Annotated in this window: 116 protein-coding genes and 5 pseudogenes (2 of these 121 only partly in view); 76 read left to right on the top strand and 45 right to left on the bottom strand. The window is 68.1% G+C overall.

What is annotated here, in order from left to right; all coding sequences use genetic code 11:
* Positions 1 to 227: the final stretch of a primosomal protein N' gene (locus GVY64_RS01095; protein WP_159838233.1), read on the top strand. Its footprint begins 2164 nt before the window's first position; only the last 227 of its 2391 coding nucleotides appear in the window; the start codon falls outside the window, past its left edge; its stop codon occupies positions 225 to 227.
* Between the two features lie 29 nt (positions 228 to 256).
* Here GVY64_RS01095 and GVY64_RS01090 read toward each other — a convergent pair whose 3' ends face one another.
* Complete coding sequence (locus GVY64_RS01090) at positions 257 to 1099, bottom strand: NAD(P)H-binding protein (RefSeq protein ID WP_159837789.1); 843 nt, start codon at positions 1097 to 1099, stop codon at positions 257 to 259.
* Between the two features lie 73 nt (positions 1100 to 1172).
* Between GVY64_RS01090 and GVY64_RS01085 the strand changes: the two genes are divergently transcribed.
* The 5 genes from GVY64_RS01085 to GVY64_RS01065 all read left to right on the top strand — a co-directional run bounded on the left by GVY64_RS01085 (position 1173) and on the right by GVY64_RS01065 (position 5478).
* Complete coding sequence (locus tag GVY64_RS01085; RefSeq protein WP_236566520.1) at positions 1173 to 1751, top strand: TetR/AcrR family transcriptional regulator; 579 nt, start codon at positions 1173 to 1175, stop codon at positions 1749 to 1751.
* Positions 1752 to 1855: 104 nt separating this feature from the next.
* On the top strand, positions 1856 to 2509 hold the full coding sequence (locus GVY64_RS01080) for a PadR family transcriptional regulator (RefSeq protein WP_159837787.1): 654 nt from the start codon (positions 1856 to 1858) through the stop codon (positions 2507 to 2509).
* Between the two features lie 117 nt (positions 2510 to 2626).
* Positions 2627 to 3577, top strand: coding sequence for an esterase/lipase family protein (locus tag GVY64_RS01075; RefSeq protein ID WP_236566555.1), 951 nt, complete (start codon positions 2627 to 2629; stop codon positions 3575 to 3577).
* A 102-nt stretch (positions 3578 to 3679) separates the two neighbouring features.
* On the top strand, positions 3680 to 4258 hold the full coding sequence (locus GVY64_RS01070) for a TetR/AcrR family transcriptional regulator (protein WP_159838231.1): 579 nt from the start codon (positions 3680 to 3682) through the stop codon (positions 4256 to 4258).
* A complete protein-coding gene (locus GVY64_RS01065; RefSeq protein WP_159837783.1) occupies positions 4255 to 5478 on the top strand; it encodes an NADH:flavin oxidoreductase in 1224 nt (407 codons plus the stop codon). Before GVY64_RS01070 ends, GVY64_RS01065 begins: the two co-directional genes overlap by 4 nt.
* A gap of 165 nt (positions 5479 to 5643) precedes the next feature.
* On the opposite strand, the gene GVY64_RS01060 is transcribed toward GVY64_RS01065, so the two are convergent.
* Positions 5644 to 5928 (bottom strand): hypothetical protein, encoded by a 285-nt coding sequence (locus GVY64_RS01060; RefSeq protein WP_159837781.1) that lies wholly within the window; start codon positions 5926 to 5928, stop codon positions 5644 to 5646.
* Between the two features lie 437 nt (positions 5929 to 6365).
* On the opposite strand from GVY64_RS01060, the gene mbp1 reads away from it, so the two are divergent.
* On the top strand, positions 6366 to 6611 hold the full coding sequence (gene mbp1 / locus GVY64_RS01055; protein ID WP_063017676.1) for a microaggregate-binding protein 1: 246 nt from the start codon (positions 6366 to 6368) through the stop codon (positions 6609 to 6611).
* A gap of 87 nt (positions 6612 to 6698) precedes the next feature.
* Here the strand turns inward: mbp1 and GVY64_RS01050 are convergent, their stop codons facing one another.
* Both GVY64_RS01050 and GVY64_RS01045 read right to left on the bottom strand, forming a co-directional pair.
* Positions 6699 to 6926, bottom strand: a complete 228-nt coding sequence (locus GVY64_RS01050) for a hypothetical protein (RefSeq protein ID WP_159837779.1) — start codon at positions 6924 to 6926, stop codon at positions 6699 to 6701.
* Between the two features lie 200 nt (positions 6927 to 7126).
* On the bottom strand, positions 7127 to 8344 hold the full coding sequence (locus GVY64_RS01045; RefSeq protein WP_159837777.1) for an acyl-CoA dehydrogenase family protein: 1218 nt from the start codon (positions 8342 to 8344) through the stop codon (positions 7127 to 7129).
* A 146-nt stretch (positions 8345 to 8490) separates the two neighbouring features.
* Between GVY64_RS01045 and GVY64_RS01040 the strand changes: the two genes are divergently transcribed.
* The 4 genes from GVY64_RS01040 to GVY64_RS01025 all read left to right on the top strand — a co-directional run bounded on the left by GVY64_RS01040 (position 8491) and on the right by GVY64_RS01025 (position 12998).
* Complete coding sequence (locus GVY64_RS01040; protein WP_159837775.1) at positions 8491 to 9351, top strand: TetR family transcriptional regulator; 861 nt, start codon at positions 8491 to 8493, stop codon at positions 9349 to 9351.
* A gap of 175 nt (positions 9352 to 9526) precedes the next feature.
* Complete coding sequence (locus GVY64_RS01035) at positions 9527 to 10468, top strand: alpha/beta fold hydrolase (RefSeq protein ID WP_159837773.1); 942 nt, start codon at positions 9527 to 9529, stop codon at positions 10466 to 10468.
* 530 nt (positions 10469 to 10998) lie between these two features.
* A complete protein-coding gene (locus GVY64_RS01030) occupies positions 10999 to 11739 on the top strand; it encodes a hypothetical protein (protein WP_159837772.1) in 741 nt (246 codons plus the stop codon).
* 482 nt (positions 11740 to 12221) lie between these two features.
* Positions 12222 to 12998, top strand: coding sequence for a DUF1206 domain-containing protein (locus GVY64_RS01025; RefSeq protein ID WP_159837771.1), 777 nt, complete (start codon positions 12222 to 12224; stop codon positions 12996 to 12998).
* Positions 12999 to 13122: 124 nt separating this feature from the next.
* On the opposite strand, the gene GVY64_RS01020 is transcribed toward GVY64_RS01025, so the two are convergent.
* Positions 13123 to 13590, bottom strand: coding sequence for a MarR family winged helix-turn-helix transcriptional regulator (locus tag GVY64_RS01020; RefSeq protein ID WP_159837770.1), 468 nt, complete (start codon positions 13588 to 13590; stop codon positions 13123 to 13125).
* Between the two features lie 41 nt (positions 13591 to 13631).
* On the opposite strand from GVY64_RS01020, the gene GVY64_RS01015 reads away from it, so the two are divergent.
* Positions 13632 to 14294 (top strand): maleylpyruvate isomerase family mycothiol-dependent enzyme, encoded by a 663-nt coding sequence (locus GVY64_RS01015; protein WP_159837769.1) that lies wholly within the window; start codon positions 13632 to 13634, stop codon positions 14292 to 14294.
* Between the two features lie 57 nt (positions 14295 to 14351).
* On the top strand, positions 14352 to 14585 hold the full coding sequence (locus GVY64_RS01010; RefSeq protein WP_159837768.1) for a hypothetical protein: 234 nt from the start codon (positions 14352 to 14354) through the stop codon (positions 14583 to 14585).
* 16 nt (positions 14586 to 14601) lie between these two features.
* On the opposite strand, the gene GVY64_RS01005 is transcribed toward GVY64_RS01010, so the two are convergent.
* The 4 genes from GVY64_RS01005 to GVY64_RS00990 form a co-directional block, all read right to left on the bottom strand.
* Positions 14602 to 16344 (bottom strand): GMC family oxidoreductase, encoded by a 1743-nt coding sequence (locus GVY64_RS01005; RefSeq protein ID WP_159837767.1) that lies wholly within the window; start codon positions 16342 to 16344, stop codon positions 14602 to 14604.
* A gap of 50 nt (positions 16345 to 16394) precedes the next feature.
* Complete coding sequence (locus tag GVY64_RS01000; protein WP_159837766.1) at positions 16395 to 17852, bottom strand: flavin-containing monooxygenase; 1458 nt, start codon at positions 17850 to 17852, stop codon at positions 16395 to 16397.
* 89 nt (positions 17853 to 17941) lie between these two features.
* Entirely contained in the window at positions 17942 to 18187 is a 246-nt protein-coding gene (locus GVY64_RS00995; RefSeq protein WP_201297848.1) for a hypothetical protein, read from the bottom strand.
* Positions 18188 to 18243: 56 nt separating this feature from the next.
* Positions 18244 to 18603 (bottom strand): hypothetical protein, encoded by a 360-nt coding sequence (locus GVY64_RS00990; RefSeq protein ID WP_159837765.1) that lies wholly within the window; start codon positions 18601 to 18603, stop codon positions 18244 to 18246.
* A 295-nt stretch (positions 18604 to 18898) separates the two neighbouring features.
* Between GVY64_RS00990 and GVY64_RS00985 the strand changes: the two genes are divergently transcribed.
* Positions 18899 to 19360 (top strand): RICIN domain-containing protein, encoded by a 462-nt coding sequence (locus GVY64_RS00985; protein WP_159837763.1) that lies wholly within the window; start codon positions 18899 to 18901, stop codon positions 19358 to 19360.
* Between the two features lie 55 nt (positions 19361 to 19415).
* Here GVY64_RS00985 and GVY64_RS00980 read toward each other — a convergent pair whose 3' ends face one another.
* The 3 genes from GVY64_RS00980 to GVY64_RS00970 form a co-directional block, all read right to left on the bottom strand.
* A complete protein-coding gene (locus GVY64_RS00980) occupies positions 19416 to 20276 on the bottom strand; it encodes a TIGR03619 family F420-dependent LLM class oxidoreductase (RefSeq protein ID WP_159837761.1) in 861 nt (286 codons plus the stop codon).
* A gap of 173 nt (positions 20277 to 20449) precedes the next feature.
* Positions 20450 to 21097 (bottom strand): TIGR03619 family F420-dependent LLM class oxidoreductase, encoded by a 648-nt coding sequence (locus GVY64_RS00975; RefSeq protein ID WP_236566519.1) that lies wholly within the window; start codon positions 21095 to 21097, stop codon positions 20450 to 20452.
* A gap of 151 nt (positions 21098 to 21248) precedes the next feature.
* On the bottom strand, positions 21249 to 22142 hold the full coding sequence (locus tag GVY64_RS00970) for an alpha/beta hydrolase (RefSeq protein WP_201297847.1): 894 nt from the start codon (positions 22140 to 22142) through the stop codon (positions 21249 to 21251).
* A gap of 71 nt (positions 22143 to 22213) precedes the next feature.
* Between GVY64_RS00970 and GVY64_RS00965 the strand changes: the two genes are divergently transcribed.
* Positions 22214 to 22855, top strand: a complete 642-nt coding sequence (locus tag GVY64_RS00965) for a TetR/AcrR family transcriptional regulator (protein ID WP_159837755.1) — start codon at positions 22214 to 22216, stop codon at positions 22853 to 22855.
* 31 nt (positions 22856 to 22886) lie between these two features.
* On the opposite strand, the gene GVY64_RS00960 is transcribed toward GVY64_RS00965, so the two are convergent.
* Complete coding sequence (locus GVY64_RS00960) at positions 22887 to 23054, bottom strand: DUF4236 domain-containing protein (RefSeq protein WP_159837753.1); 168 nt, start codon at positions 23052 to 23054, stop codon at positions 22887 to 22889.
* A 778-nt stretch (positions 23055 to 23832) separates the two neighbouring features.
* Positions 23833 to 24435 (bottom strand): TetR/AcrR family transcriptional regulator, encoded by a 603-nt coding sequence (locus GVY64_RS00955; RefSeq protein ID WP_159837751.1) that lies wholly within the window; start codon positions 24433 to 24435, stop codon positions 23833 to 23835.
* Between the two features lie 70 nt (positions 24436 to 24505).
* Between GVY64_RS00955 and GVY64_RS00950 the strand changes: the two genes are divergently transcribed.
* Positions 24506 to 25330 (top strand): class I SAM-dependent methyltransferase, encoded by an 825-nt coding sequence (locus GVY64_RS00950; protein ID WP_159837749.1) that lies wholly within the window; start codon positions 24506 to 24508, stop codon positions 25328 to 25330.
* Between the two features lie 88 nt (positions 25331 to 25418).
* On the opposite strand, the gene GVY64_RS00945 is transcribed toward GVY64_RS00950, so the two are convergent.
* Entirely contained in the window at positions 25419 to 26057 is a 639-nt protein-coding gene (locus tag GVY64_RS00945) for a TetR/AcrR family transcriptional regulator (protein WP_159837747.1), read from the bottom strand.
* Positions 26058 to 26157: 100 nt separating this feature from the next.
* Here GVY64_RS00945 and GVY64_RS00940 point away from each other — a divergent pair, with 100 nt between their 5' ends.
* The 4 genes and pseudogenes from GVY64_RS00940 to GVY64_RS39010 form a co-directional block, all read left to right on the top strand.
* Positions 26158 to 26466: a hypothetical protein gene (locus GVY64_RS00940; RefSeq protein ID WP_159837745.1), complete on the top strand. Its 309-nt coding sequence runs from the start codon at positions 26158 to 26160 to the stop codon at positions 26464 to 26466.
* 75 nt (positions 26467 to 26541) lie between these two features.
* On the top strand, positions 26542 to 27492 hold the full coding sequence (locus tag GVY64_RS00935; protein WP_159837743.1) for a sigma-70 family RNA polymerase sigma factor: 951 nt from the start codon (positions 26542 to 26544) through the stop codon (positions 27490 to 27492).
* Between the two features lie 33 nt (positions 27493 to 27525).
* Positions 27526 to 27837 carry a hypothetical protein gene (locus GVY64_RS00930; RefSeq protein ID WP_159837741.1) on the top strand — a complete coding sequence of 104 codons (312 nt, stop codon included), beginning with the start codon at positions 27526 to 27528 and terminating at the stop codon, positions 27835 to 27837.
* Between the two features lie 6 nt (positions 27838 to 27843).
* A pseudogene (locus GVY64_RS39010) lies at positions 27844 to 27942 on the top strand (alcohol dehydrogenase); the annotation flags it as partial.
* A 13-nt stretch (positions 27943 to 27955) separates the two neighbouring features.
* Here GVY64_RS39010 and GVY64_RS00925 read toward each other — a convergent pair.
* Together GVY64_RS00925 and GVY64_RS00920 are read right to left on the bottom strand one after the other, a co-directional pair.
* Positions 27956 to 29452, bottom strand: coding sequence for a PP2C family protein-serine/threonine phosphatase (locus GVY64_RS00925; RefSeq protein ID WP_159837739.1), 1497 nt, complete (start codon positions 29450 to 29452; stop codon positions 27956 to 27958).
* Between the two features lie 52 nt (positions 29453 to 29504).
* Positions 29505 to 30266: a GAF and ANTAR domain-containing protein gene (locus GVY64_RS00920; RefSeq protein WP_159837737.1), complete on the bottom strand. Its 762-nt coding sequence runs from the start codon at positions 30264 to 30266 to the stop codon at positions 29505 to 29507.
* A 423-nt stretch (positions 30267 to 30689) separates the two neighbouring features.
* Here GVY64_RS00920 and GVY64_RS00915 point away from each other — a divergent pair, with 423 nt between their 5' ends.
* The 8 genes and pseudogenes from GVY64_RS00915 (at position 30690) to paaI (ending at position 37123) form a co-directional block, all read left to right on the top strand.
* The gene (locus GVY64_RS00915; RefSeq protein ID WP_159837735.1) at positions 30690 to 31580 is read left to right on the top strand and encodes a manganese catalase family protein; all 891 of its coding nucleotides are present in this window, start codon (positions 30690 to 30692) and stop codon (positions 31578 to 31580) included.
* Positions 31581 to 31622: 42 nt separating this feature from the next.
* A complete protein-coding gene (locus tag GVY64_RS38840) occupies positions 31623 to 31826 on the top strand; it encodes a hypothetical protein (RefSeq protein ID WP_328820842.1) in 204 nt (67 codons plus the stop codon).
* Entirely contained in the window at positions 31774 to 32205 is a 432-nt protein-coding gene (locus GVY64_RS00910) for a hemerythrin domain-containing protein (RefSeq protein WP_328820841.1), read from the top strand. Before GVY64_RS38840 ends, GVY64_RS00910 begins: the two co-directional genes overlap by 53 nt.
* A gap of 220 nt (positions 32206 to 32425) precedes the next feature.
* A complete protein-coding gene (locus tag GVY64_RS00905) occupies positions 32426 to 32953 on the top strand; it encodes a DUF4142 domain-containing protein (protein ID WP_159837733.1) in 528 nt (175 codons plus the stop codon).
* 196 nt (positions 32954 to 33149) lie between these two features.
* Positions 33150 to 33584 carry a hypothetical protein gene (locus GVY64_RS00900; protein ID WP_201297846.1) on the top strand — a complete coding sequence of 145 codons (435 nt, stop codon included), beginning with the start codon at positions 33150 to 33152 and terminating at the stop codon, positions 33582 to 33584.
* Positions 33585 to 33605: 21 nt separating this feature from the next.
* Positions 33606 to 35360: an aa3-type cytochrome oxidase subunit I gene (gene ctaD, locus GVY64_RS00895; RefSeq protein WP_442939496.1), complete on the top strand. Its 1755-nt coding sequence runs from the start codon at positions 33606 to 33608 to the stop codon at positions 35358 to 35360.
* A 304-nt stretch (positions 35361 to 35664) separates the two neighbouring features.
* Positions 35665 to 36147 (top strand): annotated as a pseudogene (locus GVY64_RS00890) (LLM class flavin-dependent oxidoreductase); the annotation flags it as partial.
* A gap of 553 nt (positions 36148 to 36700) precedes the next feature.
* Complete coding sequence (gene paaI / locus GVY64_RS00885) at positions 36701 to 37123, top strand: hydroxyphenylacetyl-CoA thioesterase PaaI (RefSeq protein WP_236566518.1); 423 nt, start codon at positions 36701 to 36703, stop codon at positions 37121 to 37123.
* 109 nt (positions 37124 to 37232) lie between these two features.
* Here paaI and GVY64_RS00880 read toward each other — a convergent pair whose 3' ends face one another.
* The 3 genes from GVY64_RS00880 to GVY64_RS00870 all read right to left on the bottom strand — a co-directional run bounded on the left by GVY64_RS00880 (position 37233) and on the right by GVY64_RS00870 (position 40340).
* Positions 37233 to 37550 carry an EthD family reductase gene (locus tag GVY64_RS00880; RefSeq protein ID WP_159837731.1) on the bottom strand — a complete coding sequence of 106 codons (318 nt, stop codon included), beginning with the start codon at positions 37548 to 37550 and terminating at the stop codon, positions 37233 to 37235.
* Between the two features lie 11 nt (positions 37551 to 37561).
* The gene (gene paaZ / locus GVY64_RS00875) at positions 37562 to 39610 is read right to left on the bottom strand and encodes a phenylacetic acid degradation bifunctional protein PaaZ (protein ID WP_159837729.1); all 2049 of its coding nucleotides are present in this window, start codon (positions 39608 to 39610) and stop codon (positions 37562 to 37564) included.
* A gap of 112 nt (positions 39611 to 39722) precedes the next feature.
* The gene (locus GVY64_RS00870) at positions 39723 to 40340 is read right to left on the bottom strand and encodes a TetR/AcrR family transcriptional regulator (protein ID WP_236566517.1); all 618 of its coding nucleotides are present in this window, start codon (positions 40338 to 40340) and stop codon (positions 39723 to 39725) included.
* Positions 40341 to 40465: 125 nt separating this feature from the next.
* Between GVY64_RS00870 and GVY64_RS00865 the strand changes: the two genes are divergently transcribed.
* The 16 genes and pseudogenes from GVY64_RS00865 (at position 40466) to GVY64_RS00795 (ending at position 54685) form a co-directional block, all read left to right on the top strand.
* Entirely contained in the window at positions 40466 to 41677 is a 1212-nt protein-coding gene (locus GVY64_RS00865; RefSeq protein WP_159837725.1) for a thiolase family protein, read from the top strand.
* Positions 41674 to 42414, top strand: coding sequence for an enoyl-CoA hydratase/isomerase family protein (locus tag GVY64_RS00860; protein WP_236566553.1), 741 nt, complete (start codon positions 41674 to 41676; stop codon positions 42412 to 42414). Before GVY64_RS00865 ends, GVY64_RS00860 begins: the two co-directional genes overlap by 4 nt.
* On the top strand, positions 42411 to 43268 hold the full coding sequence (locus tag GVY64_RS00855; protein ID WP_159837721.1) for a 3-hydroxyacyl-CoA dehydrogenase family protein: 858 nt from the start codon (positions 42411 to 42413) through the stop codon (positions 43266 to 43268). Before GVY64_RS00860 ends, GVY64_RS00855 begins: the two co-directional genes overlap by 4 nt.
* 39 nt (positions 43269 to 43307) lie before the next feature.
* A complete protein-coding gene (locus tag GVY64_RS00850) occupies positions 43308 to 44108 on the top strand; it encodes an enoyl-CoA hydratase/isomerase family protein (RefSeq protein WP_159837719.1) in 801 nt (266 codons plus the stop codon).
* 80 nt (positions 44109 to 44188) lie between these two features.
* A complete protein-coding gene (paaA, locus tag GVY64_RS00845) occupies positions 44189 to 45160 on the top strand; it encodes a 1,2-phenylacetyl-CoA epoxidase subunit PaaA (RefSeq protein ID WP_159837717.1) in 972 nt (323 codons plus the stop codon).
* A 56-nt stretch (positions 45161 to 45216) separates the two neighbouring features.
* Positions 45217 to 45501, top strand: a complete 285-nt coding sequence (gene paaB / locus GVY64_RS00840; RefSeq protein WP_201297860.1) for a 1,2-phenylacetyl-CoA epoxidase subunit PaaB — start codon at positions 45217 to 45219, stop codon at positions 45499 to 45501.
* Positions 45502 to 45526: 25 nt separating this feature from the next.
* Positions 45527 to 46444: a 1,2-phenylacetyl-CoA epoxidase subunit PaaC gene (gene paaC / locus GVY64_RS00835; RefSeq protein WP_159837713.1), complete on the top strand. Its 918-nt coding sequence runs from the start codon at positions 45527 to 45529 to the stop codon at positions 46442 to 46444.
* Between the two features lie 5 nt (positions 46445 to 46449).
* Positions 46450 to 46971, top strand: coding sequence for a 1,2-phenylacetyl-CoA epoxidase subunit PaaD (gene paaD / locus GVY64_RS00830; RefSeq protein WP_159837711.1), 522 nt, complete (start codon positions 46450 to 46452; stop codon positions 46969 to 46971).
* A gap of 1 nt (position 46972) precedes the next feature.
* Positions 46973 to 48082: a 1,2-phenylacetyl-CoA epoxidase subunit PaaE gene (paaE, locus tag GVY64_RS00825; RefSeq protein ID WP_159837709.1), complete on the top strand. Its 1110-nt coding sequence runs from the start codon at positions 46973 to 46975 to the stop codon at positions 48080 to 48082.
* 29 nt (positions 48083 to 48111) lie between these two features.
* Positions 48112 to 49362: pseudogene (locus GVY64_RS00820) on the top strand (AMP-binding protein); the annotation flags it as partial.
* A 22-nt stretch (positions 49363 to 49384) separates the two neighbouring features.
* A pseudogene (locus GVY64_RS37600) lies at positions 49385 to 49938 on the top strand (AMP-binding enzyme); the annotation flags it as partial.
* Between the two features lie 25 nt (positions 49939 to 49963).
* Positions 49964 to 50170: pseudogene (locus GVY64_RS38600) on the top strand (helix-turn-helix domain-containing protein); the annotation flags it as partial.
* A gap of 482 nt (positions 50171 to 50652) precedes the next feature.
* The gene (locus tag GVY64_RS39005) at positions 50653 to 50811 is read left to right on the top strand and encodes a helix-turn-helix domain-containing protein (RefSeq protein ID WP_442939503.1); all 159 of its coding nucleotides are present in this window, start codon (positions 50653 to 50655) and stop codon (positions 50809 to 50811) included.
* A 717-nt stretch (positions 50812 to 51528) separates the two neighbouring features.
* The gene (gene def, locus GVY64_RS00805) at positions 51529 to 52095 is read left to right on the top strand and encodes a peptide deformylase (protein ID WP_159837705.1); all 567 of its coding nucleotides are present in this window, start codon (positions 51529 to 51531) and stop codon (positions 52093 to 52095) included.
* The gene (fmt, locus tag GVY64_RS00800; protein ID WP_159837703.1) at positions 52095 to 53018 is read left to right on the top strand and encodes a methionyl-tRNA formyltransferase; all 924 of its coding nucleotides are present in this window, start codon (positions 52095 to 52097) and stop codon (positions 53016 to 53018) included. Before def ends, fmt begins: the two co-directional genes overlap by 1 nt.
* On the top strand, positions 53015 to 54685 hold the full coding sequence (locus GVY64_RS00795) for an RsmB/NOP family class I SAM-dependent RNA methyltransferase (protein WP_159837701.1): 1671 nt from the start codon (positions 53015 to 53017) through the stop codon (positions 54683 to 54685). Before fmt ends, GVY64_RS00795 begins: the two co-directional genes overlap by 4 nt.
* Positions 54686 to 54989: 304 nt before the next feature.
* Here GVY64_RS00795 and GVY64_RS00790 read toward each other — a convergent pair whose 3' ends face one another.
* The gene (locus GVY64_RS00790) at positions 54990 to 55853 is read right to left on the bottom strand and encodes an RNA polymerase sigma factor SigF (protein WP_159837700.1); all 864 of its coding nucleotides are present in this window, start codon (positions 55851 to 55853) and stop codon (positions 54990 to 54992) included.
* Positions 55853 to 56275 carry an ATP-binding protein gene (locus GVY64_RS00785; protein WP_159837698.1) on the bottom strand — a complete coding sequence of 141 codons (423 nt, stop codon included), beginning with the start codon at positions 56273 to 56275 and terminating at the stop codon, positions 55853 to 55855. Before GVY64_RS00785 ends, GVY64_RS00790 begins: the two co-directional genes overlap by 1 nt.
* A gap of 96 nt (positions 56276 to 56371) precedes the next feature.
* Here GVY64_RS00785 and rpe point away from each other — a divergent pair, with 96 nt between their 5' ends.
* The gene (gene rpe / locus GVY64_RS00780; RefSeq protein WP_159838228.1) at positions 56372 to 57028 is read left to right on the top strand and encodes a ribulose-phosphate 3-epimerase; all 657 of its coding nucleotides are present in this window, start codon (positions 56372 to 56374) and stop codon (positions 57026 to 57028) included.
* A gap of 6 nt (positions 57029 to 57034) precedes the next feature.
* Here the strand turns inward: rpe and GVY64_RS00775 are convergent, their stop codons facing one another.
* Positions 57035 to 57505 carry a hypothetical protein gene (locus tag GVY64_RS00775; protein ID WP_159837696.1) on the bottom strand — a complete coding sequence of 157 codons (471 nt, stop codon included), beginning with the start codon at positions 57503 to 57505 and terminating at the stop codon, positions 57035 to 57037.
* A 531-nt stretch (positions 57506 to 58036) separates the two neighbouring features.
* Between GVY64_RS00775 and GVY64_RS00770 the strand changes: the two genes are divergently transcribed.
* The 5 genes from GVY64_RS00770 (at position 58037) to GVY64_RS00750 (ending at position 62120) form a co-directional block, all read left to right on the top strand.
* Positions 58037 to 58660: a riboflavin synthase gene (locus tag GVY64_RS00770; protein WP_159837694.1), complete on the top strand. Its 624-nt coding sequence runs from the start codon at positions 58037 to 58039 to the stop codon at positions 58658 to 58660.
* A gap of 595 nt (positions 58661 to 59255) precedes the next feature.
* Positions 59256 to 60500 (top strand): bifunctional 3,4-dihydroxy-2-butanone-4-phosphate synthase/GTP cyclohydrolase II, encoded by a 1245-nt coding sequence (locus tag GVY64_RS00765; RefSeq protein ID WP_063017728.1) that lies wholly within the window; start codon positions 59256 to 59258, stop codon positions 60498 to 60500.
* Positions 60501 to 60530: 30 nt separating this feature from the next.
* A complete protein-coding gene (gene ribH, locus GVY64_RS00760) occupies positions 60531 to 61010 on the top strand; it encodes a 6,7-dimethyl-8-ribityllumazine synthase (RefSeq protein WP_043693733.1) in 480 nt (159 codons plus the stop codon).
* A gap of 2 nt (positions 61011 to 61012) precedes the next feature.
* Entirely contained in the window at positions 61013 to 61513 is a 501-nt protein-coding gene (locus GVY64_RS00755) for a PH domain-containing protein (protein ID WP_159837692.1), read from the top strand.
* A 67-nt stretch (positions 61514 to 61580) separates the two neighbouring features.
* Positions 61581 to 62120, top strand: coding sequence for a GNAT family N-acetyltransferase (locus GVY64_RS00750; RefSeq protein WP_159837690.1), 540 nt, complete (start codon positions 61581 to 61583; stop codon positions 62118 to 62120).
* 87 nt (positions 62121 to 62207) lie between these two features.
* On the opposite strand, the gene GVY64_RS00745 is transcribed toward GVY64_RS00750, so the two are convergent.
* The gene (locus tag GVY64_RS00745) at positions 62208 to 64160 is read right to left on the bottom strand and encodes a gamma-glutamyltransferase family protein (RefSeq protein ID WP_159837688.1); all 1953 of its coding nucleotides are present in this window, start codon (positions 64158 to 64160) and stop codon (positions 62208 to 62210) included.
* A 151-nt stretch (positions 64161 to 64311) separates the two neighbouring features.
* On the opposite strand from GVY64_RS00745, the gene GVY64_RS00740 reads away from it, so the two are divergent.
* The 10 genes from GVY64_RS00740 to GVY64_RS00695 all read left to right on the top strand — a co-directional run bounded on the left by GVY64_RS00740 (position 64312) and on the right by GVY64_RS00695 (position 74764).
* Positions 64312 to 65001, top strand: coding sequence for an HAD family hydrolase (locus tag GVY64_RS00740; protein WP_159837686.1), 690 nt, complete (start codon positions 64312 to 64314; stop codon positions 64999 to 65001).
* Between the two features lie 141 nt (positions 65002 to 65142).
* Complete coding sequence (locus GVY64_RS00735; RefSeq protein WP_159837684.1) at positions 65143 to 65568, top strand: hypothetical protein; 426 nt, start codon at positions 65143 to 65145, stop codon at positions 65566 to 65568.
* 57 nt (positions 65569 to 65625) lie between these two features.
* Complete coding sequence (gene uvrC, locus GVY64_RS00730) at positions 65626 to 67635, top strand: excinuclease ABC subunit UvrC (protein ID WP_159837682.1); 2010 nt, start codon at positions 65626 to 65628, stop codon at positions 67633 to 67635.
* Between the two features lie 111 nt (positions 67636 to 67746).
* Positions 67747 to 68727: an RNase adapter RapZ gene (gene rapZ, locus GVY64_RS00725; RefSeq protein ID WP_159837680.1), complete on the top strand. Its 981-nt coding sequence runs from the start codon at positions 67747 to 67749 to the stop codon at positions 68725 to 68727.
* Positions 68724 to 69770 carry a gluconeogenesis factor YvcK family protein gene (locus GVY64_RS00720; RefSeq protein WP_043693713.1) on the top strand — a complete coding sequence of 349 codons (1047 nt, stop codon included), beginning with the start codon at positions 68724 to 68726 and terminating at the stop codon, positions 69768 to 69770. Before rapZ ends, GVY64_RS00720 begins: the two co-directional genes overlap by 4 nt.
* The gene (gene whiA, locus GVY64_RS00715; protein WP_159837678.1) at positions 69761 to 70744 is read left to right on the top strand and encodes a DNA-binding protein WhiA; all 984 of its coding nucleotides are present in this window, start codon (positions 69761 to 69763) and stop codon (positions 70742 to 70744) included. Before GVY64_RS00720 ends, whiA begins: the two co-directional genes overlap by 10 nt.
* A 204-nt stretch (positions 70745 to 70948) precedes the next feature.
* Positions 70949 to 71968 carry a type I glyceraldehyde-3-phosphate dehydrogenase gene (gene gap, locus GVY64_RS00710; protein WP_159837676.1) on the top strand — a complete coding sequence of 340 codons (1020 nt, stop codon included), beginning with the start codon at positions 70949 to 70951 and terminating at the stop codon, positions 71966 to 71968.
* A gap of 5 nt (positions 71969 to 71973) precedes the next feature.
* Positions 71974 to 73188: a phosphoglycerate kinase gene (locus GVY64_RS00705; protein WP_159837674.1), complete on the top strand. Its 1215-nt coding sequence runs from the start codon at positions 71974 to 71976 to the stop codon at positions 73186 to 73188.
* Positions 73189 to 73190: 2 nt separating this feature from the next.
* Positions 73191 to 73976 (top strand): triose-phosphate isomerase, encoded by a 786-nt coding sequence (tpiA, locus tag GVY64_RS00700; protein WP_159837672.1) that lies wholly within the window; start codon positions 73191 to 73193, stop codon positions 73974 to 73976.
* Between the two features lie 143 nt (positions 73977 to 74119).
* Complete coding sequence (locus GVY64_RS00695; RefSeq protein WP_159837670.1) at positions 74120 to 74764, top strand: DUF1579 family protein; 645 nt, start codon at positions 74120 to 74122, stop codon at positions 74762 to 74764.
* A 9-nt stretch (positions 74765 to 74773) separates the two neighbouring features.
* On the opposite strand, the gene GVY64_RS00690 is transcribed toward GVY64_RS00695, so the two are convergent.
* Positions 74774 to 75556 carry an META domain-containing protein gene (locus tag GVY64_RS00690; protein WP_159837668.1) on the bottom strand — a complete coding sequence of 261 codons (783 nt, stop codon included), beginning with the start codon at positions 75554 to 75556 and terminating at the stop codon, positions 74774 to 74776.
* Positions 75557 to 75842: 286 nt separating this feature from the next.
* On the opposite strand from GVY64_RS00690, the gene GVY64_RS00685 reads away from it, so the two are divergent.
* The 4 genes from GVY64_RS00685 (at position 75843) to GVY64_RS00670 (ending at position 79202) form a co-directional block, all read left to right on the top strand.
* On the top strand, positions 75843 to 76796 hold the full coding sequence (locus GVY64_RS00685) for an EamA family transporter (RefSeq protein WP_236566516.1): 954 nt from the start codon (positions 75843 to 75845) through the stop codon (positions 76794 to 76796).
* Positions 76793 to 78391, top strand: coding sequence for an MFS transporter (locus GVY64_RS00680; RefSeq protein ID WP_159837666.1), 1599 nt, complete (start codon positions 76793 to 76795; stop codon positions 78389 to 78391). The genes GVY64_RS00685 and GVY64_RS00680 overlap by 4 nt, the downstream gene beginning before the upstream one ends.
* Before the next feature lie 61 nt (positions 78392 to 78452).
* Positions 78453 to 78686 carry a preprotein translocase subunit SecG gene (secG, locus tag GVY64_RS00675; RefSeq protein WP_039798855.1) on the top strand — a complete coding sequence of 78 codons (234 nt, stop codon included), beginning with the start codon at positions 78453 to 78455 and terminating at the stop codon, positions 78684 to 78686.
* A gap of 162 nt (positions 78687 to 78848) precedes the next feature.
* Positions 78849 to 79202 carry a hypothetical protein gene (locus tag GVY64_RS00670; protein WP_159837664.1) on the top strand — a complete coding sequence of 118 codons (354 nt, stop codon included), beginning with the start codon at positions 78849 to 78851 and terminating at the stop codon, positions 79200 to 79202.
* On the opposite strand, the gene GVY64_RS00665 is transcribed toward GVY64_RS00670, so the two are convergent.
* The gene (locus tag GVY64_RS00665) at positions 79157 to 80005 is read right to left on the bottom strand and encodes an SDR family NAD(P)-dependent oxidoreductase (RefSeq protein WP_159837662.1); all 849 of its coding nucleotides are present in this window, start codon (positions 80003 to 80005) and stop codon (positions 79157 to 79159) included. The genes GVY64_RS00670 and GVY64_RS00665 overlap by 46 nt on opposite strands.
* A 54-nt stretch (positions 80006 to 80059) precedes the next feature.
* Between GVY64_RS00665 and GVY64_RS00660 the strand changes: the two genes are divergently transcribed.
* Together GVY64_RS00660 and GVY64_RS00655 are read left to right on the top strand one after the other, a co-directional pair.
* Positions 80060 to 81049 (top strand): alpha/beta fold hydrolase, encoded by a 990-nt coding sequence (locus GVY64_RS00660; RefSeq protein ID WP_236566515.1) that lies wholly within the window; start codon positions 80060 to 80062, stop codon positions 81047 to 81049.
* A gap of 61 nt (positions 81050 to 81110) precedes the next feature.
* Positions 81111 to 81713, top strand: a complete 603-nt coding sequence (locus GVY64_RS00655) for a DUF7691 family protein (RefSeq protein WP_159837660.1) — start codon at positions 81111 to 81113, stop codon at positions 81711 to 81713.
* Positions 81714 to 81722: 9 nt separating this feature from the next.
* Here the strand turns inward: GVY64_RS00655 and GVY64_RS00650 are convergent, their stop codons facing one another.
* From GVY64_RS00650 to tkt, 7 genes are all read right to left on the bottom strand, one after another.
* Positions 81723 to 82202 (bottom strand): hypothetical protein, encoded by a 480-nt coding sequence (locus GVY64_RS00650; protein WP_159837658.1) that lies wholly within the window; start codon positions 82200 to 82202, stop codon positions 81723 to 81725.
* A 47-nt stretch (positions 82203 to 82249) separates the two neighbouring features.
* A complete protein-coding gene (locus tag GVY64_RS00645) occupies positions 82250 to 84559 on the bottom strand; it encodes a thiamine pyrophosphate-dependent enzyme (protein ID WP_159837656.1) in 2310 nt (769 codons plus the stop codon).
* A 106-nt stretch (positions 84560 to 84665) separates the two neighbouring features.
* Complete coding sequence (gene pgl / locus GVY64_RS00640; RefSeq protein WP_159837654.1) at positions 84666 to 85421, bottom strand: 6-phosphogluconolactonase; 756 nt, start codon at positions 85419 to 85421, stop codon at positions 84666 to 84668.
* Positions 85414 to 86322: a glucose-6-phosphate dehydrogenase assembly protein OpcA gene (gene opcA, locus GVY64_RS00635; RefSeq protein ID WP_201297845.1), complete on the bottom strand. Its 909-nt coding sequence runs from the start codon at positions 86320 to 86322 to the stop codon at positions 85414 to 85416. The genes pgl and opcA overlap by 8 nt, the downstream gene beginning before the upstream one ends.
* Positions 86319 to 87893 (bottom strand): glucose-6-phosphate dehydrogenase, encoded by a 1575-nt coding sequence (gene zwf / locus GVY64_RS00630; protein WP_159837650.1) that lies wholly within the window; start codon positions 87891 to 87893, stop codon positions 86319 to 86321. The genes opcA and zwf overlap by 4 nt, the downstream gene beginning before the upstream one ends.
* Before the next feature lie 3 nt (positions 87894 to 87896).
* Positions 87897 to 89033: a transaldolase gene (gene tal / locus GVY64_RS00625; RefSeq protein WP_159837648.1), complete on the bottom strand. Its 1137-nt coding sequence runs from the start codon at positions 89031 to 89033 to the stop codon at positions 87897 to 87899.
* A gap of 6 nt (positions 89034 to 89039) precedes the next feature.
* Complete coding sequence (tkt, locus tag GVY64_RS00620) at positions 89040 to 91181, bottom strand: transketolase (protein WP_159837646.1); 2142 nt, start codon at positions 91179 to 91181, stop codon at positions 89040 to 89042.
* Between the two features lie 862 nt (positions 91182 to 92043).
* Between tkt and GVY64_RS00615 the strand changes: the two genes are divergently transcribed.
* Positions 92044 to 93033 carry a heme o synthase gene (locus tag GVY64_RS00615; protein WP_442939494.1) on the top strand — a complete coding sequence of 330 codons (990 nt, stop codon included), beginning with the start codon at positions 92044 to 92046 and terminating at the stop codon, positions 93031 to 93033.
* Here the strand turns inward: GVY64_RS00615 and GVY64_RS00610 are convergent.
* Positions 93026 to 94441, bottom strand: coding sequence for an FAD-dependent monooxygenase (locus tag GVY64_RS00610; protein WP_159837644.1), 1416 nt, complete (start codon positions 94439 to 94441; stop codon positions 93026 to 93028). The two genes, GVY64_RS00615 and GVY64_RS00610, sit on opposite strands and share 8 nt — an antisense overlap.
* Before the next feature lie 84 nt (positions 94442 to 94525).
* On the opposite strand from GVY64_RS00610, the gene GVY64_RS00605 reads away from it, so the two are divergent.
* A complete protein-coding gene (locus tag GVY64_RS00605; protein WP_236566514.1) occupies positions 94526 to 95128 on the top strand; it encodes a TetR/AcrR family transcriptional regulator in 603 nt (200 codons plus the stop codon).
* A 42-nt stretch (positions 95129 to 95170) separates the two neighbouring features.
* Here GVY64_RS00605 and GVY64_RS00600 read toward each other — a convergent pair whose 3' ends face one another.
* The gene (locus GVY64_RS00600) at positions 95171 to 96136 is read right to left on the bottom strand and encodes a quinone oxidoreductase family protein (protein ID WP_159837640.1); all 966 of its coding nucleotides are present in this window, start codon (positions 96134 to 96136) and stop codon (positions 95171 to 95173) included.
* Between the two features lie 61 nt (positions 96137 to 96197).
* Here GVY64_RS00600 and GVY64_RS00595 point away from each other — a divergent pair, with 61 nt between their 5' ends.
* Entirely contained in the window at positions 96198 to 96548 is a 351-nt protein-coding gene (locus GVY64_RS00595; protein ID WP_159837638.1) for a hypothetical protein, read from the top strand.
* A 15-nt stretch (positions 96549 to 96563) separates the two neighbouring features.
* Positions 96564 to 97352 carry a transporter substrate-binding domain-containing protein gene (locus tag GVY64_RS00590; protein WP_159837636.1) on the top strand — a complete coding sequence of 263 codons (789 nt, stop codon included), beginning with the start codon at positions 96564 to 96566 and terminating at the stop codon, positions 97350 to 97352.
* 153 nt (positions 97353 to 97505) lie between these two features.
* Here GVY64_RS00590 and GVY64_RS00585 read toward each other — a convergent pair whose 3' ends face one another.
* Both GVY64_RS00585 and GVY64_RS00580 read right to left on the bottom strand, forming a co-directional pair.
* Positions 97506 to 98069 carry a flavoprotein gene (locus GVY64_RS00585; RefSeq protein WP_159837634.1) on the bottom strand — a complete coding sequence of 188 codons (564 nt, stop codon included), beginning with the start codon at positions 98067 to 98069 and terminating at the stop codon, positions 97506 to 97508.
* A 116-nt stretch (positions 98070 to 98185) separates the two neighbouring features.
* Complete coding sequence (locus tag GVY64_RS00580; protein ID WP_159837633.1) at positions 98186 to 99418, bottom strand: helix-turn-helix domain-containing protein; 1233 nt, start codon at positions 99416 to 99418, stop codon at positions 98186 to 98188.
* Between the two features lie 505 nt (positions 99419 to 99923).
* Between GVY64_RS00580 and GVY64_RS00575 the strand changes: the two genes are divergently transcribed.
* From GVY64_RS00575 to GVY64_RS00565, 3 genes are all read left to right on the top strand, one after another.
* Positions 99924 to 100382, top strand: a complete 459-nt coding sequence (locus GVY64_RS00575) for a DNA-directed RNA polymerase subunit beta (RefSeq protein WP_159837631.1) — start codon at positions 99924 to 99926, stop codon at positions 100380 to 100382.
* A 41-nt stretch (positions 100383 to 100423) separates the two neighbouring features.
* Positions 100424 to 100603, top strand: coding sequence for a hypothetical protein (locus GVY64_RS00570; RefSeq protein ID WP_159837629.1), 180 nt, complete (start codon positions 100424 to 100426; stop codon positions 100601 to 100603).
* Positions 100604 to 101005: 402 nt separating this feature from the next.
* A complete protein-coding gene (locus GVY64_RS00565) occupies positions 101006 to 103243 on the top strand; it encodes a serine/threonine-protein kinase (protein WP_159837627.1) in 2238 nt (745 codons plus the stop codon).
* 8 nt (positions 103244 to 103251) lie between these two features.
* Here the strand turns inward: GVY64_RS00565 and GVY64_RS00560 are convergent, their stop codons facing one another.
* The 8 genes from GVY64_RS00560 to GVY64_RS00525 all read right to left on the bottom strand — a co-directional run bounded on the left by GVY64_RS00560 (position 103252) and on the right by GVY64_RS00525 (position 110854).
* A complete protein-coding gene (locus GVY64_RS00560) occupies positions 103252 to 103410 on the bottom strand; it encodes a hypothetical protein (RefSeq protein WP_159837625.1) in 159 nt (52 codons plus the stop codon).
* 91 nt (positions 103411 to 103501) lie between these two features.
* Positions 103502 to 104386 carry a universal stress protein gene (locus GVY64_RS00555; RefSeq protein WP_159837623.1) on the bottom strand — a complete coding sequence of 295 codons (885 nt, stop codon included), beginning with the start codon at positions 104384 to 104386 and terminating at the stop codon, positions 103502 to 103504.
* Positions 104387 to 104525: 139 nt separating this feature from the next.
* Positions 104526 to 105509 (bottom strand): prolyl aminopeptidase, encoded by a 984-nt coding sequence (gene pip / locus GVY64_RS00550; RefSeq protein WP_159837621.1) that lies wholly within the window; start codon positions 105507 to 105509, stop codon positions 104526 to 104528.
* Positions 105510 to 105575: 66 nt separating this feature from the next.
* Entirely contained in the window at positions 105576 to 106550 is a 975-nt protein-coding gene (locus GVY64_RS00545) for a COX15/CtaA family protein (RefSeq protein ID WP_159837619.1), read from the bottom strand.
* Between the two features lie 122 nt (positions 106551 to 106672).
* Complete coding sequence (locus GVY64_RS00540) at positions 106673 to 107464, bottom strand: ABC transporter permease (RefSeq protein ID WP_159837617.1); 792 nt, start codon at positions 107462 to 107464, stop codon at positions 106673 to 106675.
* Positions 107461 to 108393 carry an ABC transporter ATP-binding protein gene (locus GVY64_RS00535; protein ID WP_159837615.1) on the bottom strand — a complete coding sequence of 311 codons (933 nt, stop codon included), beginning with the start codon at positions 108391 to 108393 and terminating at the stop codon, positions 107461 to 107463. Before GVY64_RS00535 ends, GVY64_RS00540 begins: the two co-directional genes overlap by 4 nt.
* On the bottom strand, positions 108390 to 110099 hold the full coding sequence (mptB, locus tag GVY64_RS00530) for a polyprenol phosphomannose-dependent alpha 1,6 mannosyltransferase MptB (protein ID WP_442939493.1): 1710 nt from the start codon (positions 110097 to 110099) through the stop codon (positions 108390 to 108392). Before mptB ends, GVY64_RS00535 begins: the two co-directional genes overlap by 4 nt.
* 20 nt (positions 110100 to 110119) lie before the next feature.
* The gene (locus tag GVY64_RS00525) at positions 110120 to 110854 is read right to left on the bottom strand and encodes a TetR/AcrR family transcriptional regulator (protein ID WP_159837611.1); all 735 of its coding nucleotides are present in this window, start codon (positions 110852 to 110854) and stop codon (positions 110120 to 110122) included.
* A gap of 68 nt (positions 110855 to 110922) precedes the next feature.
* Between GVY64_RS00525 and GVY64_RS00520 the strand changes: the two genes are divergently transcribed.
* The 3 genes from GVY64_RS00520 to GVY64_RS00510 all read left to right on the top strand — a co-directional run.
* Complete coding sequence (locus tag GVY64_RS00520) at positions 110923 to 111783, top strand: NmrA family NAD(P)-binding protein (RefSeq protein WP_159837609.1); 861 nt, start codon at positions 110923 to 110925, stop codon at positions 111781 to 111783.
* 162 nt (positions 111784 to 111945) lie between these two features.
* Positions 111946 to 112602 (top strand): TetR/AcrR family transcriptional regulator, encoded by a 657-nt coding sequence (locus GVY64_RS00515; RefSeq protein WP_159837607.1) that lies wholly within the window; start codon positions 111946 to 111948, stop codon positions 112600 to 112602.
* A gap of 27 nt (positions 112603 to 112629) precedes the next feature.
* Positions 112630 to 112665, top strand: the beginning of a protein-coding gene (locus GVY64_RS00510; RefSeq protein WP_159837605.1) for a zinc-dependent alcohol dehydrogenase. 984 nt of this gene lie beyond the right edge of the window; 36 of the gene's 1020 nt are visible here — the first part of the coding sequence; it begins with the start codon at positions 112630 to 112632; its stop codon lies beyond the right edge, outside the window.

Raw genomic sequence — 112665 nt, 5'->3', positions numbered from 1 at the left:
TGCCCGATACGGTCGACCGCCTCGGGCCGGTTCCGCTGCCGGACGGCGCCCGCAAACCGTTCTCCTCCGGCGATGCGCCCGCCGAAGTCGAACGCTTGCTCCTGCGGGTCGAGCGCCGCCGGGGCTCGGCGCTCGCGCGCGCCCTGCGCGCCGCCCAGGCGGTCCGCAGCACGCATCGTTCCGACGCCCCGCTCCGTGTGCAGATCGACCCGGTCGACATCGGCTGACGGGCGCGGGGGAGGCGCCCAGCCGAGCGTCAGGCGAAGGCCGCTCGATTGCGAACGGCCCAGTCGGCGTACTTCGTGGCCGGCCGCCCGAGTACGCGCGGCACGTCGGGGCTGATCCGCTGCTCGGCGGCGGTCGGCTCGCCGAGGATCGTCAGCGTGTGCTCGACCACCGGCTCGGGCATGAACTCCAGCATTGCCGAATGCGCCTGCGCCCGAGTCAATTCCACGAATCGCAGCGGCTCGCCGAGCGCCTCGCCGAGCGCCTCGGACTGGGTCCGCGGGGTGGCGAGTTCGGGTCCGGTCAGGGTGTAGACCTGCCCGGCGTGCCGGTCGTCGCGCAACGCCGCCGCTGCGACGGCGGCGATATCGGCCGGATCGATCGAGGGAAGACCGACATCGCCGAACGGCGCGGCGACCAGACGCTGCGCGCGTACCGCATCCGCCCATGCGTAGGTGTTGGAGAAGAACCCGGCCGGGCGCAGGAAGGTCCACGCCAGTCCGGAGTCCCTGATCGCCTGTTCGTAGGCGACGAGGCGGGCATACCCCGCCGCGTCCGGACGAGTGGCTACGCCTTGGGAGGACACGAAGACCACCCGCCGCACACCGCCCGCTGCGGCGACCTTCAGCACCTGTTCCGGGTCCGGACCGGCTACCAGCTGCTCACCGGTGACCAAGAGGAACAGGGTGTCGGCTCCCGCGACGGCGGGGGAGAGGCTGTCCGGCTCGCCCAGATCCGCCCGAACCGAGCGGACTGCGCCGGGAAGAGAGAGATCCGCGTGCCGCGCGACGGCCGTGACCTCCTCGCCGACCTCCGCCAGCAGACGCACGAGCGGCGCGCCGATATTGCCGGTCGCTCCGGTGACCACGATCATGTGTGCTCCTTAGTTAGTTACCTGACTAAATTGAACCTAGCCGGTTTCGGCCGCGCTGTCTACAGTTAGTTGTGTGACTGACTCAGTGGCGGAGACCAAGCTCGGCAAGCGGGAGCGGCTGATCGAAGCCGCCGTGCGGGTGTTCTATCACCAGGGCGTGGAGAAAACGACGATCGCCGACATCGCCCGCGCCGCGGAGGTCCCGGTCGGCAACGTCTACTACTACTTCAAGACGAAAGACCAGCTCATCGAGGCTGCGATCGGCTCACACGCGCGCATCCTCGACGCGGTCATCGCCGCGAGCGACCAGTGCGAGACGCCTGCGGAGCGGCTGAAAGCCCTGATCGCGGGGTGGGTCGCCGATCGCGAGCAGACGGTGCGTTATGGCTGCCCGTTCGGCACCTTGTCCTCGGAACTGGACAAGCGGGGCGACGGGTTGGACACCGCGGCCGCCGAGGTGATGCGCGTTCTGGTGGATTGGGCCGAACGGCAGTTCGCCGCGATGGGACGTGCCGACGCGGGCGAGCTGGCGATCGCCTACGTGGCGGCATATCAAGGAATCTCATTGCTCACCAACACTTTTCGCGATCCTGAACTCATGGTCACCGAAGGTGCGCGGCTGTCGCGCTGGATCGACTCGCTGAAGAGCTGATCTCTCGGGCAGGGCTCGGCTCGCCAAACCGGGCCTTGCACTCGATGCATTGTCGATATATCGTCGATAGTGTGAATCGAACACGAGAGCCCTGGGAGGCTGACATGGAAAACCAAGAATTTGGCGAATACGGACGGCGCGGCCGCGGGCCGCTGCCCGGACCGGAGGGCTTCGAACACGGGCGGCGCTTCCGTCGCGGCGGACGTCACGGCTTCGGTCCCGAGTTCGGGCCGGGCTTCGGCCCGGGGTTCGGCCCTGGCTTCGGCCCGCACTTCGGTCGCGGACGCGGCCGCGGCGGCCGGGGCAGGCGCGGGGACGTCCGTGCCGCCGTGCTGTTGCTCCTCGTCGAGCAGCCGATGCACGGGTATGAACTCATCCAGCAGATCCGCGAGCGCAGCAACGACATCTGGCGGCCGAGCCCCGGATCGATCTACCCCGCGCTGGCGCAGCTGGAAGACGAGGGTCTGGTGCTCATCGAGAAGGTCGCCGGGCGCAAGACGGCGAAGCTCACCGAGGCCGGCGCCGAATATGTCGCCGCGCACCGCGACGAGTTGGGGGACCCTTGGGGGGATGTGCAGCAGGACGTCGGTGCTCAGGCGATGGACCTGCGCGCACTCGTCGGACAGCTGATGGGGGCGGTGGCGCAGGTCGCGGCGGCCGGTACCCCGAAGCAGGCGGCGCGTGCGGCGGAGTTGCTGACCGAGACCCGCAAGTCCCTCTACCGCATCCTCGCCGAGGACGAGACCCCCGATAAGTAGGGGAGGCGAAACACCCCTATACGGCGCGCATTTCAAGTCGATCGGAGGGATCATTGTGAGATGCGACAGTCGAGTCGAGCGGGAGCTTGGGGTAGTTCACACTTGCGTCGCGCCGTGCTGGCCCTTGCGGTCGCCGGCGCGGCCGCGCTGGGGCCGGGCGTGGCGTCGGCCGAGCCGCTCGGCCTCCGCCCGCCCGACGTGCCGACGGACGCCGCGCCGCCACAATCCGATCACTTGGCCGCCGCCTGGTACCAGAAGAGTCATCCGAACGCGGTGCCGAGCGGTACCAACGACTTCGGCTGTGTCCCCAGCGCCCGGCATCCTCGTCCGGTGGTCCTCGCGCACGGGACCGACTCCTCGGCCTATTCCGACTGGTCGGGAATAGCGCCGCGGCTCACCGCCGCCGGATTCTGCGTCTTCGCGCTGAACTACGGCGGCAAGCCCGGCGGGGACAGTTACGGCACCGAGGACCTGGTGCTCAGCGCCTATCAGATCGGCGCGTTCGTCGATCGGGTGCTCGCGGCGACCCACTCGGCCAAGGTCGACCTGGTCGGGTTCTCCCAAGGCGCCAACGTGACTCGGTACTACGTCAACAAGCTGGGCGGTGCGCCCAAGGTGGACCAGTGGGTCGGCCTGGCCTCACCCAGCTACGGCGGTGTGATGTACGGGCTGGTGCCGGTGGCCCAGGCGATTCCCGGCGCTCTGCAGGCGTTCGCCCAGGTGACATCGCTCGCCGCGGTGCAGCAGGCCGAAGGATCGCAGATCATGCTCGAGCTCAACGCGGGCGGCGACACGGTGCCCGGCGTGCGGTACGTGACCGTCGGCAGCCGCGTGGACGAGATGATCCAGCCGTTCGAGAACATCGCGCTGCGCGGGCCGGGTGCGCGGAACATCGCCCTGCAGGACCTGTGTCCCGCCGACCTCGCCGGGCACTTCCACATGGTGTACGACCCGTTCGTGCAGGAGTTGCTGCTGACTGTGCTGGAGCCGAGCAGTCCGGCGCCGGTGTGCCGCCCGGTTCCGCTCGGGACCGGTATTCCCGAAGTCATCATCGCGGGCAATTCCTGAGCGAGCGGCGCCGCGCGGTCCGCTGAGCCGCGATGCGGCGGCGGGGCTCGATCGGTTCAATCATTGATTGAATCACCGATGGAAACATGCTTGACTGTGCGCATGCCGAAATCGGTCTCCGACACCGCGACCACTCGCGATCGCTTGCTGACAGCCGCCGAACGCCTGCTGCTCGAGGGCCGGTACGACGAGGTGTCGGTGCGGGGCATCTGCGCGCAGGCCGGAGCGAACCCGGCGGCGGTGCACTACCACTTCGGGTCGAAGGACGCCTTGGTCGCCGCGTTGCTCGAGGAGCGGCTGGGACCGGTATGGGCGGACCGTCTGGCCGCCGTCACCGGCGCGCACGGATCCATCGCCGAGGTGGTCGACGCGGTGATCGAACCGTTCGTCGCGTTGGCCGCCGATCCGGTGGGCCGTCTGCACCTGCGATTGCTGGCGCAATTCGTGCTCGGCAGGCAGGTGACCGAATGGCGTCAACCATGGTTCCGCATCGATGCGTGGGCAAGCCTGTTGCCGGGTCTGAGCGAGCGCGAGAGCAAGCGCCGGTGGATGTTGGCATTCGACCTGATCATCATGCGGTTCGGCAGCGCCGAGCACCGGGAGTTGTCGCAGGAGGCGGTGGCCACCCTCCGGGAATTCGTGGTGGCCGGATTGACCGCGCCGACAGGAGAGAAACGATGAACGACGTATTCGCACCTGCCCAGCTCGGGCCGATCACCCTGCGCAATCGGGTGATCAAGGCCGCGACCTTCGAAGGCCGTACACCGGACGCGGTCGTGACCGACGAGCTGATCGAGTTCCATCGCGAGGTGGCCGCCGGTGGGGTGGGGATGACGACGGTGGCGTATTGCGCTGTCGCTCCCGGTGGCCGCACCGACCGGCACCAGATCTGGATGCGTCCCGATGCGGTGCCGGGGCTGCGCAGGCTCACCGAGGCCGTCCATGGCGAGGGCGCCGCGGTGAGCGCGCAGATCGGCCATGCCGGTCCGGTGGCGAACGCGGCCTCCAACCGGGCTCCGGCGCTGGCGCCGAGCCGGATGCTGAGCCCGCTGTCGATGCGCATGATGCGCAGCCCCGACGAGAACGGGATCCGTGAGCTGGTGGCCGCGCACGCCGGCGCGGCGAAGCTGGCCGAGGAGGCGGGCTTCGACGCGGTCGAGATCCATTTCGGGCACAACTATCTGGTGAGCTCGTTCCTGAGCCCCAAGCTGAATCGCCGCAAGGACCGGTACGGCGGCAGCTTGGCCAACCGGGCGCGCCTGGCGCGCGAGATCGCCGCCGCGGTGCGGCAGGCCGTGGGCGGCCGTCTCGCGGTGACGGCGAAGCTGAATATGGAGGACGGCGTGCGGGGCGGGCTCACCGTGCCGGAGTCCGTGCAGGTCGCCGCGTGGCTGGAAGCCGACGGCAGCCTGGACGCCTTGGAACTTACGGCGGGCAGCTCGCTGCTCAATCCGATGCTGCTGTTCCACGGCGACGCTCCGCGGCGGTCGTTCGCCGACGTTCTGCCCGTGCCGGCGCGATGGGGCTTCCGGGCGGTCGGCAAGGCCTTCTTGAAGGAGTACCCGTACCGGGAGGCGTACCTGCTGGAGCGGGCGCGGCACTTCCGGCGGGAATTGTCGATGCCGCTGGTTCTGCTCGGGGGCATCACGAACTCGGACACCATGCGGCTGGCGATGGCGGAGGGCTTCGAGTTCGTCGCCATGGGCCGTGCACTGCTGCGCGAGCCGAACCTGTTGCGCCGCATCCAGTCCGATGCGTCGACCCGCTCGGCCTGCGTGCACTGCAACGAGTGCATGCCAACGATCTACACGTGTACGCGCTGTGTGTTCCGTCCCGACCAGCCGCGAGAACCCGTCGAGCTGACGATGTCGGGGCTCGGCGGTACCGAAGTGCGGACATAGGCTCGGCGATCGACTCCGACGAAGCAGCCCGAGGCGATCACCAGGGCGAGTGCTTGCCGGCGGGCCGACGCCGCTGGGGTCGAGGAGCTGTGACGCCCACACCACCCTGGTGCGGTCTTCGCGTGGATGGCGGGGCGTAATCCGGATACCTGACTTCGCCCGGTGTCAGGAGTGGAACGCGCACAGGATCGCGCCGTCGCGGATGAGGACGGCGTCTATCGCCTCGTGGTCGTCGGGTGTCAAGGCGGCGCGGCGCTGCTTCCAGAAGGACAAACTCGCTGCCAGCCCGGGGTCGGCCGTGGCATGACGGCGGCAATAGCCGGCGAGCGTCACCCGTAGACGTGGAGACGTCGCGGGGCACCCGGCGAGATCGATCAGGCTGGTCAGCGTCGCGCAGGCGGAACCGAAGTCGCGGGCTGCTGCGATCGGGCTCTTCGTAGTCTGGCTCATCGTCCCCTGACTGGTCTATCCGTCCGTGGCTCATGGTTCTGCGGCGATTCGCGGAAGTGCTTGTGGCAGAGTGGGTTCGGGAGGAAAGTGCGGCCGCGCACTCACGTTGGCACGCTCCGGGCTCCGGCGCCGGAAGCGGAGAGCCGGAGCGTGTCGGCGATCGGAATTTCCTATCGGCGCGCACACGAGGACGCGCGGGCATTTTCGTGCCGAAGTGGTCAGAGCCCAGCCGTCCGCGAACCCCGCCGAGTCGGTGCCGTCACGACGGCGGCAAGCATCGCCGTCATCGTGATGTCCATGGCCATCGATGCGGGAACACCCTGGCGACGACATCGCGGCGCGTCGGTTCGCCGAACTTTCTCGCCGCAGCTGGTTCGAGGCCGGTCTCCCGGGTATGCGCGAGATGTCAGCTTGTTCCGATATTCCAGGAGGTTGTTGTGGCGGAACACGGAAGCGGTGCTCGTGAAGGCGCCGAAGGCGTCGTCGAAGACGTCAAGGGCAAGGTGAAGGAAGCGGCAGGCACCGTCACCGGTCACCAGGACCTGAAGGACGAAGGTCGCGCGCAGCAGGACAAGGCGGAATCGCAGCGCGAGGCGGCCGGCAAGGAAGCCGCGGCCGAGAAGGCTCGTGCCGAGGCGGACGTCGACGAGGCCCGCCAGTCCGCGCATCAGCACGGGCGGTAGACGCACGCCGATCAGTCCCACGCAGACGCCCCGCCGCCGCCGGCCGAAGCCGGCGGCGGCGGGTGTGTGTCCACACCGAAGCGCTGCTCAGGCGTACGGCTCGACGGTGAGTACGTAGTCGAGGCTCCGGGCCAGTTCGGCGGTTTCGGGCGCCGAGGAGATGACCAATCGATTCGCGCCGCCGTCCTGAACCACTTCGGCGCCGGTTCCCTTCAGCCAGTCGAAGAACGTCGACCGGATCGCCGCGAGCGCGGCCTCGTCGGCGACCTCGCCTGGTTCGAGCAGGATGAGGTATCGGCGGTCTTGCGCTGACATGCAGCTCTCCTCTCGATCATCCGGAAGTCGATCAGTCGGCTCGCGTTCTCATCGGGGACGGACCCTGTGTCGGATGCGTGTCGAGTTCGCAGGTGAAGACTCGACCCTTGATGACACGCGTGGTGAGTCGGCCGGTGCTGCCCGAAGTCTAGAGGTCCCGGGGGTAGGGGCGTTGTTCGTCGGCGGTGTGGCGAGCCGGGTCAGCGTGCAGGCCCGGACCCCTCCGCCGCCCGGCGGGCTGCGCTGACCGCGCGCTTGGCGATGGCCCACCGGTGCACCTCGGAAGGCCCGTCGTAGATGCGGAACGGCCGCACTTCACGGGAGAGGCGGGCCAGCGGCAGGTCGTCGGAGACACCGAGGCCGCCGCACAACTGGATGCTCCGGTCGACGATGCGGAAGATCGCCTCGGCGGCGAAGGTCTTGGCGATCGAGGTGGCGTTGCCCGCGTGCTCCCCGTTGTCGAGTTCCCAGCAGGCGCGCACCAGCAACGCGCGGGTGGCGGCGATGTCGATCTCGTTGTCGGCGATCATCTGCTGCGCCATGCCGAGATCGCCGATGCGCGCGCCGAAGCCCTCGCGCTGGGCGACCCGCTCGACGGCGATGTCGTGGCCACGCCGAGCGGCGCCGAGCCAGCGCATCACATGGGTCATGCGGGCCGGGCCCAGCCGGACCTGGGCGTATTCGAATCCGCGGTCGACAGCGCCGAGCACCGCTTCGTCGGGGACGAACATGTCCTCGAAGAAGACCTCGCAGTGGCCGCCGATCATGGCCCGGTCCAGTGTGGTGATGTGCCTACCCACGCGCAGGCCGGGAGTCCCCGCGGGGGCCAGGAACATGGTCGCGCCGCCCCGCTGCCCCGGTTCGCCGGAGGTACGGGCCATCACGATGAAGAAGCCGGCGCCGTCCGCGCCGGTGATGAAGTGCTTGTGGCCGTTGATCCGCCAACCGCCGTCGGCGCGCACGGCCCGGGTGGCCAGTGCCGCCGGGTCGGACCCCGCGCCGGGTGCGGGCTCGGTCATCGCGAAGGCCGAACGCATCTCGCCTCGGGCGAGGGGTTCCAGGTAGCGCGACTTCTGCTCCGGGTCGGCGATGTGGGCGAGCATGTGGACGTTGCCCTCGTCCGGCGCGGCGATATTGAGCGCGGTCGGGCCGAACAGTGAGTAGCCCGCTTCCTCGAACACCGGCGCGCGGTCCGACATCGACAACCCGTGACCGCCGTATTCGACGGGCGCGTGCGGCGCCAAGACCCCGGCCTCGCGGGCGAGCTTGTTCAGTGTGACGCGCAATCCGTCGCCCCCCGCGGCGGTGATGTCGCCGTTGTGTTCGTCCTCGATCGGCAGCACCGTCTCCCGGACGAAAGCACGGGTGCGCTCGGTCAGCGCCCGAACCTCGTCGGAATAGGTCAGATCGATCGGCATCGCGCATTCCTCCTCGATATCCGGAGCTCGTCAGGGGACCGAACGATCGCTCCATCTGAACACTGTCTCACTGCCCGAGTGTGTAGTCAAAGAGGTAGTGTTCGATAAAAATCGGAAGTTCCTGGTGTTCAGCTATTCTGAACATCATGGACATTGAGGCCGCCGCGCCACACGAGGCGATCCGGCGTGCGCGCCGTGCCACGGGACTGTCGCTGCGCGAAGTGGCCCGCCGGCTGGAGGTGAGCCCCGCGACGCTCAGCGCGATGGAGACAGGGAAGACCGGGATCTCGATCGCCCGGCTCACCCGCCTGTCCGAGGTACTCGGCGTACCGGTCACCCACTTGCTCGGCGACGCTGCCATTGCAGCGCCTCCGCGCCACCGCCGGGTCGTCTCCGAGCCGGTCCCGCCGGGCGATTGGCGCGAGTTCGCTCCGTTGGACGTCGACCCGGTGCTGGCCGCCGCCCTCGCGTCGTTCGTCGAGTTCGGCTATCACGGCACGACTGTGCGCGCTCTCGCCCGGCGGGCGGGCACCAGCGTTCCCGGGCTCTACCACCACTATCGTGACAAACACGACCTGCTGGTCCGCATCCTCGACCTGACCATGGACGAATTGCACTGGCGAGTGCGTGCCGCGCGCGCGGACGGCCGCGACAGCGTCCACCGGGTGCGCCTGATCGTCGAAGCGCTGGCCCTGTTCCACACCCATCGCCGCGATCTCGGTTTCATCGGCGCCAGCGAGATGCGGAGCCTTTCGGCGAGCGAGCGCGCGCGCATCGCCGGCTCCCGCCGTGACATCCAAGCCACCCTGGACGACGCGATCGCCGAGGCTCATGCCGAGGGCCGCGTGGCCAGTCCCCACATCCGCGCAGCCGGCCGGGCCATAGCCACCATGTGCACCGCCATTCCCCAGTGGTATCGCGAGTCCGGCCCGGCGACCCCGGAGGAGGTGGCCGCGCAGTACGGCGACTTCGCCCTGGATGTGCTCGGCGTCGATCCGATGCGCTAGCCGCACGTTGTCGCCGGTGGCGGATCACTCCGAACCGGGCGGCGTGCACGCCGCCCCACCTTGGTGGTGATCGGCTCACCCCTTGGGGATCGGAGCCCAGCACTCGGGGGCCTGCCGGCGGCGGCCGGGACGGCGGAAAGTAGGACGAGTCACCGCCAGTGAACCGGAGCATCCCATGTCGATTCTCAACGCAATCGCCGCCACGGCGGAACGGCGTGCCACGGTCCGGACCGAAGACGGCGTGGCGCTCGCGGTCCGCGAATACGGCCCGCGAGACGCGGATCTCACCGTCGTCCTATTGCACGGTCACTGCCTGCGCACCGAATCCTGGACCTACGTCCGCGCCGAGTTGCTGCGCCGATACGCCGGCGCCCGAATCGTCTGCTACGACCACCGCGGCCACGGCGAGTCCGCCGTGGCGTCCCGGCGGACCTACACCCTCGACCAGCTCGGCCGGGACCTGCGGGACGTTCTCGATGCCGTGGCCCCCACCGGGCCGGTCGTCCTCGCGGGCCACTCGATGGGTGGCATGACCGCGCTCACCTATGCCGGTCAGAATCCGCACGAGATCGGCACCCGCATCGTCGGCGTGGCCCTGCTCGCGACGGCTGCCGACGGACTCGCCGACGCCGGTTTCGGCCGTCTGCTGCGCAACCCGGTCGTCTCCGCGTTCCAGGCGGCCGTCCGCCGCGCACCGGGGGCGATGCACCACGCGAAGTTGCTGGCCTGCCGGTTGTTCGCCCCGCTGATCCGTACCGCGGAATTCGGCGACCGCAAGGTGAGCGCGCGGGTGCTCGCCCTGGCCAATGCGATGCGCAACGAGACGCCGATCGTCACGATGGCCGGCTTCTTGAGCGACTTCATGGTCTACGACCGCACCGACGCGCTGGCGCTCCTGTCCCGGATCCCCACGCTGGTCCTGTGCGGCTCCGCCGACTTGATGACGCCGCCGTCGCATTCCGTGGCGATGGCCGCCGCCGTCGAGTACTCGGATTTCGTGATCGTCGAGGGCGCCGGGCATTCCGTGATCCTGGAGGAACCCGGCCGGGTCGCGGAGGCCGTCGCGCGCCTGATGACGCGCGCAGGGGCGGTCGCCGACCTCGCCTACGCCGCGTAGCTCCCGGGAAACTCACACGTACCGCTGGCGGAGTTTGCCTTTGACCAGTTCGGGCTCCGGCTGCCTGCCCGGAGAGGGGGCAACGCCCGCCTCGGGCGCGGGGCGCCTGCCGACCGCGGCGCTCGACGCGCCTTTCCGATTACCGCGGCGACAACGGCAACTGGTCCGTGCCCGGCGGCGCTCGCGACGCCGGGCAAACCTCGAGCCGCACCGCGATGTGGGAGACCTCGAGGAAACCGGCGTCGAGTCCGTTGCACCTATCATGGTCAGCATTCGGGCGGAATTCCCCAAATCCCTGTCCACGCAATGCGAAAGAGCGACAACAGAGGGTGTTCAAGATCGAGCCGGTCGACGTCGAAACGCAACACTGACGCATAAGAATGACGAAAACCGTTGTGCAACAATATAAAGCACTCGGGGCGAACGATCGATACACGACCTGAGCTCGATTGCGCGGAGTCATTGCACTCTGCAAGGCTTCGGCGCAATGCGGGACCTTCCATTGTTGGGAATATCCATAGCATAAATCCATGAAAAACTCGACTCCTTGGGATAAAGCTGAGAGCCAGCACGGACCGGCCGAAAATTCTGCTCATGAACTGGCTGAGAAGAAAGGCAGGCTGCGTAAGGCCGTCAACGGGAACTGGGGTTATGTTTGGGCGGCAGTCGGGAGCCTGATCACCTTCGGCCTGCTGTTCCGGCCGTGGCTCACCGCGTCCGGCCCCAACGGCAAAGCCGAAACCAACGCCTTCGGCCGCATCAACGCCTCTACCCGATACCTGACCGTCTGGTCGTCGACGAAACCGATGTCTCTAGCTCACATCACCGGTTTCTGGGCGCTCCTTACCACCGTCGCCGTCATCGTCTGTGTACTCACCGTGATAATCAATCTGCGGACCCGCAACAAAATACTCGAGCGCGCGACAGCGATATCCTCGGTGGCAGTGGCCATCTGCACGGTCTGCACCCTGCTCTACATCAACAGCAAAGCGCCCGAACTCAAGGAGATGACCTCGCGCCGATGGGATCTGGGCGGTCAGCTCGGATCGGTGATGTCATGGATGTTCGGCAACGACAAACTGCCGTTCCCCGGCATCAGCGAGACCCGCTACTCCACCGCCGGACTCACCCGCGCGGCCATACTCGCCTGCTTCACCTCTATCGGCTCGGCCCTGGCCGCCGGCATCCAGCAAATCTTGACGGGCGCCACCAAGCCCTTCCGCCTACCCTGGCGCCCTCCACCATCAGACCACCACGCCGACGGAACGTAGCGCACGCAGCCCGGATGCCACCTTCTCCGCCCATCCCGGATTCGAGTCCCTGCGGCTGAGCCGGACGACACCTCCGAGCGCTCTCCCTCGCCGGCGATGGGACCAGGACCGAACTGTCGTCGACCATGGAGTCCGCGGCGGAGCGCCCGGCGAGCGGTCGACGCCGTCCAGGACTACCTGCCTTCGGCGCGGTGGGCGAAATGCTCTGAGCGGAAAGGTGACTCGAAGTAGCGCTGTGCCGTTCGGGGCCCTTCGACGATTTCACCGCGGTTGATCCACCCGAAGTGGGCAATACGGTCCATGGAGAGGTGAGAACCATGAGCTTTATCCGAAATGCTGACAGATATCGATGGCGTCGCAGCGGCGGAGTGCGGCGTAACCGGTGGCGGACCGGGTACCGAAGTGGATGGCGCAACCGGTATGGCGGCCGGTGGCGGCGCCATGACAGCAGGCGGCCGCGCGGGTACGCGCGTTCGGGCGGGTTGGCGGGCGCCGCGCGATTCGGCTTCGTCGCACGCGGGGTCGCCTACATCGTCATCGGCATTCTCGCGTTCATGCTGGCTGTCGGCGTCGCGCAGCACGAGCCGACCGCGGGCGGTGCGCTCGCCGCACTCGCCGATAAGCCGCTGGGCTATCTGCTGCTGTGGATCCTCGCCCTCGGATTCGCCGCGCTGGCCGCGTGGCGGCTGGCGCAGGCCGCGGGCGCGCCCGCGGCGGGTCCGAACGGACCTCGGGTGCGCGCCTTGGCCTTGGGGCTCTTGTACGCCGTGGCGGCCTTCGTCGTTCTCCGGTTCGTCGTGGACGGCCGGACGCCGCCGCCCGGCGATGCCGTCGCACGGGATGTGACCGCACGGATTCTGGGCTGGGACGGCGGGCAGGTGGTCGTCCTGTTGATCGGTCTGGCCATTCTCGCCGCGGGTGTGCTGACCACTCTGCGCGGGCTTCGTCTCGCCTTCGTCGACGACCTGCGCATGGGCTGGATGACCCAGGCCTCCCGGGAGAGCGTGATCTGGCTGGGCCGCATCGGCTATCTGGCGCGCGGGTTGATCATCGTCGCCATCGGACTCGCCGCGGTGGTCGCGGCCGCCCGGTACGAACCGGCGAACGCCAAAGGCGTCGACGCCGTCCTGCACGATTTCGCCGACAGCGCCTTGGGGCCCTGGCTGCTCATCGCGGTCGCTCTGGGCCTGATGGCGTTCGGTGTCCTGTCGTTCCTCCAAGCGAAATACCGGCGCACCTACGGAGGCGTTCCGGTGTGACCGAAACGGCATGAGTTTCCTGGCCACGCATCCGGTCGGAGTTCGATCACCCGCCCGGATGCGTGGCATACCGGCCAACGCTCCGCGCGGCGTCGACATCGGCCGGATGCTAGACCGATGCGAGTTACTCCCTGCCGGATCGCGTGTCGGCGGCAGGGGGGTCATACGGATCGGTGATCTCGCGCAGCCTATGCAACGCCCGCCGTAGCTGTCCCATCGCCTCGGCGCCCAGATGTGCCGACCATTCCTGTTCGACGCGCTGGGCGACGGAGTTCGCGAACCCGGCTGCCCGCTGGCCACGGTCGGTCAAGCGCACGAGGCGAGCGCGGCGGTCGCTCGGATCGGGCACCCGCGTGACGTATCCGGCCCGTTCGACCTGGTCGATGAGAAAGCCCGTGGTCTGTTTCGTGATCTGCGCCCGTTCGGCGAGTTCGGTCGAGCGGGTGCCCGCCGCGTCGATCTGGGCGACGATCCTCGCTTGCGCGACGGTGAGGTCGCCGAAACCCGACTCGGCCAGGGCGCTCAGCACTCGCTGCTCCATCGCCCGGAAGGCTATCTGCATCAACAGGCCGACGTTGAGCTCCTCCGCCATCCCACTCCTTGACATCAGTACGAGAGGCCGGAGGTGCGGCCATGGCGGCCCGACCGACCCCTCTCGACCGGGAGCACAGCTGGCAGGTCATCGAGCAGCAGCGCCGCGCGATCGCCGATCTGCTGTCCGATCTGTCTCCGCAGGAGTGGGAGCATCCATCGCTCTGCGCCGGGTGGCGAGTGCGCCATGTGGCCGCCCATCTGGCGATGACGCCATCGCCGCCGCCGGCCGGCGTCATGATCACCACGGGACTGCGCGCCCGGGGTGACTACAACCGCTTCGTCGATCTGCTCGCCAGGCGATACTCCGAACAGCCGGTGGGCCGGCTTGTGTCGTCCCTGCGCGATCACGCGGCCACACGCCGCATCCCGAGGCTGACCAATTACCGCAACGTGCTGATGGACACCATGGTCCACGGCCAGGACATCGCCATCCCGCTCGGCCGCACTCTCGCTGTGCCGCCGGAGGCCGCCGCCGCCGCGACCGCACACGCGGCAACCCTCGGTCGCCCGGTCTTCGACCGTCACCGGCTGCGCGGTATCCGCTTGCGCGCCACCGACATCGACTGGTGTCACGGCGCCGGACTCGAGGTCCGCGGACCGATCGCGGCATTGCTGTTGCTGGTCACGGGGCGTACCGCACGGCTGCACGACTTGGCGGGGGAGGGCCTCGCGCCGTTGACCGAACGCCTCGTCATCACCTGACTCCGGTGCCGTAACCGGAACTCGACCGAACCCGCAACCTGGAAACGAAACACAACGATGACCAATCCCGGATTCTCCTCGTGGCAAGCTCAGCAGAACGCGAGCAGGAACGTGGCCCGGCACACCGATTGGGCCCGGCAGTCCACCGCGAACGCCCACCGGTTGTCCCGGCGTACCGCCAGGTCGTCCGGATGGCGTGTCGGGAACATCCTCGCGGCGCTGCTGGTGCTCGCGATCCTCGTCGTCGCCGCACCGTTCGTGCTCGCTGTGCTCGCGCATGTCGGCATCTGACGACTGAAAGCGGTGATCAGCCGTGTGTGTCGGCGGTCGGTTCGGATCGGATGGGCGGCCCTTCGATCTCGACGATCGGCAACCGCAGCGCGGCAGGCGCGTCGGCCGGGACCACCGGGGCGCGGGGCGGCACGGGGGCGATGCGCCGGTAGGGTGCGCCCGGCTCGGGACGCGGATCCGGCTCGCCCTTGTTCGGCCAGAGGGCAACGGCGCGTTCGGCCTGCGCGGTGATCGTGAGCGACGGGTTCACCCCGAGATTGGCCGAAATGGTCGAGCCATCGATGACATGCAGTCCCCGGTATCCGTGCATCCGGTGGTAGGGGTCGACGACTCCGTCGTCGGGGGACTCCCCGATGACGCAGCCGCCGATGAAGTGACCGGTCATCGGGATGTCGAAAAGCGCGCTCCAACCGGCGCCCGGGATGCCGTCGATCTTGTCGGCCACCCGGTGCGCCACCTTGTGCCCGGCCGGAAGCCAGGTCGGATTGGGTTCGCCCACACCCTGTTGGGTCGTCATCTTGCGGCCGAACAGGCCGCGCTTGGTGTAGGTGGTGATGGAGTTGTCGACCGACTGCATCACCAGCAGCCCGATCATCTGTTCCGACCATCCGCGCGGGTTCTGCAGATGGAGGGCGTCGCGGCCGAGCTTGCGCATCGTGCGGGCCCACAGGCGCAGCTTCGGAGTGCGCCCGTCCGGGTCGATCATGGCGGTGCCGATGAGACCGATCGCGTTGCTGCCCTTGCCGTAGCGCACCGGCTCGATGTGGGTGTCGGCGTCCGGGTGGATCGAGGAGGTGATCGCCACCCCCTTGGTGAAGTCGGAATCCTTGCGGCGGCTACGGACCGAAAGCAGTTCCTCGGAGTTGGTGCGCGAGAGCTCGCCCAGCCGCGGCGAGATGTCCGGCAGCGAGCCGCGGTCGCGAAGCCGATGCAGCAGTTTCTGGGTGCCCAGCGCGGCCGCGGCGAAGACGACCTGTTCGGCCGTGAACTTCCGGCGTGCCTTGCGCACCCAGCGTCCGGTGCGGACGGTGGCGACTTCGTATCCGCCGCCGGGCAACGGGCGCACGTCGGTCACCGTGGTGAGCGCGTGCACCGTCGCGCCGGCCTGCTCCGCGAGGTACAGGTAGTTCTTGACCAGGGTGTTCTTCGCGTTGTGCCGGCAGCCGGTCATGCACTCGCCGCAGTGCGTGCAGGTGCTGCGGGCCGGGCCGACGCCGCCGAAGAACGGGTCGGGCACGTCCTGGCCGGGGCGCGTCCCCTTGCCGCCGAACAGGACGCCGACGGGAGTGCGGCGGTAGGTCGAGCCGACGCCCATCTCCTCGGCGATCTCGGCCAGCACGCGGTCCGACGGCGTGGTCGCCGGATTCGTCGTCACGCCGAGCATCCGCTTGGCCTGGTCGTAGTGGGGAGCGAGTTCGTCTTTCCAGTCGGTGATGTGGGCCCACTGGCGGTCCTGGTAGAACCGGTCCGGCGGCTCGTAGAGGGTGTTCGCGTAGACCAGGGAGCCGCCGCCGACGCCCGCTCCCGCCATGATGAAGGTGTCCTTCAGCAGCGTCAGCCGCTGGATGCCGAAGCAGCCGAGGGCCGGGGCCCAGAGGTACTTGCGCGCGTCCCACGAGGTTTCGGCGAACTCGTCGTCGGCGAAGCGTCTTCCCGCTTCGAGCACTCCGACCCGGTAACCCTTCTCGGTCAGGCGCAGCGCGGTCACGCTGCCGCCGAAGCCGGAACCGACGACCACCACGTCGTAGTCGAACGTCATCTGATCTCCACCACTTGTCGAAGTTGCTGCCGCGGGCGAGGCGGGCCGGGTCAAGAGACGAGCCTCGAATCGAAGTCCGCCGGGTCGAATCTGCGCGTGTGCCACCGGTAGCTGGTGACGGTGCCCGGCCAGTTGTTGGTGATCCGCCCGGCCGCGTTGCGGTACCAGCTCGAGCAGAAGTTCCACGGCGTGCGGTCGAGGCGCCGTTGCAGCCGATCGTCGAACCGTGCCTCGATCTCGGGGCGCACCTCGAGTACCCGGCCCGGACGCTCGGCGAGCCGCTGGACGGCCTGGCGGATGTAGCGGGCCTGCGATTCGATCATGTAGACGATCGAACCGACGCCCAGGTTGGTGTTCGGTCCGTAGACGAGGAACAAGTTCGGGTAGCCGGGCACCGTGATTCCTTGGTACGCCCGGGCGCCCTGCGCCCACTCGTCGGCCAGCTTGCGGCCGCCCCGTCCGGAAACCCGCATGGGCCACAGGAATTCGGTGCCCTTGAAGCCCGTGCCGTAGACGATCGCGTCCACCTCGTGCAGCACGCCGTCGGCGGTGCGCACGCCTTCGGGGGTGATCTCGGTGATCGCGGTGGTCTCCACCGTCACGTTGGGCCGGGTGAGCGCGGGCAGGTAGTCGTTGGAGAACAGCGCTCGCTTGCAGCCGGCCGGATAGTCCGGGGTCAGCTTGGCGCGCAGCTCCGGGTCGGCCACCTGACGCCGCAGATGCCGCAGGCCGATCCGCGTCACCAGCTTGCGGATGATCGGCACGTCGACGATGCCCAGCGCGAGGAACTCGCAGAACAGCCAGAACGCGAAGCGCTCGGTGAGGCGAGTGACCGGCAGCAGCCGGAACGCGCGATGATGCCAGGCTTTGTACTCGACGTCCGGCTTCGGCATGATCCACGCCGCCGAGCGCTGGAACAGCGTCAGCCGCGCCACCGAGGGCGCGATCGCGGGCACGAACTGCACCGCGCTCGCGCCGGTGCCGATGACCGCCACCCGCTTGCCGGTCAGATCGGCCTGGTGATCCCACTCGGCGGAGTGGAAGGCCGTGCCGCGGAAGGTCTCCACGCCGGGGATGTCCGGCAGCGCGGGCCGCGAGAGCTGCCCGACGGCGGAGATCAGCACATCGCAGCTCAGCTGGGCGCCGTCGGCGGTGCGCACGGTCCAGCGTCCGGTGGCGTCGTCGAATTCCGCCTCGGTCACCTCGCTGCGGAACCGGATCTTGCGCAGGAGGTCGTGGTCGCGGGCGATCCCGCGCAGGTAGGCGAGGATGTCCGGCTGCTGGGAGAACCGCTTCGGCCAGTCGGTGCGCGGTGCGTACGAGTAGGAGTACAGCGGCGAGGGGATGTCACAGCCCGCGCCGGGGTAGGTGTTCTCTCGCCAGACGCCGCCTACGTCCTCGGCCCGCTCCAGGAGCGTGACGTCGTCCAGGCCCGCACGCTGGAGTTCCATCGCCATGCCGAGCCCCCCGAAACCGGTGCCGATGATGACGATCGAAGGTGTGCTCATGGTGACCACGCTATGACTTGGACAAAGATCCACGTCACACACCTGAGGTCAGAAAATCCACACTTTCGGCCAAATCTTCGGCTGCGCCCTCATCCGTTGGGCAGGATCCTGGCGTGACCGCTGATTCTTCCGTCGTGCAATCGCTGGTAAGCCAGCGGCGCCTCGCCCATCGCTGAGGTTTCGACGTGCACCTCGACCGCCCCCGCCCGTGCCGGATCGAGGACCTCGCGCAGTTCGCCGCGACTGCCCCGGTGCGGCGCCGTCACGCTCACCTCGAACGGCCGGACGCCGAAGCCGACGGGCAGGGTGCCGCCGTCGATGCCGATGATCGACACGTCGCCCTCCGTGACGACGCACGGCGGCGGTGGTCGCCGCGCCCGCTCCGGCACCCCTATCCGAAGGAGCTCACGTTGTTCACTTGGTTCGACTGCGTGTACCCGCTCTGCACGTACTCCACGCTGAACCCGCCCGAACTGTCCCAGGTGATCGGCGTCGATTCGGTGCCGACATTCGTCATCCACGAGATGAAGATCTCGTGTCCGGCCTCGTATTCCGAGCTGGTCTGACCGGGAGCCAGGATGAACAGCGATTTGGGCTTGTCCCATTCCTGCCGGTAGACCGAAACGTACACGTCCGTGTCGTTGTACAGCTTGTACCAGCCGGGTGAACTCCGCTCGGCGAACTGCTGCTGCTCGGTCGGCGAAGCCGGAGGCACGGTCTTGCGCTTGGTCCCCATGCCGGTATCGGTCATCGATCGTCTCCCTTCAAGGGGTGCGCTCGGCGCACGAGGAATCAATAGCGCGCATCTCGCCGCAGTGCGGCGCAGATCGCGCCGCTTCGTGGTGCGGATCCGTTACCGGAGCAGAAGGTGTTCTGGCTCTCGGAAGCTGCTCACGGCAGCATATGAATACGCCACGCCCCTTCCCTCACCTCTTTCGGATGAATTACCGCGCAGCGGGGGTCGTTCGATCGCGATCGGGATCCGGTCCACGGAATTCGCTTCGGCTTCCCGCCGATTCTGCTGTACTTGCTCTCGGCGATTCACCTTGGACGACGACTACGGGATCAGCGCAGCGTCACCGGCGGTGTCGAGCTCGGTAGCGGTGCGCTCGCACAGTGAGGACGAGACCATGGCTACCACATACCAGATCATCAATTACGAGACCGGCCAGGCCCTCGCGGTCGACGGCGACGCGGACAGTGTGACCATGCAGCAGCGTGCCGCCGACGATGACGCCCAGCTGTGGACGTGCCCGGTCAATCCCGAAGAGGGCGACTTCGACATCGTCAACAAGAAAACCGGCGGCCATCTGTCGGCCATCCGGTCGAATGGCCGACTGCTGTGCAGCGATGAGCATTGCGGCTGGGATCTACCTGATTTCCCCGAGATATCCCCGATCGCCACCAGCGATGACGAGTACGTCATCGGCATCTTCTTGAACAATCGACCACAGTTGATGCCCAACCGGGAAAGCGACAGTGAGAAGTGGATATTCCGGAAGGTGTGAACCGTTGCATTGCCACCGGCATCGCACATTCCCCAGGACGCCTTCGTGCGCGTGACTAATCGGATGTGAGATCGAATCGTTCGGCGAAGAGCGACATCTTGTCGTGCTGCTCGGCGGCGGTCGCCCCGGAAAGGTTGACGACGATCCGCGTCACCCCGTGCTCTTCGAGTTGCCGGACTTCCCCGACCGTCGGATCGGCCGAGCCCCAGCGGGTGTACTCGAGGGCGGCCGGGTCCCGGCCCGCTTCCGCGGCCGCCTCACGGGCCAGCTCGATCTGCACCTCACGCTCGGCTTCGTCGAGCCTTCCGCCCGCGAAGTAACCGTTGCCGCGGAGACCGGCCCGTCGGGCGGCGGCTCGGCTGGATCCGCCGACGTGAATCGGCAGCTCCGTCACCCCCAACGGTTTCGGGTAACTGCACAGATTGTCGAAGTCGTAGAACTCGCCGTGGTAGCCGACGCCCTCCGGACCGCCCGACCACAGCAGCCGCAGCACGTCGATCGCCTCGTCGGCGCGGCGACCGCGAGTGCGGAAATCCACGCCCACGGCCTGCGCCTCGCCCGGCAGCGCGCCGAGCCCGACGGTGAGCAGCCGCATGCGTCCTCCGGACAGGACATCGATGGTGGCCAGACGTTTGGCGAGAACCACGGGATGGCGGTAAGGCAGCAACAGGACGCCGGTGCCGAGCAGGAGCCGTTGCGTGGCCGCGGCCACGAAACTCAGGCAGTCCAGTGGATCGAAGTAGGGCAGAGTCGGCGGCAGTTCTCCGGCGCCGTATGACGCGCCGGGATACAGCACGATGTGATCCTGCAGGTACAGGCCCTCGAAACCACATCGCTCGGCATGCCGGGCGAACGTGATGAGCCGGTCGGGATCGGTCCCGTGAAAGGGCGTGCTGTAGCTGATCGCGAATTTCACAGACATTCCTTCGAGCGCGCGTCGGCGCGGAACTATCGGCAGAGGTTCGGACGGGTAGCGCAGCTGTTGTGTGAGTGTGCATTCGAGCGATCGACGTGCGACCTTCATCACCCCAGCGTCGGAAACGGTAGACCTTGTCGCCGACGTCAAGGCAAGACCTGGCGCGCAAGACTTCAGCCCAGATGGTGGCCTGCCGGCTTCGCGATGTCATCGAGGGCGCGCAAGGTTTCCGATGCCGGGAGGGTCGGCAGGCCGAAGAGCGATCGCTGCGCCCCGGCCTCGGCATAGCCGTCGATCAGGGCCGGATCGGTCGCGACGAATGCGACGGTGACCGGCAGGTCGTTGCCGTGGAGCGCGGACAGCTGAGCCGGGATCGCGGCCGGGTCGGACATCGCGGCGGGGAGCGAGCCGACCCCGTTGCGGATCGCGCGTTCGGCCGCCGCCTGCCCACCGCCGAGATAGATCGGCGGATGCGGCCGTTGCACGGGTTTCGGCCACGCGTACATCGGATCGAAATCGATGAACCGGCCGTGATATCGGCGAGATCCTCGGTCCAGATCCTTCCGGATGGCGTCGAGTTGCTCGTCGAGCAGCGCGCCGCGAGTGCGGGGATCGGTGCCGTGATCGGCCATCTCCTCTCTGTTCCAGCCCGCCCCCACGCCGAAGACGAAGCGTCCTGCGGAGATCAGGTCGAGCGTCGCGACCTCCTTGGCGGTGTTAATGACGTCGCGCTGGATGAGCAGGGTCACGCCGGTTCCGAGGATCAACCGTTCGGTGACCGCCGCTACGGCGGCCTGCTCCATCGTCTTCGACGACGCCACGCCGGAAATGGTCGCACTGCTGGAAGACGAACTCACCCCGCATGTCCCGGCGCATCGATTGTCTGACTCGTAACCGGGAAGCCATCGCCGCATACCTCGATGCGGTACGCACCCATACGGATCGCCCGCGGCGGCGTCGCTAGCGGTGGAGCTACGTGACCCGCGTCAGGTGTGTTCGAAGGAAGTCGATCTGATCGGCGACGACGTGTTCGACGGCCGGTGGGTGATACACCGTGAAGTGGTCGGCGTCGTAGTGTTTGAGCACGGCTCGGGGGACGACGGCGGCGACCTTCTCGGCGATCGTGGGTTCGATGAGGTTCTCCCGGTCGCAGGCGCACACCAGTAGCGGGCACCGGACGCGGGACGCTCGGGACGCCGCGTCGTAGAACAGCATGCCCAGCCCGGAGGCGGCGGTGATGCGGTTGTCGAACCGGTGACCGGCTGGGGTGACCGACAACCAGCCCTCCAGTGCGCCGGGCTGGTTGACGAAGGCCCGCTCGCCCGGCCGCCCGACGATCGGCACATATTTGCGGGGCAGGCCTAGCGCGGCACGGATCAGGTCGGAGGCGATCGGTGTGGTGAATCGAGCCAGGTGTCGCACTCCGGCCCGGGAGACGACCGCGCGCCCGCTGAAGACGGGGCACTGCACGACCGCGGCGGCGATGTCGTCGCGGCGCGCCGCGGCGGCGAGAACGTGGCTGGCGCCGAACGACGTCCCCCACAGCGCGATTCGACCGGCATCGATCTCGGGCCGGGCGCGAGTGAACGCGAGAGCCGCGTCCAGATCGGCGGCGTAGCGGCGCCGGCTGACCAGTTGACGGGGTCGGCCTCCCGATTCACCCAGGTGACGGAAGTCGAATGACACCACGGCGATTCCGGCGTCGGAGAACCACTTCTCGTACTGGCCGAGCATCATCTCGTGCGTCGCTCCACCGCCGTGCACGAGCAGGACGGCGGGATGCGGGCCCGGGCCCGCGGGCAGGGTCAGCCACGCGGCGCACTCGTCGCGGCCGGACGGGAAAGACGTGCGGACGGTCATCATCACTCCATTCAGGTACGTTGTACGTAAACCGATGCACAGTTAAACACGTACAATGTACTTAAACAAGGAGCCGGATGCCAGCGCCCCGCAAATTCAGCCTCGACCAGTTGCAAGCCGCCGCGCTCGCATTGGTGGACAGCGACGGATTGGCCGGTTTGACCATGCGCAGTCTGGCGGCCGCGCTCGGTACCGGCGCGATGACGATCTACAACTACGTCGATGGACGCGAAGGACTGGAACAGCTCGTCACCGGAGCCGTCATGGCCCAGGCGCGGTGGGACATCGAGCCGAGTGGCGGCTGGGAGGAGCAGGTGGCGGCGATCGCCGTGGGGACGTGGCGGGCCGTGCGCGCGCACCCCAACGCCATCCCGCTCATCCTCACCCGCCGTAGCCTCGATCAGGACACGCTGCGGCCCGCCGAAGCGCTGCTGGAAGCCCTCGCCCGCGGCGGCATGTCCGGCCACCGCCTGCTGATCGCTTTCCGGGCGGTGTCCGGGGTGATCGCCGGCTCCGCTCAGGCCGAACTCGCGGGCCCGCTCGCGGCCGCTCGCGGTGACGATGCCCGCACGGCCACCGACCGGATCACCCGCCTGCCGACCCCGCAGTTCGCGCGACTGATCGAAATCGCCCACGCCGCTCTGGACAGTGACCCGGAGGACGAATTCCGTGCCGCCCTGCAAATCATCCTCGCCGGCTTGCGGCACGCCGGCGGCTGAGCAACTCGGCAGCGCCCGCGGCGACGACTCGTCAGCGCTGGCGCCAGCTCAGTGGCCCCGGCAGGTCGACGCTGTTCTTCTTGCTCCGGGAGTTCCAGGACCACGGGCCGATCTTGATACTCCACGAGGACAGGCCCGATTGGGTGAAGTTGAGTTTCAGCGGCCCGAAGGATTTGCGCTGACGGTATTTGATGGGCATGAGCAGCCTCCTGACTCGCTCTCAGGCTAACCGATCCGGTTACCCCACATGGCTTTTGCTCGACAGGATTGACCGGATTCGCCACCGCAAACGCGCACCCGCCGTACCGGTTTCGCGACCGAGCCCTCGGCGATGTCGATCCCGTCGGCGCGCTACGAGGGCTGCTCGTGAACGTCATCGTGCCGAAAGTTGTTGCCGCGACGAGCTCTGCGCTGGCCCGAATGCGTCTCCGGCGCCTCGGACCGCAGCTTCGGACGAGATACATCAGGAGCCTGCTGGTGAAGCCGATCCGGCAGGCGTAAGCGCTGAACCACGTCGTCCATGAGCAGTGCCGCCGCGATCTACGGCAAGACCGTACTGGAGTCGCTCGCCGCGCGAACTTCGGACGGCGCCGCAAATCTGGCGCGCCGACTGACGCAACGCTGGACCGGTCGACGAAACTCGTCGCAGACGACGGACGCTGTGCTCCTTCAGATCCGAGACGGAGCCGCGCTGTTGGTAACCGGCGACCTTCCCGACGAAGCCCGCCTCGCAGTCCTCGACCTCGATCTCACTCAGGAACATCTACGAGGAAAGGTCTTGGAGTGGATTCCGGTGCGCAACCAGTGGATCCCTGCGATCCGCCCAGGTAGGGCTGGAGAAGCACAGCTGAGAAGCGCCGGGGGGCCGGGCTACGTGCCTGGGCCTCGGACGCCGGAATCGTGCCGACATGTCCTGAACGGATCGCGATGTCGCGAGTTCCCGCCCCATCGGCGGCTGTTCTCGACGGCGGCAGCGTTCAGGCCGGTCGTCGTCGCACGGCGTCCGAGATGACCGCTGCCACGAACTTTTCGACAGCTGATCTGGTCGGTCGGCCGGTATCGCGGTCTGTGAACAACAGATGCCCGCCACCGACCAGGGACAGGGTGAGTGAGTCGATGTCGGCGTCGGCTGCGATGCGGCCGAGTTCCCGCTCGTCGGTCAGATAGGTGGAGATCGCGGTCGTCGCCTCGGCGAGGATCGCCATGCCGCCACCGGGCCTGGCCTGCCGCAATCGTGCGCGCAGCTCGTCACGAAAGGTGATGAGCGGGATGATCGCCACCGGAACCGGTCCGAACAGCATGGTCAGAGCGGTGGTCAGATTGGCGGCCACCGTGCCTGCGCCCGCGGAGGCGCGCAGCGCACTCACCTGCGCCTCGAGCTGCGCGGCCCGGTCGAGCACCAGTGCGGCGAGGAAGGCGTCGAAGTCGGTGAAGTGCCGGTGCAGAACGCCTTTGGCGCAGCCCGCCTCGTCGGTGACAGCCCGGCTGGTCAGCCCGTTCGGCCCGTCGCGCAGCAGTACGCGGTCGGCGGCGTCGAACAGTTGCTGCCGCGCGTCGCGAAGGTGCACCCCAGTCGGCACTGACGGATCCTTTCGTGCGTCGATCAGCGACATTATTGCGTAGTGGGCATGTGCCCACTACGGTGGGCGCATGCCCACTATGCGAGAGCAAGCAGAGCCGCCCCCGGCGCAGCCGGAGGAGTCCCAGCGGATGGCCGTATCGTTCGGCGTGGACGCGCAGCGCTACGACCAGGCTCGACCCGGTTACCCCGAGGCGTTGGTGGCGCGGATCCTCGCCGGGACGCCCGGAGTGGACGTGCTCGACGTCGGCTGCGGTACCGGCATCGCGGCCCGTCAGTTCCAGGCCGCGGGGTGCGCGGTGCTCGGCGTCGAACCCGACGCGCGGATGGCCGATTTCGCACGGGCCCGTGGTCTGCGGGTCGAGGTCGCCACCTTCGAGGCATGGCAGCCGGGCGACCGGATGTTCGATGCGGTCATCGCCGCTCAGTCGTGGCACTGGGTGGATCCGGTGGCCGGTGTCGCGAAGGCGGCCGGGGTGCTGCGTCCAGAGGGACGGCTGGCGATCTTCGGTCACGTGTACGAGCCGCCCGCCGAGGTGGCGGAACCGTTCGCCGCCGCCTACCGGCGGGTGGCGCCGGACTCCCCGCTCAGCGGCCAACCTGCTCGACGTCCCCTCGAGCTCTACCGAACGGGCTACGCGAAGATCGCCGACCAGATCCGCGAGGCCGGGCGATTCGGGGATCCCGAACAGTGGCAATTCGACTGGCAGCAGTCCTACACGCGCGACCAGTGGCTGGAGTTGCTCCCCACCACAGGCGGCCTCACCCGACTCCGTCCCGACCAGCTGGCCGAGATACTGGGCGCGGTCGGCGACGCCATCGACTCCCTGGGCGGATCCTTCACGATGGACTACACCACCCTGGCCGCGACCGCCGCACGCGCAGGCGCTTCCTGACGGCCGCGCAATCCGGGTTCGACGGCGGCCGGGGTCGTCGATCTGCTCGTCCGATCGTCATGCCGTTGCTCGAGCGGCCGCCGGAGAGCTAATCGCGGACGGCGTAGTCGCCGATCGCTTGCTCCAGCGTGTCGAACGCGCTGCGGATGTATTCGGTGAGGGCGGTGGCGATGCGGTCGCCGGATTCGCCGTCGAGTGTGCGGCGCAGGGTCTCGTCGAACAGCACACGATGCACGCCGCCGAGCAGCGCGGCCGCGACGCGGGGGGTGATGTCGGTGTCCGCGGCGCTCGTTTCCGCCGCGAGGGTGGTGGCCAGCGCCTGCTCGCGTTCGTCGTGGAACTCGCGCAGCCGGGCGGTCAGCGCCGGGCTGTCGGTGATCATGCGGGCGAATTCGGGCCTGGAGAAACCCACCACCGGATCTTGCCGGGCCACGGCGGCCAGGTAGTCCCGCCGTAGCGCGGCGAGCGCCGACTCGCCGGACGCGCGCTCGCGCACGACGCGGGCGAGCTGGTCGACGAACACCTCGTGCAGATCCAACGCGAGATCTTCCTTGCGCGGGAAGTAGTTGGTGACCGTCATCTTCGCGACCTGCGCGGCAGCGGCGACGTCGGCGATCGTCACCTTGTCGAAACCGTGCTCCAAGAACAGCGCGGTCGCGTGATGGGAGATGTTCTCCCTGGTCTGCTGCTTTTTCTTGGCCCGGAGCCCGGGGTCGGTTGTGCTCATGTCACCACCCTAGCTGAACTCGACCTAAAAATATTCTTGACATATTTTTATGATGGTTCTAAGTTTATGTTCGTCATTGGAACGAAGGAGCGGCAGCACCATGAACCACGGACTTGTCGAAGCGGCCCCGGCCCGCATCAGCTCCACAGTCGACTCGAAGGGACCAGCCACCATGACCGACAAGACGACTGCGCCTTCCGTCATCGAAACCACGCTTCGCCTGCTCCGCGCCGAAGGGGGCGGCATGATCGGCGGTTCCCGCGATGTCGCCGCGGTCCGCGTCGCGCCGTCCCCTCGGCCCTACCCGAGCGCGGTGCGCCCAGAGCGACGGGTAACCAAGCCGATTCGGGCCACCACGGGTTATCGCGCCAAGCCGCAACGCCCGCTGCGAATCCCGGGGCGCGGCTGACCTCCCACCTCATCCCCGTTCGGCGGCGTGCTCGCCGCGCCGCCGAACGGTCCGCTTCACCAGGAAGGACGTTCCGTGGCCGAACTGTGCACCCGCCCGACCCGCTTCACCGGCGCCGTCAGCACCGACCCCATCAAGGATTACCTGCGGCTCATCGGCGGCACCCCACTGCTCACAGCCGCGCAAGAGTTCGAGCTCGGCGAGCGGATCGAGGCGGGGGAGCAAGCCGCTGCGCGCCTGGCGGCCGCCGGGCCTGCGGTCGATCCGCTGGAGCGCGGCCGATTGCGTCGCTGTGTGGCGGACGGTGAACGCGCCAGAACCCACATGGTCGAAGCCAACTTGCGCTTGGTCGTCTCGATCGCCAAGCGGTATCCGACGCCCATGGGCATGTCGCTGTTGGACCTGGTGCAAGAAGGCACGCTCGGCATGATGCGGGCAGTGGAGAAGTTCGACCACCGCCGCGGGCTGAAGTTCTCCACATACGCGACCTGGTGGATCAAGCAGTCGATCGGTCGCGCGCTGGCCGATCAGAGTCGCACGATCCGGATACCGGTGCACGTCGTTGAGGTGCTCAACCGGCTGAATCGTACGCAGCGGGCGCTGGCTCAGAGGCTGGGCCGTACGGCGACGGTCCCGGAGCTCGCCGCGGAGCTGGAACTGCCCGCGGGAAGGGTACGCGAGCTGCTCGACCTCGCCCGCGAACCGCTGTCGCTGCACACCCCGATCGGCGACGATGTCACCGAGGTCGGTGAGCTCATCGCCGACACCGCGCCGGGCCCCTCCGATTCGGTGGCCGCGTCGGCGGTGCGCGGCCAGCTCGACCGGATGCTCGGCACATTGCCGGCAAGGGAGGCCGAAGTCCTCGCGTCGCGCTACGGGTTGGGCGGCGCGGAACCGAAGACACTCGAAGAGGTCGGCAGAACCTACGGCGTGTCTCGCGAACGCGTTCGGCAAATCGAGGCCAAGGGCCTGGCGAGACTGCGGCAGCCCGCACGGATCAAGGCGCTGGAGGGTCTTCTCGGTTGACCGGCAGAGCTGTCCGTGCAGCGCGTAGGACAGGTGGCCTCCGAGAGCGCCGCCGACGCCCATCGCCGCCCGACCGGCTCCGCCGAGGACAGTGGCCGTGAAGTCGCCGCGGGTCAGGTTGGCGGCGGAAAACAAGGAAAGGGCAACGCCGTTCGCCGCATCATGCACGAGGCCTACGCGCCGCTGGTAGGTGTCGAGGTCTCGGAAGTCGGCCAGTCCTGCGGCGACTGTGGCGGGCGTGGCCAGCAGGCCGATCAGCACGAGTCTGCGCGCCCCGTCGCGCTGCCCGGAGATGCGCAGCGCCGCCGCGCTGGACCAGGCGCCGATCGGCAGGGAGCGCGGTGAAATTTGGGTGATGCGCTAGCCAAGGGCTTGACCCTCAACATGAATCAGTGCCCCGTGAAACGCCAGTGGCCGCGTCTGCTGTCGCATATCGAGAACGCTGTGATCGCAGGTTCCTGCCTCAGGGGCTGAGGTTGCCGGGGTTGGTCCAGTGGGCGAGCAGGACGGTCGCATCGTCCTGCAGCGTGCCATGCTGATGGGTGAGGACGGCGTTGATCAGTCGGCGTGCCGTCTCCGGTGGCGGGTAGCCCGCCGCGGCCTCGCGGCGCAAGAAGTCGGTGAGGCGCTCTTCGCCGAAGAACGTGCCCTCGTCATCGCGGGCCTCGGTGATGCCGTCGGTGTAGAGGACGAGCCAATCGTCCGGTTGCAGAACTTCCTCGGCGACGGTGAGCTCGGCATTGCCGAGCCCCAGCGGTAGTCGGTGCCCGCCGCTGAGGGGTTTGACGATCCTGCCGCCGCGCATGATCATCGGTTCCGGGTGGCCCGCGTTGATGTAGCGCAGCCGACCCGTGGACATGTTCAGCTCGGCAAGGACCGCCGTGGCGAACTGTCCGTGTCCGAACTGGTCGGCGATGGTCTGGTCGATCACGCGGGCTTGTTCGAACAGGCCGTGGCCGGCGTGGCGCGCGCTGCGGTAAGCGGCCAGCGCCGTGGCCGCGATGAGTCCGCTGGACGGGTCGTGGCCGACCGCGTCGATAACGATGAGTTGCGCGGTGGTGTCGGACAGCGCGTAGTCGAAGGCGTCACCGTTGAGGTCATGACGTGGTTCCACGACGCCGCTGATCACGAAGTTGTCCACGCCGGCGGTCAACGGAGGCAGCATCGACCAGATCAACTCGGCATTGGGAGTGCGGGCCGTGGTCAACCGGGCTCGGTCCAGAGTGTCCCCGAACCCGGTCATCGCCGTGACCAGGTGACCGAGCAGCCGTGACATCCATCGGCATTGCACCCGAAGTCCCGGGTCGTAGAGGTCGGAGGGGTCCTCGACCTGGATGTCGAGGACCCCGAGGCGTTCGCTTCCATCGAGCAAGGGCACCCACAACCGGGGCCGGTCGGCTACGTGGGAAGGCAGGGTCTGCACGAGCCGGAACGCGCGGCCCGGCAGAGTCGTGTCGACATCGAGAACCTCCACCGTAGCCGCGTGCTCGCACGTACCGGACGGTGCTCGGACAAGATGCAGATAACGCTCGTCGTAATCCACCAAGTACATGTCGATGTGCACGCCGAGGGCGTGGCCGGCGACCGCGGCGAGGGCGGGCAACTGCTCGGGCGCAGCTTGGTGGGCACCGTCGAGGAGAGCCACCAGCGCCGCGAGGGGTGCGCTTTCAGGCTCGGTGCCCCGGACGGTGCGGCTATAGGTGGCACGTTTGGTCCAGGCGAGTTGGTCGAGTCGTTCGTTGACAGCATGAGCGAGGATGTCGCGATCGAGCGTGGGAAGTCCACCGAGCCCGTGCAGATAGGCGTCGATCTCCAGGCAGCCCGCGTCGCCGCCCATGGTGAAGTAGCTCATCCACAGTTCTTCGAGGGTCAGCTCGGCGCCCTTCAGAGCGAGCACCAGACTGCGCTGCTGCTCGCGGGCGCGGTCACTGCCGCTACCGGCGGTGGGATCGTCGTTCATAGCGACCACCTGGTGTTGGGGGCGGTGCGAGCTGTCGGCACAGCAGTTGCGATCAGCGCCGACGGCCGGCGGTGGACACGGCCAGGCGCTCGGCGACTCGCCGCACGGTGCTGCCTTGCCGGCGTGCGGTATGCGCCAGGATCAAGAACGCGGCCCGTTCGTCTACTCCCTCGCGGGCCATGATGATGCCCTTGGCCAGCGTGATCACCTCACGGCCCCGCAAACTGTCCGCGATCCGCCCGCTGACCCGCTCCGCGGCTTCGGCTGTCCGCATACCGGCCAGCAGCATCGCCGCCTGAGAGGAGAACATCGTCAGCAGATGCTCCTCCCGCGCGCCGTAGGCGGCAGGGCGCGCGGCGTAGACCTTGATCGCGCCCAGCGACTGTGTGCCCGCGACCAGAGGCGCGCTCAACGAGGAGGCCAACCCCAACTCCGCCGCTCGCCGCGACCAGATAGGCCAACGCTCGTCGGCCGCGAGATCGTCGATACGCACGACCACTCGATCCGCCCACGCGGCCAGGCAGGGCCCAGAGCCCAACCGATATTGAAGATCGTCGGCCCGCTCGACCACGGGGTCGGTAGCCGCCGCCGTCGTGCGTCCACCTTCGCTGTTCACCAGGCTGATCCCGGCGCCCACGGTATGGGGAACCATGTCCACCGCCAGCGCGGTGACCACCTTCAGCCCCGTGCTTACCGTCTCGGCGGACAGGAACAGACCCGACATACGCGCGAACGCGGCCACGATCCGATCCGCAGCAACATCCGGGTCCTCGACCGGCGGGACATCAGCAGACGGGGGAACATCGGAAGACATATCGGCGAAACCTCCTAACCCCTCCGCATCCGCCCCCACGCCCTGCACGACTTCCACGACCGCGGAAATCGCTGTTGCGCCGTCAATCGCCTCGCCGATGCGACAGCCTGAACCCGTTCTAAAGCGCTGCAACTATTCAAAATCGTCATTTGCCGCTGATGACATGTCCGATTCTGCCCACAGCACAGTAGGGTCTGGTCGACAACGTTCCGATCCGAACCAGGGTCGCCACCATCTCGATCGGTCGCATATCCGGCGTTTCGATCATAGTGCAATGGCTGCATATTCCCGCTGGCTCACCCGGCAAATACATACGCCTGGGTGCCGCGGCGGCGGGCCGAGTTCTCCTCGGTGATGTTTCCGGACGCCGGCCACGGGTAGGGCCCCCTCGTTGCAGTGCGACGACGACCATCGAGGAGTGGGATGTTCATTCACAACAAGGACCTGCAGTTCGAGGTGCGGGTGGATCGGCCGGATCCGCGGTTCGCGACCCTGCTGCAAGAGCAGTTCGGCGGAGCCAACGGCGAGCTCAAAGCCGCGATGCAGTACTTCACCCAGGCGTTCGTGCTGCGCCGCAAGAATCCGAAGATGTACGACTTGTTCATGGATATCGCCACCGAGGAGCTCAGTCACCTCGAGATCGTCGGCTCCATGATCACGATGCTGCTGGACGGGCTCAACGACGATCTGAAGCAGGCGAACCAGCGGTGTGACTGGATGCCGATGGTCGCCGACTCGGCCGGCCGCGAGCAGGCCATCCACCAAGTCGCGGTGAACCCACTGTATTTCGCCCTGACCGGCGGCGGCCCGGACGTCAAAGACTCGGCGGGCGTGCCCTGGCAGGGCTCCTTCGTCGATTCCAACGGCGAACCCTCCGTCGATCTGCGCAGCAACCTCGCGGCGGAGTCGCGGGCGAAGATCGTCTACGAATACCTCAAGCAGTTCACCGACGATCCCGGTGTGCAGGACTCACTGTCGTTCTTGATGACTCGCGAAGTCGCGCATTTCCAGCAGTTCACCGCGGCGCTGAACGAGCTGCCGGTCAACTTCCCGCCCGGAACGCTGCCCGGTGACGATCGGTTCCAGAACGTCGCGTTCAACATGTCCAACGGCGCGGCCAGCGCCCGCGGCCCGTGGAACGAGGGACAAGGACCTTGGCCGGAGGGCATGCAGTGGCGTTACGTCGACAACCCGGTCACCGAATGGCTCGGTTCCGACGAGCGAGCCAACCACGGTGCAGAGGCGAACCCGGAGGGCGAACCCACGGTGCAGGGCACCAAGCCGTTCACCCACGAACAGCACATGCCGGGCTGACCTGCCGGTGTATTCCAGGCAACTCACACCGGAGGTGTACCGATGGATGCCTTGACTTTCCTACGCAACGATCACGAGAGCGTGCTGGGAATGATCGAACTGTTCGAACGCGGGCGCGGCGATGGTGCGGCCGAGATCCGCGCGTTCGGATCTCGCGACGAGTCTGGTGATCGCCGCATCCCAACACGAAGCGGTGGAAGAGCAATTCTTCTGGCCGGCGGTGCGGCAGGCGCTTCCCGACGGTGACGAGCTGGCCGATCGAGCTCTCCAGCAGGAAGACCTCGCCAAGCGTCTGCTGCAGCAGATCGAGGAGTCCGAAGCCGGATCAGGCGAGTTCGACCAGGCGCTGAGCGAGTTCGTCGTCGTGGTCCGCGAGCACATCGAGTTCGAGCAGGATCAGGTATGGCCCCTGTTCCGGCAGGCGGCCGGCCGGGACACGATGGAGGAACTCGGGCAGAAGATGGCCACGGCGAAGAAGGTGGCCCCGACTCGACCGCATCCGGATACGCCGTCGACTGCGGGTGCTCAGAAGACCGGCGGTTTGGTAGCGGCACTGACCGACAAAGCGCGTGACCTGCTCACCGGCAGGAGGCCACATCAGCCACCGGACCCACCGCCCACCTGAGCGCACGGGTTCGCTACGTCGCTCGAGCAGGCCACACACGGAACGGGCGGGAACTGCTCCGGCGGTGGCGGGCAGCACCAGCCGCTCGCCACCGCCGTGGGTGAAGGCGGCTGTCGCCGCGATCGCGTGTGCGCGCTTCGGCCGATCGCACCTGGGTGGCGTACTGCGCGTGCGATCGGGCACCCGGGCGGTGAACGACCACCGACCGGAGGAGATGGGAATGCGATTACTACGACGTCTGCTGGTGTGCGCGGTCTTGGCGGCCGGGTTGGGATTGTCCGGTGCCCCCGGGAGCGGCTATGCGGCGCCCGTTGCGCTGACGGGACAGGACAGCACCTATCTGACGGTCTCTCATCAATCACATCTGGCGGAAATCCTCTCCGGTGCGCGCGCCGCACCGATGGCCACCTGTCCGCAGGTACGAGAGATCGGCGCGACGCTGGTGTCCGATCACACGCGGCTGGACGCGATGGGCGCGGCGGTCGCCCTGCCGAACGGGGTGATGCTGCCGCTGAGCCCGAATGCCGACCAGAACCAGCAGCTGTTGAGCACCGCGATGAAGACGGGCCGGGATTTCGACCTGGCTTGGCTGACCATGCAGGAAACCTTCCACATCCAGGCGCTGCAGGCCGGCGCCCGGCAACAAGAGGCCGGTGACTCCGAACAGGTGACGACACTGGCCCGTGACGCCGAGCCGATCATCGAGCACCACCTGATGCTGGTCCGCGACGCCCTCACCCGCTGCTGACCGTCCGAGCGACCCGGCCGCAGATCTCGGGTGCGGTCTGAGCGCCGCACCGACGGAGTTCCGACCGGCTGTTCGTCCATCCAGAAGGGAGCCGATCACCATGGCACACCGCATCGAACCACCGGCAGCGATGAAGGCCACCGACCGCAGTCCCGCCCGGTCCTCGCCTGAGGTAGGCCTTGCACGAGCCCACGGTGTGTTCAACCTCGTCGGCGGCCTGTGGCCGTTACTGCATCGGCGGAGTTTCGAAGCCGTCTTCGGCCCCAAGAACGATCGCTGGCTGCAATACACCGTCGCAGGATTGCTCGCAGGCAACGGCGTGGCGCAGATTATGGCCACCTTGTCGCCTGCGGGGGTCGTCCACGCGCGCCGCGTTGGGATCATCACCGCGGCGTGGCTGCTGGCAATTGATCTGACGTATGTACCGAAAGGCGACATTCCGAAGACGTACCTGTTGGACGCCGTAATGGAAGTAGGCTGGTTGTCGGCGTGGTCGCATCCGGTTCTGCGGGCGCGAGGCCCAGGCTTGATTCCAACTTGTTTCCGGGTTGTCGGCGCTGTCGGACAACCCGTCATTTACTTTGGTTTCGGCTCTCGCTTCTCGGGTACTTCGCGGGCGCCTGGACGATGAAGAAGGTGCATGATGGCGGCGATGGCGCGTGAAATCTCACCTGTCGAAGCGATACGGCCTTATCCCGCGCGAGTCGGGCCGAAAGGCTCGTTCCTGTGGAAGATGGTCACCACCACCGATCCCAAAGTGCTCGGGATCCTCTATCTGACCTCGGCGACCGGATTCTTTCTCATCGGCGGTCTCATGGCACTGCTGATGCGCGGCGAACTCGCCAGACCCGGCCTGCAATTTCTTTCGCCGGAACAGTACAACCAGCTGTTCACCATGCACGGCACCATCATGTTGCTGTTCTATGCCACACCGGTGGTATTCGGCTTCGCCAACGCGATCCTGCCCTTGCAGATAGGAGCACCGGACGTCGCCTTCCCCAGGCTCAACGCCCTCAGCTACTGGCTGTATCTGTTCGGCGCGACGATCGCCACCGCCGGATTCCTCACCCCGGGCGGCGCTGCCGATTTCGGCTGGACCGCATACACCCCACTGAGTCTGGCCGAGCACTCCCCGGGCGTGGGCGCGGATCTATGGATCATGGGCTTGGCCGTCTCCGGTCTGGGCACCATCCTGGGCGCGGTGAACATGACCACCACGGTGATCTGTCTGCGCGCACCGGGGATGACGATGTTCCGGATGCCGATTTTCACCTGGAACATCCTGGTCACCAGCATCCTGGTACTGCTGGCATTCCCGATCCTCACCGCCGCGCTGATGGCCGTGGCTTACGACCGGCATCTCGGCGGGCACATCTACGACCCGGCCACCGGCGGCTCGATCCTGTGGCAGCACCTGTTCTGGTTCTTCGGTCATCCCGAGGTCTACATCATCGCGCTGCCGTTCTTCGGGATCGTCACCGAGGTGATCCCGGTGTTCAGCCGTAAACCCATCTTCGGCTACACCGCCCTCGTCTACGCCACGCTGGCCATCGCCGCTCTATCGGTCGCGGTGTGGGCCCACCACATGTACGCCACCGGCGCGGTGCTACTGCCGTACTTCTCGTTGATGACGTTCTTGATCGCGGTGCCCACCGGTGTGAAGTTCTTCAACTGGATCGGCACGATGTGGCGCGGTCAATTGACCTTCGAGACCCCGATGCTGTTCTCCGTCGGATTCATCGTCACCTTCCTGCTGGGCGGACTTTCCGGTGTCATCCTCGCCAGCCCGCCACTGGACTGGCATGTCACCGACACCTATTTCGTCGTCGCCCATTTCCACTACGTGCTGTTCGGCACCATCGTGTTCGCCACCTTCGCGGGTATCTATTTCTGGTTCCCGAAGATCATCGGACGCTTCCTGGACGAACGACTCGGAAGAATCCACTTCTGGACGACCCTGATCGGCTTCCATGCCACCTTCTTGATCCAGCATTGGCTCGGCAACGAAGGCATGCCGCGCCGGTATGCCGACTACCTCCCGACCGACGGGTTCACACTGCTGAACACGATTTCCACCCTCGGGTCGTTTCTGCTCGGCGTCTCCATGATCACGTTCGTGTGGAACGTCTTCAAAAGCTCCCGCTACGGCGAGGTGGTAACCGTCGACGATCCCTGGGGCCAAGGCAACTCCTTGGAATGGGCCACCACCTCACCACCCCCGCGGCACAACTTCTACGAACTACCCCGCATCCGCTCCGAACGCCCGGCCTTCGAACTGCACTACCCGCACATGTCCGCGCGTATGCGCGCCGAAGCCCACGCAGGCCGCACCACCCACGTCGCTCACGCTCTGGTCGCGGCGGACGACCAAGCCGCCGCTGACCCCGGGCCGACCTCCAGCGAATGACGGCTCTCCGGCGGGCCGCGCCGGACGACCGAGTTGCTGTTGCCGATCGGCGGGTTCGTGCTCTCCGCGGACCTACCTCGCCAGTCCGGCCCTCGCGGACGGCGTCGCTCTTCGGCTCGCTGCGGCTCGTGCCAGTGCCGCGACAGCTGCCACGCCGGGCGAGGCTTCCGATTCCCGTCGGGCCAGCATGAGATCGACCGTTTCCGGCTGCCGGAGTGGTCGGCAGGTGACGCCGTCCAGGCCGAGGCTGTGGACGGGTTCGGGAGCGAGGACGGTCCGAGACCGGTGGCTACGGAGACGGCGAGGGTGGCCCGTAGTCGCCAAGTACGCCGGCCGCGCCGGGGACGGCTTCATCTGGACCTCCGGCAAAGGCATGGACCTGTACACCGATAAACTGATGCCCGCCCTCGCAGGGGGCGCGGCAGCCGTGCAAAGGGATCCGGCTGGCATCGACCGTATGGTCGAGATCAAGCTGTCCTACGACCCCGACCCGGGCCAATCCCTGGCCCACACCCGATTCTGGGCGCCGCTGTCGCTGACCGCTGATCAGAAACACAGCGTCGGCTCCGCTGTGGAGATGGAAGAACTCGCCGACCGGCTGCCCATCGAACAAGTCGCCTAACGCTGGATCGTGACCTCGGATCCAGAGGAGCCACGCGCCGGGATCAAACCGTATCTCGACGCGGGTCTCAACCACCTCATCTTTCACGGTCCAGGCCACGATCAAGAACGCTTCCTCACCCAATTCAGCGAAAACATCCTGCCGAGATTGCGTGCATTGGGCTGATCCAGCTGAGCCGTGCATGCGAATGCCGCCATGTCGTCTGGTGGCGCGTTCGCATGCCGCCTCGCTCCGGGTGTGTTCGGTGAAGCGTTCGCCCGCCGGGGGAGATCTCGGCGTGGCGGGTCGAACGGCCGAACAGTTGTACCGCGAGCTGGGTCTCGAGCTGTGGACGCGGGCTGCGACTCGGCGCCTCGCGGGTCATCGCGTACTGCTCGGACTCGCGACCCTGCGGTGACGGTCATCGTGCCTGTCGGTGCCCCTCGCCGTGCTCGGTGACCTCGATGTCGAGTGCGCTCAAGGCGATGTCGGTGGTGAACATCCGCGCTGCGTGGGTCGGCGGGGCTTATCAGCGGGTTGGTGCCAGCGGGACATCTATGGGGTGGCGCCAATGGCCTGAAATGCAATCTGCCGCCTGTATGGTCCGGTCTGATACAGGCCGGACAAGATCAGTAGTTCATGTGCGATGACCCGCCGGCAAGGCCGCTCATTCGATACCGGCCGCAGGTCTATGATATGCAATAGACATTCTGGGCGATTATCTTGCTAAGCTCTGTATATGGCTGCTTCTGTTGACGCGATGTCGGATGGTGTAGATTTCGCACGGAAAATGTTTTTTGACGATCCGGCCTCGGCCAAGCTCGGCATGAAGCTGCTGCGTAGCGAAATCGGTGTGTCCGAGGTCTCGATGCGCGTCACCGAGGAAATGATCAACGGGCATGACATCACGCATGGCGGTTTTGTGTTCACGCTCGCAGACACGGCGTTTGCTGTCGCCTGCAACTCGTACGGCAGGACGACAGTCGCCGGTGGTGCATCAATCGATTTTCTGGCGTCGACCCGGATCGGTGATGAGCTGGTAGCGACGGCCGTGGAACGCGTGCGATGTGGACGAAACGGGATCTACGATGTCACCGTCCGTTGTGGCGAGGTCGTGGTAGCGGAGTTCCGTGGCCGTAGTCGGGAATTGCGGGATAGCTGATATTTTCTCGAGCTGACATATGGGCGTGAATCGGTCTGATGGATGCGGCTGGCAACACAGGGCGGTTGCTTCATCTGGAGATGCAACAACCGACCTGTGTGTACTGTCGTCAGTTCCGTTCGAAGATGACGTTCTCTTCCTGCCAGTACTGGACCACCCCTCCGCTCGCAAAATTAGCCACGTCTGCCCCTGCGGCTTGCATTTCGGGTGATCGCAACGCCTCCTCGAGATCAGCGGCGGTTTCGAAATACAGATTCGCGACCATGTAGAAGGGTGCTTCCTTCTTGCTCAGGGAAACACATTTTCCGGTGGCTATCGTGACGAGCTTGGGTATTTTCAATACAAGAGGCGTGTGTATCTCAGCGTAGTACTTGTCGAATGCTGCCTGGTCCTCGGGTTGTCTGTAGCACACCGATATGAAGTACATACCTTTCCCTCCTACTTTTCTTTATCGGCTTCGGTCTTCGCGACGAGGGTCAGCACGTCATATGTGGCTACCGGCTTGTCGTCCTGGTTGGTGACGACGGCGTCCCATCGGACTTCGCCGTACTCGGCGGACAGTCGGGGGCTGAGTTGCTTCGCGGTCAGGGTCACCGTCAGGGCGTCGCCAGCCTTGACCGGAGTGAGGAAGCGCAGTCCGTCGACGCCGAAGTTCGCCAGCACCGGTCCCGGATTGGGCTCGACGAACAGCCCTGCGGCCAAGGACACGACGAGGTAGCCGTGGGCCACGATCCCGCCGAACAGAGGGTTCGCCGCGGCGGCCTCGGGATCGGTGTGGGCATAGAAGGTGTCGCCGGTGAATTCGGCGAAGTGTTCGATGTCGTCGAATGTGACCACGCGCGGGCCACCGACGATTGTGTCGCCGATCTCGAGTTCCTCGAGATTCTTGCGGAAAGGGTGAACGTCGGTGGACTTACGTGTAGCCCCGGTGATCCATTGTCCGGTGACCGCAGTCAGCATGTCGGGCGAGCCCTGCACGGCAGTGCGCTGCATGTGGTGCAGGACGCCGCGAATGCCGCCGAGCTCCTCACCTCCGCCGGCGCGACCCGGGCCGCCGTGAACCAGAGTGGGCAGCGGCGAGCCGTGGCCGGTCGACTCCTTGGCGCAATCGCGGTCCAGTAGCAGCATGCGCCCATGGTGGGCGGCAGCACCGAGCACGAGGCGCCGAGCCACGTCGGGGTCGTGGGTGACGACAGATCCGACGAGACTCCCGCGGCCCCGAGCGGCGAGGTCGATTGCCTCGGCGACCGTGCCGTAGGGAATGACCGTGCTGACCGGACCGAATGCCTCGACGTCGTGCGGTGCTGCAGCGGTTGCGCTGTTGGCGAGCAGCAGAAGTGGCGGCAGGAAGGCGCCGCGGTCACGGTCTGCGCCCTCGACGGTGAAGTTCTCGGGGTCGCCGCTGACGACTTTCGCCTCATCGGTGAGCTGCTCGAGCGACCGCAATACCTCGTCGCGTTGGCTGATGCTGGCGAGGGCTCCCATTCGGACGCCCTCCTTTTTAGGGTTGCCGACGACGATTCCGGCGAGGCGTTCCCGAGTAGCGGCAACGACATCGTCGACGAGCTCCGTCGGCACCAACGCCCGCCGAATCGCCGTGCACTTCTGGCCTGCCTTAACGGTCATCTCGGTGACCAGCTGCTCGACGAACAGGTCGAACTCGGGGGAGCCGGCGGTTGCGTCCGGTCCGAGGATGGAGCAGTTCAGTGAGTCCGCTTCGGCATTGAATCGCACACCACCTTCGACGATATTCCGATGTGACCGCAGTTGCGCGGCCGTGGCAGCCGATCCGGTGAATGCCACCAGGTCCTGGTAGTCGAGATGATCGATCAGCCCGGTCGGTGCGGTGCACAGCAGTTGTACCGAACCTTCCGGTAGCAGGCCCGAGTCGATGATGCGGCGAAATATCGCTTCCGTGAGGTATGCCGTCTGACTAGCCGGTTTGACGATCGTCGGAACGCCCGCCAGGAATGCGGGAGCAAGCTTCTCGAGCATTCCCCAGACCGGGAAATTGAAGGCATTGATCTGTAGGGCGACACCGGGCCTGGATGTGTAGATGTGCTGCCCGACGAAGGTTCCGCCCTTGCCCAACCGCTCGGCCGGTCCATCCAGATAGATGGTGTCGTTGGGCAGCTCGCGGCTGCCCTTGCTCGCATAGCTGAGCAATGTGCCGATTCCGCCGTCTATGTCTACTGCCGAGTCGCGCGCTGTGGCACCGGTCATGGCCGAGACCGGATACAGCTCATCCTTGATCGACATCAGCGTCTTCCCGAGCTGTTTCAGGGCGGCGGCACGCTGATGAAAGGTCAGCTCTCGCAGTGCGGGTCCGCCGATGGTGCGGGCATGTGTGAGGACCGCGGGCATGTCGCTGCCCTGCGTGGAGAATCGGGCGACTTCGGCGCCGGTGACGGCGTTTGTGAGCGGAAGGCCCTCATCGGTCGGGGTCGCCCATCGCCCGCTCACGTAGCTCTGCAGCAACGCTGTCATAAGATCCGCACTCCCTTTTTCTACCGTCCGTTCGTTCGGTAATTACTTTGCTTGGTGCTGCGGTTGCACGTCAAGTGCGAATCTGGGGGTCAGCCGGGTCTACCAGCTCATGTCAGCGGGAGGGGCGGGTTCGCAATCCGTCGAAGGCGAGCGTGACAAGGGTGTTTGCCAGTTCGTCGGCGGTGACTTGTCGGCTGGGGCGGTACCACTCGATCAATGAATTGACCGTGCCGAAGATCAGCTTCGCGGTGAGATCGGGATCCAGATCGGGCCGCAAGGCTCCTTCTTCGGAGGCTTCTCGAACCAATTCGCTGACGAAGCGATCGAACTCGCGCCGTCGTGCGATGGCTCGCCGTTCGACGGTGGTGTTCCCTCGCAGGCGCAGCAGTAGCGTCACGTATGGCAAGTTCTCGGACAAGATGATGACGCTGCGGCGAACGAGGTGCTCGAGCCGCTCGATCGCAGGTCCGCTCGTCGTTTCCGGCTCCTCGGTGACCGCGAAGAGTGCGTCGAGGGCGCGGTCCACGGCGAGGCGCAGCAACTCGGCCTTTCCAGGGACGTGGTGATAGATCGATGATTTGCTGATGCCGAGCCGCTGCGACAGATGGTCCATGCTGGTGCCGTCGTAGCCGCGCTGGTTGAAGACGCCGACAGCGATAGCGAGGAGCGACTCCAGGTCGTAGCCGGGGCGTCCGACCTGCCCGCTACGACGGGGACTTCGTGTAGCCATAAGCGCCATCATCGCATTCCGAACGTCCGGTAACACCCTGGTATCGACCAGGTCGGGTGGCACAAGAGGGGTTGATTTTCGACCGAATGATCGGTTATTAATGTTGCCGAGGCCGAAGGAGGATCGTGAACGGCAACGACGTGTACCTGGTGGAGGGGGTCCGCACACCGCAGGGGCGTTATGGGGGTGCGCTGGCAGACGTGCGCGCGGACGACCTGGCCGCACTCGTAGTCGCTGAGGTCGGCCGCCGCAGTGGAGTCCCGGGCGGGGTCATCGACGAGGTGATTCTCGGCGCGGCGAATCAGGCGGGTGAGGACAACCGCAATGTGGCGCGCATGGCGGTTCTGTTGGCTGGGCTACCGGAATCAGTCCCCGGATACACGGTGAACCGGTTGTGTGCCAGCGGTTTGACAGCTGTTGCGTCCGCTGCCCAGGCAATCCGCTCCGGAATGGCGGATCTCGTGATCGCGGGCGGATCCGAGTCCATGACCCGCGCGCCGTGGGTAATGGCCAAACCTGGAACGCCGTGGGCGCGCCCTGGTGAGGTCGCGGATACATCGCTCGGCTGGCGATTCACCAATCCGCGATTCGCGAGCGAACGGTTGCTCGACTCGGCATCCGGACCGGTGACTCTGTCGATGGGCGAAACCGCGGAGGAAATCGCAGCGCTCGACGGGATCAGCCGCAGGGAGTCCGATGAGTTCGCGCTCCGCAGTCACCACCGCGCGATCGACGCCCAAGAGTCGGGAAGATTCGACAAGGAGATCGTGCCGGTCCCCGCGGATCGCAAGGAAGTCGCGGTGGACGAGGGCCCCCGACGGGACACGACCCTCGAGAAGCTGTCCGAACTGCGACCGGTGTTCCGTGCCGGGGGCATCGTTACTGCAGGATCTTCGTCACCGTTGTCTGACGGTGCGGCCGCATTGCTACTGGCGAGTGGTTCGGCTGTCCGGCGTTATGGGTTGTCGGCGCGGGCCCGCGTGGTCACAGCGGCCAGCGCTGGTGTGGCACCGCATGTGATGGGTTTGGGGCCGGTGCCGGCAACCGAGAAAGCGTTGGCTCGGGCGGGTTGGAGAGTCGGTGATCTCGACGCCGTCGAGGTGAACGAGGCTTTCGCCGTCCAGAGCCTGGCGGTTGTGCGCCGCCTGGGGCTCGATGAAGAAAAAGTGAACGTCGACGGTGGCGCGATCGCACTGGGGCATCCCCTGGGATGTTCCGGGGCGCGCATCGTAGTGACCCTACTCGGACGGATGGAGCGTGAAGGGGCCGGCCGTGCCTTGGCGAGCTTGTGTGTCGGTGTGGGACAGGGTGTTTCGTTGTTGATTGAGGCGGTCTGATGAACTTCGACACGCTGCGGGTGCAGGAGGATGACACCCGCGTCCTGGTCCAGCTGCACCGCCCGCAAAGCCGCAACGCGATCAATGCCGCCATGATCGAGGAGTTGCATTCGGTCTGTGCCGAACTGGAGAGATACCCGAGGTTCCTGGTCATCAGCGGCGCGGGCGCCGACTTCGCCGCGGGCGCCGACATCTTCGAACTCCGCGGACGTGGCAGGGAAGAGGCGCTCGCCGGGATCAATCGATCGCTTTTCGATCGGATCGCGCGGCTGAGCCTCCCGACCATCGCCGCGGTGGAGGGCAACGCGCTGGGCGGGGGTGCGGAACTGACTTATGCCTGCGATCTGCGAGTTGCGGGAGCGAGCGCTCGGTTCGGGAATCCCGAGCCTGGCTTGGGAATCATCGCTGCGGCCGGAGCCAGCTATCGATTGGCGGATCTGGTCGGCAAGTCGGTCGCTAAGCAGGTGCTACTCGGTGGTCGAATCCTGGATGCCGACGCCGCTTATCGGCACGGCCTGGTTGCCGAAGTTGTCGCCGAGGGAGCGGCATTGTCAGCGGCCGTCGCGCTGGTGGATCGGATGGCGAAACTGTCGCAGCTCGCGCTGCGGTTGTCGAAGTGTGCCGTTGATGCTGAGGGGCCACACCCTGCACTCGATGATCTCGCCCAGGCGGTGCTTTTCGAAGGTGAAGACAAACGAGATCGCATGACGCGATTCCTGGAGAAGAGGAAAGTATGAGTGCGGTGCCATCCATCGTCGGTGTGGTCGGCGGCGGGAGAATGGGCGCGGGAATCGCTCAGATCTTCGCAGTTGCGGGGGCCGAGGTGACGATCGTCGAGGCCGATGGCGTTGCCGCAGATGCTGCTCGAGAGCGAGTTCGACGTGGCGTGGAACAAGGTGCGGCCAAGGGCAAGCTCGGTGCGGAGCCGTCGGACGTGCTGCGACGTATCACAACTGTCACCTCGGTCGAGGATCTGGCGCCGGAAACCGGCCTGGTGGTGGAGGCTGTCCCTGAGATCGCCGAAGCGAAACTGTCCGTGCTGACTGCAGTGGAGAAGATCATCGGCCCGGACGCCGTCATCGCGAGCAATACGAGCTCGCTGTCGATCGCCGATCTCGGAACCGTGCTCGAACACCCGAAACGGTTTCTCGGGCTTCATTTCTTCAATCCGGTCCCCGCGTCCGCCCTGGTGGAGGTGGTCCGCGCCGCTGATACCTCGAGCGTTGTGGTCAGCTCCGCAGTGGATTGGGTGGCTGCGTTGGGCAAGACCGAGATCGTAGTCAAGGACTCGCCTGGGTTCGCCACGAGTCGGCTCGGTGTACTGCTCGGGCTGGAAGCCATACGCATGCTCGAAGAGGACGTGGCCGATGCCGAATCGATCGATCGAGCCATGGAATTGGGATATCGGCATCCGATGGGACCGCTGAAATCGACAGATCTGGTCGGTCTCGACGTGCGGTTGGCGATTGCCGATTACCTCCATCGGACCGTGGGGGAACGCTTCCGTGCTCCGATGCTGCTACGTGACAAGGTGGCTCGCGGAGAACTCGGCAAGAAATCAGGGCAAGGCTTCTACACCTGGCCCAGCTAACGGTTAGCTCGGCCGATAATCAGCAGAAGGGACCATCTCGTGGACGAGAACCCGACAGCCGCCGTAACCTACTCGGTAGCCGATGCCGTGGCGGCGATCGTGCTCAACCGGCCGGACGCATCCAATGCGCTGAACCGTGCCATGAAGGCGCAATTATTGGAAGCGTTGAAGAAAGTCGGTTCGGACAAACAAGTTCGAGCCGTCGTCATCACCGCAGCTGGGAAGAACTTCTGCGTCGGCCAGGACTTGGCGGAACACGTCGAAGGGTTGCGCGCCGATCCCGACCACGCCATGGACACTGTGGACGAGCACTACAACCCGATCCTCAGCGCCATGGCGAGCATCGAGGTTCCCGTTGTGGCCGGAATCTCGGGCGCATGTGTCGGAGCCGGTTTGGGGTTGGCCTTGGGTGCCGACATCCGGATTGCCGGCGAGAAATGCAAATTCGGAACCGCCTTCACGGGTATCGGACTGGCGGCCGACTCCGGTCTCAGCGCGACGTTGACCAACCTGGTCGGTGCCAGCAGGGCGACAGGGTTGTTTCTGCTGGGCGGCACATTCGATTCGCTGTCGGCACATGCGTGGGGACTTGTTCACCGTGTGGTAGCCGACGGTGAGGTTTCTGAAGCGGCCCGGGAACTGGGGCATCAGCTGGCCAATGGTCCCACTGCGGCCTTCCGGGCAGTGAAGCAGCTGATTCGTATGAACGCCGCCGCGCCGCTGCCCGAGGTGCTCGAGCGGGAAGCATCCGCGCAACGACTGCTGGGCGCCTCCACAGATCACGCCGCAGCGGTCGAAGCATTTCTCGACAAGAAGCAACCCACGTTCGTCGGTCGCTGAATTCCTGATCGCTTGCATCCGGACCCGAGATAAGACACACTTGAATAACCGATCGTTCGGTCGGTAATTAGGAGGTTGACATGACCGGGCTTCCCGTTGGGGCGCCCCCTGAGGCATCGGAACTCGAACAGGACTTCAACGAGATCGTCGCGACGGGTCGGCGTATCGAGCCTCGTGACTGGATGCCCGAGGGGTACCGCAAGACGCTGGTGCGTCAGATCGCGCAGCACGCGCATTCGGAAATCATCGGCATGCAGCCGGAAGGGAACTGGCTCACTCGCGCCCCTTCGCTGCGCCGCAAAGCCATCCTGACGGCGAAGGTGCAGGACGAGGCCGGGCACGGCTTGTATCTGTACTCGGCGGCCGAGACATTGGGGGTTTCGAGGTCCGACCTCGTGTCCCGACTGATCTCGGGACAGCAGAAGTATTCGTCGATCTTCAATTATCCGGCGCTGACCTTCGCCGACGTAGGGGTGATCGGCTGGCTGGTCGACGGTGCCGCGATCTGCAACCAGGTCCCGTTGTGCCGCAGCTCGTTCGGCCCATACGCGCGGGCCATGATTCGGGTCTGCAAGGAAGAGTCGTTCCATCAGCGTCAGGGTTACGAGCTACTGATGACGATGATGCAGGGCACCGACGCTCAGCGCGCCATGGTCCAGGAGGCCGTCGACCGCTGGTGGTGGCCGGCGTTGATGATGTTCGGCCCCCCGGATGACAAATCGCCCAACACCGAACAGTCCATGGCATGGGGCATCAAACGTCACACCAACGACGAGCTGCGCCAGCGATTCGTCGATATGAGTGTGCCTCAGGCGCGCGAACTCGGCGTCGAGTTGCCCGACCCGCAGTTGCGCTGGAATGCCGAGCGCAACGCCCATGATTTCGGCGAACCCGATTGGGACGAGTTCATGGCGGTGATCGCGGGCGAGGGCCCCTGTAACGCCGAGCGAATCGCGCAGCGGCGCAGCGCGCATGAAGAAGGCGCGTGGGTCCGCGAGGCTGCGAGGGCCTTCGCCCACAAGATGCGAGAGGCTGAGGAAGGACACCAGTGAGCACTTCGCACGACGGTTCCGCGGCGGCATCACCTGCAGAACCGCATGTTTCGGCGATCGACGCCGGTTGGCCGCTGTATGAGGTTTTCGTTCGCGGCAAGCGCGGACTGAACCATGTACATGTCGGTTCACTACACGCGGCGGACGACGAGATGGCACTCCGCCACGCGCGCGACGTCTACACCCGTCGCAACGAGGGCGTGAGCATCTGGGTGGTGCGGTCGACATCCATCGTCGCTTCCAGCCCCGAAGAGAAGGATCCGTACTTCGCACCGTCCGGCGACAAGGTTTATCGCCACCCGACGTTCTACGAGATCCCCGACAGCGTTCCACACATGTGATAGGGCGCAAGGGAGAACGCCAACCATGACTGACCACGATTCCGCCTACGCCGACCTCGTCGACCACGATGAGAACGATCAGTGGGCCTTCGGTACCAGCTTCGATGATCCGCTCGCGGGTGTGGACACCACCCTGGCCGAAGGGATCGACGGCGCCGATCTCGCCGTTTACTGCCTCATGCTGGGGGACGACGCGCTGATCAGCGCGCAGCGCCTAGCGCAATGGAACACCAAAGCGCCGGAAATGGAAGAAGAAGTTGCGCTAGCCAATATCAGTCTCGATTTGCTCGGACAGGCCCGACTGTTGCTGGCACGCGCGGCTGCCGCGGATCCGGCGGTAGTGCCCGCACTCCCCGCCGGGTCGCCGGTGCCGGCTGAAGACGCGTTGGCGTTCTTCCGGGACGAGTCACAGTTCCGGAATGTACGTCTGGTCGAGTTCGACAATGGAGACTTCGCTTACACGATCGTCCGCTTGTTCGCGTTCTCGACTCATCGGCTCGCACTGATGCAGCGGCTTGGCGACAGCGGCGACCCGGTGCTCGCCGCGGTGGCTGCGAAGGGCACCAAAGAATTGACCTACCATCGCGACTATGCCGCGCGCTGGCTAGTCACGCTGGCCAAGGGCACCGATTACTCACGTGCCCGGGTCGAAGAAGCCGTGGCGCGGGTTTGGCCCTACGTCGGTGAGCTTTTCACGACCCATCCGGTCGAGACTCGCCTCGCCGATGCAAACGCCGCCGTGCCCGCGCAGACCTTGTGCGCGGAGTTCGACTCGGTGGCCACTGAAGTCTTCCGTGCTGCACGTCTGGATCTGCCGCAGGTCAAGTCGATCGCGGGCGTTGGCGGCCGGGCCGGTCGAGACGGAATTCACAGCGAGTCGATGGGCTACCTACTCGCCGAGATGCAGTCCGTCGCTCGTGCCCATCCGATGGGCATCTGGTGACCGTGATGTCGGCCACTTCTTTCGATAAGGTCTTGGTCCGAGCGCGCGCTGCGGCCGCCGAGGTGACAGATCCGGAGATGCCGATGCTGACCCTGGCCGATCTAGGAGTGCTGCGTGGGATCCACCAGGATGACGAGGGCACGATCGTCGTCGCGATTACTCCGACGTACTCAGGGTGTCCGGCGATGGCCACCATGCGCGCCGATCTGCAGAGCCGTCTGGCCCGTGCCGGATTCGACCGTGTCGAGGTTCGTACGGTGCTGAGCCCGCCCTGGAGTACGGACTGGATCAGCGAACAGGGCAAACGCAAGCTGGCCGAGCACGGCATCAGCCCGCCGCGGCCCGCGCAGCACCGAGCCGGCGGCCCGGTACCACTGACTTTGACCCCCGCGCCCCGCGTTATCTGTTGTCCCCTGTGTGGGTCCACCGATACCGAACGGACCTCGGAATTCGGCGCCACCGCGTGCAAGTCGCTGCATCGCTGCCGGTCGTGCGGCGAGCCGTTCGACCACGTGAAGGAGATCTGACTTGACCCGCACCGAGGCCCCGGAAGGGTCCCCTATTACACGAAAAAACTGGCGTAACAAGTCGTTCCATAGTTTGACCGTCTCCGCCGTCGAACGGTTGTGCGCTGACGCCGCCGCGGTTTCCTTCGCCGTTCCCGACGAGCTGCGTGAGGAGTTCACCTTCCTGCCCGGGCAATCGCTGACGGTTCGCCGGACCATCGAGGGTGTCGAGCACCGGCGTTCGTACTCGATCTGCGCTCCCGCTGGAGCATCACCACGGATCGGTGTGCGGGTTGTCCCCGGCGGACTGCTCTCCGGTTGGCTGGTCAACGATCTGCATCCTGGAGACGAAGTCGACGTCCAGCGCCCCTCGGGGACATTCGCACTCGATGGAGACAAAGGCGGACGGCACGTGCTCGTGGCCGCAGGCTCGGGCATCACGCCGATGTTGTCCATCGCCGCCACGGTGCTCAGCAAGCCCGAATCACATGTGACACTGTTCTACGGCAATCGGCGGGTCGGCTCGGTCATGTTCACAGAGGAGCTCAGCGACCTCAAGGATCGCTACGGTGAGCGGTTGCAGCTGATTCACGTATTGTCTCGGGAGCCCCGCAGTTCCGAGCTGTTCAGCGGCCGCCTGGATGCCGATCGCATCCGGCGTCTGCTGAAGGCTTTCGTCCCGGTCGAAGCGGTAGGCGACTTCTGGCTCTGTGGTCCGATCGGCATGGTCACCGACGCACGCGACATTCTGCTAGACGTAGGAGTCCGCGCAGAGCAAATCCACCAGGAATTGTTCTTCGTCGAAGACACCGCACCGCCCCCGGTTCGCCACCTCGAGCACGGTGCGACTGGGCCCACAAGTGAGGTGACCATCGTCCTCGATGGCAACTCGAGCACGTTGGCTCTACCCTGCGACGTGTCGATACTCGATGCTGCTCAGGCCTCGCGCGCTGATCTTCCCTTCGCCTGCAAGGGCGGCGTATGCGGCACGTGCCGTGCCAAAGTCACTGTGGGCGAGGTCGATATGCGTCGCAACTATGCGCTGGAGAAATCCGAGGTCGACAACGGTTTCGTATTGACCTGTCAGTCGTTTCCCGTCAGCGAAGTCGTCACCGTCGATTTCGATGCCTGAGCCGTATCGACCCCACTTCCGGAGCCGTCATGACAGACCTCATTGATTTCCCCGCGGCCGCTTCCGCGCCGCGACCCCTGGATCGGCTCGAGCCCATCGAGACTGCGTCGCGTGACGAAATCTCGGCGTTGCAGCTGAGCCGACTGAAGAGGACCCTGCAGAGCGCGTACGACAATGTGCCGCATTATAGGAAAGTCTTCGACGACACAGGGGTCCATCCGGCCGACCTGAAGGACCTGAGCGACCTGTGGTTGTTTCCCTTCACCACGAAGGCCGACCCTATCCGTTCGGGATGTTTGCTGTACCGCAGTCGGAAATCGACGGGTACATGCGTCATCGGGTACAACCGGCCGACCGACGGTAGTCGGGTACACCGCCGCCGACATCGACACGTGGGCGCAGCTTGTCGCCCGTAGCTTGCGCGCCGCAGGAGTTCGCTCCACGGACAAGGTGCACATCGCCTTCGGATACGGGCTGTTCACCGGCGGTCTGGGCGCCCACTACGGTGCCGAGCGGCTGGGCTGCACGGTGATTCCGATGTCCAGGGGGATGACCGAGCGGCAGATCCAGTTGATTACCGATTTCAAGCCCGACGCCATCATGGTGACGCCGTCGTACATGCTGAGTCTCGTCGACGCCATGGAACGCGCAGGAATCGACCCACGTGCGAGGTCATGACGAACCGGAGTGTTCGGTGCGGAGCCCTGGACTGGGCAAATGCGCACCGAACTCGAAGGCAAAGTGGGTATCGACGCTGTCGACATCTACGGCCTTTCCGAGGTCATCGGTCCCGGCGTCGCGCAGGAATGCGTGGAAACAAGGATGGGCTGCACATTTGGGGAGATCACTTCCTCCCGAGATCATCGATCAGGAGACGGGGGAGGTCCTGCCGGACGGCAGCGAAGGCGAACTCGTCTTCACCTCGCTGACCAAGCAGGCACTGCCGATCGTGCGGTACCGCACTCGGGACCTCACCGCGCTGCTACCGGGAACCGCCCGGTCCATGCGGCGAATGCGCAAGATCACCGGACGCTGTGACGACATGATCATCCTGCGTGGTGTGAACTTGTTCCCGACCCAGATCGAGGAGTTGATTCTCGGAAGAGACGCTCGCACCGCACTATCAGTGCGTACTGGAACGACCCGGCCGTCTCGACCAGTTGACGGTGCGGGTGGAACGCCGGCAGATCCTGCCGGAGCGGCGGAAGGGTGAGGTATCCCGAACTCTGTCGGACTGCATAAAGAACCGAATCGGAGTGAGCGTGAATGTCGATGTCGTCGATGACCGGGAAAAGGCGCTACTCCGCCGGACGCGCGGTCTCCCACAGCGAAGTGATGGTGGTCGACCGCGACGACCGGCCCGTCCCTCGTGGCGAGGTCGGGGAGATCGTCAGCCGCGGCGGCCACGTCATGCTCGGCTACTGGAACCGGCCGCAGGATACCGCCGCCGCAGTCCGTGACGGCTGGATGCACACCGGCGACGCGGGGTATCTGGACGACGAGGGCTATCTCTTCGTGGTCGACCGACTGAAGGACATGATCGTCTCCGTGGGGAGAACGTGTACTCGGTCGAGGTCGAGAAGATACTCTCCACCCACCCCGCGGTCGCCCAGTGCGCGGTCGTCGGACTACCCGATGACCAGTACGGCGAGCGTGTCCATGCCGTCGTCGTCCGCGCCGAGGGCGCCGATATCGACCCGTGCGAGGTGCGTGAGTACGTCGCCGAGCGAATCGTCCACTACAAGGCTCCTCGATCCGTTTCGTTCGTATCGGAGTTCCCGTTGTCCGGCGCAGGAAAGGTGCTCACGCGCCAGCTTCGCGTCGCCCCCGGCGAGGTCATCTCGGCGAGCGGCTGATCGGCGCTTCAGCTAATGGGGTGAAATGGTGGCCATGCCAGACGTCTCGATCCCCGGAGTCATGCCCTCGGACGTCGCGACCGGGCGGCGGCCGCGCAACCGGAAGCAGACCATCGCCAAGGTTGCGCCGGCCCTGTTCGCGGAGCAGGGGTTCTCGGTGGTCCGCATGGATCACATCGCCGCCGCCAGCGGTGCCACCGTCCGTGCGCTCTACCGCCACTTCGACAACAAATTGTCGCTGTTGACCGATCTTGTCGAGTCCAGCCAGGAACTCTTCCTCCCAGCCGTTGAAGGCGCCGCTCGCGAGGAATCCGACCCGGCCAGGCGTTTCGGCGCTGCCGTCCAGCGCCTGGCAATCGCCTCCGAGGACACCGCCCACTTCGCCGTGCTTTGCCAACGTGAGGCGCGGCACCTCGAAACGGCGGACTACTCGCGACTGCGCGAGCGGCTGACGTCGATGGTCCGACGCATCGGGGAGATGATCGGCCACGTTCAGCCCGAGTTGTCCGACCTGCAGCGCGAGCTCCGTGCCTGGGCGACCATAGCCGTCATGGTGACCCCTCGCAATCACACCGGCACCGCCACTGCCATCGAAGCGGCAATGACCTTCATCTCCCCGGCGCCGCCGAGCGCTCTGCGCGTCACGGCGATCGAACTGCGGGGGTCGCCGCCGCCGACGCCGTCAACCGCCGCGAACGCCTGCTCGCCTCAACCGTGCTGGCATTCGAACGCACCGGGTTTGTCGCCGCCGGCATCGAGGAGGTCGGCAGGGCGCCCGGGGTATCGGGCCCTTCTATGTATCGCCATTTCAAATCGAAAAGCGAGCTCCTCGACACGCTGGTCGCTCGTCGGGAGAGCTGGCAACTGGTATGAAGCCGACATCCGACTGACCCCCGACCAAGCTCCGGCCTAACGGCTCCATGCACTGACCGAGGCATTCGTCGCCGCGTCGGTCCGCTCACCCGGTGTCGTGGGCGCCTGGGTCACCGAGCAGTCGCATGTCTCGAGCCCGGTACACCAGTCGGTCAGTACCTCCATCAACGCCTTCCACAACACCTGGAGCACGTCGCGTCAGCAGTTGCGGCCGGATCTCGGCCTAGCCACATGCAACCGCTTGATCGCCCTGTCCGTCGAGGTGGTCGAGGACATCGTCCGCATCCGTCACCTGCACCGAGTCACTCCAAACACGTTCGGCCATAAGGACTCCTCTTCATATCAGGAGCCCAAACTGTCAACAACCTCTGTCAGTGTTAGACCTAGTTGATGGGGTGGTGACGCTGTCACCACTTCGCTGGTGGCACCGTCATCACCACAGCAACCAAAACTGCTCTGACCTGCGGTGTTGACGCCGTCAATCCCGTTACGTTCGGTACTGAAATGCACCGATGCGTTGTGAACCTGCAGGTGAGAAGCAGGTCAGGTGTCATCGATAGGCCGCTGACCAGGGCTTTTCCGGGCGGCCGGGCGGAGGGATCGACACCCCGCCCGGACCGCATAGGATTTCTACCAGCTTCTGGCTGGTGAATCGGGGATTTCCGGTCGTCTCACTAGAATGGGGCGACCGTATTCGTCCGCTTCCGGGAGCCAGCCGTGACCATCCAGCCCGTTCGCCTGTTCGGCGATCCCATCCTGCGTGCCCGCGCCGCGGAGGTCACCGCGTTCGACCGTGAGCTGCGGCAGCTGGTGACCGACCTGACCGAGACCATGCACGACGACGGCGGTGTCGGGATGGCGGCGCCGCAGATCGGGGTGGGGCTGCGCGTGTTCGTCTACGACACCGGCGACGCCGCGGGGCACGTGGTGAACCCGCAGTGGGAGGTTCTCGGCGACGAGGAACAGGTCGGGCCGGAAGGCTGCCTGTCGATTCCCGGGGTGCGCTACGACACCCGGCGGGCCTTGCGCGTGCGGGCCTCCGGGGTGGACGTCGACGGCGCGCCGGTCGCTTTCGAAGCGGAAGGGCTGCTCGCGCGGTGCGTCCAGCATGAGACCGATCATCTCGACGGGGTGCTGTTCATCGATCGCCTCGACCCGGCCCAGCGCAAGGAGGCGATGCGGGTGATCCGTGAATCCGACTGGTTCGCAGCAGGATTGACGGTGCGTCCGGCACGCTCGATGAGCGGCGCGGGCCGGCCGAACCCGTTCGGAGCGGGCCGCTGATGCGCGTCGTCTTCGCGGGGACTCCCGAACCGGCGGTTCCGTCGTTGCGGCGTCTGTTGGAATCGGCGCGGCACGAGGTCGTCGCCGTGGTGACGCGGCCGGACGCGGTGGCCGGGCGCGGCCGGAAGGTGACCAGGTCGCCGGTCGGCCTGCTGGCCGACGAGCACGGCATCCCGGTGCTGACCCCGGGTCGGCCGTCGGAGCCGGAATTCGTCGCGCAACTCACCGAACTGGCGCCGGACTGCTGCCCGGTCGTCGCCTACGGTGCGCTGCTGCCCCAGCCGGTGCTCGACATTCCCCGCTTCGGCTGGATCAACCTGCATTTCTCGCTGTTGCCCGCGTGGCGCGGCGCGGCGCCGGTGCAGGCCGCGATCGATGCGGGTGACGAGATCACCGGCGCCTCCACCTTCCAGATCGAGGCCGGGCTGGACACCGGTCCGGTCTTCGGCATGGTGACCGAGAAGATCGCCGTCACCGACACCGCGGGCAGCCTCTTGGAGCGGTTGGCCGACAGCGGCGCCCGTCTGCTGGAAGCGACGCTGGACGGGGTGGAAGACCGAACCCTGCAGGCGGTACCGCAGTCCACCGACGGTGTCTCCTACGCGCCCAAGGTCGGCGTCGAAGCCGGGCACGTGCGCTGGGATCAACCGGCGCTGGCCATCAGCAGGCGGATTCGCGCGGTCACTCCCGCCCCGGGGGCCTGGACCGAGGTCGGCGGCACCCGGCTGAAGCTGGGGCCGGTCGAGCTGGTCGAGGAGGAACTGCCGGAACGCGTGATCGAGGTGCGCAAGTCCGGCGTGTTCGTCGGCACCGCCACCACCGCCGTGCGGCTCGACCAAGTCCAGCCGCAAGGCAAGCGCAGGATGGCCGCGCTCGACTGGGCACGCGGCGCCCGTCTGCAGCCCGGCGCGGTGGTCGAATGACGCCGCGCGGCGATCGGCCCGGCGACGACAACGCGCGCAACCGGCGGCGCGAAGAGCGAGAGTCCGCGCCGAACCGCTCCGGAGCGGGCCGGGCTCCCGCGCAGGGCGGTGCGCGGCAGCAGAACCACGAGGGGGGAGGCCGGTCCCAGACGGGCGGTCAACGCTCCGGCAGCGGGCGAACCGAGTCGGGCGGCCGGGATCGCGACGAACGGCGCGGCTCCACGGGACGACGTGCGGCGGCGGGCCGGTCCGACCGGCCCACCACCGGGCGTCCGGCTGCCGCGAGATCCGCGGGTCAGGGGGCAAAGGCTGCCGGGCGCGCGCATCGTAGAGAGCCCGCCGATCAGCCGCGGTCGGTCGCCAGGGATGTGCTGCGCGCGGTCCGTGAGCGCGACGCCTACGCCAACCTCGTTCTGCCCGCATTGCTGCGGGAACGGGGATTGTCGGGGCGCGATGCCGCATTGGCCACCGAACTCGCCTACGGCGCGTGCCGGTCGCTGGGCCTGCTGGACGCGGTGATCGCCGAGGGCGCGGGCCGGTCGATCGAGGAGATCGACGGACCGTTGCTCGACGTGCTGCGGCTGGGCGTCTACCAGCTGCTGCGTACCCGGATCGGCGCGCACGCCGCCGTGGACACCTCCGTGGCGCTTGCCCGCGCGGAATTCGGCGCGGGGAAAGGCGGTTTCGTCAACGCCGTGCTGCGGCGCGCGGGGGAGAAGACCCCCGAGCAGTGGGTCGAGGCGCTCGCGCCCGCCGACCCCGTCGGCCGGTTGGCGTTCGAGTACGCGCATCCACCGTGGATCGCGCAAGCATTCGCCGACGCGCTCGGGGCCCGCGCCGCGGAACTGCGCGAGGTGCTCGCCGCCGACGACGCCCGCCCGCTGGTGCACTTGGTAGCTCGCCCAGGCGATATCACCGCGGAGGAACTCGCGCTGGTGACCGGCGGCGAGGAAGGTCGCTGGTCGCCGTACGCGGTCTACCTGGAGGGCGGCGATCCGGGCAAACTCGAGCCGGTGCGCGAGGGCATGGCGGCGGTGCAGGACGAAGGCAGCCAGCTGGTGGCGCTGGCGTTGACCAGGGCCGAGCTCGACGGCCCCGACACCGGGCGCTGGCTGGATCTGTGCGCCGGGCCGGGCGGCAAGGCCGCGCTGCTCGGAGCGCTTGCCGCTATCGACGGCTTCCGGGTCGACGCGGTAGAGCCCGCCGCCCACCGTGCCGAGCTGGTGCGCAAGGCCGTGCACGACCTGCCGGTGGACGTCCATGTCGCCGACGGCCGAGCCAGCGGGCTGGCTCCCGGTTACGACCGCGTCCTGGTGGACGCGCCGTGCACCGGCCTCGGGGCGCTGCGCCGCAGGCCCGAGGCCCGCTGGCGGCGCACTCCGGCCGACGTCCGGGAACTCGTCGTCTTGCAGCGCGAACTGCTCACCGCGGCATGGGATCTGCTGCGTCCCGGCGGCGTGGTGGTGTATTCGACCTGCTCGCCGCACCTATCGGAGACGGTGTCCATCGTCGCCGACGCCGTGCGCCGCCTCGGCGCCGAACAGCTCGACACCCGCGAGCTCTTACCCGGCGTCACCGATGTCGGGGACGGGCCCGGAGCGCAGCTGTGGCCGCACCGGCACGGCACCGACGCCATGTTCCTGGCCGCCCTGCGCAAACCCCGCTGAGCGGCATTCCATTCGTCCAAGCCGGGCGCATCGTCCTGCCGCACCCCTGGGAGGATGACGATGACCTGGCAGGACGTGGTCCGGATGGCGTCCGGGCTGCCGGAGGTGGCGGGGTCCGCCTGGTGGCGCAGCCCGGCGCTGAAGGTCGCAGGCAAGGGGTTCGCCCGGCTGCGCAGCGAGGCCGAAGGCGGTCTCGACTTGGTCGCGCCCGCCCACCTGCGGGAACTGCTCGATGCCGCGTGGTGGCTCACCGCTCCGGCGAAAGCGCGCAAGCTCCGGGCGCACGGCCCCCCGCTGAGCCCGCTCACTCCCGGCTGGACTGTTCCCGCAGCCGCGCAAGGGTTTTCGCGAGGATGCGCGAGACGTGCATCTGCGAGATGCCCATCTGCTGCGCGATCTGGGTCTGGGTCATCGACTCGAAGAACCGCATGGTGAGAATGCGCCGTTCCCGCTCGGGCAGCCCGGCCAGCAGCGGGCGGATCGCGACGTATTCCTCGACCCGATCGAACTGGGATTCCTCCTCGCCGAGGGTGTCCAGCAGCGACGCGTCGGTATCACGGCCGAGCGTGGCGGCGTCGATCGAACTGGGCTGGTAGGCGTTGCCCGCGATGACGGCCTGGGTCACCTCGTCCGGATCCACGTCCAGCTCCGCGGCGATCTCCTTCGCCGTCGGCGAGCGGCCGAGGGTCTGGGAAAGACTGTCGATCGCCGCGCCGATGCGTAGGTGAGTCTCCTTGACCCGGCGCGGCACTCGCATCGCCCAGGTGTTGTCGCGGAAGTACCGGCGAACCTCGCCCATGATTGTCGGCACCGCGAAAGACAGGAAATTCGAGCCGCGTTCCACGTCGAAACGGTCCACCGCGTGCACCAAGCCGACTCGCGCGACCTGGGTCAGGTCGTCGAACGGCTCGCCGCGCCCGCTGAACTTGCGGGCGATGTGATCGGCGAGCGGAATGCAGCGGCTGATCAGCTCCGCGCGCAGGGCGTTGTGCCGCGTTGTGCCGCGTTCACTGGCCGCCAGCTGCTCGAAGAGCAATCCGACGTCGTCGTAACCGGGAACCGTGCCCGCCGCCTCCAGGGTTTCCTCGGCATCGACGGTGTCCTCGGTGGTCAGCGTGTCGGCGTCGTCATCGCGCTGGGAGTCGTACACGGTGTCTTCGTCCGCCACTACGCCTTCCCCCGGACCCGACGGAACTCGACCGTCGTCGGGTATCCGGAAATCGTCGTGTCGAACGAATCCTGTGTCGCCTCCACCGCGTCGGTGAGCGTGCGCAGCACATGCCACCCGAAGCTGCGCTGATCGGGCAGGCCCGGCTTCTCCGCGATGCCCTCGACCCGGACGAGCAACTCGGTGTCACCGACGGTGAACCGGCAGTTCAGGCTCGTTTCCGGGGCGGCGACCGCGATCAGCGTCGAGCAGACCTCGTCGACGGCCAGCCGGATGTCGGCCACCTCGTCCAGCGTGAAATCGCTGAGTAGGACAAGTGTTTCGGCGAGCCCACGCACGATGGGCAGTTGTGTCACCGACGCCGCCACCCGAATCTCCACCGGGGTGCTGTAGAGCCCCTGTTCCGCCGAAATATTGATCACCCTATGCAGGCTACCCACTCCCGCGCTGGGCAACCCTGGGTACCGTTAGACTCCGGCGTTGTGTCCAACCCGACTTACCCGCGTCCGGCCGCTCCGATGATCGCCCCCTCCATTCTGTCCGCCGACTTCGCGCACCTCGCGGACGAGGCCCAGGCCGTCGCAGGCGCCGACTGGCTGCACGTCGATGTGATGGACGCGCACTTCGTGCCGAATCTCACGCTCGGTCTCCCCGTGGTGGAGAGCCTGCTGAAGGCGACCGAGATTCCGCTGGATTGCCACTTGATGATCGAGGACCCGGGCCGCTGGGCGCCGCCGTACGCGGAGGCGGGCGCGCACAATGTGACCTTCCACGCGGAGGCGACCGACGATCCGATCGCGGTGGCCCGTGACATCCGCGCCGCGGGCGCCAAGGCGGGGCTCTCGGTGAAGCCCGGCACGCCGATCGAGCCGTACCTGGAGATCCTGCGCGAATTCGACACGCTGCTGGTGATGAGCGTGGAACCGGGCTTCGGCGGGCAGTCGTTCATCCCGGAGGTGCTGCAGAAAGCGCGCATCGTGCGGAACCTGGTCGATTCCGGGGAGCTGCGGCTGCTGGTCGAGATCGACGGCGGCATCAACGCCGACACCATCGAGGCGGCCGCGGAGGCCGGTGTGGATTGCTTCGTCGCCGGTTCCGCGGTCTACAGCACGGCCGACCCCGGGGCCACCGTGCAGAAGTTGCGCAGCCAGGCGGCCTCGGCGTGGGCACACTGAGCGGCTCTATACGGCTCGGCTGCCGCGCCCGGCGACCGCACGGATCGTCTCGATCACCGCGCTGATCGGCGGGCGGCGGGCCCCGGCCTCGGGTGACCGGATCCATACGCGGTATCCGGTGCGCTCGTCGTCCGGTGACGGCAGCACCACTTGGCTGCCCGTGCAGGCCACCGCCGCATACAGGCGGAACAATTCGGCCGAGACCGCCGGGGCGATCGCCTCGGGCCCGGGGGGCCCGGTGAGGAAGGTCCAATGCCTGGCCCGCGGATGGTCGACGACCGGGCCCGCGATTCCGTCCTGAACGAGTTGGCGCAGCACTTGCTCGCCGAGTTCGGCGGGCATGGTGACGGCGCCGTAGTCGACGCCGATCTGCAGCAGAATGCGATGCGAACCCGGATCCATCGATGCGGGGAGCTGGAATTCGCGCCGATACCGTGAGCAGCGAATTTCCGGCGTCGAATCGAGAAATGTGGTCACACCACGCCCCCAGCTGTGTCCGACCCGATTTGTTCCACTGTTTCTCCGGCTTTCTCGAGGGGTGAACTCGTGCGGCAGGCTTCCCGGTCGACCGCCACATGCCCTGGTGGAGAGGCTCATCGGACTGCTCGGGCGGGAAGGTTGAACGCGAGAAGTCGGCCGCGTAACGATATCGCCTCCCTCCTCATCGGAGCGCGAAATCTGCGTTATAAGCGCGTTTCGTTCGGGTATCGAGTAGAAATCGGCAAACGCCCCGCGGGATAAATAGATTCATGCGGTACGGCAGAGGTCTCGAATGATCATCCGATCCCTCGTTCCCGGGTCGGCGCGGCGTGTGTGGACAACTTTCGTTCCATTTTGGATGGGACCGGCCGGTTCCGGATGGCTCCGCCCGCCCGGCGGTCCGCTTCCGGGACACCGCCGCCGCTGTTTGGCGTGACTGCGCGTCACTAGGCTGAGGGCACGGGAATAGCGGCCGGTCTCCGCGCTGTTGCGCAACCGGAGGACAACGACGACAGGGAGTCAGGGCACATGTTCACAGGCATCGTCGAGGAGCTCGGCGAGATCGTCGCCAGCGAACAGCTGGCCGACGCCGCGCGGTTGACGATCAAGGGCAAGCTGGTGACCTCCGATGCCGGGCACGGCGATTCGATCGCCGTGAACGGGGTGTGCCTGACCGTCGTGGACGTGGTCGGCGGCGACTCCTTCACCGTCGATGTCATGGCGGAGACGCTCAACCGTTCGAGCATCGGCAAGCTCGATGTCGGCTCGAAGGTGAACCTCGAGCGGGCCGCGGCGCTGAACAGCAGACTCGGTGGCCACCTGGTCCAAGGGCATGTGGACGGCACCGGCACCGTGCTCTCACGCACTCCGTCCGAGAACTGGGACGTGGTGCGGATCTCGCTTCCCGAGAACATCGCCCGCTACGTGGTGGAGAAGGGCTCGATCACTGTGGACGGCATCTCGCTCACCGTCTCCGGCCTCGGCGTCTCCGACGAACCCGCCGATGCGGATGGCCGGGACTGGTTCGAGGTCTCGCTCATCCCGACCACCCTCTCACTGACCAACCTCGGCTTCGCCGGCGTCGGCACCACCGTCAACCTGGAAGTCGACGTGATCGCCAAGTACGTCGAACGCCTCCAGCAGCGCGGCTGACCGTGACCGCCCCGCTCGTCCGCGCCGACCCGGACGAGGGTGTGCGGCGACGACGGCGCGCGCGGGGCAGCTGTGCCGCAGTGCTGTCCTCCCAGCCGCCCCGAGGAGTCGCGGTGATCGGCCAAGCGGCAGGCCCGGCGCGGATCGTGTCGGCCGTTCGGATCGGTGCCACTCCGCTGTCCGAGCGAAGCGAGACCCGGCAGAGTGCGCCGGTGCCCGCATCCGCGACTGCGAAGATGTCGCGGTTGTCGGGCGGTAGGCCTGCTGCGCTGTCACTACGCCCGGTTCCGAGACATGATCGCCGTGGATCGCTTCCGTGCCGAGCGTCGAACTACGGCGAAACAGCTGGTCAGCGGATCGCGGCACCGCGTGACCAGCTGACCTCGACTACGTCTTCCGAGCGAAGCGAGACCGAGCATGTGCCGTTCGCGGCCCGGCTCGCGTCCGAGCGGCCGCCGCGTCCGCGACGAAGTCGCCAGCGGCGGTCGCTCGGACGCGAGCCACAAAGGGGCCGCGAACACGCAGCGCCGCAGGCGCTGCAAAACCAACCCAGTACTGTGGTGAGGCACCTATTTCGAGATGGAGCACAGCAGACGTGACCAGGTTCGACAGCATCGAGCGCGCAGTCGCCGATATCGCCGCCGGTAAGGCGGTCGTCGTCGTCGACGACGAGGACCGCGAGAACGAGGGAGACCTCATCTTCGCGGCGGAGAAGGCCACCCCCGAACTGGTCGCCTTCATGATCCGCTACACCTCCGGTTACATCTGTGTGCCGCTCACGGGTGACGATTGCGACCGGCTCGGCCTGCCGCCGATGTATGCGATGAACCAGGACAAGCACGGCACCGCCTACACGGTGTCGGTGGACGCGCGCGAGGGTGTCACGACCGGTATCTCCGGCGCCGACCGCGCCACCACCATGCGCCTGCTGGCCGACGCCGACGCCAAGGCCGACGATTTCACCCGTCCCGGCCATGTGGTTCCGTTGCGCGCGAAGGACGGTGGCGTGCTGCGCAGGCCCGGGCACACCGAGGCGGCCGTGGATCTGGCGCGCATGGCCGGCTTGCGTCCCGCGGGGGTGATCTGCGAGATCGTCAGCCAGAAGGACGAGGGCCACATGGCCCGCACCGAGGAGTTGCGCGTTTTCGCGGACGAGCACGAACTCGCGCTGATCTCGATCGCCGACATGATCGCTTGGCGGCGCAGGCACGAGAAGCACGTGGTGCGCGTCGCCGAGGCGCGCATCCCCACCGCGCACGGCGAGTTCATGGCGGTCGGCTACCAGAGCATCTACGACGAGGTCGAGCACGTGGCACTGGTGCGCGGCGACATCAGCGACGGCGAGGACGTGCTGGTGCGCGTGCACTCCGAGTGCCTGACCGGTGACGTGTTCGGGTCGTTGCGCTGCGACTGCGGCCCGCAGCTGGACGCCGCGCTGGAGATGGTCGCGGCCGAGGGGCGCGGTGTGGTGCTGTACATGCGTGGTCACGAAGGGCGCGGCATCGGCCTGATGCACAAGTTGCAGGCCTATCAGCTGCAGGATTCCGGCCACGACACGGTCGATGCGAACCTGGAACTGGGGCTGCCCGCGGACGCCCGCGATTACGGCACCGGCGCGCAGATCCTGGTGGATCTGGGCCTTCGCTCGATGCGTTTGCTCACCAACAACCCGGCCAAGCGGGTCGGTTTGGACGGCTACGGTCTGCGGATCACCGAGCGGGTGCCGATGCCGTTGCGCGCGAATGCGGAGAACCTGCGCTACCTGCGCACCAAGCGGGACCGGATGGGGCACGACCTGATCGGCCTCGACGAGCTCGACCTCGGCGAGACGGCGCACTGACCTGCGAACACACCGGAAAGGCGGACATCGATGAGCGGTACCGGGGTACCGACCTTCGCGCTGGCCGACGCCAAGGATCTCTCCTTGGGCATCGTCGCCTCGCGCTGGCACACCCAGATCTGCGACACCCTGCTGGCGAACGCCGAGCGGGTGGCCAAGGACGCGGGCGTCCAGCAGATCACGGTGGTGCGCTGTGCCGGCGCGATGGAGCTGCCGGTGGTGGCTCAGGAGCTGGCCAGGTCGCACGACGCGGTGGTGGCGCTCGGTGTGGTGATCCGCGGTGACACGCCGCATTTCGAGTACGTCTGCGACGCGGTGACCGCGGGGCTCACCCGGGTTTCGCTGGACGAGGGCACGCCGGTCGCGAACGGGGTGCTCACCACCAACAACGAGCGGCAAGCCCTGGACCGGGCCGGGCTGCCGGAATCCCACGAGAACAAGGGCGAGCAGGCGGCCGCCGCGGCATTGGACGCCGCGTTGACGCTGCGCGCCTTGCGGCAGTCCGCATAGCGATGCCGGTGGTCCGTATCTTCCGGAGGAACGCGGGGTATCCCGCGGCGGTCGGCGAAGCGTCCGAGTGGGAGTTCGAGGTGAGGCCCCGGCGTGCGGTGCGGACGGCCTGGATCGTGGCGGTGCTGGTCGCCGCCGCGTTCACCGTGGGCGGTATCTGGCTGCGCAGCGGGTCGACCGGCGTCAACTTCCGGGTGGCCGATCAGATCGCGATGATCGGGATCGGTCTGCTCGGCGCCGGGGCGGTGCTGCTGCTGACCAGGCCAAGGGTACGTGCCGGGGCCCGGGGTGTGTCCGTGCGGAACATCCTGGGGGACAATGATTTCCCGTGGGACTATGTCCGAGGTGTGTCGTTCCCGGATCGGAAGTCCTGGGCTCGTCTGGAACTGATCGATGACGACTACGTCCCGATGCTGGCGATCCGCTCGAACGACAAGGAGCACGCGGCGCGGGCGATGGATCGGCTGCGCGAACTCGGTGCGAAGTATTCCGGGAGCAAGTGAACGGGTGAGTTCGCACGCCCATCAACCTGGCTCGCGTGCGTTCGAACCGCCCTCTAGCCTGGCCGGTATGGAGCCCGGTGCCTTCGTCCTCGCGGCAGCTTTCGCCGACGATCCATTGATGACCTACTTCTGGCCGGAATCGGCGCGGCGGCGGAAAGCGTTGCCCGGCTTCTGGGAATCGCGTATCGCGTCGCGCCGGAAGAACGGATGGGTCGATCTCGCGCATGATGCCGCGGGTGATCTCGCCTGTGTGGCGCTGTGGGAGCCGGCGAACGTGGTGTCGCCGACGGCGAAGCCGTTGACCTTGCTACGGGCCTTGGGGCCGGGCGCGGCGCGGGCCTTGTCCGCCGGGCGACGGATGGAGCACGCGCGACCGGCGACGCCGCATCTGTACCTGGCGGCCATCGGGACGCTGCCCGGCGTCCGGGGCCGGGGTCTGGCGACCGCGCTGCTCGAACGGCGGTTGTCGGTGGCCGAACAGGACTGCTTCCTGATCTCGAATACCATCGGCACGGTGCCTTTCTACCGGCGGTTCGGGTTCGAATCGCAAGGTGAGCTTCCGATCGGCCGGGGCCCGGTGGTGTATCCGATGATCCGGAAGAAGTGATCACACGCCGCCCTGGGCATACCGATCCTCGGAATGCCCAGGGCGGACGGTGATCGTTCGCTTGCCGTAACCCGTTGCCGGGTCGATTCAGTGCGTGTCGCCGAGAACCGCGCCTTCGCGACGCGGGTCCGCGCCGCCGATCCAGCCGTCCGCGCCACTGCGTTTGAGCGCGCTGAGGCCGCTGGACTGCGGTGCCACCGAGACCTGGTGGCCCAGCTGGCGCAGCCGGAGCACGAGCGGGTCGTGGTCGCCGTTGTCCGCGGCGTCGATCGCCGGGTGCTCGCCGCCGATTCCCGTGGCCGGACTGTTGCCGGCGCCGAACGCGACCGCGGACACCGCCTGCTGTGGATCGAGGCCCCAGTCGAACATGTTGACCAGCGTTTTCACCACGAACTGGATGATCACCGACCCGCCGGGCGAGCCGGCGACATGGGTGAGCTCGCCGCGCGAGCCGTCGGGCGCCTTGTCGAAGATCAGCGTCGGGCTCATCGAACTGCGCGGGCGTTTGCCCGGCTGCACGCGATTGGCCATCGGCACGCCGTCCGCGCCCAGCGGATCGGCGTTGAAGTCGGTGAGCTGGTTGTTCAACACGAAGCCGTCGACCAGGTGGAAGGAACCGAACGCCGACTCCACGGTGGTGGTCATCGCCGCGGCGTTGCCGTACTTGTCGACCACCGAGATGTGGCTGGTGCCGTGCTCGGGCGGCTGCGGGCCGACGCCCAGCGGCACGGGTCCGAAGTCACCCGGTTGCGCGGTGCCCATACTGCGGTTCGGATCAATCAGTCCGGCGCGCTGCCGCAGGTAATCGCGGTTCAGCAGGGTTTGGGCGGAATTGCCGGGCAGCGGGACGAAATCGGTGTCGGCCACATACTTGTTGCGATCGGCGTAGGCCAGGCGTTCGGCCTCGGAGATCAGGTGCACGGCCTGGGCGTTCGGCTTGCCGCCGTTGCGGTCGATGTTGTCCGGCCGCATGGTGGCCAGGTCGAAGTTCTCCAGGATGCCCAGGGTCGCGGCGACGGCGATGCCGCCCGAGGAGGGGCTGGGCATGCCGCAGATCTCGTGCTCGCGGTAGCCCGTGCACATAGCGGTGCGCTTCTTCGCCTGGTAGCCGGCCAAGTCCTCGGTGGTGATCAGGCCCGGGGTGCGCCCGCCGGAGGCACGGCCCGCCGCCGCGGCGATGTCCCGGGCGATGGCGCCCGTATAGAACGCCTGCGCGCCATCGGTGGCGACCGCGCCGAGCGTCTTCGCCATGGCCGGGTTGGTGAGGACGGTCTCGGCCGTCTTCGGGCTGCCGTCCGGGTTCAGGAAGTACGCCTTGGCGTCCTCGTCCGCGGCGAGGTCCTTGGCCGACTCCGCGATCTGGCTCGCCAGCCGCGGACTGATCGGAAAGCCCTGATCGGCCAGTCCGATAGCAGGGTCGAACAGCTCGCGCCACGCGGTCTTGCCGTGGTCGCGGTGTGCCAGCTCGAGCATCCGCAGCACACCGGGTACGCCGATGGAGCGCCCGCTGGCCCGCGTGTTCGGTTTGGGTTCGGTGCGGTCGGCATCGCTGATCCAGCGCAGGTAGTTCTCGGTGGCGGCCGCGGGAGCCACTTCTCGACCGTCGTAGGCGTCCACGGTCCTGGTGTTCGCGTCGTAGTAGAGCAGGAACGCCCCGCCGCCGATCCCGGACGCCTGCGGTTCGACCAGGCCGAGCACCGTCTGTGCCGCGATCAGTGCGTCCGCCGCGGTGCCGCCGTCGCGGAGGACCTCGCACGCGGCCTTGGTGGACACCGGGTTGGCCGTCGACACCGCGAAAGTGTGCGTGCGCACCGGCGTCATATTCGAGCGATAGCCTGTCGCTATCTCCGGGTTGGTGCTCAGATCCTTGGTGCCGCTGCCCGTCGGTCCCGCCGCGGTGGCCGTCACCGGCGTGCCGTTCGGAACCGTCTCGCACACCCCGCCCGCCTGGCTTTCGCCGGACGAACAAGCGGTGGCCATGCCTACGGTGAGTGCGAACGCCGCCGCTGCGGCGACCCAAGTACCTCGCTTGCGCCCCATGCCTGGACTCTAACCTCCGGCACCGACAGCCGCGCCGGTTTCCTTCCCAGGGGCGAAATCGCCCTGGCCGCAGGGTGTGTCGAGGTCGAGGCGGCGGAAATCGGCCGTCGCGGACCGGCGGGGCGGCGCGAGCGGTCGGTAGGCTGGCCGGGTGGCGATCGAGGCGGTGCTGTTCGACTTCTCCGGGACCTTGTTCCGCCTGGAGGCCGACGAATCCTGGTACGCGGATCTGACCCGTCCGGACGGACGGGCGTTCGACGTGGACCAGAAGGCCGAGATCATGCGGCGCATGACGGCGCCGGTCGACCACGTCACCGACTTCGATGACGCGACGCAGTACGCGTGGGACCACCGCGACCTGGAACCGGCGCTGCACCGCAAGGTGATGATGCACGTGCTGCGCGAGTCGGGCGTGCCCACCGACGAGGACGCCGAGCGACTGTATGCCCGGCTGCTCGACCCGCTGGAGTGGACGCCGTACCCGGACAGCGAGGCCGTGCTCGATCGCTTGGCCGCGCAAGGGATTCCGGTCGCGGTGGTAAGCAATATCCCGTTCGACACCCGTCCGTCGTTCGCCGCGCGCGGCTGGGATCGGCTGATCGGCACGTTCACCCTCTCCTTCGAGGTCGGCGCCATGAAGCCCGATCCGGAGATCTTCCATTCCGCGCTGGGTGACCTGGGCGTGCCCGCCGAGGCGGTGCTGATGATCGGTGACAGCGCCGAGGCCGACGGCGGCGCCGAGGCGCTGGGCAGCCGGTTCGCTCTGGTCGAGGCCCTGCCGACCGCCGAGCGCCCGGACGCGCTGTTGGCCGCGCTACGGCGGCACGGTCTGATGGAGTAACCCGGGCCGATACGCGGACGCCCGCGCGGCGCCCGGTTCATTTGCCGAAGTCGCGGTTGTGGGGCAAGTCACCGTGTTACGGTGCGATTCCGGCGTAATCGCAGGTGCGCCGGTAGGTTCGGTACCAACGGGGGTACGGCTGTGAGCTTGGCGTTCTCCGGTGAGGAGCCGTCGATCGGCGTGGAAACGGCCATGCCGGAGGCGGTTCGGGACGTGCGGGAAGCCGTCGCCGGGATGGCGGGATTCGGACTCGCTTATCCCGTACTGATGAATCTGACCCGCGGCGGCGACGCGGCCGCCACGGCATCCACCCAGTTCTGCGTGGCCTGGGCGCTGGGTCTGCTCGTGCTCGGTTTCGCCGAGGGTGCGCCCGCCGTGCGCAGGCTGACGATCGCGCTCGCGCTCCTGCAGGCGGTAGTCGGGTGCTGGGCGATTCGGGACCTCGCGGCCGTCCCGCCCGTCGTCGGCGTCGTCGCCGCGGGATATTCGCTCGCCACGTCGGCGGCCGTCGTGCACTTGCTGTGCCGCCAGGAAGCCAAGGCGTGGTTCGGCGTTCCCGTGCCCTGACCGCCTCGCGCAGCCGCCGTCAGCCGGGCTGTCGGTCGCGGTCTATACGCTGGATGGGTGGCAGATCCAGCGACGTACCGGCCCGCGCCGGGCACGATCCCCGTCGAACCCGGTGTCTACAAATTCCGGGACGCCCATCGGCAGGTCATCTACGTCGGCAAGGCCAAGAGCCTGCGCAGCAGACTGAACTCGTACTTCGCCGACGTCGCCGGCCTGCATCCGCGCACCAGGCAGATGGTCACCACGGCCGCGAGCGTCGAATGGACGGTCGTCTCCACCGAAGTGGAGGCGCTGCAGCTGGAATACAACTGGATCAAGGAATTCGATCCTCGCTTCAACGTCCGCTATCGCGACGACAAGTCCTACCCGGTGCTCGCGGTCACCCTGAACGAGGAATACCCGCGGCTGTTCGTCTACCGCGGCGCGCGGCGCAAAGGCGTCCGTTACTTCGGCCCGTTCGCGCACGCCTGGGCCATCCGCGAGACGCTCGATCTGCTGCTGCGGGTGTTCCCCGCGCGCACCTGCTCCAACGGCGTCTTCCGGCGGCACCACCAGATCGGGCGTCCCTGTCTGCTCGGCTACATCGACAAGTGCTCGGCGCCGTGCGTCGGGCGGGTGAGCGCCGAGGAGCACCGCGCGATCGTCGAGGACTTCTGCGACTTCCTCGCCGGTCGCACCGACCGCTTGGTCCGGGAGCTGGAGCGCCGCATGCACGAGGCCGCGGAAGACCTGGACTTCGAAGCCGCCGCCCGGCTGCGCGACGATGTCCAGGCGCTGCGCCGGGCCCTGGAGAAGCAGGCGGTGGTGCTCGGCACGGGCACCGACGCCGACGTCATCGCCTTCGCCACCGACGAGCTGGAGGCGGCGGTGCAGGTCTTCCACGTGCGCGACGGCCGGGTGCGCGGCCAGCGCGGCTGGGTGGTCGACAAGTCGGGCGACGCGGTCGACGTGCCGCAGGCGGGCGGTGAGCTCGCCGCGCTGGTCGAGCAGTTCCTCACCCAGTTCTACGGCGAGCAGGTCGCGGTGGCCGAGCAGTCCGCCGACGACCTGTCCGCCACCGTGGTGCCGCGCGAAGTGCTCGTACCGGAGCTGCCCGCCGACATCGAGCAGCTCCAGCAGTGGCTGTCGGGCTTGCGCGGCTCGGCGGTGAAGGTGCGGGTGCCCCAGCGCGGGGACAAGAAGGCGCTCGCCGAGACCGTGCAGCGCAACGCGATGGAGGCGCTGGCCCAGCACAAGCTCAAGCGGGCCGGCGATCTGACATCGAGATCGCAAGCGCTACAAGAGATCCAGGACGCTTTGGAGCTCGACACCGCGCCGCTGCGCATCGAGTGCGTCGACGTCAGCCACGTGCAGGGAACCGACGTGGTGGCCTCGCTGGTGGTCTTCGAGGACGGTCTGGCCCGCAAGTCGGAGTACCGCCACTACACGATCCGGGAGGCGGCCGGCGAGGGCCGCTCCGACGACGTCGGCAGCATCGCCGAGGTGACCCGCCGCCGGTTCCTCAAACTGCGCCGCGAGCGCGACATGATGGAGCACGAGGACCTCGCCGCGACCGGAAGCGACGAGGAGGCGCTCGACCTGACCTCCAGGCCGGGCATCGATCCCCGCACCGGGCGCCCGCGCAAATTCTCCTACCCGCCAAACTTGTTCGTCGTCGACGGCGGCGCGCCCCAGGTCGCGGCGGCCGCCGAGGTACTCGACGAGCTGGGCATCACCGACGTGGCGGTGGTCGGCCTGGCCAAACGGCTCGAAGAGGTGTGGGTGCCCGGGGAGAGTGACCCGGTGATTCTCCCGCGCACCAGCGAGGCGCTGTACCTGCTGCAACGGGTCCGCGACGAGGCCCATCGCTTCGCCATCACCTTCCACCGCAGCAAGCGCTCGCGTCGGATGACCGCCTCGGCGCTGGACTCGGTGCCTGGGCTCGGCACGGCGCGCCGGACCGCGCTGGTCACCCATTTCGGGTCGGTCGCCAAGCTGAAGCAGGCCACGGTCGAGGAGATCACCGAGGTGCCCGGGATCGGTGTGGCGACCGCGAAAGCGGTCCTTGCGGCGCTCGAGTCCGAATAGTCAGTCGACAGTGCACCGGAAGATTCGGTTTCGCGTACGTTGTGTCTGCGGCCGATACCGAAGCCGGTGCGCGATGATCGGAAGGCACCCCAGAGACGGATCCGGTAGGACATGACACGCGTCGAATCGAACAGCAGTGCGGGCAACCCGCCGACGAGCGCGGGACGAGTGGCCTCGTCCGGCACCGTCGGCGGGGCGAAACCGCAGGTCGAGGTCGTGATCGTGACCGGGCTCTCGGGCGCGGGCCGAGGCACCGCCGCCCGCGTGCTCGAGGACCTCGGCTGGTACGTGGCCGACAACCTGCCCCCGGAGCTATTCGGGCGGATGGTGGAGCTCGGGGCTTCGGCGAAGCCGCCGATCCGCCGTCTCGCGCTGGTCATGGACGTGCGCAGCCGGTTCTTCACCGGCGATCTGTCGGTGGTCACCGAGCAGTTGCGGACCCTGGGCGTGCGCACCAGGGTGCTGTTCCTGGAGGCCTCCGACGACGTGCTGATCCGGCGTTTCGGCTTCGCGCGGCGCAGGCATCCGCTGCAGAGCGAGAGCAAGGACGGCACGTTGTCGGCCGGCATCGCCGCCGAGCGGGTGCGCCTGTCCGCCGTCAAGGCGGCCGCCGACCTGGTGATCGACACCACCGAACTGTCCATCCATCAGCTGCACCGCAAGATGGAGGAGGCCTACGGCGGCGGCGCGCCCAGCGCATTGCAGCTCACCGTGCAGTCGTTCGGCTTCAAGTACGGAGTTCCGCTGGACGCGGACATGGTGTTGGATGTGCGTTTTCTACCCAATCCACATTGGATACCGGAATTGCGGGAACACACCGGTCAGGAGACGGTGGTCAGCGAGTACGTGCTGTCGCGTCCCGGCGCGGACGATTACCTGCGTACCTGCCACCACCTGGTCGAGCTGACCACGAACGGTTACCGCCAAGAGGGGAAGCGATACATGACGGTCGCAGTGGGCTGCACCGGAGGCAAGCACCGGAGCGTCGCGATTGCCGAGGCGCTGGGCGAGTTGATGAGCGAGGTCACCGGCGGACCGGAGGACTCCGCGGATGTGGTCCGGGTAGTGCATCGAGACCTGGGGCGCGAATGACCGGTTGGGAATCGAACCCCAGCATCGTCGCGCTGGGTGGCGGACACGGTTTGTACGCGACGCTGACCGCGGTGCGGCGGCTGACCAGGAAGATCTGCGCGGTGGTCACCGTCGCCGACGACGGGGGCTCATCGGGCCGGCTGCGCGCCGAGCTGGGGGTGCTGCCGCCCGGGGATCTACGGATGGCGCTGGCGGCCCTGGCGGCGGACGCCGACGGCGTCTGGACACAGACGGTCCAGCATCGGTTCGGCGGCACCGGCGCATTGGCCGGGCACTCCGTCGGCAACCTGATCCTGGCCGGACTCACCGAAGTGCTCGGTGACCCGGTCGCCGCGCTCGACGAGGTCGCCCGCATGTTGCGCATCACCGGACGGGTGCTGCCCATGTCGCCGATCGCGCTGGACATCGAGGCGGACGTGTCCGGATTGGAAGCGGATCCACGGGTGAGCCGCTGCATTCGCGGTCAAGTTGCCATCGCGACGACGCCGGGTAAGGTGCGGCGAGTGCGGCTGATTCCGTCCGATCCACCGGCCAGTCCGGAGGCGACCTCGGCGATCGAACACGCGGACGTCGTGGTGCTCGGCCCGGGATCGTGGTTCACCAGCGTGATCCCGCACGTCCTCGTCCCGGAGCTACGGGAGGCCCTGGTGTACACCAGGGCACGGAAAGTCCTGGTGCTCAACCTCGCCGCGGAGCCGGGGGAGACCGCGGGGTTCTCCGCGGAGCGGCATTTGCATGTATTGTCCCAGCACGCACCGGAATTCGTCGTCGACGAGGTGCTGGTCGACTCCGGCTCGGTACCGGAGGGCCGCGAGCGGGAACATGTGGCCAGGGCTGCCGAACAGTTGCGGGCACGAGTAACCTTCTCCGATGTCGCCGAAGCGGGAACGGACCGGCATCACCCCGGAAAGCTTGCCGCCGCACTGGATCAACTGATCCGGCAACCTCGGCCGCAAATGGCAGGGCTTCGAGTCGAGGGACGGCACATGGGTCAGGATGTGCGTTCCGGGTTGGGTGGAAAGGAGCGCGTCCCGTGGCGATGACAGCCGATGTGAAAGACGAGCTGAGCAGGCTCACGGTGTCGCAGGTGAGTTCCCGCAAGGCGGAACTGTCCGCACTGCTGCGTTTCGCGGGCGGCCTGCACATCGTCGGCGGCCGGGTGATCGTCGAGGCCGAGGTGGACATGGGGTCCATCGCGCGCAGGCTGCGCCGGGAGATCTTCGAGCTCTACGGCTACGGGTCCGACGTGCACGTGCTCGGCGCGGGCGGACTGCGCAAGACCTCCCGGTACGTCGTGCGCGTCTCCAAGGAGGGGGAGGCGCTGGCCCGGCAGACCGGCCTGCTCGATGTGCGCGGCCGTCCGGTGCGCGGCCTGCCCGCGCAGGTGGTCGGCGGCAGCATCGCCGACGCCGAAGCCGCTTGGCGCGGGGCGTTTCTCGCCCACGGCTCGCTCACCGAACCCGGACGTTCCTCGGCGCTCGAGGTCAGCTGCCCCGGACCCGAGGCGGCGCTGGCGCTGGTCGGCGCGGCCCGGCGGCTCGGCATCACCGCCAAGGCGCGCGAAGTGCGCGGCACCGACCGTGTGGTGGTGCGCGACGGTGAGGCGATCGGTGCGTTGCTGACCAGGATGGGCGCGCACGGCACCCGCATGGTGTGGGAAGAACGCAGGCTGCGCCGCGAAGTGCGCGCGACGGCGAATCGCCTGGCCAACTTCGACGACGCCAACCTGCGCCGCTCCGCGCGGGCCGCGGTGGCCGCGGCGGCCCGGGTGGAACGCGCGCTGGAGATCCTCAGCGACGACGTGCCCGACCATCTCGCCGCCGCGGGCAAGCTGCGCGTGCAGCACCGCCAGGCGTCGCTGGAGGAACTCGGTCAGCTCGCCGACCCGCCGATGACGAAAGACGCCGTCGCCGGTCGCATCCGGCGGCTGCTGTCGATGGCCGACCGGCGTGCCAAGGAACTGGGCGTGCCGGACACCGAGTCGGCCGTGACGGCCGAACTGCTCGACGAAGCCTGATCCGCGTCTGCGCGCTCGCCACGATCCCCGCGGCCGGATGGTCGCGGGGATCGTGGCGTTCCGGCGGCCGGAATTCCTGTTGGTCGGGCGTCTGACCAGGCATCCCGCCCGCGCGAATGCCAGGTGCGTGTCGGCGAGGTCACGGCAGGGCGTTAGTGTGAGTGGACATCGGAATGATCCGCTGGAAAGTTGAGGAGCGATAACGTGACTGTCCGGGTAGGCATCAACGGCTTCGGTCGTATCGGACGTAACTTCTTCCGGGCGGTGGAGGCGCAGAAGGCGCTCGGCACCACCGACATCGAGATCGTCGCGGTCAACGACCTCACCGACAACGCGACCCTCGCCACTCTGCTCAAGTACGACTCGATCCTCGGCCGGCTGCCCCAGGACGTCTCGCTCGACGGCGACGACACCATCGTGGTGGGCGACCAGCGGATCAAGGCGCTGGCCATCAAGGAGGGCCCCGCCGCGCTGCCGTGGGGCGACCTGGGCGTCGACGTGGTCGTCGAGTCCACCGGCATCTTCACCGACGCCACCAAGGCCAAGGGGCACCTCGCCGCAGGCGCGAAGAAGGTGATCATCTCCGCCCCGGCCAAGGGTGAGGACATCACCATCGTCATGGGCGTCAACGACGACAAGTACGACGGCAGCCAGAACATCATCTCCAACGCCTCGTGCACCACCAACTGCCTCGGCCCGCTGGCCAAGGTGCTCAACGACGAGTTCGGCATCGAGCGTGGCCTGATGACCACCATCCACGCCTACACCCAGGACCAGAACCTGCAGGACGGCCCGCACAGCGACCTGCGCCGCGCCCGCGCCGCCGCGCTGAACATCGTGCCCACCGGCACGGGCGCCGCGAAGGCCATCGGCCTGGTGCTGCCCGAGCTGCAGGGCAAGCTGGACGGCTACGCGCTGCGCGTCCCGGTCCCGACCGGTTCGGTCACCGACCTGACCGCGACCCTGCGCAAGTCGGCCTCCATCGAGGAGATCAACGCCGCCTACCAGGCCGCCGCCGAGGGCCCGCTGAAGGGCATCCTCAAGTACAACACCGATCCGATCGTCTCCAGCGATATCGTCACCGACCCGGCCTCGTCGATCTACGACGCTCCGCTGACCAAGGTGATCGACGACCAGGTCAAGGTCGTGTCCTGGTACGACAACGAGTGGGGTTACTCCAACCGTCTCGCCGATCTCATCGGCCTCGTCGGCAAGTCGCTCTGACGCGCATGGCTGTCAAGACACTCGCGGATCTGCTCGGCGAGGGTGTGGAGGGCCGGGGCGTACTGGTGCGCTCGGACCTGAACGTCCCCCTCGACGACAACGGACAGATCACCGACCCCGGCCGCATCGTCGCGTCGGCGCCGACCATCAAGGCGCTCGCCGAGGCGGGCGCCAAGGTCGTCGTGACCGCGCACCTCGGCAGGCCGAAGGGCGGGCCGGACCCGAAGCTGTCGCTGGCGCCGGTGGCTGCCAGACTCGCCGAGGAACTGGGCCGCAACGTCCAGCTCGCCGGTGACGTGGTGGGCCAGGACGCGCTCGCGCGGTCGGAGGGCCTCACCGACGGCGACGTGCTGCTGCTGGAGAACATCCGGTTCGACCCGCGCGAGACCAGCAAGGACGACGCCGACCGGGCCAAGCTGGCCGCGGCGCTGGTCGAGCTGGTCGGCGACGACGGCGCGTTCGTCTCCGACGGCTTCGGCGTGGTGCATCGCAAGCAGGCGTCGGTGTACGACGTCGCCGAGCAGCTGCCGCACTACGCGGGCACGTTGGTCGCGGCCGAGGTCGAGGTGCTGGCCAAGCTGACCGAGAACCCGGATCGGCCGTACGCGGTCGTGCTCGGCGGGTCCAAGGTCTCCGACAAGCTGGCGGTCATCGAAGCGCTCGCCCCGAAGGTCGACACGCTGGTGATCGGCGGTGGCATGTGCTTCACCTTCCTTGCCGCACAGGGCCTTTCGGTGGGCGCCTCGTTGCTGCAGGAGGAGATGGTCGACACCTGCAAGCAGCTGCTCGAGCAGTATGCCGACGTCATCCACCTGCCGCGTGACATCGTGGTGGCCGACAAGTTCGCCGCCGACGCGGAGTCGAAAGTCGTTCCCGCGCACGAGATCCCGGACGGCTGGCTCGGCCTGGACATCGGACCGGACTCGGTGGACCGCTTCTCGGCGTTGCTGACCGAGGCGCGGACCGTCTTCTGGAACGGGCCGATGGGCGTGTTCGAGTTCGAGAAGTTCGCGGCGGGCACCCGCGGGATGGCCGAGGCGATTGTGACCGCCACCGGCAAGGGCGCGTTCACCGTGGTCGGTGGCGGCGACTCGGCCGCGGCCGTGCGGGCGCTCGGCCTGCCGGAGGACGGTTTCTCGCACATCTCCACCGGCGGCGGCGCGTCGCTGGAGTACCTGGAGGGCAAGGAACTCCCCGGCATCGCGGTGTTGGAGGGCTGACCATGGCACGCAAACCGCTCATCGCGGGCAACTGGAAGATGAACCTCAACCACCTCGAGGCCATCGCTCTGGTGCAGAAGATCGCGTTCGCCCTGCCGGAGAAGTACTTCGACAAGGTGGACGTGGCGGTGATCCCGCCGTTCACCGACATCCGCAGCGTGCAGACGCTGGTCGAAGGGGACAAACTCCTGCTCACCTTCGGCGGCCAAGACGTCTCGGTGCACGAGTCGGGCGCCTACACCGGTGAGATCAGCGCGAGCATGCTCGCCAAGCTGGGCTGCACCTTCGTCGTGGTCGGGCACTCGGAGCGGCGCCAGTACCACAACGAGGACGACGCCACCGTGCTGGCCAAGGCCAAGCAGGCGTTGAAGCACGGGATCACTCCGATCGTGTGCATCGGCGAGGGCTTGAACATCCGCGAGGCGGGCACGCACGTCGAGTACAACCTCGAGCAACTGCGGGGATCGCTGAAAGGCCTGACGCCGGAGGAGATCTCGAAGATCGTCATCGCCTATGAGCCGGTGTGGGCGATCGGTACCGGCAAGGTCGCCACCCCCGCCGACGCGCAAGAGGTCTGCGGCGCGATCCGTGGGGAGCTGGAGAAGCTGGCCGGACCGGAGGTCGCGGCGGGCGTCCGCGTGCTCTACGGCGGTTCGGTGAACGCCAAGAACGTCGGAGAACTGGTCGCGCAGAGCGACATCGACGGCGCCTTGGTCGGCGGCGCTTCGCTCAAGGGTGACGAATTCGCCACCCTCTCCGCGATCGCTGCGGGCGGCCCCCTGCCCTGAGCAGGCACGACAGCCGACAGCCCGGTATCGCTGCGCGCGATACCGGGCTGTGCCGTTTACGCCGAGAGCGATCGCGGACCCCGGACGTGTGCCGCTCGTGCCATGATGTCGGAGCTCGATCCCATAGCCCGGCAAGGATTTCCGTGACTGTTCGCAAGCTGGCCCTGGCACTTCCGGTAGCGCTGCTCGCGCTGGCCACTCTCGTCGGCTGTTCCGCAGACGCGTCCGACGATCACGAGCACCACGACGTGGCATCGAGCACCGCCATCCCGGTGCGGCCGGAGCAGCGGGACGCAGGACATCGCAGGCTCGATCAACTCGTCGGAGAGTGGCAGGGCGACAAGTCGACCTTCGTCGCCGGCGGCACGGCGGAGAACCCCACCAAGCGGGAGATCGTCTCACGCTGGGAATGGATCGCCGAGACCGGCAACAATTTCCTGCGCGAAGAAGCCGAGGACATCCACGGCAGCAGTGCGTACTACCGGCTGGGACTCCTCGGTTTCGGACCGACCGACAACCGTTACGAGTGGACCACCGTCGACAGCGTCACGCCCATGACGATGAGTTACAAGGGCGCGAAAGGTAGCGGCGGCGATGTCGACATCGTCATGGCCGGGGAATTCACCGATCCGGGGGTGCTCGGCCCACAGTTCGTCGGGAAGAACATCCCGATGCGCACGCTGATCCGGCTGGAATCGGCCGACCGGGTGGTCATGGAGATCTATTTCGCGCCGCCCGGCGAAGCGGAGCGGATCGCCGACCGCGTCGTGCTCACCAGGAAGAAGTAACGAGCGCGCTCACTGCGCGTGCAGGACCAAGCCCGCGCCGTTGTCGTTGCGCAGGGTCAGCGTCTCGGCGTCCACCGTGGCGGTGGTCTTGCCGTCCAAGGCCTTCAGGACGGACTGCTCTACCTCCATCACCTCCGGCGAGCACAGCATCTTCGTGGTGGCGATCCGGAAGGTGACCTGCGTGCCGGACACTTCGGCGGTGCCGGTGAGGCGATTGCATCCGGTGCTGCCGGAGACGCTGTCGTCCTCGGCGATGGTGAGCGTCGGCTGCGCCTCGTCGAGGGCGCGCGAGCGGATGCTGCTGTTGTCGGTGATGAGCGCGGTGACCAACCAGGCTGTGCCCTTGACCGGTTTGTCCGGCCGGGCGACCTTCTTGTCGAGCAAGGTCACCGTGCGGTCGGGACTGCGCAGGGTGAGCCGTGCGCCCTCCAGCCGCCAGGTGGGCTTGGAATTCAGCAGGCCGCTGAGCCACTCGTCGGCGCCGCTCCGTTCGTCCTCGCAGGCCATCAAGGTGGTGGCCAAGCCGGAAACGTGCAGAACCTGATCGTCCAGGGAGACCGCGCCGGTGAACTTGTTGCACCCCGCGTCGGCCGCCACCCGGTCGTCGGTGAAGCTGATAGTCAACGGGCCGCCGCCGGGAATCGGGGTGCCTTCGACGTCCGTGGAGAGAAAGGTGCGGCCCACCGGGGTCGGCTCGCCCCCGGCGCGATCCGGCTCTCCCCTCGAGCACGCCGCGATCGCGCAGAGGGCGACCAGGACGAGCGGTGCTGATCGCGCGAAGAGTGCCGCCATGCGGCGATGCTACCGACGACGGCCTGCCGCGCGGAGTGCGCACCGGCATCATCGGCCTGCCGCCGGCCCTGTACCGCGCCGGATCCCGGACTCATGGGATGACTCGCCCCGCGGCGTATTACGATCTGTGCCGTGCACCGATGCTTCCCTATCACCCCGCCGCCCGCCTCCTGAGCGAGGTGTAGGTATCCAGCGCGCCACCGTGTGGTGGGCGCGCTCTTTCGGCATCGCCGCGCACCTCGCTTCCGCGACCCCGATCCCTTTCGTCGCAGGAGCGCGATCTTTCATGTCCTCATCTGTGTCCTCCGCCGCCCGTTCCGGGGTGGTCCATCTCGTCGGCGCCGGACTTCTCTGGGGTACCGGCGGCCTGCTCGGCACGCTGGTCCATCGGGCCACCGGTTTGCCGCCCGTCTCGGTGGCCACCTGCCGCCTCGCCGTCGGTGGGCTGCTACTGGTGGTCCTGCTCGCGGGCACGCGGCGGCCGTGGCCGCGGGATCCGTTGGCTTGGCGCCGGATCGGCGCGGTCGCGGTCCTCGCCGCGATCTTCCAGGCCGCCTACTTCGGCGCTGTCGCGGCGTCTACGGTCGGCCTCGCGACGCTGATCACGATCGGCATGTCGCCGGTGGTCGTCGCGGGGTTGGAGCATGTCACCGGCAGGCATGCGGTGGACCGCCGCCGTGCGGTGACGATCGGCATCGCCCTGGGCGGGCTGGCGTTGCTGGTCGCGCCGAGCGGTCGTGCCGGTGCGGGGGCGTTGCTGTTGGGCGCGGCGCTGGCGGCGGTGGCCGCGGTGGCGTTCGCGACGGTCACCGTACTCAACGCGGCGCCGGTGCCCGGGCTGGACGCGATGACCACCACGGGGCTCGGGTTCACCGGCGGCGCGGTGCTGCTCGTTCCGCTCGCGGCACTGGGCGGGCTGACGTTCGACCCGACGCCCGCCGGTCTCGCGCTCGTTCTGTTGCTGGGGCTCGCGCCCACGGCGGTCGCCTACACCCTGTACTTCCGCGGGCTGTCCGAGGCGCGCTGGCATCGCCGCGGTGCTGGCTCTGCTCGAACCGCTCACGGGTGCGGTGCTGGCGGCGGTGGTCCTGGGCGAACGCCTCACCACGCCGGGGCTGGCCGGGGCCGCGTTGCTGATCGTGGCGTTGCTGCTGGCCGCAACGGCGGCGGGTACGGCGGACCAGGGTCCGGACGCGGCGTCGGGGCGGCGTCGTCGCCGCGACTAAGCTTCGGCGCGTGACAACTGCCGCGACGACCCCGATTTCCACTTGGGCGCCGCTGCGGGCACCGGTGTACCGCGCGCTGTGGATAGCGCAGCTGGTGTCGAATCTCGGCACCTGGATGCAGACCGTCGGCGCGCAATGGATCATGGTCGACCAGCCCAACGCGGCGGCGCTGGTGTCGTTCGTGCAAACCGCCATCACGCTTCCGGTGATGCTGCTGGCCATCCCATCCGGGGTGATCGCCGACCTGGTGGACCGGCGCAGGCTGTTGCTCGGCGCCCAGTCCACGATGGCGGTGCTGGCCCTGCTGCTCGCCGTGTCGACGGCGACGGGCCACACCACGCCCGCGGTGCTGCTCACCTTGTTGTTCCTGCTCGGTTGCGGCCAGGCGTTGACCGCGCCGGCCTGGCAGGCGATACAGCCCGAACTGGTCTCGCGCGAGCAGATCCCGGCGGCGTCCGCGCTGGGCAGCATGAACATCAACATCGGCAGGGCGGTGGGACCCGCGCTGGCGGGTGCGCTGGTCTCGCTGTCCGGGCCGACGCTGGTGTTCGCGCTGAACGCGGTGTCGTTCGTCGGAATCGTCGCGGTACTCACGGTCTGGCGCCGGCCGGCGACCGACCGGCGCCTGCCCACCGAGCGGCCCCTGGCGGCGTTGCAGGCAGGCACGCGGTTCATCCGCGCGGCGCCCGCGATCCGCCGGGTGCTGCTGCGCTCGATCCTGTTCATCGCGCCCGCGAGCGCGGTGTGGGCGCTGCTGCCGGTGATCGCGCGCGACCGGCTCGGGCTGTCGTCGTCGGGCTACGGGTTGATGCTCGGCGCCCTCGGCGTCGGCGCGGTGCTCGGCGCGGCGGCGCTGTCCCGGCTGCGGGCGTGGCTGACCCCGACACAGCGGCTCACCATCGCCGCGATCCTGTTCGGGGCGGCGACGGCCGGCACCGCGCTGCTGCGCGTGCTGCCGGTGGTGCTGGTGCTGCTGGTGTTCGCGGGGCTGGCCTGGCTGCTGGCGATGTCCACGATGAACTCGACCATGCAACTGCTGCTGCCCGCCTGGGTGCGGGCGCGTGGGCTGTCGGTGTACCTGCTGGTGTTCATGGGCGGGCAGGCGATCGGTTCGCTGGTCTGGGGTCTGGTCGCCGACGCGATCGGCTCGGTGCCCGCGCTGCTGTGGGCGGCGGTGCTGCTGGCGTTCTGCGCGGTGAGCACGGTGTGGTTGCCCATCCGGAACGACCCCGAGGTGCTCGACCTGACACCCTCGGCGTTCTGGCCGGAACCCGAACTGGCGGTCGTGCCCGATCCCGACGACGGTCCGGTGTTGATCCTGCGCAGCTACGACGTGCCGCCGGAGGACGTCGAGGAGTTCCTCGCCGCCATGGCCTTCGTCGGCCGGTCCCGGCAGCGCACCGGCGCGATGGAATGGCGTCTGTATCGCGACGTCGGGGTGGTCGACCGCTTCGTCGAGGCGTTCGTCGTACGGTCGTGGGCCGAGCACATGCACCAGCATCAGGTCCGGCTCACCGCGCAGGATCAGCTGCGGGAAGAGGCCGTCGCGAAGTTCGGCGCCGCTGAGGGCGACCAGGTCACCCACCTGGTCGCGGTGGACCGGCGCTGATGCCGGTTCCGGCCGAGTGCCTGATTCGGTGCGATCGCACCGACCGCATACACTGTCCGGCATGCGGATGTTCCTGGATATCCTCCTGATCATCACCAGCGTGCTGCTGGTGCTGCTGGTGCTGCTGCACCGCGCCAAGGGTGGAGGTCTGTCCAGCCTGTTCGGCGGCGGCGTGCAGTCCAGTCTGTCCGGGTCCACCGTCGTGGAGAAGAATCTCGACCGCGTCACCATCTTCACGGGCGTCATCTGGCTGATCGCCATTCTCGGCATCGGCCTGGAGATCAAGTTCGCCTGATTTCGCCGGTCGCCGCCGCACCGAGCACGGTCGCGGCGATGAAGAACGTGGCGGGATGACTCGTCCCTGCCCGGCTGCCACGCCACCGCGCGTCGCGAATCATCGCAACGGAGCGGCGGTGCTCGCGGTTGCCGTCCACCCGCCACTGGCCGCGGGAACAAGGTGGCTTGGTCCGACCTGGCCGATCGGCCGCTGGTGGTGGACACGGTCTCCGGCACCGCCGACGCGGCGTCGTGGCAGCAGGCGAACCCGGACCGGGCCGTCATCTCCTGCCCGAACTTCGACGAATGGATCGCGGCCGACCGTGGCATCGGCGTCGTGCCCGAACTGACGCGCACCAGGGCGCCGCACCCCGGCGTCGGCCATCCGCGCGTCCCCGCCGCACCGCCCTACACGTGTACCCGGCGTGACGCGCGCCCGGTCCCGCCGCGCTCGGTGCAGCGGGTCCTCGGCGGCGCCGTCCGACCGAGTCAGTCGACGCGCGGAATGCGACCGTCGATGTCGGTGAACCCGTAGTACTCCGCGAGATCTGCCACCGGCCAGGGCAATCCGGTGCGTGAGCGCCGTCCCGCGTCGGTGGCGAGCGCGACGACCGCGCGGCCGGTGAAACGGGGCGTCTGCGCGTCGCCGAGGTCGAAGGTGCCCTCACCGGGCAGCGTGACCATCCGCTTGCCGTCGGCGTCGGCCGGAACCAGTTGCAGCAGTTCGGTGTTCACGATGCCGGGCCAGAGCGAGACCACGGTCACCTCGGTGCCGGCGAGGTTGTGCGCCAAGTCGGCGGTGAGCCGGTCCAGAGCGGATTTCGCGACGCCGTACACGGCGTTGTGCATGTATCTGCGTGCCCCGGGCGAGGAGATGTTGACGATCAGACCGCCCGATCCGATCAGCAACGGTGCGGCGAAATAGCTCGCCACGTAATGGGATCGGACGCCGACGTCGAACGACTCGTCCCACGCCGCGGGCGGCACCTCCCAGAACGGCTTGCCCAGCCAGCGCGCCGCGGCGGGGGAGTTGTAGACGTTGTTCACCAGCACGTCCAGTCTGCCGTGCTCGGTGCGGATCAGCTCGAACAACCGCTCCACCGCGTCGTCGTCGCGGTGATCGCACACGAACGGGATGCCGACCCCGCCCGCGGCATCGATTTCCGCGGCCGTGGCGTGTACGGTGCCGGGTAGTCGTCCCTGCGCCGTCGAGCGCCCGGTGACGAACACCGTGGCGCCCGCCGCACCGAGTTCCAGCGCGATCCCCTTGCCGATGCCGCGGCTGGCGCCGGTGACCACCGCGACCCTGCCTTCGAGCCTCTCGGGTATTCCGCTCACGAAACCGGAACATTACCGTGAAACGATAACGTGTTCTAGGTTTTGGAGGTCCGAGTGGAACTGACCCATCGGTTCGTGACGTCCGGCGGTGTCCGCATGCACGTCGCCGAGCAGGGAACGGGGCAGCCGGTGGTCTTCTGCCACGGTTTCCCGCACACCTGGTACATCTGGCATCGCCAGCTTCCCGCCATCGCCGCGGTCGGATACCGCGCTCTGGCGCCGGACTTGCGCGGGTACGGCCGGACCGAGGTCCCGGCCGACCCGGAGGCGTACACCAATCGCGCGGTCTGCGGGGATCTGCTCGCCCTGCTCGACGACATCGGCGCCGAGCAGGCGGTGTTCGTCGGCTTGGACTTCGGTGCGGCACTGGTGTGGGAGCTGGCGTTGCGCGCACCGGAGCGGGTGCGCGGCGTCATCGTCTTGAACAACCCGTTCGCGCCGCGTCCGCCGCGCGCTCCGTCGCAGTTGTGGGCGAAGGCCGCGGCTCGGCACTTCCTGCACCTGCACTATTTCCAGACCCCGGGCGTGGCGGACGAGGAACTCGCCGCGGATCCGAGGGGGTTCCTGGCCCGCGTGTACTACGCGCTCAGCGCCGACTACCACTATCTGGACACCTGGCGCTTCCCGGCGGAGGGCACCGGCTATCTCGACGTGCTGCCGCAAGCGCCTGCGCTGCCGTGGAGCTGGCTCGGCGCGGACGAGTTGGACGTGCTGGCGGGTGATTTCGAACGCACCGGCTTCACCGGCGGGCTGAATTGGTACCGCAACCTGGACCGCAATTGGGAACTCACCGCCGACTACGCGGACGCGAAAGTCACCGTGCCCGCCTACTTCCTGTACGGCGACCGCGATCCCGATATGGAAGGATTCAGCGGTCGTGACCCGCTGGCCACCATGCGCGCGCACGTCACCGACCTGCGCGCGGTCACCGAGATCGCCGACGCGGGCCACCTCGTGCAGTTGGAACGGACCGAGCAGGTGAACGCGTTGCTCACCGACCATCTCGCCCACCTCGCGGCCCACCGGGCCGAGCTTCCGGCCTGAGGCGAAACGTCCTCGGGCTCAGTGGGGTTCGTTGTCGGTGGGCACCGCTAATGTTCGGTGAATGAGTTATAGCCTGAGCATCTACGTCGTCGAACTGGACAGGATCTCCGGCGCCATCGGGTCCCGGGACGACAAGCTCCGGCGGATGATCGGCGGCCGGTTCAAGGCCCAGTTGACCCACGACGACGACTGGTTCGCCGACGAGATCGCGGCCGGCGCGCCCACCCGTTACGAGGCGGTGCGCGCCGTCATCGACGGCGGCCCGTTCGACCCGGCCTACGGTTTCCAGTACGGCTACGCCTACCAGACGATCTGCCAGTTCTACGGGCGGTTCGTGGACAACCGCTACTTCTCGGCGTTCCGTGGCCGCTGGCTCGACCACATCGACGACGGCCTGGCCACGCTCGGCATCAAAGCGGTCAGCGTCCGCGCGTTCATGTATCACTCGCTGCCGTCCTCGCTGCCGCAGCCCGACGAACTGCCCGGCTACGGCGAATGGACGCCGGAGCAGTGCGCGGAAGCGCTGGTGCAGTGGGAGTCCACCACGCCGCCGCAACGGGAGGAGGTCGACCACGAGGTGCTCGCGGCCATCGAGTCCTGCGTCGCGTGGATCCGGGAGGCGCAGGCGCGTCCCGGATGGGGCGTCGCCGGGTTCTTCTACTGAGCCGCCGACCTATTGGTATTCCCCGGCCAGCTTCGGGTAGTCCGACCACCGCGGCAGCGGCTGGTAGTCGAGGTAGGCGGTGAGGCGGTCGAGCAGGTATTGCCAGCGCGGGCCGATCGCGCCGGCGTCGGCGGGAGATACGTGGCGGCGGGTCAGTTCCACGGTGGTGACCACGCCGACCTGGCTCATCCGGACTTCGAGCAGGCAACCGTCGATGTGCACGACCAGTTCGTGCGGCGCCTGGCAATGGTCGACGCGCACCGCGACCGGGCCGGAGACTGGACCGTCGAACAAGTCGATGGTGAGGTTGCCGTTACCGCCGGAGACGGCGCCGAGCCAGCGGGCGAGCTGGCCGCGCTCGGTGGCCGCCGACCATACGTCCAGCACGGGCTTGTGGAACGACCGCAGGTAGTGCAGAAGCACCAGGTCGCCGTCGGCCGTGTGCTCGTGCTCCGGTCGTACCTCGCCGAGCATGGACACCGTGGTCATCGCGAGTCCTTTCCACTGCTGGTCACCGTCACCTCACTGTATTTCCACTATTCCCCGGCCGAATCGAATTCCGGGGAATGCCGGGCCTCGGCGCGCCGCGGTGGCGCGCCGGCCTCCTCGACCACCAGCCGGAGGGCCGCCGCTTCGATGCGGTCCTCGTCCAGGAGCACCGTCGCGGCGGCCGGGCCGAGCGGTACGAAGCTGTCTTCGCTGGTCACGCGCGCGAGACGGCCGGTGAAACCGGCGTCGATCAGAGCGGCGCACACCGCCTCCGACACGCCACCGCTGCGGCGGGTCTCGTCCGCGACGAGCACCCGCCCGGTCGCGTGCGCGTGCCGCAAAAGGTCCTCCACCGGAAGCGGCGCGAGCCAGCGCAGGTCGAGCACCCGCGCGTGGATCCCGTGCCGGGCCAGCCGCCGCGCGACGCGCAGGCTCATCGGCACCCCGTTGGCGAAAGCGGCGATGGTCAGGTCGGCCCCCTCGCCGTAGACCCGGGCGCGGCCGATGTCGACGTGTCCGGCCGCGGACGGGCGCGCCAGCCAGCCGCCGTCGCCCGAATCGTGCAGATCGCGGGTGTGGTACAGCGCGATGGGCTCGAGATACAGGCACACCCTGCCGTCCACCCGGGCCGCGGACACGCAAGTGCGCAGCATCGCCGCGGCGTCGTCGGCGCGGGACGGGGAGGCCAGCACGACACCGGGGATGTCGCGCAGCGCGGCCACCGAGTTGTCGTTGTGGAAATGGCCGCCGAATCCTTTCTGGTAGGCGTATCCGGCGATGCGCACCACCATCGGATTGCGGTAGCGGCCGTCGGAGAAGAACGACAACGTGGCCGCTTCGCCGCGGATCTGGTCGGCGGCGTTGTGCAGGTAGGCGAGGTACTGGATTTCCGGGATGGGCACGAGACCGGCCAGCGCCGAGCCCAGCGCGGTGCCGAGCACGCTCTGTTCGTCCAGCAGGGTGTCGAATACCCGGCGCGCGCCGAACGTCTTCTGCAACCCCTTCGTCACGCCGTACACGCCGCCTTTGCGGCCGACGTCCTCCCCGAAGACCAGCACGTCGCGATCTCGCTCCAGCAGGCTCGCGAGGGTGTCGTTGATCGCCTGCGCCACGGTCATCGGATCCGTCCGTGCCGCGCCGTTGCGGCGGGGCGGCGCATCCGGGCTCGCGATCGCGTCGCCGGTGTCCGCGTGAGCGCGGGGGAGCGGTCCGGTGCGCAGCACGTCGGCGCGCACGAGCGCCGGACGGGACGGGGCGATCGGGGCCATGACGGCCGCCGCGGAGGCGAGTTTCGGTTCCGCCGAAACCACTTCGGCGGCCGCGGCGACACGGCGACCCAGCTCGGCGTAGCGGTCGAGCACGTCGGCGGGTGTGGCCACGCCGGACTCGATGAGCAACCGCGCGGTCGCAGGCACCGGGTCGCGGGCGAGGTCGGCGGCGAGGTCGGCGGGGCGGCGGTAGGCGGTTTCGACGTCGGATCCCGCGTGGCCGAGCAGCCGCACGGTCCGCAGATGCAGGAACGCGGGCGCGCGGTGGTCGCGTACCCACCGCGCGGCAGCCTCGGCGCTGGTCAGCGCGTCCAGTGCGGCGCAGCCGTCCGCGTGGAAGTACGCCAGGCCCGGACGGCTGCCGTACGCCTGCTCGATCCACTCCGCAGGAGTGGGGACGCTGATCCCGATGCCGTTGTCCTCACAGACGAACAGGATGGGCATCTCGACTCCCTGGCGCGCGGTGTGGATCGCGGCATTGATCGCCCCGGCCGCGGTGGAATGGTTCGCCGACGCGTCGCCGAAACTGCACACCACCACCGAATCGGCGGGCCACGGACCGTCGACACCGAGCCGCGCCGCCCGATCGATCGCGAACGCCAACCCGACCGCGCGCGGGAGGTGTGACGCGATGGTCGAGGTCTGCGGGATGATGTGGGCCGCGGCGCTGCCGAACACCTTGTGCCGCCCGCCGGAAATCGGGTCCGCCGCCGCGGCGACCACGCCGAGCAGCACGTCCCGGATCGGGTCCAGCCCGGGCACGCGGCGGGCCCGGTGCACGAAGAACGCGCCCGACCGGTAGTGCAGGAGTGCGGGGTCGGTGAGCCGCAGGGCGGCCGCCACGGCGGCGTTGCCTTCGTGACCGGACGATCCGATGCTGTAGTAACCGCGTCGGGTGCCGCCGAGACGGCGTGCCGCTAGATCGAGATGCCTGCTCGTCGCCTGGGCTTCGAACAGTTCCAGGCACGCAGCGCCCGTGATCGCACTGCCGGGCGCGATCGGCTCGTCCGCCGACCGGCCCGGTCGCGGGACGAGTGCGGCGACGGCGGCGCGGAACCGCTCGTCCAAATCCACTGCCTGCTCGGTCACCGACCGATCATCTCGTAAAGTCCACCGCCCGGCTGGGATTTCCTGCGTTGTTCTTCTGGCGATCCAGCCTGGCGGCGGACAAATTCACGCGATCGTCGGGATTTGCTCAGCCCAGAGCGGACGCGGCTTCTTGATCGAGCAGCCACGTGGTGGAGTCGATACCCGTCGCACCCGCCGCGGGCACCTCCACCGGCTCCGCGCCGCCGATGGCCGCGGCCACCGCCTCGGCCTTGGCCGCGCCGCCGACCACCAGCACGACGTGTCTGCTGCGGCGGATCGCGGGCAGCGTGAGCGTCACCCGCACCGGCGGCGGTTTCGGTGAATTCGTGACGGCGACCACGAGCTCGTGCTCTTCGCGCACGGCGTCGGTGTGCGGGAACAGCGAATTCACGTGCCCCTCGCCGCCCATGCCGAGCAGATGCAGATCGAACGCGCCGTGTTCGGCGAGGTGGGCGTGCACCGTCGCGGAGTACTCGGCGGCCGCCTCCACCGGGTCCGGATACTCGCCGTCGGAGACGGCCACCGGATGCACCCGCGCCGGGTCCACCGGCACGTGGTCGAACAGGGCTTGCCTGGCTTGCAGGTCGTTGCGCTCCGGATCGTTCGCGGGCACGAAACGCTCGTCGCCCCAGAACACGTCGACCCGGGACCAGTCGATGTCGCCGGGCGACTTGCGCACCTGCTCGAGCAAGGCGATGCCGGTGCCGCCGCCGGTCACCACCACCGACGCGGAACCCCGATCGGCTTGAGCCGCCACGACGACCGAGACGAAGCGGGCCGCCGCGGCGGCCACCAGCGACTCCTGGTCGAGGTGCACCTCGACGGTGTCGCTGGGGAACGGCGAATCGGTGTGCTCACTCATAGATCACCTTCTCGAGTCCGGCCAGCGCCTCCGCGTAGGTCTCGTCGGCGTCCAGCCTGCGTAGGTCTTCGGCGAGGCAATCGCGAGTCGCTCTGCGCGCCAGAGCGATTCGCTGCACCGGTTCCCCGGTGCGGGTCAACGTCGCGGTGCGGCCGGTCTGCGGGCGTTCGATCGCGATGGAGACGGTGGGGCGGTGCAGTTCCACCCGCAGCGGCCCGGTGCGCCTGCGGACCGGGCAGTCCAGCCGGGCGGCCAGCCAACCGGCCAGCATGTCCAGAGCGGGCTCGTCGCGCAGCCCGGACACCGTCACCGAATCGACCGACTCGAACGGCGGCTCGTCCATGGCCGCCGCCAGCAGGGCGCGCCAGTACGTGATCCGGCTCCAGGCCAGATCGGTGTCGCCGCTGGCGTAGGACTGCAGCCGCTTCTTGATCGCCGCCTGCGGGTCGGGCGCGAACGTGGCGTCGGTGATGCGGCGGCCGGCCAGGCGGCCCACCGAATCCTTGGACGGGAACTCCGGCGCCCCGCGCGGCCACCAGGCGACCACCGGCGTGTCCGGCAGCAGGAACGGGGTGACGACACTGCTCTCGTGGTTCACCAGCTGACCTTGCAGGCGCAGCACGATGACCTCGGCCGCGCCCGCGTCGCCGCCCACCCGGATCTGCGCGTCCAGCCGGGTGGCGGCCTCCCGGTCGCCGCGCGCGAGCACCACCACGCGACAGGGGTGCTCGCGGCTGGCCTCGTTCGCCGCCTCGATCGCGTGCTCGGCTTCGGAGCTGTCGAGCGTGCACACCACGAGCGTGAGCACGCGGCCCACGGTGATCACGCCGTTGTTCTCACGCAGCTGCACGATGCGTTTGGTGACCTCGCCGGTGTCGGTCCCGGGCATGTCGACGATCACGGGCGCCGCCATTCCCGCCCGGTGCGGGCGATCATCTCGTCGGCCGAGGCCGGGCCCCAGGTACCCGCCTCATACGGCTCCGGCCTGCCTTCGGCGGCCCAGTGCTCGAGCACCGGATCCAGAATGCGCCAGGACAATTCGACCTCCGCGTTCACCGGGAACAGCGACGGAACCCCGAGCAGCACGTCGAGGATCAGGCGTTCGTAGGCCTCGGGAGAGGATTCGGTGAACGCCTCGCCGTAGCTGAAGTCCATGTTGACGTCGCGCACCTCCATGCCGGAGCCGGGTACTTTCGAGCCGAACCGCGTGGTGATGCCCTCGTCCGGCTGCACCCGGATGACCAGCGCGTTCTGCCCGAGTTCCTCGGTCATGGTCTGGTCGAACGGCAGGTGCGGAGCGCGCTTGAAGATCACCGCGATCTCGGTGACCCTGCGGCCGAGCCGTTTCCCGGTGCGCAGGAAGAACGGGACGCCCGCCCAGCGGCGGGTGTCGATCTCCAGCCGGATCGCGGCATAGGTCTCGGTGGTCGACTCCGGGTCGAAGCCTTCCTCCTGCGCCAGACCGACGACGTGTTCGCTGCCCTGCCAGCCCTCGGTGTACTGTCCGCGCGCGGTGGTCTCGTCCAGCGGTTCGACGAGCTTGGTCGCGGAGAGCACCTTGATCTTCTCGGTCTGCAACTGCTTGGGCTCGAAGCTGATCGGCTCCTCCATGGCGGTGAGCGCCAGCAGTTGCAGCAGGTGGTTCTGGATCACGTCGCGCGCGGCGCCGATGCCGTCGTAATACCCCGCGCGACCACCGAGGCCGATGTCCTCGGCCATGGTGATCTGCACGTGGTCGACGAAATTGGCATTCCAGATCGGCTCGTAGAGCTGGTTGGCGAAGCGCATCGCGAGGATGTTCTGGACCGTCTCTTTGCCCAGGTAATGGTCGATGCGGAACACTCGTTCCTCGGGGAACACTCCGTTGACCAGCGCGTTGAGCTCCTGCGCGCTTTTCAGATCGTGCCCGAACGGCTTCTCGATGACGACCCGCCGCCAGGGTTTGCGTGCCGCGTCCGGCCCGGCCGTCTGCGCCAAGCCGTGCGCGCAGAGCTGATCGAGCACGACCGGGAACATGTTCGGCGGGATCGACAGGTAGAACGCGTGGTTGCCGCCCGTGCCGCGCTCCTTGTCGAGCGTGGTGAGGGTGTCGGCGAGCCGGTCGAACGCCGCGTTGTCGTCGAAGCTGCCCTGGACGAACCGGATGCCTTCGGAGAGCTGGTCCCAGACCTCCTGGCGGAAGGGGGTGCGCGCGTGCGCCTTCACCGCCTCCAGCACCACTTGGGCGAAGTCCTCGTCGGCGTAGTCGCGGCGCGCGAAGCCGACCAAGCCGAATGCCGGGGGCAGCAGCCCCCGGTTCGCCAAGTCGTAGATGGCCGGCATCAGCTTCTTGCGGGACAGGTCACCCGTGACGCCGAAGATGACCATGCTGCACGGTCCGGCGATGCGCGGAAGACGTTTGTCCCGCTTCTCACGCAGCGGGTTGTGCCATTCGGCCGCGTCCGGCCGATCCGCGGGCGCTGCTTCGGCCATCGGTCAGCCGTTCCCGGTCGACGCCGACTTCAGCTCGTCGGCGGTGGCGGAAAGCAGCTCCTCCCAAGATTTCTCGAATTTGTCCACGCCCTCGCGCTCGAGCACCGCGAACACGTCGTCGAGGTCGATGCCGACCGCGGCGAGCCGATCGAAGACCTCCTGGGCCTCCTCCGCCTTGCCGGAGACCGTGTCGCCGCCGACCGCGCCGTGGTCGGCGACCGCCTGGAGCGTCTTCTCCGGAAGCGTGTTCACCGTGTTGGAGGCGACCAACTCGGTGACGTACATCGTGTCGGGATACTCCGGGTTCTTCACCCCGGTGGAGGCCCACAGCGGGCGCTGCCGATTCGCACCCGACGCGGCCAGGTTCAGGAACGTCGAGGTGTGCTTGCCGCCGTCGAACACGTCCTGGTACTCCGCGTAGGCCAGGCGGGCGTTGGCGATGCCTGCCTTGCCGCGCAGCGCGAGCGCCTCCTCGGTGCCCAGCGCCTCCAGCCGCTTGTCGATCTCGGTGTCCACGCGGGAGACGAAGAACGAGGCGACGGAATGGATCTTGGCCGGGTCGTGGCCGCCGACCTTGGCCTTCTTCACACCCTCCAGATACGCGCCCATCACCGCGCGGTAGCGCTGGACCGAGAAGATCAGCGTGACGTTCACGCTGATGCCCTCCGCGATCACCGCGGTGATGGCGGGCAGGCCCTCCTCGGTGGCGGGGATCTTGATGAACAGGTTGGGCCGGTCGACGATCTTCCACAGTTCCACCGCCTGCGCGACGGTGCGGTCGGTGTCGAACGCCAGGCGCGGGTCGACCTCGATGGAGACCCGGCCGTCCACGCCGCCGGTCGCCTCGAAGACCGGAGCGAACACGTCGCAGGCCGCGCGGACGTCGTCGGTGGTGATCGTGCGGATCGCGGCGTCGGCGTCCGCGCCTTGTGCGGCAAGCTCTTTCAGCTGGCCGTCGTAGGCGTGGCCCTGGCTGAGCGCACCCTGGAAGATCGTCGGGTTGGTGGTGACCCCGACGACGGACCGGGTCTCGATCAGCTCGAGCAGGTTGCCGGTGCGGATCCGGTCCCTGGACAGATCGTCGAGCCATACGGACACTCCCGCCGCCGAGAGGGCGGCGAGATTTTCGTTCTGAGCCATGAGCGCTTATCCCTTCACGTTCTCGAGCGTGCGCTGCGCGGCGGCAACGACGGCTTCCGGAGTGAAGCCGAATTCGCGGAACAGGGTCTTGTAGTCGGCGGAGGCGCCGAAGTGCTCGATCGACACGATCTCACCCGCGTCACCGGCGAACCGGTGCCACGGCATCGCGATACCGGCTTCGACGACGACACGAGCGGCGATCGCGGGCGGAAGCACCTCGTCCCGGTAAGCCTTGTCCTGCGCGTCGAACCACTCCACGCACGGCATCGACACCACTCGGGTGGCGATGCCCTGCTCCTCCAGCGTAGTGCGGGCGGCGACGGCGAGCTGCAGCTCCGAACCGGTGGCGATCAGGATCACTTGCGGTGTGCCGGTGGACGCCTCGGCCAGCACGTAGCCGCCCTTGGACACGCCCTCATAGCTGGTGCCTTCCAGGATCGGCAGATCCTGGCGGGTCAGCGCAAGCCCGGATGGGCCGTCCTGGTGCGGCAGCTCCGACACCGAGAAGTGCGACCGGTGCTCGCTGCTGTCGCGCTCCAGAATGGTGCGCCAGGCGTAGGTGGTCTCGTTGGCGTCGCCCGGACGGACCACGTTCAGGCCCGGGATCGCGCGCAGGGCGGCGAGGTGCTCGATCGGCTGGTGCGTCGGGCCGTCCTCGCCGAGGCCGATGGAGTCGTGGGTCCAGACGTAGATGGCGGGCACCCGCATCAGCGCGGCCAGGCGCACGGCGGGACGCATGTAGTCGCTGAAGACCAGGAAGGTGCCGCCGTAGGGCCGGGTCGGGCCGTGCAGCGCGATGCCGTTGAGGATCGCGCCCATCGCGTGCTCGCGGACGCCGAAGTGCAGGGTGCGGCCGTACGGGTCGGCCTTCCACATGCCGGTGGAGATCGACTCCGGCCCGAAGCTGGGCTGGTCGGGCATGGTGGTGTTGTTGGACTCGGCGAGGTCGGCCGAACCGCCCCACAGCTCCGGCAGCACCGGCGCCAGGGCGGCGAGCACCTTGCCGGACGCCTTGCGGGTGGCCATGCCCTTCGGATCCGGTTCGTGCACAGGCAGATTCGCGACCCAGTTGTCCGGCAGCCGCCGCTCGATCAGGCGGTCGAACAGCGCTTTGTTCTCGGGGTTGGCCGCGGCCCACGCGTCGAAGGACTTCTGCCACTGCGCGTGCGCCTCGCGGCCGCGCTCGACGACCTTGCGGGTGTGCTCGATGACGGCCGGGTCCACGTCGAAGCTCTTGTCCGGATCGAAGCCGAGGACCTTCTTGGTGGCGGCGACCTCGTCGGCGCCCAGCGCCGCGCCGTGGGCGGTGCCGGTGTTCATCTTGCTGGGGGCCGGGTAGCCGATGATGGTGCGCAGCACGATGATCGAGGGCTTGCCCGTCTCGGCCTTGGCGGCTTCCAGTGCGGCCTCGATAGCGACGACGTCCTCGCCGCCCTCGACCACCTGCACGTGCCAGCCGTAGGCCTCGTACCGCTTCGCGACGTCCTCGGTGAAGGCGATGGTGGTGTCGTCCTCGATGGAGATCTTGTTGTCGTCGTAGACCAGCACGAGGTTGCCCAGTTGCTGGGTGCCCGCCAGCGACGACGCCTCGGAGGTGACGCCTTCCTCCAGGTCACCGTCGGAGGCGATCACGTAGATGAAGTGGTCGAACGGGCTGGTGCCGGGCGCGGCGTCCGGGTCGAACAGACCGCGCTCGCGCCGCGCGGCCATCGCCATGCCGACCGCCGAGGCGAGGCCCTGGCCGAGCGGACCGGTGGTGATCTCCACGCCGTCGGTGTGCCGGAACTCCGGGTGGCCCGGGGTGAGCGAGCCCCACTTGCGCAGGTTCTTCAGGTCGTCCAGCTCCAGGCCGTAGCCCGCCAGGTAGAGCTGGATGTACTGGGTGAGGCTGGAGTGCCCGCAGGACAGCACGAACCGGTCGCGGCCGACCCAGCTGGGATCGCTCGGGTCGATGCGCATGGTGCGCTGGTAGAGCGTGTACGCCAGCGGCGCCAGGCTCATCGCGGTGCCGGGATGGCCGTTCCCGGCGTTCTGCACCGCCTCGGCGGCCAGGACCCGGATGGTGTCGACAGCCTTGGTGTCCAGATCCGTCCAGTCGTCCGGGTGGTTCGGCTGAGTGAGGGCGCGGATGTCGTCTGTGATCGACACGACCGAGGTTCTCCTGACATTGGTTTCGTCGACGGCGGGTGGGTTACTGACGGCGATGATCGCGCGGCAGCTACGGCGTGCTCACCGGGTATACCCAACTACCCTAGATGTGCCCGGTGACCGGCACACCATTAACCCTGTCTTGGTTTCGCGAGGCCCGTTGCGCTGCGTGTTCGCAGGTGAGATTTCGCGAGCGGCGACGGCGTCGGCGGGGTGTTGGCGGCCTTGCACGATGGGCGCTCGAGTGGGTTGGACCGATCTCTCCGGCACGCCCGCCGTACCAGCGCCGGACGCGTGCCGAGCCGCGAACGCCCTCGTAGAAAGCGCTTTCGGTATGGAACGGCCGTGCCGAGCAAGCGACTGCTTTGTGGCGTCCGTCAATGCGGTAGCGCAGTTGCTGGAAAACGTCACCCCAGGGCGCGGCGGATTCGCCCGGCCCGATCCGGTCCGACGAAATTTTCCAGCCGGGCGGCGCGCGTGAGTGGCACATGACAGAGCGGCCACTTACGATTCGCCTCCTCATGTGTCCCTCGTGAGTTCTGATGCGGGTCGAGGACGGGAGCGGATCGGGCCGAGCGCCCGGGACAGGTGGCGGCGTGGGCGAGCCGAACGTCCCTGGCGAAGCCGTCGCGGCGGCGCGGAACGAGCCGTCGGGCCCGTCACATTCCGGCGCTGTAGCGCGGGGGCGACAGGAAGGGCGGGGGCGGCGGGGGTCTACCATCCTTTGTAGTAGTAGTCGCGCCGCACCGGTCGGAAGAGGCGCCGGGGCGGACCGAAGTCCGGCGCGGGCACATCCGTGGCACCGGGACGAGCGCACTGCTGGTCCATGCCGGATGCGATGCACAGCGTGCGAGGAGAGACAGTGCGGATTGGGCAACAGCCGGGTGGCGATGGTGCGCACGGCTCCTCCGCGACGGCGCTGGCCGACCGGTTCACGGGTCCCGGCCTACCGTCCCGGCTGATGCGACGGGTCCTGGCCTACGTCGCGCTGACCAAGCCCAGGGTGATCGAGCTGCTGCTGGTCGCCACGATCCCGACCATGCTGCTCGCCGATCGCGGCACGGTCGACATCCGCCTGATCCTGGCGACCCTGTTCGGCGGCTGGATGGGCGCGGCGAGCGCGAACACGCTCAACTGCGTCGCCGACGCCGACATCGACAAGGTCATGAAGCGCACCGCCAAGCGGCCGCTGGCCCGGGAGGCGGTGCCGACCCGCAACGCCTTCGTGTTCGGCGTCGTGCTCGGCGCGGGCTCTTTCGCCTGGCTGTGGTGGCAGGCCAATCTGCTCAGCGGCCTGCTCGTCGTCGCGACCATCCTGTTCTACGTCTTCGTCTACACCCTGGGCCTCAAGCGCCGCACCTCGCAGAACGTGGTGTGGGGCGGCGCGGCGGGCTGCATGCCCGCGTTGGTGGGCTGGTCGGCGGTGACCGGCGGCATCGGCTGGCCCGCCGTCGCGCTGTTCGGCGTCATCTTCTTCTGGACGCCGCCGCACACCTGGGCGCTGGCCATGCGCTACAAGGAGGACTACCGCGCGGCGGGCGTTCCGATGCTGCCGGTGGTCGCCACCGAGCGGGCCGTCACCAAGCAGATCGTCGTCTACACCTGGCTGACCGTGCTCACCACCCTCGCGCTGGTGCCCGCCACCGGCGTGATCTACGCGGCCGTGGCGCTGGTGGCCGGAGCGTGGTTCCTGCTCATGGCGCACCAGCTGTACGCGGGCGTGCGACGCGGCGAATCGGTGAAGCCGCTGCGGCTGTTCCTGCAGTCGAACAACTACCTGGCCGTGGTGTTCTGCGGCCTCGCGGTGGACTCGGTGCTCGGCTGGGACACCATCGGCAGCTTCTTCAGCTGAGCGCGCCGATGTAGCCGTCCGGCCGGACGTGCACCCGGGTGCCCTCGCTCGCGGCGTAGGCCGCGTAGGCGTGCCCGTCGACGTCCACCACGTGCGGCCCGGCCACGTGCTCTCCGGGGCGCACCACCGCGTACGCATGCGGCCCGGCCTCCGCTTGCGCCCCGAAGGTCAGCACGGTCGCGTGCGGCCCGCGGAACAGGTCGAACAACCGGATGGGTCGTCCTTGGTCGTCTTTCACCGGCGCGTCGGGCGCCCGGTCGCCGACGGCCAGTTGCTCGCGCACGGCGGGGTCGCGGTAGCTGATGTCCAGTTGCCGGGTCTCCGCTCCGCGCTCCATCGCGTCCTCGTCGCCGTCGACCAGTTTGTCCAGCAGTGCGGAGCTGAGTCCGAGCACCTTGGCGGCCACGGTCCTGCGCTCGGCTTCGTAGCTGTCCAGGAGCGTGTCGTCACCGGAGAGCGCGGCGGCCAGCTTCCAGCCGAGGTTGTAGGCGTCCTGGATGCCGGTGTTCATGCCCTGGCCGCCGGTGGGCGGGTGCGCATGGGCGGCGTCTCCGGCGAGGAAGATCCGGCCGTCGCGAAAACGCCGCGCAAGGCGGATGTTCGGCCGCCATACGGTCACCCACGTCAAGTCCGTAAGAGTGACGTCGTCGCGGCCGCAGTAGCGGTCCACGTACTCCTGCAGCAGCTCGAGGCTCGGCTCGGCGTCGCCGTTCAGCGGGGCGGCGAACTGGAACTGACGCCCACCGGGCAACGGTGACAGCGCGATGCCCTGCATGGGCTCGTCGGCGGCGGCGAACCAGTAACCGAACTCGTGATCCAGCGCGTCGGCGCGCACGTCGCCGAGCAGCATGCGCAGCGATTCGTCGGTGCTGCCTTCGAACGGGATGCCGAGTGTCTTGCGCACGGTGCTCTTGCCGCCGTCCGCGCCGACCAGGTAGGCCGCGCGCACCATCTCCCGTGTGCCGTCGCGTTCGAGTGTGGCGGTGACGCCGTCGTCGTCCTGGGAGAAGCCGGTCAGCGCGGTACCGAGTTCCACGTGTACGCCGAACTCGGCGAGCCGGTCGCGCAGGATGGCCTCGGTGCGCGACTGGCCGAGCACCCACAGGTTCGGGTAGGGGACGGCGGGGGTGGGCTCGACCGGCTCGCTCATTCTGCGTTCGGCCACGAACTGTCCGCCCAGGTGCACGCGCATCACCGGCGTCGGCATGCCCGCGGCCAGCACCGCGTCCGATACGCCCAGGTCGTCGAACACTTCCAGGGTGCGCGGCTGGATGCCGTCGCCCCGGGAGCCCGCGAAGAAGGCGGCCGCCTTGTCGACGATCCGGACCGGGATGTCCCGGCGAGCGAGATCGAGGGCGAGGGTGAGGCCGGTTGGTCCGGCGCCCGCGACGAGAACCAGCTGCGACATGTCGTACTCCTGATGAATTTATATTCAGTGAATGCGGATTCAGTGTGGCGCTTGGTACGTTGCGTTGTCAAGGAGGTGAGGTGGGTGTCGCTGAGTCGCAAGGAGAAGTCCGCCGAAACCGAGCAGGCGTTGAAGGCCGCGGCCCTGCGCTTGTTCGCCGAGCGCGGCTACCTGAACACCAAGATCACCGACATCACGACGGCCGCAGGCCGGGCGGCCGGGTCGTTCTACAACCACTTCGCCGGTAAGGAAGAATTACTCCAGGCGCTGCTGAACGACCTGGCGGCGGCGGGGGACGAGCGCGCGGAGGGGCCCGATCACAACCCGGATTTCAGCGACCCGGAGGCGGTGCGCTATCACGTCGCCGGGTATTGGACCTTCGCGCGAGAGCACGCGCCTGTGCTGCGAGCGGTGAACCAGGCTGCTCTGGTCAACGAGGAATTCGCGCAGATGCTCGCGCGCTTCGGCACTCAGCAGCGTGCCGACATCGCCGACCATGTGGCCGGCTTCGCCGACAAGGGATTGCGGCTGCCGAGCACGGACGACGCCAGCCTGGCGATGATGTTCATGCTCACCCAGAGCCTGCTGGCCGCCGTGGAGGAAGGCAACGTCGAACTGACCGACGAGCAGGCCGTGGAGGGCCTGACCCGCTTCATCTATCGCGGTCTCACCGGCCGCGACTACTGACGCCTGAGGTGGGCGGCCCGCCGGATCGCCCACCGCACGTGTTCACGGAAGCAGGACGATGGAACCGGTGGTCTTGCGGCCTTCCAGGTCGCGATGGGCGCGCTCGGCGTCGGCGAGCGGATAGGTCGCGCCGATCCGGATGTTCAGCGTGCCCTTGGCGATGGCGTCGAGGATGTCGCCCGCGCGCCACGTGAGTTCGCTGCGGTCGCGGGTGTAATGCGCGAGGGTCGGGCGGGTGACGAACAGCGAGCCGGCGGTGCTGAGCCGTTGCAGGTCGAACGGCGGCACCGGACCGCTCGCGCCGCCGAACAGGGCGAGCGTGCCGCGCACGCGCAACGCGGCGAGGCTCGATTCGAAGGTCGCCGCGCCGACGCCGTCGTAGGCCGCCGCCACGCCGACGCCATCGGTGAGGGCGCGCACCCGGTCGGCGAGATCGTCGCCGTAACGCAGCACCTCGGCGGCTCCCGCCGCGCGCGACAGCGTCTCCTTCTCGTCGGAGGAGACCGTGGTGATCACCCGGACGCCGCGTGCGTTGAGCAGCTGGGTCAGGATCAGCCCGACGCCGCCCGCGCCCGCGTGCACCAGCACCGACTCGCCGGGTTCGGGCTTGTAAATGGACTCGATGAGATAGTGCGCGGTCATGCCCTGCAACAGCGCCGAGGCGGCCACCGGAGGGTCGACGCCGTCGGGCACCGGAATGGCGACCGCGGCGGGCACCGCGACCTTCGGCGCATAGCTGCCGGGTGCGGCGGCCCAGGCGACCCGGTCGCCGACCGCGAACTTGGTGACGTTCGCGCCGACCTCGGCGACGACGCCGGTGCCCTCCGCTCCCGGGATGTAAGGCACGCTCTGGGGGTAGCGCCCGGTGCGGATGTAGGTATCGATGAAGTTGATGCCGATCGCCTGCGTGTCGACCAGCAACTGGTCCGCCCCGACCTGCGGATCCGGCACCTCGACGTACTTCAGGACCTCGGGACCACCGTGTTCGGAAACCTGAATGGCGCGCATGAGTTCCAGTTCTACACCCGAGCGGCGGGCGCGGTGCCTACCGGTCGGTAAACTGCATGCCATGAGTGCTGAAACCGCCACGGCGCCGGAGAAGCTGTCGGGCGCCCTCGTGGAGTCCGTCAAGGGATTCGTCGCCGACCACGGACGATCCGCCACGGCCGTGCTGCAGCCGATCGGCCGCGCCGGCGTGCGCGTCACCCTGGTCGGCTCCGATGGTGTGCTCGGTGACCGGGTCGTCCCGGATCTGGAGACCGCCAAGGCGCTGGTCGCCACCATCGACGGTCTCACCGAGGCCGACGAATGGGATCGCGAGCTCACCTCGATCGTCACCCCGCGCAAGGGCCACTGGGCCAAGATGGCGGGCTGGGTCGCCAAGCAAGCGCGTTTCCCCAAGGCGCGCAACGAGAAGTGATCGTTGCGTAGCCGGATGACGCTGCCCGCCCGGATCGGCGCGGTGCTGGCGGCCGGGTGGACAGCCCTTGTGGCAGGGGCGATTCCGGCGGTCGCGCAGCCGGAGACATCGTCGGCGCTGCGCGCCTGCACGCCGGGTGACTACCCGCCGTACTCGATCAGGGACGACGCGGGCGGCTACCGCGGCGTGGACGTGGATCTCGCGCGGGGCTTCGCCGCACTGCTCGGGCGTCCGATCGAGTTCGTGCCCGTGACCTGGGCGACGCTGCAGACCGACTTCGCCGAGCGCACCTGCGATGTCGCGGTCGGAGGCATTTCCGACCTGCCGTCGCGTCGCGCGTTCGCCGACTTCTCGATCACCTACGGGACCGACGGCAAGGCCCCGGTCACCCATCGCGCGAACGGCGCGGCGTACTCGACCGTCGCGGAGATCAACCGCCCCGAGGTGCGGGTGATCGCCAATCGCGGCGGTACCAACGAGGACTTCGCGCGCAAGCACTTCCCCGACGCGCAGCTCACCTTGTGGCCGGACAATCTGACGATCTTCGGCGAGATCGAGCAGGGCCGCGCCGACGTGTTCGTCACCGACTCGGTCGAGGGACGCTACCGCGTACGTCAGCACGCCGACCTGCAAGTGCTGCATCCCGAAGCGCCGTTCGACTCGTTCGGCAAGGTGCTGCTGGTGCGCAAGAACGATCCGGTTCTTGCGGCCATGCTGGACGCCTACCTGACCACCCGGCTCGCGACAGGCGAGGTGGACCGGTTGTTCGACCAGTGGATCGGGCCGAACGCCACCCATCGCTGAGTGCGGATCGAGCAGGCCCAGGCGGTGATGTCCGACGCGGGTGGTGGCACGGACTTCGCGGCAACCGGCTCCTGACCGATGTATTCGGCCGCGCGCGATGCCCGGCGGCGAAACGAGGCGGGTATGGCGAGCGGTAGGCGGCTGGGCCGTTGGTCAGTTCGGCGTGGAGCGCTCGCGGCGCGGGTGCTCGAGGAGCGCTTTCCAGGCTGCCTGCCAAGGGAACAGCGGCAGGCGCGCTTCCCCGGTGCCCCGCTCGTGCGGCTCACCTTCGCCGATCACGATGGTGACGCCCCAGTCGGAGAGTTTGCGTATCCCTTCCTGGATCGCCGGAAAGCTGATCTGCGCGCGGTTCGAGTACGGCACGCCGACGATCGGCAGCCCCTTGCCCAGCCCTTCGACCAGCAGACCGAGCAGCAGCGTATCGGAAATTCCCGCAGCCCATTTGGCGATCGAATTGCCGGTGAGAGGGGCGGCGATGATGCCATCGGCGGGCGGCAGCACATCCGGCGTGCCCGGTTCCTTGTACTCGCTGCGCACGGGATAACCCGTCTGTGTCCTGATCGCGTCGACGTCGATGAACCCGAGACCGGACGGCGAGGCGATTACGCACACCTCCCAGCCGTCCGCCTGAGCCAGGGCGATCAACTTGCCGACATCGCGCGAGGCGGGCGAGCCGGTCACGAGGGCGTACAGCACCGGATTTCCGTTGGCGTCCACAGCATCATGGTGTCACGCCCTCGCTTCGTGTCCAGGCGACCCAGCCCGCTCGGCGTTCGCCCGGGTCGGCGAGAGTGGCCGTGACTACTACGTTGCGCTGCCTCGACTACGAGCGCTCAGGTGGGGACGGCGCCGATGCGTTTGGCGAGGCGGCCGAGGTCGCCGGTGGTGAGGTTGCGGTGGGCGGTGCGCATCATGTGGGTGACGAGTTCGCGGACGTGGGGCATGCCGCGGATCTGTTGGGGGGCGATGTGTTCGGCGTGCAGGAGGGCGTGCAGGCAGTTGCGGTGGTCTCGGCGCAGGGCGTGGGCGCGGCCGATTTCGACGAAGTATTGGGCTCGGCGGCCTTGGGCGGGGATGGTGCGCGGGTCGAGGGTGGGGGCGAGTTGGAGGACTCGGCCTGGTTCGCGTTGTTCCATTGCGGCGGACATGCGCCACAGGATCACGTTCGTCGCGTTGAAGGTGGGGTTGCGCAGCAGGGCGTCGTCCGCGTCGGCGTGCTCGAGTCGAGCGACCTGCTCGTCCGCTTCGTTCAGGTGGTCGGCCGGGTCGCCGCCGAGTGCTGCGGTGACGAGCGCGGCTTGCAGATGCAGCATGCCGTAGGTTTCGATTTCCTGGACCGAGCGCACGTCCGGTGCCAGCCGCTCGGCGGTCGTCTCGGCGTCTTGGAGTGCGGCAGGCAGAGTTCCAGGGCGGGCAAGGAGTGTCTGGCTTCGGGTGTAGGCGGCTGTCGCCGGACCCGATGTGCCACCGATGTTCTGGGTGGCGCGTTCGATTTCCTGCGCCGCTGTCCACGCCAGCGCCGGATACCCGCGACGCGACGCCGACTGCGCCGTGAGATAGGCCGCCGCGGCGAGCGTGTCCCAGGAGCGGTCCAGGTCGAAGCCGGTCGCGTCCCGAGTATGGCGATAGCAGTCCGTCAGTAGAGGCGCGAGCAGCGGCCCGAGCCTCGCGTAGTCGCACGCCCGCCTGAGTTCGGCCGCGTATTTCGTCGCGGCCGTGAGTTCGTCCAGGCTTCGCGGTGGACCGGCCGTCGTGGTGTTCCCGTGTGTCCACAGCGCGGTTTCGATATCGGGCACCGCAGCGTGGAATCCGGCCGACGACGGGTCGAACCGGTCGTCTCGATCGCCTGTCAGATCACCGACCATGACGCCCAGCGCCTGGGCGAGGGCGTGCAGGGTCCGGCGGGAATCGATGGGCCGCTCACCGTTCTCGTATTTGGCGATCGCGCCCCGGCTGACGCCGACCCGGTCGGCCAGCACCTGCTGGGAGATGCCACGGCGCGCGCGAATGGCGCGCACCTGTCGGCCGATGTACCGGCCCTCGTCTTTCCCCGGATCCTCGCTCATCGGCTCTCCCTCGCCGGATGCTGATCGAAACCTCATGCTAGACCCGTCGCCAGGTGTCCCGCACCGGGACAGCGCCGGTCCGGCGGCCCGCCAAGCTGTTGCGTGCACTCGCCGTCGGGACGGGGCGCGACCATGCGTGCGACAGCCGGTCGTGCCCTCCCCGCGGGTGCTCACAACGCGATGAGCAGGGGAAGGCAAACATGATGCGCGGAAAGGTGATTGGTTTCGCGCGCCCGGATGCGGCCGGGACGCGCCGCGGTGCGGCGATCGCGGTGCGGGCGACTGGTGACCGATATGCATGCGGCGCGGTTCGCGTGCCGATGGTGCTCGGAAACGGTCAACTGCTACACCTGGCGAAACGATTGGCCCGCTATGGTTTTCGCGCGGAAATCGTGCGGTGTCCCGCTCGACTCGGCGCGATGGCGGCGCTACTGCCGTGCGGACGTAACTCGCGCGGACCGGCTTCGCGTCAGAATCCCGGCGCGGCAGCGGGGGAGATCACGCGGTGAGCGAACCATGTCTTCCGGCGGCCGACACCCCGGCGAGCCGGTGCCTCTTCTACCGGCAGTGCGGGCTGGCGGCGGTCGTGCAACCGGAACTCGGGCGCATCGTCGTGCCCGCCGGACGGGTGGGCGCGATTACCATGCCCGCTCGGCTCGGGCAGGAGGTGAAAGCGCTGATGCAGGTCCGGCGCTGCGCGCTCGGGCCGATCTTCTCGCATCCGCGCTCGGGACGCTGGACCTATCTGGTGCGGCCGGACCTGCCCGACGAAGTGGGCTTGTTCGCCGAACTGTTCCGCTCGAACGTCTCGGTGGCCCGCTACGGTGCGCAGATCGCGCTGCCGTCGCCCGCCGACCGGTCGCCGTGCTTCCGGGTGTGGGTCGAACCGCCTCGCGACACGTTCCGGCCGTCGGGCTCGGTCGTGGTCGCGGCGATTCGCCTTCGCGCGGGACGTCGAAGGTGACCGGGCCGGAGCACCGGTCGCCGCGACCGGACGAGCGGGATGTGCATCTCTCCGTGCAATTCCACGATGTGCGTCTGGATTTCGCGGCCTGCGTGACCGCCGCCGAGTTGTTCGTCCAGGAGTGGCGCGCCCGTCACTACGAGGACGCGGTCACCGTGCTGCCGGACGAACCGGCCGGACTACCCCGCCTGCCCAACGAGCGGTTGTTCCTCGACTCGTGAGTGGCGGAGGCGGCCGCGGCGTCCGAACGCCGAGACGGGCTCATGAGAGTCCCGCCGTCGTCGTCGCGGGCCCGGCCGCGGTGCCGCCGGGCGGCGCTGTACTTCGGCGATCCGTGAACCGCGATGGTCGCCGCCACGGCGTGCGCGGCGGGCCTGCTCATGGCGGAGCCGGTCGGCTCAGCCCGCCGCCAACACCGTCGACGCTGTGGCGGTATCGGCGAATTGCTCGCAAAGTAACGCGTCCGCTGCGTCTCGCGCAGATGCGCTATCGACCTTCGGTGGGGGCGATACCCTTGAAATGGGTAATTCGACGTCGAGGAGCTGATGGTGGAACACCTGCGAGGCAAGGGCGCGTCGTGCTCAGCCGTCGTATGACCGGCCCGGGCTGATTCCGAGCTACCGATGCGTGAGCCGATCGATCTTGCCGATTCCGCTGAACGAACCCGCGCGGCGCTCGCCACCGCCGTGGCGCGATTCTCGGAGGCTTGGGCGTCCGGGGCCCCGCCCGATCTGGCCGCATTCCTGCCCCGGGAGCAAGCCGAACGGCGCACCACACTGATCGAATTGGTCAAGGTCGACCTGGAATTCCGCTGGCTTCGCTTCGACTTCCCCAAGCGGCTGATCGACTACCGCGCGGAATTCCCCGAGCTACGCAACGGCCCGTTCCCGGCCGATCTCGTCTACGAGGAATTCCACGCCATGCGCCGCCGCGATCGCGGCAGCGACGCCACCGATATGGCAGGCACCGCCACCGCCACGGCGGCCGGTTCCGCGCCCGACCGGGTCACCAGCGACTACCGCAGCACGATGATCGCCCGCCCGAGCGCCCAAGTCGCGCTCGATGCCATCGACGTCGGTGACCGGGTCGATGATTTCGACCTCCTGATGCGGATCGGCGTCGGCGCCTTCGCCCAGGTGTATCTCGCCCGGCAACAGTCGATGCAGCGACTGGTCGCGGTCAAGATCTCGCACAACCACGGCAACGAGCCGCAGACGCTGGCCCAGCTGGACCACGAGTACATCGTGCGCATCTTCGATCAGCGGCTCATCGCCGACGGCGAGCTGAAGCTGCTCTACATGCAGTACCTGCCCGGCGGAACCCTGCTCGACGTGTTGCGCTTGTCGCGCGTGACGCCGCAGGAGCGCCGCGGTGGGCAATTGCTGCTCGACGCCATCGACCAGGTGCTCGCCGACAAAGGCGAGGTGCGGCCGACGGAATCAGCCGTTCGGCTCCGCATCGCGGGACTGACCTGGCCGGAGACCGTGGTCTGGCTGGGGCGCAGGCTCGCGGACGCGCTGCAGCACGCGTCCGATCGAGGGGTGCTGCATCGCGACATCAAACCCGCGAACGTGCTGCTGAGCGCCGAGGGAATTCCGAAACTGGCCGACTTCAACGTCAGCTTCAGTAACCGGGTGCGAGGCACCAGCCCGCTGGCGTATTTCGGCGGATCGCTGGCGTACATGTCGCCCGAGCAGCTCGAAGCCTGCCACCCCGACCTGCCCGGCACCGCCGCGGAACTGGATACGCGCAGCGACATCTTCGCGCTGGCCGTCATGCTGTGGGAGCTGCTCACCGGACGTCGTCCCTTCGCGGACGAGACATCCGCGGGCGATTCCCAGACGTCGCTGGCCCGCATGATCGAACTGCGGCGCAGACCCATCCATCCGGCGTTCCTGTCGGAACTCCCGCCGGACTGCCCCATGGCGCTGCGCCGGGTCCTGCTGAAGTGCCTGTCGCCCGACCGGGCGGACCGCTACTCGTCCGGTTCGGAGCTGGCGCAGCAACTCGATCTGTGCATGGAGCAACGGGCCCGCGATCTCGTATATCCGCCCCCGCGCAGCTGGCGCGCACGTCTCGCGCGCAGGCCGACTCCCATCCTGTGGTTGTCCTCGCTGGTCGGCGTCGGCCTGGCAACCGTCTATATGGCCGTGCATGTCCAGGAACTGATCCGAGAACGCCTGTCCGATCACACGAATTGGCAGCTCAACATGGGGGTCTTCGTCTTCATCCTCATCGCCGGTCCGCTGTCGATCGTCATCTACGCGGCCATGTCACGCGAACTGCTCGCGGTTCCGCGCGGCTTGCGCGCGGGCAGACACTACGACGAGGCACTGCTCGCGCGCGTGCGGTCGCGAACACTGTTCTGGGGCGATATGTGTGCGCTGAACACCTTTCAGACCGGCCTTACCGCGACGGTGACCGGTGTGTTCCTGTGCCTCTGGCTCACCGACCTGCCGGCGCGACTGGTGGTCCACGCGGCGACGACCGTTCTGATGGCGGCCGTCATCTCCGTCGCCTACACGTTCTTCCTGTCGACGTTCTACATCGTCCGCTGCGTCTACCCGCTCTACTTCCGCTACAGCCGCACGACGCCGCACGACTCCGGCGTCATCCGCACGCTGCGCCGGAGAACCACGATCTACCTCGCGGTCACCGCATCCGTGCCGCTGGTCGGGGTGCTCGCCGGATTCAGCCTGCTCGAACCGGAGGAACTTCCGCTGGTGCGCGATTCGGTCCTGGGGTTGTGCGCCGTCGGCGGACTGGCGTTCGTCGCCGTGTACTGGCTGTACCGGACGCTCGACGCGGACCTGCGCGCGCTCCAGCGGGTGGTCCGGAGGCCGGTGGAAACCACGCGCTGACGCGCGACTCAGCCGTTGCGGGGTCGGTCGCGCCGGTGCTCGCCTCCCCAGCGCACCAGCCCGGTCGCGATGGCCATATAGAGGACGACGGCGGCGATCACCAGGACGCCATAATCCGACGTCCACCCCGGAATCCTGGTCAGTGTGGCGAGCGCGGCGACCACCATCGTCAGGCCCAGGACCTCCGCGACCGGACCGAGGGACGCGAGGTCGGTGCTCTGAGGTCCGCGCGGCGATCTGTTCGCAACGTCCGATGTCCTACCGCTCACGGCAGATGACCAGCGGGCTCGACGCGTGGTGCAGCAGACTCTGGCTCGTCGACCCGGTGAGAAGCCCGGTGAGGCGGTTGTGTCCGCGACTGCCGGTCACCACCAGCTGCGCCTTCTCGCCGTGTTCGAGCAGCGCCTGCGCGGGCGTGGCCTTCACGACCACCTTGGTGACCGTGACGTCCGGGTATTTTTCGCTCCATCCGGCCATGCGTTCGGACAGCAGTTCCTCCTCTTGCTGGGCGAGCGTGTCCCACGCGTCGGGCACCGGCGTCCATTGCAACAGGTCGGGGTCGTTCCACGCGTGCAAGGCGGTCACTTCGACGCCCAGCCTGGACGCGAGCTCGAACGCCTCTCCCACCGCGGCGGAACCGCCAGGGCTTCCGTCGACGCCGACGAGCACGGGTCGTTCGTCCGGCTCCGGCCGGTCGAGCCTGCCCCGCCAGACAGTCACCGGACATGTCGCCTTGTTCGCGACCGTGAGCGCGGTGGAACCCAGCAGCAGCGTGGAGAGCCGGTCTTGGGACTTCGCCGCGACGACGACCATGCGCGCGTTCGCGCTGTGCCGGATCAACTCACGCGCGGGCGAGCCGTCCTCCACGACCCGCCGGATCTCGAGGTCCGGCTGCTCGGCGTGTACGGCCTCGAACGCTTCCTGGACTTTTTGCTTCGCCGCCGCTCGGAGTTCGGGCAACAGGTTCACCTCGGCCAAAGCCGAAGAGGTCAGCGGGTAGTCGAGCGCGGGAACCACGCCGAGCAGCGTCAACGGGGCGTGCTGTCGATTCGCGATGGCTCCGGCCCAGCGCGCTGCTCCCACAGCGGTCGGGCTGCCGTCGATCCCGACGATGATCGACTGACGGTCTGCTGATGCGCTCATTTCGGCTCCGATTGCGGCGGCGACAAGGTCGACTCCAACATTCGCAGTCTCCGCCCGTCCGCACCGGGGGCGGTGGCCCTCGATGGTCGGGACCAAAGACCTTCACCGGGCAGGCTTCCACCGCCCGAGCCGGATCGGGCTATCGAGCGAACCGGGCGACCGCCCGCCGGACGGCGGCGCCCATGGCCGAGCTTCCGGTATGCCCGGCATCATCGATGACCTGCAGTTCCGCGTCGGGCCATGCCTGGGCCAGCTGCCAGGCGGTGTACAGCGGGGCGCTCAGGTCGAGTCGGCCGTGGATCAGCATGCCGGGAATCCCCGTCAGTCGATGCGCGTCGCGCAGCAGCTGCCCGTCCTCCAGCCAGGCGGCGTTGGCGAAGTAATGCGTGCAGATCCGCACGAAGGCCAGCAGGGCGGCGTCCGGCTTCGCGCTGTATTGCCCGGGGCTGCCCTGGTTCTCGTGCGCGATCACGGCGTCCTCCCACGCGCACCACCGCCGCGCCGCCGCCTCGCGGGTCGCCGCGTCGGGGCTTTCCATCAGTCTCCGGTAGGCGTCGACCAGATCGCCGTGGCGGTCGGCCGGCGGGACGCCGGTGCGGAAGGTCTCCCACTGCTCGGGCAGCAGGCGGGCGACGTCGCGGTAGAGCCAGTCGATCTCCTCCGGCCGGGTCATGGTCACCCCGGCCAGCACGATCTCGCTGACCCGCAACGGGTAGCGCTGCGCGTAGGCGAGGATCAGCGTCGAGCCCCAGGAACCGCCGAAGAGCAACCATCGGTCGATCCCGAGGTGGTCGCGCAGGCGTTCCATGTCCGCGATGAGGTGCTGGGTGGTGTTGTGCGCGAGGTCGACCGCCGGATCGGAGGCGTGCGGGAGGCTCTCGCCGCACCCGCGCTGATCGAACAGGACGATCAGGTAGGCCGCCGGATCGAAGGTCCTGCGCGATCCGCGGCTTCCGCCGCTGCCGGGCCCGCCGTGCACGACCAGCGCCGGTTTGCCGTATGGATTACCGCTGGTCTCCCAATAGATCCGCTGACCGTCGCCGACGTCGAGCAACCCGTGGGCGTACGGCTCGATATCGGGAAAAGGCTGCGGCGCTTCGGATTGCGAGTCGGGCGTGGACACGATCGACCAGGCTACCGTCGAGCGCGGCGCACCGCGCGGCTGGTCGGCGAGCGGGGCGCGCGTAGTTCAGGCGGCCTGCGCGGCGGCGTCCGGCTTCGGAGCGGCGACCCGCTCCCGGGTGCGCAACGAAGCCCACAGCGCGGCGGTGGCGGCGGTGCACGCCGCGGCCCCGCCCACGTGCACCACGACCAGCGCCGCGGGGACATCGGTGAAGTACTGCACGACGCCGACCAGCGCCTGCGCGCAGACCAGTCCGAGCAGCGCGAACAGGCGGATGCGCACGGCGGGCGTGATGCCGACCGCGAACAGGCCGAATGCCAAGCCGATCAACAGCGCGAGATAGCCGACCAGCAGCTGCGAGTGCAGATGCACCAGGGTGACGATCTCGACCTGCAAGCGCTCGACCGGACGCTCGATGCTCTTGTCGCCCGCGTGCGGACCGGCGGCGGTCACCAAGGTGCCCGCGACCAGGACCGCGGCCAGTGCGATCCCGACCAGCACGGTGAGCCAGCGCAGCGGCGCGGGAGCCTGCACGGTGTCGATGCCGTCGTCGGGTTCGCCGATCTTCGCGTACAGCACCACCGCGAGCCACACCATCACCATCGACGCGAGCAGGTGCGTCGAGACGGTCCACCACAGCAGCCCGGTGCGCACCGTGATGCCGCCGATGATCGCCTGCACGACGGTGCCGCCGGGCATCAGCCACGCGTAGACCAGCACTTCGCGGCGGCGGCGCGCCTTGGTCACCGCCAGCACGATCGCCGCCGCGCACAGCGTGACCACGAAGGTGAGCAGCCGGTTGGAGAACTCCACCGCCTGATGGAGGGCGGGCACTTCCGACACCGCGACAGGGGTGAAGCTGCCGGGGAAGCACTGCGGCCAGGTGGGGCAGCCGAGCCCGGACGCCGTGACGCGCACGACCGCGCCGGTCACCGAGATCCCGGCCTGGGACAGGATGACCGCGAGCGCGATCAGGCGCTGCGCTCGCAGTGAGGGCAGCGGCAGCTTGTCGACGAGTCGCAAGAACGCGCGATACAGCACGTCGAAAATGGTAGCCGGGCCGGATCCGGCGACTTCACCCGGTCTACTACATTTCGTCGTTGAGTCTGCCTGCCGTGCTGGAGTGCCGCTCGCGCAGAACCGCGCCGTGCAGCGTCCGGAATTCAGTGGAAGCGGAACAGGCGGGTGGCGGCAACCCCCGACACCGCGCCCCACACCGCGAGTACGGCGATCCCGAACCAGTCGACGCTGGTGTGCATCGCGCTCTCCAGCGCTTCGGCCAGCGCCCCCGACGGCACCAGGCGGGCGAGCACGCTCACCACCGTGGGCAGGTCGTCGGCGGCGAACACGATGCTGGCGACGCCGAGCATGACGAACCACAGGATGTTCGCAAGCGCGAGCACCACCTCGGCCTTGAGCGTGCCGCCCAGCAGCAGGCCCATCGCCGCGAACGTGGCGGTGCCGAGCGCGATCACCGCCGCGCCCAGCAGCAGCCCGACGGGCTGCGGCCGCCAGCCCAGCGCGAAGCCGATCAGGCCGAGCAGGACGGCTTGCAGCACCACCACGATGAGCACGGCCGCGCTCTTGCCCGCGATGACGCCCCACCGCGGCAGCGCCGTCGCGCCCAGCCGCTTGAGCGCACCGTAGCGCCGGTCGAAGCCGACCGCGATGGCTTGACCGGTGAACGCGGTGGACATGACGGCCACCATCATCACCGCGGGCACGATCTTGTCCACCCGATGCGTGCCCAGATCACCGAACGGCAGCAGGCTCAGGCCGACCAGCAGGGTGATCGGGATGAACATGGTCAGCAGCAGTTGTTCGCCGTTGCGCAGCAAGAGGATCAGCTCGAGCCGGGTCTGCGCGAGCAGCATCGCGGCACGGGTGCTCGGGCGCGGGCCGGGGGTGAAGGTGCCCGGCGCGAAACGGTTGGCGGTCCGGTCGTGCTCGCTCATCCGCGCAGGTCCCGTCCGGTCAGTTCGAGGAAGACGTCTTCGAGGCGGCGCTGGTCGATCCGGATGTCGGTGGCCAGCACGTTCATTCGCGCGCACCACGCCGTGACGGTCGCGAGCACTTGCGGATTGATCTCGCCCTCCACCAGATACGTGCCCGGTGTGGTCTCCCGGGGCGCGAACCCCTCGGGCAGGGCGTTGGCCAGCAATTCCAGGTTCAGTTTGGGCGGCGCGCAGAACCGCAGCTGCCCCGCCGCCCCGTGCGCGGTGACCTCGGCCGGGGTCCCGGAGGCGACGATGCGGCCGTGATCGATGATCACCAGCTGGTCGGCGAGTTGCTCGGCCTCGTCCATCATGTGCGTGGTCAGCACGACGGTCACCCCGTCGCGGCGCAGGGCATCGATCAGCTCCCAGACGATCAACCTGGCCTGGGCGTCCAGTCCAGCGGTCGGTTCGTCGAGGAACACGATCTCCGGCCTGCCCACCAGCGCGCAGGCCAGCGCCAGGCGCTGCTGCTGGCCGCCGGAGAGGCGGCGATAGGGCGTGCGGCGGTTGTCCTGGAGACCGAGTGTGCGCAGCAACCAGTCGGGGTCGAGCGGATCCGCGGAATAGGCGGCCACCAGGTCGAGCATCTCGCCCGCGCGCGCACCGGGATACGCGCCGCCGCCCTGGAGCATGACGCCGATGCGGGGACGCAGCCGTTCGGAATCGGCGACCGGGTCCAGGCCGAGCACACGCACCGAGCCCGCGTCCGGCGTGGTGAATCCCTCGCACATCTCGACCGTCGTGGTCTTGCCCGCGCCGTTGGGGCCCAGCAGCGCGAGCACCTGCGCCTGCTGTACCTCGAAGGTCAGGCCGTCCACCGCCGTGGTCTCGCCGTAACGCTTGACGACGCCGGCGACGCTGACGGCGGGTCCGGAGGGTGCGCTCACGATGTCACACCGTAGGAGGTGGGCGCCTGTGACGGAGCCGACACCCCCGTCTGCCCGCGCCAGGGCAGCGAATTGCGTGTGATCACGATGAACAGCACCCCGACGATCACGGTGGCGATCGCGGCGCCCACGATTTGGAACACTTCGAGATCGGCGCCGCGCGGCATCAGGATCACGCTGACGATCCCGGAGAACGCCACCGCGGGCACCCGGAACACCGGCCGGGTCGCCCAGGCCGCCATCGGCACGATCGCCCACAGCAGATACCAGGGCTGCACCACCGGAAACAGCAGCACGATCGCGCCGAGCGCCACGCCCAGCGCGCCGACCGGATGCAGGCGGCCGGTGCCGGTGGCCACCAGCATCCGCACCGTGAAGAAGCCCGCGACCACCGCCGCGATCGGGCGGGTGATGCTCAGCAGCGCGGTGGTGTGATCGCCCAGCCCCAGCAGCACACCGCCGAATCCGGTGATGATGCCGAGCGCGGTCGGCAGCGACATCCAGCTGCGCACCGCGTTCGCCGTGTTCAGCGTGTAGATCCAGCCGAAGCCGAGGCCGCTCACCGAACTGATGAACAACGTGGTGCCGATGGCGATCGCGCCCAGCATGGCGGCCGCGACGGCGACCGTGCGCAGTGAAGCGCCCCAACGCCGCGCCAGCGCCATCCCGACGAACCCGAGCACGATGATCGAGGTGAACTTGATCGACGACGACAGCGTGATGATGATCGCCCCGCCGATCAGCCACGCGTAGGCGCGGCCGTCGAACGGATGGGTGTCCTCGATGGCGCGCAGGCAGAACTCCAGTCCGGCCAGCATCAAGCCGAGCATGAGCGCGTCGTTGTGCACGCCGCCCACCAGATGGAACAGCACCAGCGGGTTCGCCGCGCCGAGCCACAGCGCGCTCACCGCCGCGACGCCGCAGCGCGCCGACAGCCGGGGCAGCGCCCAGACGATCAGCGCGACGCCACCGAGCGCGAGGACCCGGTGCACCCAGACGCCCGCGATGATGTTGTCCCCGGTCAGTTCGGCGATGCCCCGGCCGATCCAGAGGAACAGCGGACCGTAGGGCGCGGGGGTGTCGCGCCAGATGGTCGGGACGTTGTTGGTGAGCACGTTGTCGATCCCCAGGCCCGCGACCGGCCCTTCCTCGTAGGGATCGATGCCGCGCGCGGCGATCTCGCTCTGCGCCAGATACGAGTAGACGTCATTGCTGAAAAGCGGGGGAGCGACGCTGAGCGGGATGAGCCACAGCAGCAGTGTGCGATCCATCTGCGAGCGGGTCAGCCGGTGGACGGGGGAGCCGCCGATGCCGCCGACCGCGAACCGGCCCAGCAGCAGCCAGGCCAGCACGACCACGACGGTGCCGGTCATGCACATGGCCAGCGAGCCGGTGTGGGCGCGGGCGAAGATGCCGAGCACGCGGACGCCGGACGTGGGGTTCTGGTGCACCGGCTGCGCGCCGATCCCTAATGCGCTGATCGCCATCAGCACCGTGCCGGTCGCGCCCATCAGGCGGATCCGGTCGAGCTGCGCCAGCTCCTTGCGATCGAGACCGGGCACCTCGGACTCGTCGCGGTGCAGCACCGCGATGGTGTGATCGGCCGCGGGCACGTCGAGTCCGAGTGCCCGGCGCCCGAAAGCCAGTGTCCTGCGCCGCGCGCCCTCCAGTACCGCCACGCAACGCAGCCTAGTGCGTGCGCGCATCCCGGTCTGTCGCGTCGATGTCAGCCGGGACGAGGCGGGTCGGCGGTGTCGATGGAGTCCTCGTCGGGGCGTCGCAGCCATTCCGACAGCAAGGCGCGTTCGGCGTCGGTGAGCATCGGCAGTTCGGGTGCGGCGGCGCGTAGTGCTGCCCTGGTCGTGTCGCGCGCGGAAAGAGCGGGACCGTCCGTCAGGACCGCGTGGGCCACCGCCTCGTACATCGCCTCGGCAAGCCCGAGGTCACGCTGTTGTGGCGGGACGGACAACAGCGCCAGCGCGGCGCCGGTCCCGGCGGCGTGGATGAGTTCGACGGCGCGGCGTTCGCCGACCCGGAGCCGACCGGCGGCGGCGACGCGGCGCACCCGCTCGCGCAGCACCCGCAGCCCGGCGGCCGCTGCCGGTGAGGCGGTCCCGCGCCGCGGGTCGGCGAGCATCGCGAAGACCGCCGGGTTGGTCAGGGCGAAGTCGATGTGCATGTCCCAACCGGCGTGCAGATCGACCACCGGGTCGTCCTCCTGCTCGACGAGCGCCTTGCCGGCCACGTAGGTCGCGAAAACGTGTTCGGCGACGGCATCGAGCAAGGCGTCCTTGTCCTCGAAGAACCGGTAGATGGTCGGCGCCTGCATGCCGGCCGCGCGGGCGACCGCGCGGGTGGTGACCGCGTCCGGGCCCTGCTCCTGCAACAGCCGCGCCGCCACCTCCACGATCCGCTCCCGCGTCTCGTGCCTGCTCGCGCTGCTCGACCTCGACTCCGCCATGCGGCGATTCTAACCGCTGCTAATATCGCCGTTGTTATCAGTGATAATAACGTTGATAAGGAGAAGTGATGATCATCGTTACCGGCGCGACCGGGCTCCTCGGCTCCCGGATCGTCGAGCGACTGCTGGAGCGGGTACCGGCCGATCGAGTGGGCGTCAGCGTTCGCGACATCGGCCGGGCCGGTGAACTGGCCGCCCGCGGCGTGCGGGTGCGGCGCGGCGACTTCACCGACCCGCGATCCCTGGCCGAGGCCTTCGAAGGCGCGACCCAAGTGCTGATCGTCTCGGCCGACCTCACGGGGGAGGCGGCCGTCGCGGCGCACGTCGCGGCGATCGACGCCGCGCGCGCTGCGGGAACCGGGCGCATCCTGTACACCAGCCACCAGGCCGCCGCCGCCGATTCGGTGTTCGCGCCCATGCCGGACCACGCCGCGACCGAGCGGTATCTGGCAACGACCGGCACACCGTTCACCGCGCTGCGCAACGGGTTCTACGCCGCCACCGTCCCGCTCCTGCTCGGCCCTGCGCTGGACACCGGTGAACTCCGCGCCCCGGCCGATGGCCCCGTCTCCTGGACCACCCATGCCGACCTCGCCGAAGCGGCGGCGATCATCCTCGCCGACGAGGGCCGGTTCGACGGGCCGACTCCGCCCCTGGCCGCACCGGACGCCCTCGACCTCGGCGACATCGCCGCCCTCCTCACCGAACGGACCGGGCGAACGATCCGCCGCGTCGTCGTCGAGGACGCCGAATGGGCTGCCTCCCTGATGGCTCACGGCGTCCCCGACGAGCGGGCCGCCCTGCTGCTGGGCATGTTCCGGGCTGCGCGCCGCGGGGAATTCGCCACTACGGCAGGCGAACTCGAAAATCTGCTCCAGCGCCCCGCTGAACCGGTTCGTTCGGTCCTGAAGGGAGTCGCGAACCAGTGACCACGATCTCCTCGTCCAGCCGCCGGCCTCGGTCACGGCGGCTCGGCGAGAAGTGATCCGAGCACTTCGCCCACCGGCCGGGCTCGCGCGGGCATCCCGCGTCGAGAACGGACCCCGCTCGTTCCGCCCGGACCCGCGCCGCGCACACGGCACAATCGACGCATGGTTTCGGAGTCCAGGCGGCGGATAGAGGTGGCCGCCTCCGGGCTGCTGGCGCGGCACGGGTATCACGGGTTCGGCCTGAAGGCGTTGAGCGAGGCGGCCGAACTGCCGTACGGCTCGATCTACCACCACTTTCCGGGTGGCAAGGAGGAGATCGCGGTCGCGGCGATCACCGGGACCGGGGTGCTCACCGGCCGGATGATCCGGCAGGCGCCGACCGACGTGTTCGCCACTTTGGCCACGCTGTTCGAATTCATGGTGGACAAGCTGGCGGACTCCGAATGGACCGACGGGTGCCCGATCGGGACTCCCGCACTGGACGGCGGCAGTGACGTGGAAGCGGTGCGCTCGGCGTGTGTGTGCGCCTTCGACAGCATGGAGCAGGCGTTCGCCGGGCTGCTCGCCGAACTCGGGCTGCGCGGGGAAGAGGCGGCGGAGCTGGCCGCCACGGTGGTCGCCGCCTACGAGGGCGCGACGATCCTGGCCCGCATCCGGCAGTCGGACGCCCCGCTGCGCACGGTGGCGAAGTCGATGGAGCGGCTCATCCGGTCGACGTTCGCGTCGGCGGGGATCGGAACCACCGCGTCTTCCGGCGACGGAGCGGCGGCCGAAGCCGACGCACGCGAGCAGGCGTCTCCGGCGGAAACTCTTGACTAGAAAGAACGTTCTAGCGACACTTGGACGATGAAGCGTCTGATGCTGACCGGGCCCGGTGCGATG

The sequence above is a fragment of the Nocardia sp. CY41 genome (assembly GCF_009829325.1).
GTDB lineage: Bacteria > Actinomycetota > Actinomycetes > Mycobacteriales > Mycobacteriaceae > Nocardia.
The sequence above is the reverse complement of the archived record's forward strand: the minus strand, read 5'-3'. Positions and strand labels throughout refer to the sequence as shown.

Excerpts from the sequence above, each read along its gene's own strand:
- GVY64_RS00920 (WP_159837737.1), bottom strand. The coding sequence starts at position 30,266 with ATGTCTTCCGATGTTCCCCCGTCTGCTGATGTCCCGCCGGTCGAGGAC.
- GVY64_RS00580 (WP_159837633.1), bottom strand. The coding sequence starts at position 99,418 with ATGAGCGAGGATCCGGGGAAAGACGAGGGCCGGTACATCGGCCGACAG.
- GVY64_RS01030 (WP_159837772.1), top strand. The coding sequence starts at position 10,999 with ATGAAAAACTCGACTCCTTGGGATAAAGCTGAGAGCCAGCACGGACCG.
- GVY64_RS00690 (WP_159837668.1), bottom strand. The coding sequence starts at position 75,556 with ATGGCGGCACTCTTCGCGCGATCAGCACCGCTCGTCCTGGTCGCCCTC.
- ribH (WP_043693733.1), top strand. The coding sequence starts at position 60,531 with ATGAGCGGTACCGGGGTACCGACCTTCGCGCTGGCCGACGCCAAGGAT.
- GVY64_RS38840 (WP_328820842.1), top strand. The coding sequence starts at position 31,623 with ATGGATGCCTTGACTTTCCTACGCAACGATCACGAGAGCGTGCTGGGA.
- GVY64_RS01045 (WP_159837777.1), bottom strand. The coding sequence starts at position 8,344 with ATGCCGATCGATCTGACCTATTCCGACGAGGTTCGGGCGCTGACCGAG.
- GVY64_RS01000 (WP_159837766.1), bottom strand. The coding sequence starts at position 17,852 with ATGAGCACACCTTCGATCGTCATCATCGGCACCGGTTTCGGGGGGCTC.
- GVY64_RS00880 (WP_159837731.1), bottom strand. The coding sequence starts at position 37,550 with ATGTACTTCATATCGGTGTGCTACAGACAACCCGAGGACCAGGCAGCA.
- GVY64_RS00565 (WP_159837627.1), top strand. The coding sequence starts at position 101,006 with ATGCGTGAGCCGATCGATCTTGCCGATTCCGCTGAACGAACCCGCGCG.
- GVY64_RS00750 (WP_159837690.1), top strand. The coding sequence starts at position 61,581 with ATGGAGCCCGGTGCCTTCGTCCTCGCGGCAGCTTTCGCCGACGATCCA.
- GVY64_RS00560 (WP_159837625.1), bottom strand. The coding sequence starts at position 103,410 with ATGGTGGTCGCCGCGCTCGCCACACTGACCAGGATTCCGGGGTGGACG.
- GVY64_RS00915 (WP_159837735.1), top strand. The coding sequence starts at position 30,690 with ATGTTCATTCACAACAAGGACCTGCAGTTCGAGGTGCGGGTGGATCGG.
- zwf (WP_159837650.1), bottom strand. The coding sequence starts at position 87,893 with ATGGCCGAAGCAGCGCCCGCGGATCGGCCGGACGCGGCCGAATGGCAC.
- GVY64_RS01090 (WP_159837789.1), bottom strand. The coding sequence starts at position 1,099 with ATGATCGTGGTCACCGGAGCGACCGGCAATATCGGCGCGCCGCTCGTG.
- ctaD (WP_442939496.1), top strand. The coding sequence starts at position 33,606 with ATGGCGCGTGAAATCTCACCTGTCGAAGCGATACGGCCTTATCCCGCG.
- GVY64_RS00610 (WP_159837644.1), bottom strand. The coding sequence starts at position 94,441 with ATGTCGCAGCTGGTTCTCGTCGCGGGCGCCGGACCAACCGGCCTCACC.
- GVY64_RS01005 (WP_159837767.1), bottom strand. The coding sequence starts at position 16,344 with ATGACGTTCGACTACGACGTGGTGGTCGTCGGTTCCGGCTTCGGCGGC.
- GVY64_RS00520 (WP_159837609.1), top strand. The coding sequence starts at position 110,923 with ATGATCATCGTTACCGGCGCGACCGGGCTCCTCGGCTCCCGGATCGTC.
- fmt (WP_159837703.1), top strand. The coding sequence starts at position 52,095 with ATGCGCGTCGTCTTCGCGGGGACTCCCGAACCGGCGGTTCCGTCGTTG.
- GVY64_RS01020 (WP_159837770.1), bottom strand. The coding sequence starts at position 13,590 with ATGGCGGAGGAGCTCAACGTCGGCCTGTTGATGCAGATAGCCTTCCGG.
- GVY64_RS01010 (WP_159837768.1), top strand. The coding sequence starts at position 14,352 with ATGACCAATCCCGGATTCTCCTCGTGGCAAGCTCAGCAGAACGCGAGC.
- GVY64_RS00925 (WP_159837739.1), bottom strand. The coding sequence starts at position 29,452 with ATGAACGACGATCCCACCGCCGGTAGCGGCAGTGACCGCGCCCGCGAG.
- GVY64_RS01080 (WP_159837787.1), top strand. The coding sequence starts at position 1,856 with ATGGAAAACCAAGAATTTGGCGAATACGGACGGCGCGGCCGCGGGCCG.
- GVY64_RS00720 (WP_043693713.1), top strand. The coding sequence starts at position 68,724 with ATGACCGGTTGGGAATCGAACCCCAGCATCGTCGCGCTGGGTGGCGGA.
- GVY64_RS00945 (WP_159837747.1), bottom strand. The coding sequence starts at position 26,057 with ATGAGCACAACCGACCCCGGGCTCCGGGCCAAGAAAAAGCAGCAGACC.
- paaZ (WP_159837729.1), bottom strand. The coding sequence starts at position 39,610 with ATGACAGCGTTGCTGCAGAGCTACGTGAGCGGGCGATGGGCGACCCCG.
- paaD (WP_159837711.1), top strand. The coding sequence starts at position 46,450 with ATGTCGGCCACTTCTTTCGATAAGGTCTTGGTCCGAGCGCGCGCTGCG.
- GVY64_RS00795 (WP_159837701.1), top strand. The coding sequence starts at position 53,015 with ATGACGCCGCGCGGCGATCGGCCCGGCGACGACAACGCGCGCAACCGG.
- tal (WP_159837648.1), bottom strand. The coding sequence starts at position 89,033 with ATGGCTCAGAACGAAAATCTCGCCGCCCTCTCGGCGGCGGGAGTGTCC.
- GVY64_RS00770 (WP_159837694.1), top strand. The coding sequence starts at position 58,037 with ATGTTCACAGGCATCGTCGAGGAGCTCGGCGAGATCGTCGCCAGCGAA.
- GVY64_RS00965 (WP_159837755.1), top strand. The coding sequence starts at position 22,214 with ATGCCAGCGCCCCGCAAATTCAGCCTCGACCAGTTGCAAGCCGCCGCG.
- GVY64_RS00525 (WP_159837611.1), bottom strand. The coding sequence starts at position 110,854 with ATGGCGGAGTCGAGGTCGAGCAGCGCGAGCAGGCACGAGACGCGGGAG.
- GVY64_RS01035 (WP_159837773.1), top strand. The coding sequence starts at position 9,527 with ATGTCGATTCTCAACGCAATCGCCGCCACGGCGGAACGGCGTGCCACG.
- tpiA (WP_159837672.1), top strand. The coding sequence starts at position 73,191 with ATGGCACGCAAACCGCTCATCGCGGGCAACTGGAAGATGAACCTCAAC.
- GVY64_RS00650 (WP_159837658.1), bottom strand. The coding sequence starts at position 82,202 with ATGACCACGGTGTCCATGCTCGGCGAGGTACGACCGGAGCACGAGCAC.
- GVY64_RS00855 (WP_159837721.1), top strand. The coding sequence starts at position 42,411 with ATGAGTGCGGTGCCATCCATCGTCGGTGTGGTCGGCGGCGGGAGAATG.
- paaA (WP_159837717.1), top strand. The coding sequence starts at position 44,189 with ATGACCGGGCTTCCCGTTGGGGCGCCCCCTGAGGCATCGGAACTCGAA.
- GVY64_RS00755 (WP_159837692.1), top strand. The coding sequence starts at position 61,013 with ATGCCGGTGGTCCGTATCTTCCGGAGGAACGCGGGGTATCCCGCGGCG.
- rapZ (WP_159837680.1), top strand. The coding sequence starts at position 67,747 with ATGACACGCGTCGAATCGAACAGCAGTGCGGGCAACCCGCCGACGAGC.
- GVY64_RS00940 (WP_159837745.1), top strand. The coding sequence starts at position 26,158 with ATGAACCACGGACTTGTCGAAGCGGCCCCGGCCCGCATCAGCTCCACA.
- paaI (WP_236566518.1), top strand. The coding sequence starts at position 36,701 with ATGGCTGCTTCTGTTGACGCGATGTCGGATGGTGTAGATTTCGCACGG.
- rpe (WP_159838228.1), top strand. The coding sequence starts at position 56,372 with ATGATCGCCCCCTCCATTCTGTCCGCCGACTTCGCGCACCTCGCGGAC.
- GVY64_RS00515 (WP_159837607.1), top strand. The coding sequence starts at position 111,946 with ATGGTTTCGGAGTCCAGGCGGCGGATAGAGGTGGCCGCCTCCGGGCTG.
- GVY64_RS00595 (WP_159837638.1), top strand. The coding sequence starts at position 96,198 with ATGAGTGCTGAAACCGCCACGGCGCCGGAGAAGCTGTCGGGCGCCCTC.
- GVY64_RS00590 (WP_159837636.1), top strand. The coding sequence starts at position 96,564 with ATGACGCTGCCCGCCCGGATCGGCGCGGTGCTGGCGGCCGGGTGGACA.
- GVY64_RS01060 (WP_159837781.1), bottom strand. The coding sequence starts at position 5,928 with ATGAGCCAGACTACGAAGAGCCCGATCGCAGCAGCCCGCGACTTCGGT.
- GVY64_RS00905 (WP_159837733.1), top strand. The coding sequence starts at position 32,426 with ATGCGATTACTACGACGTCTGCTGGTGTGCGCGGTCTTGGCGGCCGGG.
- GVY64_RS00745 (WP_159837688.1), bottom strand. The coding sequence starts at position 64,160 with ATGGGGCGCAAGCGAGGTACTTGGGTCGCCGCAGCGGCGGCGTTCGCA.
- paaC (WP_159837713.1), top strand. The coding sequence starts at position 45,527 with ATGACTGACCACGATTCCGCCTACGCCGACCTCGTCGACCACGATGAG.
- secG (WP_039798855.1), top strand. The coding sequence starts at position 78,453 with ATGCGGATGTTCCTGGATATCCTCCTGATCATCACCAGCGTGCTGCTG.
- GVY64_RS01040 (WP_159837775.1), top strand. The coding sequence starts at position 8,491 with ATGGACATTGAGGCCGCCGCGCCACACGAGGCGATCCGGCGTGCGCGC.
- GVY64_RS00960 (WP_159837753.1), bottom strand. The coding sequence starts at position 23,054 with ATGCCCATCAAATACCGTCAGCGCAAATCCTTCGGGCCGCTGAAACTC.
- GVY64_RS01050 (WP_159837779.1), bottom strand. The coding sequence starts at position 6,926 with ATGTCAGCGCAAGACCGCCGATACCTCATCCTGCTCGAACCAGGCGAG.
- GVY64_RS00870 (WP_236566517.1), bottom strand. The coding sequence starts at position 40,340 with ATGGCTACACGAAGTCCCCGTCGTAGCGGGCAGGTCGGACGCCCCGGC.
- GVY64_RS01015 (WP_159837769.1), top strand. The coding sequence starts at position 13,632 with ATGGCGGCCCGACCGACCCCTCTCGACCGGGAGCACAGCTGGCAGGTC.
- GVY64_RS00600 (WP_159837640.1), bottom strand. The coding sequence starts at position 96,136 with ATGCGCGCCATTCAGGTTTCCGAACACGGTGGTCCCGAGGTCCTGAAG.
- GVY64_RS00950 (WP_159837749.1), top strand. The coding sequence starts at position 24,506 with ATGCCCACTATGCGAGAGCAAGCAGAGCCGCCCCCGGCGCAGCCGGAG.
- mptB (WP_442939493.1), bottom strand. The coding sequence starts at position 110,099 with ATGCGCGCACGCACTAGGCTGCGTTGCGTGGCGGTACTGGAGGGCGCG.
- GVY64_RS00555 (WP_159837623.1), bottom strand. The coding sequence starts at position 104,386 with ATGAGCGCATCAGCAGACCGTCAGTCGATCATCGTCGGGATCGACGGC.
- pgl (WP_159837654.1), bottom strand. The coding sequence starts at position 85,421 with ATGAGTGAGCACACCGATTCGCCGTTCCCCAGCGACACCGTCGAGGTG.
- GVY64_RS01070 (WP_159838231.1), top strand. The coding sequence starts at position 3,680 with ATGCCGAAATCGGTCTCCGACACCGCGACCACTCGCGATCGCTTGCTG.
- GVY64_RS00705 (WP_159837674.1), top strand. The coding sequence starts at position 71,974 with ATGGCTGTCAAGACACTCGCGGATCTGCTCGGCGAGGGTGTGGAGGGC.
- GVY64_RS01065 (WP_159837783.1), top strand. The coding sequence starts at position 4,255 with ATGAACGACGTATTCGCACCTGCCCAGCTCGGGCCGATCACCCTGCGC.
- GVY64_RS00685 (WP_236566516.1), top strand. The coding sequence starts at position 75,843 with ATGTCCTCATCTGTGTCCTCCGCCGCCCGTTCCGGGGTGGTCCATCTC.
- GVY64_RS00540 (WP_159837617.1), bottom strand. The coding sequence starts at position 107,464 with ATGAGCGAGCACGACCGGACCGCCAACCGTTTCGCGCCGGGCACCTTC.
- GVY64_RS00655 (WP_159837660.1), top strand. The coding sequence starts at position 81,111 with ATGAGTTATAGCCTGAGCATCTACGTCGTCGAACTGGACAGGATCTCC.
- GVY64_RS00990 (WP_159837765.1), bottom strand. The coding sequence starts at position 18,603 with ATGACCGATACCGGCATGGGGACCAAGCGCAAGACCGTGCCTCCGGCT.